We start from the raw sequence: 90,926 nt of genomic DNA, 5'->3' as shown, positions 1-90,926 counted from the left end.
CGGCCATCAGCCGGCGGCTGCTCTCCAGGCGATCATCTCGCGGAGCTGGCCCAGCACTGCACCCGTCTGCACCAGCTGCCGTGTCCTGGACAGCCCTTCCTCCAGGCTGGCGCTCACGCCCGCAAACCAGAGGTAGGCCCCCGCATTCCAGGTCAGCGCCGTTGCCAACGGGCCCTGACCTCCAAGGGCGGCGAGGGCCTGCTCCCTCCAGCTGTCGAGGTCCTGCCAGAGCTCGTCGACGCCGTAGCAGCCCAGGTCCCGCGGGTGAAGAATGACGCGTTCCCCAGTGCCCCCCCGGGCCTTCGCCGTGATGCAGGCGCGGCTGATCGGCAGGTCGGTGCTGCCCTCCAGCCCCTTCACCGTGATCACTGCTGTTTCCCCGGCCAGCTCCAGGGCTTTCCAGGCACGGCTCTCGGTGGGCGGATGAACGAAGCCGCTCACCAGCAGGTGGGGACTGCGGTGGGCGGTCCAGAGCAGTTCGAGGCTGGCGACCGGCGGCCGCTTGCCCAGGTCGTCCCGGATCGGGGTGAGGCGGTCGGCGAGGGGGAAGTGGTCCGGCAGGTGGATGAGGGCGAGGCGCTGGCTGTCGAGGCCCCGCTGCACCGCCTCCAGGGGCAGCCCCTGCAGCACGAGTCCAAGAGAGCTGAACAGTTCCATGGCCGTCACGCCGTATTTCACGGGCATGCGGGCCCCTCCCTGCAGCACCACCGGAAGGCCTGCCGCCGCCAGGGTCAGCGCCGTGAGTGGGTAGAGCGGAGCGGTGCGGGTGCGGCCGTCGAAGGGCATGCCGAAGCACACGGCCGGGGTGGCGCTGCTGAGGCAGGGACCGAGCTCCCGGTAGAGGTCGAGCATGCCCGCCAGTTCCTGGGGCTCGGGCCGCCGGATGCGGTGGGCGATCAGGAAGGCGCCGATCTGGGCCGGTGTGGCCTCGTCCCGCAGCATGAGGGCGAGGGCGTCGTGGGCCTCGGCGCGGCTGAGGCCCCGGCTGGTGTGCTCCCCGCTGCCCACCTTCTGGATGTAGTGCTTGAACCGCTCCCTGCCGCTCAGCCCGGCCGGGGCCTGGGGCTGCCGTTCACGGTCCAACCCTGGGACCGCGTCGATGGGGGTGCCGGCGGAAAGCGCCATCAAGGGCAGGGAAATGGTCCGGCAGCGGCTGCTGGCCAGTGTTCATTGTCCATGGTGCTCCCTCCCCTCATGGCCCCTGGAGGCGCCTGTGCGGCACCCGGTGCTCCAACGAACGCCACAGCTGCAGCCAAAGAAGTATCAAGCAATACCAAACACTTCCTAAAGGCCGATCCCGCGGCCGGCCGGCCTCGGCTTCGGTACCAACGGCTGCATTCGAGGGGGTGCTGGCCCAGGGAAAGTCCTGGTCCTGACGCCACGCCTGATGAGATTTGCAGCCGGCTGCGGGCTTCTGCTCGGTGTTCTGCATGGCCTGTTGGCCGTGGATCTGCAGGCGTCCAGCCTCACTGTTCCAGGCGCCCGGGCACCGCTGGAGGCCTGGAGCCCGCAATCCGGCCCCGAGATCGGCCTCTGATACTGGCGGGAGCCCTGTGATGGCATCGCCATGGCCCTTCCGCTTCAGTCCTCCCAGCGGGTCACGTCGCCCGTCGGCATTGCCCTGGCCTTCCTGGGGATGTTCGTGGTCGGATCCCTGGGCGTGCAGCTCCTGCGGGGCCTGCCTCGGCCATCCGCCTCAGTCGGTGCGACCAAGGGTCCCGAACCGGTTCTGGCCCATCCGGCCGCGCTCTGGAGCGCCCTGGGCGAGCGCTGAGCGGTTTGGCCGTTTGGCCGGTCCGTAACGGTCACGACACACCAATTGGACGCGGGCCGTCACGATGGCCTTCCAGGCGACGCACCCCTCATTGGCGTCTGCCGGCAGCTCAGGTCTTTCTGTTCCCAAGACCAGCCGGCGCCTTGAAAGCCTCAAGCCTCGCTGCCCTGGCGGCGCTGCTCAGGCCTGTGTCCGTGTGTCGCCCCCACGTCATGAGTTCAGCTCCAATCCCTGCCCCGGCAGCCGACGACTCCGCGGCCGGGCTCTCCAAGGTCGAACAGGCGAAAGCCGACCTCTGCGGCCTCGAGCTACGGCCCCGGCTGGCGGAGCTCGCCGGCGAGGGCTGGGAGTCGCTGGATGAAGCCACGCTCACCATCCGGCTCAAGTGGCTCGGGATCTTCTTCAGGCCGGTGACGCCCGGCCGTTTCATGCTGCGGCTGCGGCTCGCCAACGGCGTGATCAACGCCGATCAACTGGAGTTGCTGGCGGAGGCCGTCGACCGCTGCGGTGACTACGGCAGCGCCGACATCACCACCCGCCAGAACCTGCAGCTGCGGGGCCTGCTGTTCGAGGACATGCCACCGTTGCTGGAGGCGATGGAGCGGCTGGGCCTCACCAGCCGCCAGTCCGGCCACGACAACCCCCGCAACATCACGGGCAATCCCCTGGCCGGGATCGATCCCGAGGAGATCGTCGACACCCGTCCGCTGGTGCAGGCCATCCAGGCGCGACTGTTCCAGGCCGACGGCCCCCGCAACCTCCCCCGCAAGTTCAACGTGGCCGTGGGGGGAGCCCCCGACAGCTTCCTGCTGCACAACGACCTGGCCTTCCTGCCGGCCCATCACAACGGCAGGCTGGGCTTCACCGTGATGGTGGGCGGCTTCTTCTCGGCCCAGCGCAACGAGCTGGCCATTCCCCTGGGGCTCTGGCTGGAGGCCGACCAGCTGCCGGATTTCTCCCTGGCGGTGCTGCTCCACTTCGAGCGGTCCGGCAACCGCCAGCAGCGGAACAAGAGCCGCCTGATGTACCTCATCGACGCCCTTGGGCTCGAGGCCTATCGGGACGCCGTGCTCGGGCTCTACGGCGAGTTGGCCGGGCCTGAGGCCCTGGCGCGGGTGCAGCCCCACGATGGCGGCCACCTGGTGAACCGGGCTCCCCGGGATGGCCTCGGCTGGAATCCCCAGAAGCAGGAGGGTCTGGCCTGGATGGGCCTGCATGTGCCCATGGGGCGGCTCGACGCCCCCACCATGTTCGACCTGGCCGATCTGGCGCGGCGTTTCGGCAGCGGCGAGCTCCGCCTCACCGAGGCCCAGAACGTGCTCATCCCGGGGGTGCCGGTGGGGCAGCGGCAGGAGCTGGAAGGGGAACCCCTGCTGCAACGGTTCCGCCCCGCCCCCGGTCCGCTCCAGGCCGAGGCGGTGAGCTGCACGGGCAATGCCTACTGCAGCTTCGCCCTCATTCCCACCAAAGGAACGGCCCAGGCGCTGGTGGAGGAGCTGGAGCGGCGGGTGGAGCTGCCCCATGCCGTGCGCACCCACTGGACGGGGTGTCCAAATGCCTGCGGCCAGCCCTACATGGGCCAGATCGGCCTGATGGGGGCGAAGACGCGCAAGGACGGCCAGATGGTGGAGGCGGCCAAGATCTTCCTGGGGGGCTCCATGGGGGCCGAACCGCGGCTGGCCGAACTCCACGACAAGGGTGTGCCGCTCGACGAGTTACCCGATGTCATCGAGCAACTGCTGGTCGAGCGCTTCGGTGCACGCCGGAAGGCCGCTGCGGCCTGAGCCCGCGGCCAGGGCGCCGGCTGCCACCCAGCCACGCCGGTGCCTGCCAGCGCCGGCGTGCCGCGCTGGCCTGCTCGGCACACCAGCGGCTGTCCAGCTCCAGCAGCGCCTGCCGATCCTCCAGGTCCACGCCCGCGTAGAGCAGGTGGGTGGCGCGCTCGGGCTCCAGCTGCAACTGGGCCAGTTCCTGCCAGAGGCGCTGGCTTCGCGGCTGGTCCGCCCGGCGGAACTGGGCCTCGGCCAGTTGCTGCACCAGAGTCACCAGAATCTGTTGCTCCTTGACCGCTGCCAACCTGGCGGCATCGATGCGTCCCACCCGGGGCCGTTGGTTGCCTGAGTCACGTGTGGTGGTGTCCATCGCCATCGCCCGAGTCGAATCCGTACTCCTTGCTACAGCCGATGGCCGACCGTTGCGACCCCGCCTCACCAAACGTATCGGTCGCCACCGTTGAGGGGATCCAGCTGACGACCCCTCAGGAGCTTCATCCCTCCAGCCTGCCGCCGCCGGGCTCGCGAGACCGCTGGCCCTGGCTCCAGCGCCTGCGGCGCACCACCTCCCTGCTGCTCGAGCCCTGGCTCGCGGCGATCGAGACGGGCCAGATCCAGCCGGAGCCCGACCTGATGGCGGCCCTGGCGCCCCATGTGGACAGGACGGCCGCTGGGCGGCTGCTGGCCTGGTGGCTGGCCACGCCGCAGGCCGATCCGGCCCTGCTGCAGCAGATCGGCCAGTGGCGGGATCCCACCTTCGCCGCCCAGTTGCGCCGTGCCCTGGAGGATGGACCGCCGGAGCGGGTGCGCTGGTTGCTGCCCCTGCTGGGCCATCAGCGCGAGCCGGTTGATTTCCCGCTGCTGCGCCGCTGGGTGCTCGGCCCCCATGCGACCCCGTGTCGCCGCGCTGCCCTTGAGGGCCTCGCTCTCGGCCTGCCGAGCTGGCCCCTGGCGCGGCTCAGGCCCCTGCTGCGCAGCCTTGCCGCCGACCTCGACGGCGGGCTGGCCGGCTCGGCGGTGGATCTGCTGGCCCGGCTGCCTGGGGCCCGGCGCGATCTGGCGCTGCTGGATGGACCGCGGCTCGATCCCGCCGTTCAGGCGCGCCGTCTGCGGCGGCTGGCGGCCCTGCCCGCCCAGCCCCTGGTGCTCGTTGTGCATGGCCGCAGCGGCGGCATCATCCCTCCGGAGCTGGAGCGGCTCCGGGCCGAGCTGGAAGCCCGTCGCGGCGTCCCCGTGGCGCTCCACGGCCTCACCGCGGCAGCCCCACCGGATCCGGGCCCCCTGAGGGCCGCAGCAGGGGGGCGCCCGCTCACCCTCATCCCCCTGTTGCTGCTGCCGGGCGGCCACGTGTGCAGCGATATGCCGGATCTCGCCGGCGCCTGGCGCGCCAGCGGACCGGTGCTGAGGTTGCCGTTCCTCGGTGCGTGGCGCCTGTGGCAGCAGGCGCTTCGGGACGAGGCGGCTGCGCTGGCGGCCGCCGACGGCGGCCGTGGTGGAGGTAACGGCCGCTCCAGACCCCTGCTGCTGCACCACCCCCTCAACAGCGCCGTCGGGGCGCGCTATCTGGCCCATCTGGAGCGCCACTGTGCGGTCCGGGGTCTTGCCACTCCATACAGTGCGGCGGACTCCGAGGAGCAGCTGGCCTTGCTGCGGTCCCCTGATCAGCCCGCCGCCCTGCCGCTGGTGCTGGCCACCAACCGGCTCACCGAGGCGCTGCCGCCGCGGTGCGGCCCGGCGTTGCTGCAACGTCCACGCGTTCGGGACTGCCTGCTGGACCTGCTCGCCGCCCTGCCATGAGCGCATCCCCCCAGCCCGGTGCAGCCACGCGCGGCAGGGTCTACCTGGTGGGTGCGGGGCCTGGGGATCCGGAGCTGCTCACCCTCAAGGCCCACCGGCTGCTGCGCCAGTGCGATGCCCTGGTCTATGACTCCCTGGTGCCCAAGGCCCTGCTCGACCTCGTGCCCAGCCACTGCGAACGCCGTTTCGTCGGCAAGCGCCGGGGTCACCATTCCGTTCCCCAGCCCAGCACCAATGCGGTGCTGGTGGAGCTCGCCGCCAGCCACCGCACGATCGTGCGGCTCAAGGGCGGTGACCCCTTCCTGTTCGGTCGCGGCGGGGAAGAGGCGGCCCACCTTGCCCAGCACGGCATTCCGGTGGAGGTGGTTCCCGGTGTCACCTCCGGCATCGCGGCGCCGGCCTATGCCGGCATTCCCGTGACCCACCGCCGCGCCGGCTCCAGCGTCACCTTCGTGACCGGCCATGAGGAGATCGACAAGGCCCGCCCCGGCGTGAACTGGCAGGGCCTGGCGCGCAGCAGCGACGGTCTGGTGATCTACATGGGCCTGCACAACCTGGAGCGGATCTGTCAGGAGCTGATGGCTGGCGGCCTGGAGCCCTCCACGCCGGCGGCGGTGATCCAGCAGGGAACGGTGCGGGGCCAGCGCAGCCTGGTGGCCGAGCTGGGCAGCCTGGCCGAGCGGGTGGAGCGGGAAGCCTTCTCGTCGCCGTCGATCGTGGTGGTGGGGGCGATGGTGGCCGAGCGGGTCGAGGCCTGCGCCCCCGTGCCGGCCGACGCCGAAATGCCGATTCCGTTCTGAACCGCTGGCGTTCCTGCGCGTCATCGTTGCCGGGAGCCCTTCGGTAGTGAGCGACACCTGGCCGCGCCGAGCGATCTGGTGAGGTGGGACTCTGTTCCAGCGCGATTCCGATGCCCCTTCCCGGTTCGATTCCCCGCTCCACCCGGCAACGGGGCGGCAGCGCTGCCCCCGCCAACCGCCTGGGCAGTGGACGTCGCCCCGACCCCCGAGCCTCCCGGAGCTCGGGCCCGCCGGTGACTCCGCTGGATCGCGACTGGCGGGCCATGCGTCAGGTGCTGGACATGCTGCGAGCCGGCGCAATGCGCATGTGGGGTGAAATCGGGCGCACCACCTGAGGGCCTTTATCAGCCATTCAGACACTCCCTGGTGAGGAAGCTCTCGCCGGTTGGGTGTATCGGTAACACGGGATACAGGCTGCATCAGCGCGTGATGCGTTAATTCATTCGTGAGATTCAGCTCTCGCTGAATCCAATCTTTCCGCCCCAAAGCGGACAGCTGCTGGACACTTCTTTGCGCCTGGGGGCCTTGCCCTCGATGTCCACCAGCTGAATCCAGTCTTTCGGTCGCTCGGGCGCTGCTGATCCTGCCCACCTACAGCAGGGCAGCTCGTCTTGAGGTTCTTCGCTGGGCTCACGAGCAGGCGAGAACCTGTGCGGCTGCAATGGGAATGCAACTCTGTGCCTCACCTTGGCGCAGGTTCGCTGGTTGTCGCGCCACCACTGGCCTGCGGCTGCATCAGCTTGCGTGTCTCCATCGGCGGAGTGTTGACGTTGTGTTGAGTGTTCAAGCACAGCGCAATTGCAGCCCTCTGCCATCCAAAGCCCAGTCCCCACCACCACGATCCCCCATGGTTCGCTCAACGTTGCCGATTCCTTCCGCTTCCGACCCGGTGTCCCGTTTCGTGAACTGGTTCAGCGCTCTGGGCAAGGACATCCCAGCTGCCACCCAATCAGCAGGACAGCAGGACAGGTTCAGCGCGCTGATCAACAAATTCAGCCGCTGAGTCCAACCCACCTCCACGTTCTTTTTCTCCGGGCCTCGTCTTCACCATGGATTACGTCTTACCCAACGAGCTTGTCGACGGCATGATTGCCGCCGGCGGTAAGAAAGCTCATGTCAGCATCAAGAATCTGCTGCTGAGAGGTTTTTACTCCGGTTCGGCTTTGGGCCTGGCCCTCTGCCTGGCTCTCACGATCATGCACCAGACGGGACTTCCCTGGATCGGATCCTTGATCTTCCCGTTCGGTTTCGCCAGCATCGTGCTGTTCGGCATGGAGTTGGTGACAGGAAACTTCGCCCTCCTGCCCATGGCGGTGTGGGCCGGCAAAACCACCTGGGGGAAGACCTTCCGGAACTGGATGTGGGTGTGGATCGGCAATTTCCTTGGCACCGGCCTTGTGGGGATTCTTTTTGCCATCAGCCTCACGAGTGGTGGCACGGCAGACCTGGCAACCGGAACAGGTGACTGGGTCGCTGTGGCCAACAAGATCATTGGCCTGAACAAGGCCAACACGATCGTGAAATACCAGAACCTGGGAGCGCTCGGGTTCTTCCTGGCTTTCCTGCGGGGTCTGATCGCCAACTGGCTGGTGTGCCTTGGGGTCACCCTGGCTCTCGTGAGCAAGAGTGTGCCTGGCAAGATCCTTGCTTGCTGGCTGCCGATCACGGCTTTCCAGGCCCTCGGCATGGAGCACATCGTGGTGAACATGTTCCTGCACACCACTGGCCCCCTGCTGGGCTCCGGTGTGAGTCTGGGCACGGTGGTCTTCTGGAATTATCTTCCTGTCACCGCGGGCAACATCGTGGGTGGGATGGTGTTCATCGGCATGCTCTTCTACAGCACTCACCGCTCGACCATGAGTGATGTGCTGCCACCCGTTCACGACGAGAAACTGGAGCGGGAGCTGGCTGCCGAGCTCGGCGCCCGCTGATCCCTAACGGCCCCATCCCCGGCACAGGTCTCCATTCAGCCCCCTGCGGCGATCCCCTGTCTTCGACCGGGGATTTTTCATGGCGCGGCGCGGATCACGTGGACCATCCGTCGTGGTGCATAAAAAATGCCCACTCGCGCATGACGCGGGAGCGGGCAGTGACGACAAGTTGGGTGGGTCAGCAGGATCGCCGGATCACCACTTCTTGTAGGGCAGGAATTTGCCGCACATGATCACCTGAACGCGGGCTCCGGCCGGATCATCAATCTTTTCGACGTCGAGGGTGAAGTCGATGGCGCTCATGATGCCGTCGCCGAACTTTTCCTGGATCACATCCTTCAGGGGCATCCCGTACACCTGCATGATCTCGTAGAAGCGATAGATCAGCGGATCAGTGGGAATCACCGGGTCCAGACATCCCTTGGTGGGGTAGGTCTGCAGTGCGGCGGTCGTCTCCGCATCGAGGCCCAGCAGCTCTGCCAGTTTCGTGGCTTCCTCAGGGGAAGCTGTGGCCTGACCATAGAACAACGAGGCAATCCAGACCTCATCGCGGCCAAGCGATGTTTCCAGGTCTGAAAAGCTCAGATTCTTGGCCTTCTTGGCGGCCATGAGGGTGGCGGTCAATGCAGACGTCGCTGCGCCCGGCGTGGATGATGCTGCCATGGATCGAGAGATTCGTCATAGGACAAGAGCACAGAAACAGGCCATGGTTTCTGCTCTTTAGGTCGCGAGATGCGACTCTCTCATTCTCTCGCTGAGGCTCCTACTTTCGTGTCGTCGATGCTACGGGAGAGTGCGCTGCTCTGAGCGTTTCAGGTGCGGCCGTCCATGCCGGGGCAACCGCAACCGCACCAGCGCGCCCCCAGTCTCCTGCGCCCCACGGCATCGGTCTCGTGGCGACAGCCGTTCCAGCCACTGCAGAAACCGCACCGTGGTTTGCCGATTCGGTAGTGGTGATCACGTTGACCGGGCCTGCCGGTTCGGTTCACTGGTTAACCCCGTTCCGGTGCTCCCCAGCACCGACCGCCATGGTCGCCACCTCGCCCAAGCCGGCGCCGATGTTCGAGCTGATCCCGTACGAGAAGTTCCGGGATACACCTGCCGTGCGCTTCTTCGACATCACGGTGGCTGCCTCGAACGCCCGTGACTTGGTGATCCATTCCGGACCCGCCATCTCCCCACCGGATGACGCCGAGACGGGGGCCTGGCAGTTCTATCTGCATCCCCACCAGGAGGACAACCTGCTGGCCCTGCACGGCGGCCGCACCTTCTACCTGGTGAACTTCGGCTGGAACTACCCGTTCCACATCGTGCGGCTGGAGACCGGCGGAGACATCCTGCGCATTCCTCCCGGCACCTTCCACCGCTCGGTGTCCGACCCCAACGGCTCGGTGGTGCTGAACCAGGCGGTGCGCGACGAAGGCGCCAGCGTGGTGCGGGAGTTCCGCGTGTACAACAGCCAACGGATCCCGCGGCTGTTCGCCACCACCTCCAGGACGGCGCCCCTGCCGAAGCTGCACGGCCTCAACTGGTGACGATCTCCGCCTGGATGTCCCAGGTGAAGTCGCTGCTCACGCCCACCGGCCCGGAGAAGCTGCCGGTGATGGCGGCTGTGAGTTCGGGTTTGGAGGACGTGGCCAGGGTGATGTAGCGCTCGTCGATCGCCCCCTTGCCACTGGGGTCGAAACCACGCCAGCCGGCTCCCGGCAGGTACACCTCAGCCCAGGCGTGGAGGTCGTAGTGCCGAGGAGCAGGGTCCACCAGGTGGTAGCCGCTCACGAACCGGGCCGGCAGCCCCACGCAGCGGCAGGCCTCCACCATCAGCATGGCCAGATCCCGGCACGATCCCACCCGTTCCTTGAGGGTGCGACCGGCCGGCCAGGCCGGACCCACGTGGCGCTGGGTGTACTTGACCCGGTCCTGAATCATCTCCACCAGCTGGTCCAGGAACATCAGGGCCCGCTGATCGCTCCCCATCAGGGCTTCCTGGGCCATGTCCACCGCCGCCGGATCGTGCTGGCCATTGGGCAGCCATCCCTGCAGGGAGCCCATCAGATCGCCGTTGAGCCGGCCCACCGGATAGGGCAGCAGCGGTTCGTTCGCCTCCAGGCACACCTCCAGGCTCGGCGCCGTCCGGGTGTCCACGGTGCTGGTGGCACACACCAGGAAGCTGTCGGTGCTTCCCTCGAAGCGGGCCCGCAGGATTTCATCCCCACTGGCGGCCACCAGCGGATAGAGGCAGCTGGGCGCCGGGTCGATGGCCAGGTTGAAGTCCACCAGGGTCTGAAAGCCATGCCCCCGGGGTTTGAGGCAGAAGCGATGGGCCCCCAGCAACACCGGCGCGGTATAGCTGTAGGTGAACGAGTGCGTCAGGCGGGCACGCATGCCGGATCAGCACTCTGGGACTCGAGGGTGGGGGCGACGAAGTAGCGCTGCTCGATGAGGGTGTGCAGCCGGTTGAGGTCGGTCTGAAGCGCATCGATCGCTTCGTGCAGGCCCACGGCGATCAGATCGTTGATCCGGGTGTAGCTCCAGCGGGCCAGGGTGAGGCCGCTGAGGCATTCCAGTTCGTCAGGGGCGCCAGGCACTGCCCGCCCCTGCACGATGCGCAGGGTCTCCTGGATCCGCTCCAGGCAGTAGCGCACCGAGCGTGGAAAGATGGGATCCAGCAGCAAAAAGGCGGCCACGGCGCGGGGTTCGATCGCCTGCTGCCGCGACTGGCGGAACATCTGGTAGGCCCCGGCGCTGCGGAGCAGGGAGATCCACTGCAGCTCATCCAGAACGCCCCCCACCTCATCGGGAGAAGGCAGCAGCAGGAAGTACTTCACATCGAGGATGCGGGTGGTCTTGTCCGCCCGCTCCAGCAGTCGGCCCAGACGGCTGAACTGCCAGGAGAGGTCCCGGCTCAAGGTGGAGTCGGTGATGCCATAGAACAGCTGGCAGGCCCGCCGGATGTCGCGCAGCTGCTCCTGGGGTGGCTGGTGCCAGAAGCCCTCGTTTTCCTGCAGCGTCCAGTAGATGTCGTTGAGCTGCTCCCACATCTCGGTGGTGATCACCTCCCGGATCTGGCGGGCGTTCTCCCGGGCGATCGCGATGCAGTTGGCCACGCTGTTGGGGTTGTCCTCGGCGCGCACCAGGAACTCCACCACGTCCATGGGCTGGCCCTGGGGGTAGAGCCGGTCGAACAGCTCGCGGTCGCCGTTCGCATCGATCAGGGGTAGCCAGGGTTCGGCGCTGCCGGGGGGGCAGTCGAGCGCCATCGCCTCGCTCACCTCCACGAAACGGGAGATGTTCTCGGCCCGCTCCACATAGCGGTTGATCCAGTAGAGCGATTCGGCCACACGGCTCAGCATCAGGCCACTCCCTGGTCGGCCTCATGGGGCTCGCTCACGATCCAGGTGTCCTTGCAGCCGCCGCCCTGGGAGGAGTTCACCACCAGGGAGCCGCGCCGCAGGGCCACGCGGGTGAGACCGCCGGGGCTCACCCAGGCGCCCTTGCCACGCAGCACATAGGGCCGCAGATCCACATGGCAGGGGAAGAGCTCTCCCTCACTCAGGGAAGGAACCGTGGACAACTCCAGCGTGGGCTGGGCGATGTAGTTGCGGGGGTTGGCCTCGATCCGGCGGGCGAAGTCGGCGATCTCCTCCGCGCCGGCGTGGGGGCCGATGAGCATGCCGTAACCGCCTGCTTCCGCCACCGCCTTCACCACCAGCTCCGGCAGATGTTCGAGCACATAGGCCCGGTCCTCGTCGCGGGAGCAGAGGTAGGTGGGCACGTTCTCGATGATCGGCTCCTCGCCGAGGTAGTAGCGGATCATCTCGGGCACGTAGGCGTAGATCAGCTTGTCGTCGGCCACCCCGGTGCCGGGAGCGTTGGCGATCGCCACCCGGCCGGCGCGGTAGGCCTCCATCAGGCCCCGGACGCCGAGCATGGAGTCGCTGCGGAAGACGGCGGGATCGAGGAAGTCGTCGTCGATGCGGCGGTAGATCACATCCACCGGCTCCAGGCCGCTGGTGCTGCGCATCCACACCCGATCGTCGTGGCAGATGAGATCACGCCCCTCCACCAGCTGGATGCCCATCTGCTGGGCCAGGTAGCTGTGCTCGAAGTAGGCGCTGTTGAACACCCCGGGCGTGAGCAGCACCACCGTGGGCCGTTCGGTCCAGGGGGCGAGCTCCCGCAGGCTCTGCAGCAGGTGGGAGGGGTAGTCGTCGATCGGCTGCACCGTGCGGGCCGAGAACAGGCTGGGGAACATCCGCTTCATCACCCGCCGGTTCTCCAGGAAGTACGCCACCCCGGAGGGGCAGCGCAGGTTGTCCTCCAGCACCCGCCAGGTGCCCTGGCCGTCGCGGATCAGGTCCAGGCCGGAGATGTGGCACCACTTGCCCAGGGGGGGGCGGAACCCCTGCATCTGCGGCCTCCAACCCTGGGAGCTCTCCAGATCCCCCACGGGCACGATGCCGTCCCGCACGATCAGCCGGTCGCTGTAGATGTCGCCCAGGAACTGATCGATGGCCTCGAGGCGCTGCACCAGCCCCTGCTCGAGCCGCTGCCATTCGCTCGAGCCGATCAGCCGTGGCAGGGGGTCGAACGGCAGGATGCGCTCCACGCCGCGGTTGTCGGAACCGTTGAGCCGGAAGGTGGCCCCCAGGCGTTTGAGCAGCATGCCGGCGGCCGCATGGTTGCGGTTCAGCTCCTCCAGCCCCAGCTGCCCCAGGGACGAGAGCAGGGGGCTGAGGGCGCGGCGCGGTTCGTCGGCGGCACTGAAGTACTCGTCGTAGCCGCGGTTGGGCTTGTAGTCGGTGAACATGCCTGGCCGGCTGGCTGTTCCAATCATGGGCAGCCGTCTGGAGGGTGGCCGGTGTGGGTTGCTACGGAAGCCTCCAACCAGCCCCTCAGAGCAGGAAATAGCGCTGGGCCATCGGCAGCACCTCGGCGGGTTCGCAGGTGAGCAGTTCCCCATCGGCGAACACCTCGTAGGTCTGGGGGTCCACCTCCACCTTGGGCAGAGCACTGTTGTTGCGCATCGCGGCCTTGCCGATGCCGCGGGTGTTCACCACCGGCACGCAACGGCGCTCCAGCCCCAGCTGGCGGGGAAGGTCGGCCTCGAGGCACTCCTGGCTCACGAACGTCAGACAACTGGGGGCCAGGGCCTTGCCGAAGGCGCCGAACATCGGCCGGCCGTGCACCGGGCCGGGGGTGGGGATCGAGGCGTTGGCGTCACCCATCTGGGCCCACACGATCGAGCCTCCCTTGATCACCAGCTCCGGCTTCACGCCGAAGAAGCCCGGCTTCCAGAGCACCAGGTCGGCCAGCTTGCCCACCTCCACCGAACCCACCTGGCTGTCGAGGCCGTGGGCGATGGCCGGGTTGATCGTCACCTTGGCGATGTAGCGCTTGAGGCGGGTGTTGTCGTTGCGGGCGCTGTCCTCCGGCAGGGCGCCCCGCTGCACCTTCATCTTGTGGGCGGTCTGGAAGGTGCGGGTGATCACCTCGCCCACCCGGCCCATGGCCTGGGAGTCGCTGGCGATGATCGAGAAGGCGCCCAGGTCGTGGAGGATGTCCTCGGCGGCGATCGTCTCGCGGCGGATGCGGGATTCGGCGAAGGCCACGTCCTCCGGAATGCGGGGGTCGAGGTGGTGGCACACCATCAGCATGTCGAGGTGTTCCTCGAGCGTGTTGCGGGTGTAGGGCCGGGTGGGGTTGGTGCTGCTGGGCAGCACGTGGGCCTCGCCGCAGATGCGGATGATGTCGGGCGCATGGCCGCCGCCGGCCCCCTCGGTGTGGAAGGTGTGGATCGTGCGGCCGCCGATGGCCCGGATCGTGTCCTCCACGAAGCCCGCTTCGTTGAGGGTGTCGGTGTGGATGCAGACCTGCACGTCGAAGCGGTCGGCCACCGTGAGGCAGCAGTCGATCGCGGCCGGGGTGGTGCCCCAGTCCTCGTGGAGCTTGAGGCCGCAGGCACCGGCGCGCACCTGCTCCTCGAGGGCCTCGGGCGTGGAGGCGTTGCCCTTGCCGAAGAACCCCAGGTTCACCGGCAGGCCTTCGGCGGCCTGGAGCATGCGGCCGATGTGGAACGCCCCGGGGGTGCAGGTGGTGGCATTGGTGCCGGTGGCCGGGCCCGTGCCGCCCCCCAGCAGGGTGGTGACCCCGGAGGCCAGGGCCGTTTCGATCTGCTGGGGGCAGATGAAGTGGATGTGGGTGTCGATGGCGCCGGCGGTCAGGATGTGCCCCTCGCCGGCGATCGCCTCGGTGCCGGGGCCCACCACGATCGTCACCCCCTCCTGGGTGTCGGGGTTGCCCGCCTTGCCGATCGCCACGATGCGCCCGTCCCGCAGGCCGATGTCGGCCTTCACGATCCCCCACCAGTCGAGGATCAGGGCGTTGGTGATCACCGTGTCCACGGCACCGTCGGCGCGGGTGGTCTGGGCCTGACCCATGCCGTCGCGGATCACCTTGCCGCCGCCGAACTTCACCTCGTCGCCGTAGACGGTGAAATCCTTCTCCACCTCCAGGATCAGCTCCGTGTCCGCCAGCCGCAGGCGGTCGCCGCTGGTGGGGCCGTAGGTCTCGGCGTAGGCGCGGCGGGAGATCCTGTAGGGCATGGGGGGTGGCGCTGGTGGTGGCGGGAAGGCTGGGGGCGGGCCGGCTGGCCGCGGGGTCGAAGCGTCGTCAGTCCAGAGGGCCGTTCACCAGGCCGTTGAAGCCCACCACGCGGCGCTGACCGGCGAAGGGCACCAGGTTCACCTCCCGGCTGTCCCCCGGTTCGAAGCGGATCGCCGTGCCGGCCGGGATGTCGAGGCGCAGGCCCCGGGCGGCGTCGCGGTCGAACTGCAAAGCGTCGTTGGCCTCCTGGAAGTGGAAGTGGGAGCCCACCTGCACCGGCCGGTCCCCGCTGTTGGCCACCAGCAAGGTGGTGACGGGCCGGCCAGCGTTGAGTTCGAGCTCGCCGGGTTCCGGGATCAGTTCGCCGGGGATGAAGGGGGCCATGGGAAACGGGCGGGGGCCGTTGGGGGAACGGGGCTCAGCGGATCGGGTCGTGCAGCGTCACCAGCTTGGTGCCATCGGGAAACACGGCCTCGATCTGCACCTCCTGCACCAGTTCGGGCACCCCTTCCATCACCTGATCGCGGCGCAGCCAGGTGGTGCCCTCGCCCATCAGCTCGGCCACGGTCCTGCCGTCGCGGGCGCCCTCCAGCACCAGAAAGCTGAGCCAGGCCACGGCCTCGGGATGGTTGAGCTTGACGCCGCGCTGGAGGCGGCGCTCGGCCAGCAGCGCTGCGGTCACGATCAGGAGCTTGTCCTTCTCCTGGGGGCTGAGGTGCATGGCTGCGGGAGTGGAAAGCTGCAGGGTCCACTGCAGCGCCACTCTGACAGTCTTCAGGGCCTGCGCCCGGTTCTGGCTGGACGTTTCCAGGCCGGACGTTTCCAGGCCGGACGGTTCCGGGCCGCTCAGCCCAGCGGCCGCTCCTGGAAGGGCCACACCCGGGGCAGCTCAGGTGTCGCCAGCCCCCTCACCTGGCGGATCCGGGCCCAGATCCGCGTGAACCAGTAGCGGGCCGCCTGGCTGGAGGGGCCCCGGTAACGGGCCACCAGGCCTGGCTCCAGTGCACCGCAGGCCATCTCACCCTCGAGGCCGGCCCGGTCCTGGCGGCACTCCGCCAGCAGGGCTGCCAGGGCGCCAGGGGCCAGGGGTTCCGGCGCCGCCCACACCAGGGAGCCGTAGACCGGGGCCCCCGCCAGGCCGTGCTCCCCCGCCAGGCCGCCGTCCGCCAGTTCCGTGCGGTCCGCCAGCACCCAGTCGCTCGCCCCGTTCTGCCGCCGCCGGATCTCGAGGGCCGAACGCCAGCGGCCCGAACCGAGCCCCTCCCCGGCCGCCGTACGCCCCAGGCGCACCACGTCGCACCCCAGAAAGGAGGCTCCCGCAGCCAGCTCCACCTGGCAGTGCTGCTCGAACAGCCCATCGGCATAGAGCACGAGCTCCTGGGGAAGCCACTCCAGGTCGGACCCCTCCGCCAGGTTGAACTGCAGGTGCTGCTGGGCCCAGCGGCCCGCCGGGGCTTCCCGGCAGCGCCCGATGGAGCCGTAGATCTTCTGGGCGGCCACGCTGGTGAGCAGCGCCCGGCTGCCGGTGTCGAGGTTGGCGGTGATGCTGAGGCGATCGCCACCCACCAGGCCGCCGGCGGTGTGCAGCACCGGCAGCTCGCAGCGGCCGTCGGCCTGGGGAAAGGCCCGCTGGAGCTTGAGCGGTGCGCTGGTTTCCCCCTGGTGGATCGTGCCCCCCTCCTGGTCGTCACCCCCGCGGCGGAATGCCAGCCTGGCCTCGCCATGCCACGGGGGATTCCCTGTGATGCTGGAGATCGTCCCGTCCGCGTCCTCCGGCCATGATCCCCGCCGCCACGCCAGATGCGCCAGCCTCTGGCCCCCTGCTCCTCACCCGCAGGCTGGGGGAGCGGGCCGGTGGAGCGGCGACCCTCAGCCTGGCCCTCACCGCCGAGGAGCGCACCCGGCTGCGGGGCCTGCGCCAGAGCGTCTGCGGTTGCTCGCTGCTGCTGCAGCTGCCGCGGGGTGAGCCGCTCCGGCCGGGGGAACTGCTGGGCGGAGCCGCTGCCGAGCCGCTGGTACGGATCGAGGCCGCCCTTGAGCCGCTGCTGCGGGTCACCGCGGCTTCGGAGCTCGGCCTGTTGCAGGCGGCCTACCACCTCGGCAACCGGCATGTGGCGATGGAGATCCGGGCTGGCGAACTGCGCCTGCTGGCGGATCCTGTGCTGGCCCAACTGCTCGAACACCGGGGCCTGTCGGTGACGGCGGTGGAGGCCCCCTTCCTGCCGGAGGCGGGGGCCTACGCCCAAGCCCATGCGCCTACCCACGCCCACCCCCACGTCCACCTCCATGGGCATTGAGCGGCTCCGCCTGTTCCAGCTCGTCAGCCCGGCGCTGCCGGTGGGCGCGTTCAGCTATGCCGAGGGACTGGAGGCCCTGGTGCAGGCCGGCCGCCTCGGGGATGGCGCCGCCGTGGCCCGCTGGCTGGACGCTGAGCTCCACCGCGGAGTGCTGGCGATCGAGGCGGCCTGGCTGCCTGTGTTGATGGAGGCTCCGCCGCAGGAACTCCGGGACCGGGACCGCTGGCTGCTGGCCCTGCGGGAGGCCCCCGAGCTGCGGGCCCAGCAGCGCCAGATGGGGGGATCGCTGCTGCGACTGCTGGCCGATCTGGGATTCGACATGCCCAGGCTCGACCTGGCCTGGCCGGCGGCCTTCGCCCTGGCGGGCCGGGCCCTGGAGCTGCCGGCCAGGGATGTGGTGGAGGCCTACCTCTATGGCTGGGTGGCGAACCAGCTGAGCGCTGCGGTGCGCCTGGTGCCCCTGGGCTCCACCGAGTCCCAGCGGCTGCAGCTGGCCCTGGCGCCCCTGATCGCCGCGCGGGCCGAGGAGCTGGCGGCGGCCGATCCGCGCCAGCTCTGGAACGGGGGCGTGGGGGCCGGGATCGCCCAGCTGCGCCATGCTGAGCTCTACTCCCGGTTGTTCAGGAGCTGAGCGAAGCCATGAGCAAGCTGCGCGTGGGTGTCGCCGGCCCGGTGGGCTCCGGCAAGACGGCCCTGGTGGAGGCCCTCTGCCGCCGCCTGCGCCAGCAGCTGCAGCTGGCGGTGGTCACCAACGACATCTACACCCAGGAGGATGCCCAGTTCCTCACCCGCGCGGGGGCTCTGGAGCCCGAACGCATCCGGGGAGTGGAAACGGGGGGGTGTCCCCACACCGCCATCCGTGAAGACTGCTCGATCAACCGGGCCGCCGTGCAGGAGCTGGAGGAGGCCTTCCCCGATCTCGATCTTGTGCTGGTGGAGAGCGGTGGCGACAACCTGGCCGCCAGTTTCAGCCCTGAACTGGTGGACCTCTGCATCTACGTGATCGATGTGGCGGCCGGCGACAAGATCCCCCGCAAGGGTGGCCCGGGCATCACCCGTTCCGATCTGCTGGTGATCAACAAGATCGACCTGGCCGCGATGGTGGGCGCCAGCCTGGAGGTGATGGAGCGCGATACCGAGCGGATGCGCCCCGGACGGCCCTAGTGCTTCACCAATCTGCGCAGTGGCGAGGGGCTGGAAGCGGTGGAGGCGTTTCTGCTTCGTCAATTGCCAGTCGTCACGAATTAACACAATTCGTTGAACATCAGGGGCCATGCCTCGCCTGGGTTCGTGAGATCCGCTTCCGCGCGCTCCACTCGGGCTGCTTCCAGGGGTCCGCCCGGGGGAGGAGATGGGTCAGGTGCCACTGACCAGCCCGGCAAAGTGTGGCGTCGGCTACATGCCGAAGGTTGCCCGCTGGATACCGTCCGCTATGCCGCTGAATCGCAGCGGACCATTCGGCGGTTCTTCCGTAGGAGCTTCTATGACCCCTTCCTTCATGGGCAAAGCCATGGGCAAGACGTCGCTGCGCCTGTTCAGCGGTGCCACGGCTCTGGCCACCTCCCTCACCCTTGTGGCCTGCGGAGGAGGCGATCAGGCCTCCGGGGATTTCGACGGTGAAGTGAAGGTCGGGATCCTTCATTCCCGCTCGGGCACCATGGCCATCTCCGAGAACACGGTGGCCGAAGCCGAGTTGATGGCCATCGATGAGATCAATGCCAAGGGCGGCATCACGATCGATGGCAAGAAGCTCAAGATCGTCCCTGTCGAGGAAGATGGTGCCTCCGATTGGCCCACCTTCGCCGAGAAGGCCAAGAAACTGATCGACCAGGATCAGGTGGCCGTGGTGTTCGGCGGTTGGACCTCCGCCAGCCGCAAGGCCATGCTGCCGGTGTTCGAGGCCAAGGACCACTTCCTCTTCTACCCGATCCAGTACGAAGGGCAGGAGTGCTCCAAGAACATCTTCTACAGCGGCGCTGCCCCCAACCAGCAGGCCGAGCCCGCTGTGGACTGGCTGCTCAAGAACAAGGGCAAGGACTTCTTCCTGGTGGGCTCCGACTACGTGTATCCACGTACGGCCAACACCATCATGAAGGAGCAGCTCAAGGCGATGGGCGGCAACGTGGTGGGTGAGGACTACCTGCCGCTCGGCAACACGGAAGTGGCTCCGATCATCTCCAAGATCAAGCAGGCTCTGCCCAACGGCGGTGTGATCGTCAACACCCTGAACGGCGACAGCAATGTGGCCTTCTTCAAGCAGATGAAGGCGGCAGGGATCACCCCGGCCAACGGCTACTCGATCATGAGCTTCTCGATCGCCGAGGAGGAAGTGGCAGCCATCGGTCCTGAGTATCTCGAGGGCACCTTCGCGGCCTGGAACTTCTTCCAGTCGCTTGACACTCCCGCTTCCAAGGAGTTCACCGAGAACTTCAAGAAGAAGTAGGCGACAACCGCGTCACCAACGACCCGGCGGAATCCGCCTACATGATGGTGTACCTGTGGGCCGCTGCTGCGGAGAAGGCCAACAGCATCGACGACAACAAGGTGCGTGAAGCCCTGATCGGCGTCAGCTTCGACGCTCCCCAGGGCACCGTCACCGTGCAGCCCAACCACCACGTCGAGAAGCGCGTGCTCATCGGTGAGGTGCAGAACGACGGCATGTTCAAGATCGTCGAGGACAAGGGCGTGATCAAGCCCATCGCCTGGAACCAGTTCGTGCCCGAAACCAAGGGCTACACCTGCGACTGGACCCGCACCGACGTGCCCGATCCCGGCAAGTTCAAGATGTGAGCCGCCAGGCGTCGCTGACCCACCACCGGCCCATGGGCCGGTGGTGCTCCGGCGCCGGAAGGGGGAGTCCACTCCCCCTTCCTTTCATGTGTCACTTGTGTCGCTGAAATCCTGCTCCTGACTTCGGCGCTCCCCGCAGAATGCCGAATCCGGAAAACCCAGGCCTCCGCGCTGTTTTCTGTTCCCCTGGGCGCCCCTGCGAGGGCCTATGGATCTCTTCAACGAAACCCTTTTCAACGGCCTCGCCATCGGATCGGTGCTGGTGCTGGCCGCCCTCGGCCTGGCGGTGGTGTTCGGCCTGATGGGCGTGATCAACATGGCCCATGGCGAGCTGATGATGCTCGGGGCCTACACCACCTTCGTGGTGCAGAACCTGTTCAAGAACGGCCCGCTGGAAGCCCTCTTCCCGCTGTACATCATCCTGGCGATCCCCGCCGCCTTCGTGGTGAGCGGTCTGGTCGGATTGCTGCTGGAGAAGACGGTGATCCGACGTCTCTACGGCCGACCGCTGGAAACCCTGCTCGCCACCTGGGGCGTGAGCCTGATCCTGCAGCAGTTCGTGCGCTCGGTGAGCAGCGCCTTCGCCATCGGCCTGGTGGTGGCGGTGGCGGTGGGTCTGCTGGTGCCCAAGCTCACCCCCCGCTCCTGGTGGCAGCAGCGCTGGACACCGTTGCTGGGCGTGGGCAGCTGGATCGTGGCGACGCTGGCCGGTGTGGTGCTCGCCAGTGTGCTCGGCGGCGTGAGGGTGCTCGATCAGCCCTGGTTCAGCGCCCGCAACATCGACGTGACCGCACCGGTGTGGCTTCGCGGTTCCCTGCAGGTCGGGGCGCTCACCATGCCGGTGGCCCGGCTGTTCATCATCGCCCTCACGATCGTGTCACTGGCGGCGGTCACCTGGTTTCTCCAGAAGAGTGTCTGGGGGATCCGGATCCGTGCCGTGACCCAGAACCGGCCGATGAGCGATTGCCTCGGCATCCCCACCGAAACCGTGGACGCCCTCACCTTCCTGGTGGGCTCGGGCCTGGCCGGCGTGGCAGGGGTTGCTGTCACCCTGCTGGGCTCGGTGGGCCCGAATCTGGGCGGCAACTACATCGTGGACTGCTTCATGGTGGTGGTGCTCGGCGGGGTGGGCAAGCTGCTCGGCACCGTGGTGGCTGCGCTGGGGATCGGCGTGCTCAGCTACGTGATCGGCTCGGGTTCCCTGCTGCTGGTGTGGCCGGCCATGCCCGAGGGGCTCAACGCCCTGGTCACCTTCTTCGCCACCACCTCGATGGCGAAGGTGCTCGTGTTCGCCGTGATCGTGGTGTTCCTGCAGTTCAGGCCAGCCGGCCTGTTCCCGCAGAAGGGACGCATGGTGGAGGCCTGATCCATGTCACGCCTGCGTCAATGGTTGCCCTGGCTGCTGATCATCGCGGCCGGCCTCATCCTTCCGGCCGTGTTGCCGCCCTTCCGGCTCAACCTGCTCGGCCGGTTTCTCTCCCTCGGCATCGTGGCCCTGGGGATCGACCTGATCTGGGGCTTCACCGGCATGCTCAGTCTCGGTCAGGGGATTTTCTTCGCCCTCGGGGGCTATGCCATCGGCATGTACCTCCAGCTCAAGAGCCTGGCGCCTGGCCAGCTGCCCGAGTTCTTCGGCCTCTACGGCGTTCAGGAACTGCCGGCCTTCTGGAAGCCGTTCGGCTCACCCCTGTTCACCTTCTTCTGCATCTGGGTGCTGCCGGCCCTGGTGGCCGGGGTGCTGGGCTACCTGGTGTTCCGCAACCGCATCAAGGGGGTCTATTTCTCGATCCTCACCCAGGCCTCCCTCCTGGTGTTCTTCAACTTCTTCAACGGCCAGCAGAAGCTGATCAACGGCACCAACGGCCTCAAGACCGACACGGCCCGCATCTTCGGCCAGCTGGTGGGTAGTGACGGCATGCAGCGTTGGCTGTTCTGGGTCACCCTGCTGCTGGTGGTGGCCTCCTGGCTGCTGTGCCGCTGGCTCACCCGCGGGCGCTTCGGCGATGCGCTGATCGCCATCCGCGATGACGAACCGCGCCTGCGCTTCACCGGCTACAACCCCACGGCCTACAAGACCGTGGTGTTCGCCATCGCCGGGGCCCTGGCCGGGGTGAGCGGGGCCCTCTACACCGTGCAGTCCGGCATCATCTCGCCCCAGTTCATGGCGGTGCCCTTCTCGATCGAGATGGTGATCTGGGTGGCGGTGGGCGGCCGGGGCACGTTGATCGGCGCCGTTCTCGGTGCCGTCCTGATCAACTACGCCAAGAGCCTGGTGAGCGAGCAGCTGCCTGAAACCTGGCTGTTCATCCAGGGCGGCCTCTTCCTGCTGGTGGTCACCGCCCTGCCCGATGGGTTGGTGGGCTGGTGGCGTCAGGGAGGTCCGCGCCATCTCCAGGCCATGGTGGGCTGGCCGCCGCTGGCGCCCACCTACCCAAGCCTCGATCTCGATCCGGCAGTGCAGGCCGAAAAGCAGGACCTGCAAGGAGGTGGGTCATGACCGTGTCACCGCTGCTCGAACTGCGCGGGGTGAGTGTGAGCTTCGATGGCTTCTGGGCCCTCAGCGACCTCAACCTCGCCCTCGCTCCCGGTGAACTGCGCGCCGTGATCGGCCCGAACGGCGCCGGCAAGACCACCTTCCTCGATGTGATCACCGGCAAGGTGAAACCCACAAGGGGAGATGTCCACTTTCGTGGTCAGTCGTTGCTGGGCATCAGCGAACACAAGATCGCCAGGCTGGGCATCGGGCGCAAGTTCCAGACCCCGCGCGTCTACCAGAACCTCACGCCGCGCCGCAATCTGGAGCTGGCCGTGAGCCGGCGGTCGTCCCCCTTTGATCTGCTCTTCGGCCGGCTGGATTCCACCGCCCGGGATCGGGTGCAGCATCTCCTGGGGGTGGTGGGGCTCGAGCCCCATGCCAACCAGCGGGCCGGGGGCCTCTCCCACGGCCAGAAGCAGTGGCTGGAAATCGCCATGCTGGTGGCGCAGGATCCGCAGCTGCTGCTGGTGGATGAGCCGGTGGCCGGCCTCACCGACGAGGAAACCAAGCTCACGGCCGATCTGCTCAAGCAGCTCTCCGGGGATCACACCGTGCTCGTGATCGAGCACGACATGGAGTTCATCCGCGATCTGCAGGCGCCGGTCACGGTGCTCCATGAAGGCCACGTGCTCTGCGAGGGCACCATGGATCAGGTGCAGAGCGATCCGCGGGTGATCGAGGTGTATCTCGGCAGCGAATCCGAGGGTGAATTCAACTGACTTCCAAGCCGATGACCGTCACCAGCCCCCTGCAGGAAGCGCCCGATCCCGTCACCGACACGGTGCTCGAAGTTCAGGGCCTCAATGTGTACTACGGCGAGAGCCACATCCTCCGCAGTGTGGATCTGAGCGTGCGCTCCGGCCAGATGGTGTGTCTGATCGGGCGCAACGGCGTCGGCAAGACCACCCTGCTCAAGACCGTGGTGGGCCTGCTGCGTCAGCGCAGCGGGCGCGTGGAGCTGCAGGGGCGCGACATCTCCGCCCTGCCGCCCCACGGGCGGGCTCGCAGCGGCATCGCCTACGTGCCCCAGGGGCGGGAGATCATTCCGCGCCTCACGGTGCGTGAGAATCTACTGCTGGGGCTGGAAGCGCTGCCGGGCGGCCTGGGCCGCAACCGCCACATCGACCCGGTGGTGTTCGAGCTGTTTCCCGTGCTCGAGAAGTTTCTCAACCGCCAGGGGGGCGACCTCTCCGGGGGTCAGCAGCAGCAGCTCGCCATTGCCCGGGCCCTGCTCGGCAAGCCGAAGCTGCTGCTGCTGGATGAGCCCACCGAGGGCATTCAGCCGTCGGTGGTGCTCGACATCGAGCGGGCCGTGCGCCGGATCATCGCCACCACCGGCGTGAGCGTGTTGCTGGTGGAGCAGCACCTGCACTTCGTGCGCCAGGCCGACTGGTACTACGCGATGCAGAAGGGTGGGGTGGTGGCCAGTGGCCCCACCGCTGAGCTGAGCAAGGATGTGGTGGAGCGTTTCCTGAGCGTCTGAGTTCCCTGGGCCCGAGGCTCAACCGTCCAGCAGGGCCCTCCAGAACCGTTCGGCTCCGTCCACCGGCGGCAGGCGCTGGTCCTGCAGCTGTTCGATGGGGCGGCAGCCCAGGCTGTTCAGCAGCAGAGCTCCCTGGCTCGCGAGCAGATCCTCGACGCCCAGGGGAGCTTCCTCGGCGATGCCCAGAGCGAGGGCCTGCCCCCGCATCACACCGGGCAGACAGCCACTGGAGAGCGGTGGCGTCAGCCACCGGCCGCCACGGAGCACCAGGAGATTGGCGGCGGTGCCGCAGCTGAGGCCCCCGCTGCTGCTGGCCAGCAGGGCGTCGTGAGCGCCGGCGGCTTCGGCCTGGCGGCGCGCCTGGATGGCGCTGCCGTAGGCGAAGGTCTTGCACCGGCTCAGCAGGCTGGTGCTGCAGCGGCGTTCGGTGGGGCTTACGATCGTGCGCACCGGGGTGAAGCAGGCCTCGGCCGGGCTGAGCACCAGCCAGCAGCGGTGCCGGCAGGCGGCCGGGATCGCCAGACCGCGGCTGGCCCCAGCCCCGGCCTCGCCCCGACTCCAGTTCAGGCGCAGGGCCGCGTTGATCCCGCCGCTGCGGCGGATGGCGGTGGCGATCGTGGGTTCCAGTTGCGCCTGGGTGGGTGGAGCCTCCATCCCCAGCAGGGCGGCGCCCTGGTGCCAGCGCTCGAGGTGCTGCCGCAGCAGCTGGGCCCGGCCAGCCTCCACCCACAGCGTCTCGAACAGCCCATCGGCGAGCAGCAGCCCCCGGTCGTGCAGCGGCACGCCCAGGTCGCCTGGCGGTCCCCAGCGTTCAGGCCCCTCCGGCGTCCCGATCCAGGCGATGGCTCTGGCGCTGCTCATGCCAGGGCGTCGAGCAGTGGATCCAGTTTCCAGCCCATCTCCTCGGCTTCATCGTCCGGATCGGAGTCGGCCACGATCCCGCAGCCGGCGTGGGCCCGCAGGCGGGCTCCCCGCACCAGCAGCGAGCGGATCAGGATGTTGCTGTCCAGGCTGCCGTCCGGTCCCAGCCGGAACAGGGAGCCGCAGTAGGGCCCCCGCGGCACCGGCTCCAGGGCGTTGAGGCGGGCGCAGGCCCGCACCTTCGGGGCTCCGGTGATCGAGCCGCCGGGCCAGCAGGCCTTCAGCAGCGTCACCACGTCCTGCCCCGCCGCCAGCTCTCCCTCCACCACCGAGGTGAGGTGGTGCACCTGGGGATAGCTCTCCAGCCCCACGAGCTGGGGAACCCGGATCGAGCCGGGCCTGCAGACCCGGCCAAGGTCGTTGCGCAGCAGATCCACGATCATCACGTTCTCGGCGCGGTCCTTGGCACTGGTGATCAGTGCGGCGGCGGCCTCCGCGTCGGTTTCCGGTTCGCCGTGGCGGGGCCGGGTGCCCTTGATCGGCCGGGTCTGCACCAGGCCCGTCGGCATCAGCTGCAGAAACCGCTCCGGGGAGGTGGACAGCACGGCCTGGAGGGGGGCTCCGCCCCCGGCGCGGCCGATGGCCAGACCACCGAACGGCGCCGGGCAATGGCGGCGCAGCCGCAGGTGGAGGGCCACCAGGGCTTCGGCGCTGGGACCCTCAGGCAGCAGCTGTTCGCAGCAGGCCGTGAGGTTGGCCTGGAAGAGATCGCCGCCAGCGATCAAGGCCTGCACCTGGCGCACCTGGTCGGCGAACTGCCGGCGGTCGGTGTGCCACCGCCAGCCGTCCCGTGGCGCCGCCAGGCGGGCAGGCCAGGGGGGTGCGGGGTCGGCCGGCGTTTCCAGCAGGGCGGCGAAGCGGGCGAGGCTGGTGGGGTTCCGCCCCTGCAGTTCCAGCCGCTCCCGTCTTCGGTCGATCACTACCAGGGGGTCGGCCCGCACGGCCCAGAGCACGGCCATGTCCGGGCGCCGCCAGTGCTCGGCGGGTTCCACCCAGGCCCCCGCCTCGTAGCTGAGCCAACCCAGCCAGGTGTCCCCCTCGGTCCTCGCCTGAAGCGCCAGCTCCGCCAGCAGCGCGAAGGGATCGCGGGCGCCGGGATCGCCCGGCAGTCCATGGCAGCAGCGCTGCTCCGCCGGAGCCACCGCCAGGAAGCTCCGACCGGCCAGGGGCGAATCGGTGGCCCCCTGGCTGTCGAGCCACACCAGGCCCTCGGCGCCCAGGGCGCCCACCAGACGCTCCACCACCTGCTCCGGAGGGCGCCATGGAAGCGGCCGGTGCAGCAGTGGCGGTGAGGCTGGCGGCGGCTCCGGCATGGGCGGGCCCGGCGGTTCCGGCTCCCAGGGCCGCACCGAAGCCCTCATCGACCCACCAGATCGGCCCGCCCCGCTTCGATCAGGGCCGCATCCCGGATGCGGCAGCTGTCGCAGACGCCACAGGGCCGATCACCGCCGCTGTAGCAGCTCGAGGTGCTGGCGATCGGCACACCCAGTCGCAGGGCCTCGGTCACGATCCGGGTCTTGCTCCACTGCACCAGCGGCGCCCACAGGCGCACCCCGCGCCCCTCGCGGCCGGCCTTGCTGGCCAGGTCGGCCAGGGTCTGGAAGGCCTCCAGATAGTCGGGCCGGCAGTCGGGGTAGCCCGAGTAGTCCACGGCATTCACCCCCAGCACCAGCCGACCGGCGCCGCGGGCCTCGGCCAGGCTCAGCCCCAGGGCGATGAACACCGTGTTGCGACCCGGCACGTAGGTGCTGGGGATCACTCCCTCGGCGGTCCCGTCCTGGGGCACCGGCAGGGCGGGGTCGGTGAGGGCCGACCCACCCCAGGCCGCCAGGTTCACCGCGATGGTGTGGTGTTCCGCCAGGTTCAGCGCCCCGGCGATGGCGTTGGCCGCCAGGAGCTCCCGGCGGTGGCGCTGGCCGTAGTCGAAGGAGAGGCCGATCACCCGGTGGCCAGCCTCGATGGCCAGGGCGGCGGCCGTGGCGGAGTCCAGTCCGCCCGAGAGCAGCGCGATCGTGGTGGGGGGAGTGGTGGCCATGGCTCAGCGGATCGCCAGCCACTTGTGGCTCTGCAGGCTCAGGCGCCAGTCGGCATGGCTGCGCACGAAATCGAGGGCCAGGCGCTGCCCCTCGGTGCTCTCCCAGCCCGGCTGCAGCAGCAGCGCCGGATGGTTCCCCGAGGCGTTGGCCTGGCGTGCCATGGCCAGGGCGAAGTCCAGGTCGTCGTGGCTGTGCACGACCACCTTCAGTTCGTTGCAGAGGCGGATGAGGTCGTCCCGGGGTGGCTGATGCCGTTTGGGAGACAGCACGATCCAGTCCACCTGGCCCCGCAGGGGCTCCACGCCGCTGGTCTCCAGATGGAGGCGGAGCCCGTGCGACCGGAGCAGGGCGCAGAGGGCGGTGAGATCGTGATGAAGCGGTTCTCCGCCGGTGATCACCACGAAGCCCGCACCGGCCTGGCGGGCTGCCAGGGCTGCGTCCGCCAGCCCGGACAGGCTCCATTCCGCATGGCCGGCCATGGGCCAGGAGTGCTTGGTGTCGCACCAGCTGCAGCCGACACGGCAACCGGCCAGCCGGATGAAGAAGGCGCTCTGGCCGGTGTGCAGGCCCTCCCCCTGGAGGGAATGAAAGGCTTCCACCACCGGCAGCGCGCCAGGGTTCCGGGGTGGCATCGACTCCGTGGGAACGGTGCTGCCTTGAGCGCTGCTGCCCTGCACGCCTTCCTGCATCGCTGTTCCAGCGTAGGTAGGAGCCCAGAGGCCCGGGGACAAGACCAGGCCGCTCCACCCCCTGGCGGAACTGTTCAACCTGGACCCAATCAGGAAGCGTCCCTTTCCGGATGCCAAGCCTGGACGGACTTGCCAGGATGCAGCGCATGCGTGGGCGCCCTGAGCCCGAGCCGCCACCGGGAAGAGATGCATTGATGGACCGAACCGACCTCCAGCGCCTGGCGAGGTATGGACTGCTGCGCCCCCTGCTGCGTCAGGTGATCCTCGAGGAGGTGCTGGCGGATGTGCCCGTCGAGGCCGAGGAGGCCGAGGCCGCCAAAGCCCAATTCCTCGAGGACCATGACATCTCGAGCCAGGAAGAACTGCAGCAGGTCCAGCGGTCCTTCTGCCTTTCCGAGCAGGACATTGAGTATCAGGCTCTGTACCCGGTGAAAGTGTGGAAATACTGCCACGAACATTTTTCGTCCAAGGCCGAATCTCGCTTCCTGGCCCGCAAGTCCAGCCTGGATCAGGTTGTGTACAGCTTGCTTCGCACGCAAAATGCGGATCTGGCGCGGGAGCTGTATCTCCAGGTGAGCGAGGGAGAAGCCAGCTTCGATGTGCTTGCCGCTGCCCATGCAGAGGGGCCGGAGCGCGATACCCGTGGCATTGTCGGGCCGGTGCCCCTGTCCCAGGGTCATCCTTCCCTCGTTGAACGCCTACAGACGGCCAGCCCCGGTAACGTGATCGAGCCTTTCCCGATCGGTGACTGGTGGCTTCTGGTTCGTGTCGAGAGGCTGATTCCAGCCTGTTTCGATGAAGAAGCCGAGAATTCGATGATCCAGGAAATGCTCGACGAGTGGCTCGAGCAGGAGGTGGATGCACGCATGGACCAGTTGTTCTCCTCCCTGGCCTCCCCGCCCTCCCCGGCCAGCGTCAGCGCCCGTTCCGAAGCCGGCCCATCGTCCACAAGCAGCGCCTCCCACAGCGCCCCGCAAAGCGCCTCCGAGACGGTCGAAGTCTGATGCAGTCCACCCACGACATCGCTCCTCTGTTCAGTCACCCGGCGTTCGCCGGCCTTTCCAGGCGCAGCTGCGACCAGCTCGAGCAGAGTCTTGAGGCAAGGCGGTTCGATGTCGGGGCGCCGCTGTGTCATGACCATCTGATCCCTTCCGAGGTGCTGATGGTGGTGTCAGGCTCCGCGCGGCTGTTGGTGCGGGATGGCGGCAAGCTGCGCACAGCCGAGAAACTCGGGCCCGGTGATCTCGTGGGTCTGGCCTCCCTGCTCCGGGCCAATCCCTGTGAGGAGGTGAGTGCGGCCACCGCGGTGGAAGCGCTGGCGTTGCCCGATCACCTGGTGCTCGACCTGCTCAAGCGGGAGGAGTCCTTCGCCAGCTGGTGCGGTTCCCACCTGTTCAAGGCTGAACTGCTCAGCCTGCTGGCTCTGCTCCTGGAGAAGCAGGCTCAGGCTGGCCCTTCCCTGCTGGAGCTGAGGGACCAGGTGCTGGCCGAGGCCCAGCTGGTTGCCCCCACCGCGGCAGCGTTGCAAGCCCTCGCCAGCGACCAGATCCTGTTCGCTGCCAGCCAGAATCTGCCCGACCATCCCCTCGGAGCCCGCCTCGATCCGCGCCAGGGTGTGCCCAGTGCCAGGCCGCCCCTGGCTGCACGCCTGATCGCCCTGCCCGAGGCGCCGCTGGCCCTGCTGGGCTCATCCGGCCCCTCCATCGGAACCGAGGTTCTCGAGGCCGAACTCGCCGACGAGCAGGAGGACGGCCAGGGCGCGCGCGGGCCTCTGGCGACCCGCATCGACCTGGGCCAGCGCCAGCGGGCTGAACTGCGGCTGCTCCGGGGTCAGGGACCGCTCGAGGAAACGCTCGCCTGCTTCCAGATGCTGGCGGCCGAGCTCGAACTGCCGTTCCGCCGGGACTCGGTGGAGAAGATCCTGCGGGACGTGCTGCGGAGGGGCCAGACCCCCGATCTCCAGTTGTGCGGCAGCATCGCCGCCATGATGGGGCTGCACGTCAGCGGCGTGCGGATCCCCGCAAGGGACGGCACCCGTCTGCAGGTGCCGTCGATGGTGCCCTGGAAAGGCGGATTCGCCCTGGTGCGGGCCGCCGATTCCCGCGGCATGGTGCTGGCTTCGCCGCGCGAGGGCTGGGTGGAGCTCACGCCCTCCCAGATCGAGGAAGCCTTTCCCGAAGGGATCGAGCTCCTGCTGATGGAACGCAGCAGCACGACTCCCGATCAGCGCTTCAGCTTCAACTGGTTCTGGCCCTCGTTGAAGCGCTACCGCGGCTTGTTGCTGCAGGTGCTGGTGGCCTCCTTCGTGGTGCAGCTGTTCAGTCTGGCCAACCCCCTGCTGATCCAGGTGATCATCGACAAGGTGATTGCCCAGCGCAGCCTCGACACGTTGCAGGTGCTCGGGTTCGCCCTTGTGGTGGTGACGCTGCTGGAGGGGCTGATCGGAGCGCTGCGCACGTTCCTGTTCACCGAGACCACCAACCGCATTGATCTGCGCCTTGGGGCCGAGGTGATTGACCATCTGCTGCGGCTCCCGCTCGGTTACTTCGATCGAAGGCCGGTGGGTGAGCTCGGCACCCGGGTGGCCGAGCTGGAGAACATCCGGGAATTCCTCACGGGTCAGGCCCTCACCACGCTGCTGGATACCGCCTTCTCCGTGATCTACATCGTGGTGATGTTGCTCTACAGCTGGCTGCTCTCCCTGATCGCTCTCTGTGTGCTGCCCATCCAGGTGGGGCTGACGATTCTCGGGGCTCCCCTCTTCCGTCGCCAGTACCGTGATGCCGCCCATGAAAATGCCCGCACCCAGAGCCATCTTGTGGAGGTGCTGACGGGAATTCAGACCGTGAAGGCACAGAACGTTGAAATGATCAGCCGCTGGAAGTGGCAGGATCTCTACTCCCGCTATATCTCCCGCAGTTTCGAGAAGACCATCACCGGCACGGCACTGGTGGAGACCTCCCAGGTGCTCCAGAAGCTCTCCCAGCTGCTCGTGCTTTGGGTGGGTGCAAGCCTGGTGCTGAAGGGCGAGATGACCCTGGGCCAGCTGATCGCTTTCCGCATCATCTCGGGCTATGTGACCCAACCCCTGCTCAGGCTTTCCTCCATCTGGCAGAACATTCAGGAGCTGAAGGTTTCATTCGAGCGCCTGGCCGATGTTGTTGATACACCCGAAGAGTCCAACGAAGCTGACAAGCAGAAAATCCCTCTTCCGCCCATTGTTGGTGATGTTGAGTTCAGGGATGTGAGTTTTGCTTTTGAGCCGGATTCCCCTTTGGTGCTCAAAGAAGTCAATCTCAAAATTCCTGCCGGAACATTCGTTGGAGTGGTGGGCCAGAGTGGAAGTGGAAAGAGCACACTGATGAAATTGCTCACCCGCCTCTACTCTCCCACTAACGGCAAAATTCTGATCGACAATTACGATATCGACAAAGTAGAACTCTATTCCTTGCGGCGGCAGATCGGCATTGTGCCTCAGGAGCCGCTGCTGTTCTCCGGCTCCGTCGCTGAAAACATCGCCCTCACCGACCCCGACGCCACCAGTGACGCGATCGTGGAGGCCGCCAAAATGGCGTGTGCTCACGACTTCATCATGGAACTCCCCGGTGGGTACAGCGCCAATGTCGGAGAACGGGGGGCCAGCCTCTCCGGCGGACAGCGCCAGCGTCTGGCACTGGCGAGAACGCTGCTTTCACGACCCAAGCTCCTGGTGCTCGATGAGGCCACAAGCGCCCTCGATTACGATACAGAAAGAAAGGTCTGTAATAATCTTCTGGAGAACCTTCGCCATTGCACGGTTTTCTTCATCACCCACCGCCTGTCAACGATTCGCCGCGCTGATCGCATTGTGATGTTGCAGGAGGGTGCCGTTGTTGAGTGCGGAACTCATGATGAACTGATCCAGCGCAAGGAGCGTTACTTCGCTCTTTATCGCCAGCAAGAGGCTGTTTGATATGACGCCCAATTCCAAGCGCTCCTCCTCCATTGTCAAGGCCGCCCAGAACGCCATCGAGCGGCGTGTCCAGACCGGCCAGGAGGCCATGGCTCTCCAGCAGTCCAGGTTCCTGGCGCGCACCATCACCTGGACCCTGATCGGCACGACCGGTTTTGCCTTGGCATGGCTTGCCCTGGCCAAGACTGATGAGGTGGTGATTGCCCCCGGCAAGCTGCAGCCGATTGGCGATGTTCAAACGGTCCAGATGCCCGTCGGCGGCGTGCTGGACACCATGCTGGTCAAGGAGGGTCAGCAGGTGAAGAAAGGAGAGGTGCTTCTGCGCCTTGACAATGAAACCACCCTTGACAGGCGCAACAGCCTTCGTGAATCGATCCGGGCCAAGGAAGAGCAGCTCTCACTCAAGAGGTTGGAGCTTCGGCGGTATCTCAGCCTGAATGACACCGAGCAACAAGTTCTGACAAGAAATCTGAATCTCGAAAAGCAGATCCTCGAGCGGCTGGCTTCGCTTCAGGAGGTGGGTGCTGTGCCAGAGCTCCAGTATCTTCAGCAGAGAAACCAGGTGCGAGAAGTCGAAGGCGAACTTCAAAAGGTCCAAGTCGACCGCTTCAGGCAGAAGGCCATCCTTGAACAGTCTGTGGCTGAACTTCAAAGCGAGCTCTCTGACCTGCGCAGCAAGCTGACGGAATTGAAGGTGAATATCCGGTATCAGGATATTCGTTCGCCTGTTGATGGCATCGTGTTCGATCTCAAGCCCACAGGTACCGGCTTTGTGGCTCAGGGAAGTGAGCCAGTGATGAAGATCGTGCCGTTCAGTGCCTTGGAAGCCAAGGTTGAGATCGACAGCAGCGACATCGGCTTTGTGCGCGTCGGCAAGCCCGTGGATATCAGCATTGACTCGTTCCCGGCCACGGACTTCGGCGTGGTGGAGGGCACGTTGTCGTCCATCGGCTCTGATGCCCTGCCTCCTGAGGATCAGAAGCCCACTTATCGTTTTCCTGCCACGATCCAGCTCAATTCCCAGCAGCTCAAACTTAAGTCAGGCCAGCAGCTTCCCCTGCAGGTGGGCATGTCGCTCACGGCCAACATCAAACTGCGCAAGGTGACTTACCTTCAGCTGCTTCTCGGTGAGTTCAAGAGCAAGACCGACTCGCTCAAGCGGCTCTGACCCTGGGGACCACCTCCTGGGCGACAGCCCAGAGCCCAGGTGGCTCCGCAGCGCCGCGGTGACTCAGCAGTGGGTCACACAGTCCAGATCGGTTGTGCGGGAGGGAGCCTGGGAAAGCCTCCGCTGCTGGGCCGCCTCCACCAGACCCCGGAACAGGGGGTGAGGTTTGCCGGGCCTGGAGAGAAATTCCGGGTGGTACTGGCAGGCGGTGAAGAAGGGATGGTCCGCGAGTTCGATCAGCTCCACGAGCCGGCCATCGGGCGATGAACCGCTGATCCGGTAGCCCGAATCGAGGAAGCGGTTGCGGTAGGCGTTGTTGAATTCGTATCGGTGGCGATGCCGCTCATACACCACCTCCTCGCCGTAGAGGCGCTGGCCCAGGGTTCCCGGTGTGAGGCGACAGGGGTAGACCCCCAGGCGCATCGTGCCGCCCAGGTCCACCACGTCCTGCTGTTCCGGCAGCAGGTGAATCACCGGGTGCGGCGAATCGGCGTCCAGCTCAGCACTGGTGGCGCCGGCGAGGCCGGCGATGTTGCGGGCCCACTCGATCACGGCGCACTGCATGCCGAGGCAGAGCCCCAGGAAGGGCACCCGCTGCTCGCGGGCCCAGCGGATCGCCTCCACCTTGCCGTCCACCCCCCGGTTGCCGAAGCCACCCGGCACCACCACTGCATCCATGCCGTGCAGCAGCACGTCGGCGCCGAGGGTTTCGATCTGTTCGGCGCAGATCCAGTGCAGATCGAGGGAGGCGTCCTGCTCCAGGCAGGCGTGGCGCAAGGCCTCCACCACCGAGAGGTAGGCATCGTTCAACTGCACGTACTTGCCCACCAGGGCCACCTTCACCGCCGGACCGGGATGGCGCAGCTTGGTCACCAGCTCCTGCCAGCGCATCATGTCGCTGTCGTGATCAGGAAGGTTGAGCACGCTGAGCACCTCACGGCAGAGGCCCTCCTGCTCCATGGCCAGGGGCACCGCGTAGATGCTGTCCGCATCGAGGGCCTGGATCACGGCCCGCTGGGGCACGCCGCAGAAGCCGCCGATCTTGCCCTTGAGGTCGCCGCTGATCTCCCGGTCGCTGCGGCACACCAGCACGTCGGGCTGGATGCCGATCGAGCGCAGCTCCTTCACCGAGTGCTGGGTGGGCTTGGTCTTCAGTTCCCCCGAGGTGCCGATGTAGGGCAGCAGGGTCACGTGCACGTAGGCCAGGTCCTGGCGGCCCACATCCCCCCGGAATTCCCGGATCGCCTCCAGGAAGGGCAGCGACTCGATATCCCCCACGGTGCCGCCGATCTCGCCGATCACCACATCGGCCCCGGAGTTGGCCGCCACCCGGTGGATGCGTTCACGGATCTCGCCGGTGATGTGGGGGATCACCTGCACGGTGCCGCCGTTGTAGTCGCCGCGGCGCTCCTTGTTGATCACCGCCTGGTAGATCGAGCCGGTGGTCACGCTGTTCAGGCGTGACATGGCGGTGTCGGTGAAGCGCTCGTAGTGGCCGAGGTCGAGGTCGGTCTCGGCGCCGTCCTCGGTGACGAACACCTCACCGTGCTGGAACGGGCTCATCGTGCCCGGATCCACGTTCAGATAGGGGTCCAGCTTGAGGATCGAGACGCTGTAGCCGCGGCTCTTGAGCAACCGTCCCAGGCTGGCCGCCACGATGCCCTTGCCGATGCTCGACACCACGCCCCCGGTCACGAACACGAACTTGGTGGCGTGTCCGGCGGGAGCGCTGTTCGAGGGCATGGGGGATCTGGCTGACCCTTCAATCTACCGAGGGCGATCCGTTCACCCTGTACCGGGGATGCCGGGGAGGGTGTCGGGGAGGGTGCCGGGGGCGCTCAGTCCTCCAGGAGGCTGCGCAGCATCCAGGCGGTCTTCTCGTGGATCTGAAGGCGCTGAGTGAGCAGGTCGGCGGTGGGCTGGTCGTTGGCGTCCTCGGCCAGCGCGATCACGCCGCGGATGGTGCGGGCCACGGCCTCATGGCCCTGAACCAGCTCGCGCACCATCTCCATGGCGGCGGGGATGCCGTGGGTTTCGGGGATGGAGGAGAGACCGCTGTAGGTGCTGCCGCCGAAGGGGGCGGGGCAGCCGAGGGCACGGATGCGCTCGGCGATCTCGTCGAGGGCGGTCCAGAGCTCGGTGTACTGCTCCATGAACATCAGGTGGAGCGTGTTGAACATCGGGCCCGTGACGTTCCAGTGGAAGCCATGGGTCTTGGCGTAGAGCACCGTGCTGTCGGCGAGCACGCGGCCGAGGCCTTCGGCGATCTGCTGGCGCTGGGCCTCAGGGATGCCGATGTCGATCGGGGGGGCGGAGATGGCCATGCTTGCTAAGGCGTACTGAGTCCGTTTTAGCTCATCGGGGTGGGGTGGCGCTCAGGGGCGATCCAGGCTGTCGAGGTAATCGCGCACGCGGCAGCGGTTCTGGGGCTGACGCAGCTTCAGCAGCGCCCGTGATTCGATCTGCCGTACCCGCTCCCGCGACAACTGCAGCTGTTCACCGATCTCGGCCAGGGTGCGGGGGGTGTCGTCGTCCAGCCCGAAGCGCTGCCGGATCACGGTGGCCTCGCGGGCGCTCAGCTCATCCAGCAGCGCCTCCAGATCGGCATGGAGCTGCTGGCGGGTGAGGGTCTGCTCCGGGGTGGCGTGGTCGTCCTCCAGCAGATCCACCAGTGGGGTGTCGGCGTTGGCGCCCACCCTTCCCTCCAGCGACACGGGCCGGGGAATGTGGGCGAGGGTGCTGCGCAGGCGGGCTTCGTCCAGCCCCACGGCCCTGGCCAGTTCCGCCAGGGTGGGCTGGCGGCCGTGCTCACGGGTGAGCTCGCCCTGACAGGTGCGGATGCGGTTGAGGGTTTCGGTCACATGCACCGGCAGGCGGATGGTGCGGCTCTGGCTGGCCAGGGCGCGGGTGATGCCCTGCCGGATCCACCAGTAGGCGTAGGTGCTGAAGCGGAAGCCCCGGCGCGGGTCATAGCGCTCCACCGCCCGCTCCAGGCCCAGGGTGCCCTCCTGGATCAGATCGAGCAGGTCGAGTCCCCGGCGCTGGTATTTCTTGGCCACGGCCACCACCAGGCGCAGGTTGGCCTGCAGCATCCGTTCCTTGGCCCGGCGGCCCCGGTGCAGGGCCTGGCGCAGGTCCGCGGGCGGCACACCGCAGCGGCCGGCCCAGGCGGTGAGTTCGCCATCGCCCCGCTGCCGCAGCAGTTCCTCCCGCTCCTGCACCAGGCGCGCCAGCAGGATCTCCTCCTCCTGGCGCAGCAGATCCACCCGCCCGATCTCCCGCAGGTAGAGCCTGATCGGATCGCTGGAGGCACCAGCCTGGCCGGTGGCGGCAGCTTTGGTGGGTGGGGCGTGGGTCAAGACCTGGAGCCGGACTGTCACCACCGTTGTCATCGGGGCGACGCAGGGGCCTGATTCGGCCGCTTTGCTTCGGTTTTCGGTGTCCGCGGTTCGGGCCGCTGAGCCTTAGCGATCAGGCCTCCTCCACCCAGGTGCTGGCCACGTGGAGCTCCTCGAGCTGCTGCGGACTCACGCCGGCGGGCGCCTGGGTCATCAGGCAGCGGGCCTGCTGGGTTTTTGGGAAGGCGATCGTGTCGCGGATCGACTCCTCTCCGGCCAGCAGCATCACGATCCGATCAACGCCGAAGGCCAGGCCCCCATGGGGCGGTGCGCCCATGTCGAGGGCCTCCATCAGGAACCCGAACTGGGCCTCGGCCTCCTCCAGCGGCAGGCCGATGGTCTGCAGCACCTGGCGCTGCAGGGCCGAGTCGTGGATGCGCAGCGAGCCGCCGCCCAGCTCCAGGCCGTTGAGCACCAGGTCGTAGGCCTGGGCGCGGGCGGTGGGCAGGGTGTCGGCCCAGGCGGCCGGATCGGCGCCGAGGTCGCCTGGGTTGGGGGCGCAGAAGGGGTGGTGCAGGGCTTCGAGGCGGTTCTCCTCGGCGTTGAACTCGAACATCGGGAAATCCACCACCCAGAGGAAGTTCCAGCGATCGTTGGCGCTGTCGGGCTGCACCATCCCCAGCTCCCGGGCCAGGTACTGGCGCACCCGATCCAGCGCCTTGTTCACGGTGGCGGTGTCGCCGGCGCCGAACAGCAGCAGGGTGCCGGCCTCGGCGCCAGTGCGGGCCAGCAGTTCGGCCTTCTTGTCATCTGTGAGGTTGTCCCTGATGGCGCCGATCGTGTCGATCTCGCCGCCTTCGCGCACGCGGATGAAGGCCAGGCCGCCGGCGCCGGCCTTCTGGGCTTCGCTGAACACATCCCCGCCCGGCTTGATGCGCACGTTGCTCACCGCGTCGTTGCCGCCGGGTACGGCGATGCACTTCACCGCGCCGCCGGCGGCGACGGCCCCGCTGAACACCTTGAAGCCCATGTCCGCCACCAGATCGCTCACGGTCACCAGCTCCATGCCGTAGCGGGTGTCGGGCCGGTCAGTGCCGTAGCGCTCCATCGCCTCCTGCCAGGTGAGGCGCGGGAAGGGGCGGGGCAGCTCCACGCCCTTCACGGCCTTCCAGATGTGGGCGATCAGGGCCTCGTTGAGCTCCAGGATCTGCTCCTGATCCATGAAGCTCATCTCCATGTCCAGCTGGGTGAACTCCGGCTGGCGGTCGGCGCGCAGGTCCTCGTCGCGGAAGCAGCGGGCCACCTGGTAGTAGCGCTCGATGCCGCCCACCATCAGCAGCTGCTTGAACAGCTGGGGCGACTGGGGCAGGGCAAACCACTCGCCGCCGCACACCCGGCTGGGCACCAGGTAGTCACGGGCGCCCTCGGGGGTGGAGCGGGTGAGCACCGGCGTTTCCACCTCGATGAAGCCCTGGTCTTCGAGGAAGCGGCGGGCGGCCTGGATCGTGCGGGCCCGCAGCAGCAGGTTGCCGTTCATCCGCTCGCGGCGCAGATCCAGGTAGCGGTGGCGCAGCCGCAGCTCCTCGCGGGTGTTCTCCTCGTCGTGCACCGACACGGGGAAGGGCAGGTTGCCCTTCACGCTGTTGAGCACACCGATGGCACTGGCCAGCACCTCCACGTGGCCGGTGGCCAGCTTGTCGTTGATGGCGTCGGCCGGGCGCCCGCGCACGGTGCCCGTCACCTGGATCACCGTTTCGTTGCGCAGGTGCTCGGCCACGGCGAAGGCATCGGCGCCCAGATCGGGATCCACGGTGATCTGCACCGTGCCGCTGCGATCGCGCAGGTCGATGAAGATCACGCCGCCATGGTCCCGCCGCCGGTCCACCCAGCCGCAGAGCTGCACCTCCTGGCCGGTCACGTCCTGACGCAGGTCGCCGCACCCGTGGCTGCGCATGCCGAGATTCCCAGAGCAATCGGCGATTTTCCCACCCGGCTGGCCTTGGTCCGGGCTGCGCTGGCGAGTGGCGGTGTCGGGAGGCCAGCATGGAGGTTGGCCCGATGCCTCGCCGCCCCATGCATTTCTCCGGCACTCTCGATGCGTTGAAAGCCCACGTGGCGGCCCTGGAGTGTCCAGGCCACTGGAGCGATGAGGGGGCGTTCGTGGTCTACAGGCTGGAGGCCGGCGAGACGATCAACTTCTGGCCAGCCAACGGTGAACTGCAGGTGCAGGGGCACCCTGAGCGGATCCTGGCCCTGCGGTCGCAGCTGGCGGACCGGCTGGGGGCCGAGGGCTAGCGGCGGTAGAAGGGCCGCTTCACCACCACCGCCGGCTCGGCCTTGCCGCGGATCTCCACGGCCAGCTCGGTGCCGATCCGGGCGGCCTCCGTGGGCACGTAGGCCAGGGCGATCGCTTCGCCCAGCGTGGGCGACCAGGTGCCGCTGGTCACCTCCCCCACGGCCCTGCCGCCGTGCAGCACCGGATAGCCGTGGCGGGCGATGGCACGGCCCTGAAGCATCAGGCCCACCAGCCGGCGGCTCACCCCCTCGGCGCTCTGCCGCTCCAGCACCTCCCGCCCCACGAAGGGCTTGGGCATCTCCAGGTGCACCAGCCAGCCCAGGCCCGCTTCCAGGGGGGTGGTGTTGGCATCCATCTCCTGGCCGTAGAGGTGCATGGCGGCCTCCAGGCGCAGGGTGTCGCGGGCGCCGAGCCCGCAGGGGGTGACCCCCGCCCCAACCAGTTGCTGCCAGAGGGCGACCCCGGCCTCGCGGGGCAGCAGCAGCTCGAAGCCGTCCTCGCCGGTGTAGCCCGTGCGTCCCACGAAGGCGGTGCAGCCGGCCAGCTTCAGTTCCCGGTGACCAAAGCGCGGCAGGCCGTCGAGGCTGGTGCCGCTGAGGGCCTCCAGCCGGCTCTGGGCCTCGGGGCCCTGCAGCGCCAGCAGCACGCCGTCGCCCTTGCGGTCGCTGACGCCGATCCCCTGGGGTTCGAGCTGGCCGCAGATCCAGGCGGTGTCCGTGTCGGCGCAGGCGGCGTTGATCACCAGCACCAGCTCATCGCACACCCCACCGCCGGCATCGGCCTGGCGTCCGCGGTCATAGACGATCAGATCGTCGCGGATGCCGCCCTTCTCGTTGAGCAGCACCGTGTAGCAGGCCTCGCCCGGGCCGATCCTGAACAGGTCGGTGGGCACCAGGCCCTGGAGGGCGTCCTTGGCGCCGTCGCCGCGCAGGGTGAGCACCCCCATGTGGGAGATGTCGAACACGCCGCAGCGCTGGCGCACCGCCTGGTGTTCGGCCACCAGGCCCGCGAACTGCACGGGCATCTCCCAGCCGGCGAAGGGCACGAGGCGGGCCCCTGCCGCCTGGATGGCCCCATGGAGGGGCGTGCGCTGCAGATCCAAGGGCGTGGAAGCGGGTTCCCGAGGTTATGGCCGCCGTTGCGGCGGTTGCACAGATCCTCTGCAGACCTCCGAAGACAATCCGGAGATTCGGTTTCCACGCCAGACAGACCGACCACCGCTCCCTAGCTTGAGCGCCCCAGAGAGCGCCTGGATGGGATACTGCCCCAGCTGCCGCAGTTGCCGCCACTGTGCGATGCCCCAGGCAGGTGAGTCGGGCTGGTGCCATCTCCGCCGCCTGGCGATCCATCCGGAGCTCTCCTCCGAATTGTGGTGCCACCACTGGACGGCCCGGTCCCCGCGGCTGCCCCTGAGCCCCGGCCCGGAGCCAGGCATGCCTGCCGAGGCCCATGGCGGTGGCGGTGGTGGTGCGCCGCGCCTGCCCCTGCAGTCGCGCCCTGGCGGTGACGGCGGTCCCCGTGGGGGCAGCCGCCAGCTCACCCTCGAAGCTCTGCTGCCGCAGTTCTGATCGGCACGTCCCCGATCCACCGTGCTGCGGCTGACACTTTCCGGATTCCAGGCAAGGTGGTATCAGGGAAAGACAGTTCGGACACCCCGGAGGTGACCCGTTGATCAGCTCGGCCGCCGGCTCCACTGCCCCCACCGCTCCGATCGATCTGATGGCGGCCCATGGGGACTGCGAAGTGGTGATCCTGCCCACCGGCGCCAGGGTGTTCAGCGTCGGTGCTCCGGCCGATTCGATCTATGGATTGCGTCGCGGCATCGTGGAAGTGCTGGGACCGTCCCAGGAGAAGCTCTGCTACCGCCCCGGGGAGATGTTCAGCTATCAGGACATCGTGTGGGGCGATGGGATCCACCGCAGCGATGCCCTGGCCCGCACGCCCGTGGAGGTGCTGCGGCTGGACCGCCTGCGTTTCCTCAACCTGCTCCACAACCACCCCACCCTGGCGGTGCAGCTGATCGGCCAGCAGCATGAGCGGCTGCGGGAGCAGCGCACCAGCGGCACCTGCTGCTACTGAGTGCCCCCCAGCAACAGCAGCAGGCTGCGCACCACCTTGGCGGCCAGCACGCTGCTGACGCCACTGGGGTCGAGCTGGGGTGCCAGTTCCACCACGTCGGCCGCCACCAGTTCGTGGTGGCGCAGCTCATCCACCAGGGCCGCGAAGTGGTGCCAGTGGAAGCCTCCCGGTTCCGGCGTGCCGGTGCCGGCCATCACGGCGGGGTCGAACCAGTCGAGGTCCACGGTGAGATAGAGCGGCTGGCCCCGCAGGGGACGCAGTGCCTCGGCCATCCGGGCGATCGCCACCAGGCGCCCACTGCTGCGCAGCTCTGAGAACTCCTCGCGGGTGCCGCTGCGGATCGCGATCTGCAGCAACCGCTGGCTGGGCAGCACCTCCAGGCAGCGGCGCATGGCGCAGGCGTGGCTGTGGTGGGCGCCGAGCCACGTGTGGCGCAGGTCGGCGTGGGCATCCAGCTGCACCAGCACCAGGTCCGGGTGCCGGGCGGCCACGGCGGCCACGGCGCCGGAGCTGATCGAGTGCTCGCCCCCCAGCATGAGCGGCTTCAGCCCCAGGCCAAGCACCGCTTGCGTGGCCCGCTTCACGGCGGCCACCACCGGCTCGGGGGCACCGAAGGGGATGTCCACCGCGCCGAGATCGGCGAAGGCCAGATCCTCCAGATCCCGATCCAGCTGGGGGCAATAGGTTTCCAGGCCGCTGCTCACCTCACGGATCGCCGCCGGCCCGAAGCGGGTGCCCGGCCGGAACGAGGTGGTGCCGTCGTAGGGCACGCCGAACAGGCCCACGCGGCAGCCGGCGGGGTCGCGGCGGCTGGCCATGTAGATGGCGCCGTCGGTGTCGAAGAGGGATGGGTGCTGCATACCCGCCAGTGTCAGCCCGCGAGGGCCCGCTCGATCGCCACCGGCACCGCCTCGAAGGCGCCCCGCTGCCAGCGGGGGCTCCAGATCTCACAGCCCTCCACCACGGCCCCGGCTCGGGTGGGATCGGGCCGCAGATACCGGCGGCCGTCGGTGGCGGCGAAGGTCCAGCTCCACCAGCCGCTCGGGTACATCGGCACCCAGCCGTACAGCGGATCGGCGTGGCCGAACACCTCCCGCAGCAGGCGCACCATGGCCAGGTGCACCTCGCGGAAGGCCTCCGGCGATTCGCTCTGGGTGGCGAAGACTCCGCCTGGCCGCAGGATGCGGCGGCAGTGCTCGAAGAAGGCGCGGTTGAACAGACCTTCGGCGGGTCCGGCCGGATCCGAGCCGTCCACGATCACCACGTCGTAGCTGGCCGCCGCGGCGTCGGCGGCCCAGGCGATGCCGTTGCCCACGGTGAGATGGAAGCGGGGATCCCCCCAGCACCCGCCCCCGATGGCGGGCAGGTGCTTCTGGCTCCAGGCCACCACCTGCCCGTCGATCTCCACCATGTCCAGATGCCGCACGCCGGCGTGGCGCAGGCACTCACGGGCGGTGCCGCCGTCGCCGCCGCCGATCACCAGCACCCGCTCGATGCGGTCGGCGCCGCAGAGGGCCGGATGCACCAGGGCCTCGTGGTAGTGGCGCTCCTGGCGCTCCGCTGTCATCCAGCAGCCGTCGAGCAGCAGGCCCTTGCCATAGCGCTCGCTCTCGATGATGGTGACCTTCTGGAACGGCGAGTCGGTTTCGGCGATCACCCGGCCGGCCAGGCCATAGCGAACGCCGTCGTGGATCTCGTCGATCCAGCCTTCGGTGGGCCAGCCTGGGGAGGGAGCCATGGCGGAGCGGGGGCCCGGGAGCGCTCTGCGTACGCTTGCACAGCCGGGGTCTCGCCCCACCGGGCCCGGGCCTGCGCCCGCGCCGGCGCCCGTGGCAGGCTCAGGCCATGGCCAGCGCCCTGCCCAGCGGTGATCTGCGCGTGTCGCCGGCCGTGCTGATCCCGGCGGCGGAACTGCACTGGCGCTTCTCCCGCTCCTCCGGCCCCGGCGGTCAGAACGTGAACACCACCGACTCGCGGGTGGAGCTGGTGTTCGATCTGGCGGCCTCCGAGGCGTTTCCTCCCGGGCGGCGCGCCCGCGCCCTGCGGCGGCTGGAGCCAAGGCTGGTGGATGGATCCGTAGTGGTGGCGGCCAGTGAACACCGCTCCCAGTGGCGCAACCGGGTGGCGGCCCAGCGGCGGCTGGTGGCCCTGCTGCAGGAGGCGCTGCAACCGCCGCCGCTGCCGCGGCGTGCCACCCGACCCAGCCGGGGAGCGGTGGAGCGGCGGCTCACCGCCAAGAAGCGGCGCAGCGCCATCAAGGCCCGGCGGGCCTCCCGCGACAGGCTCGCCGACGACTAGGGCACACCCTCGGCGGCTGCTGTGCTGCCTGGCGCAGGGTTCGCTTCGGCCCGGATCGCCGCCTTGGCCGCCTGCCACAGGCCCTCCAGTTCCCGCAGGCTGCGGCCGCTGAGATCGCCTCCCAGGGCCGCCTCCACCCGGGAGAAGCGGTCGAGGAAGCGGCGGTTGGTGCCGGCCAGGCCCGCTTCGGGATCCATGCCGCACCAGCGGGCCACGTTCACCAGGGTGAACAGCACGTCGCCCAGTTCCTCCTGGGCATGGGCCCGATCGCCGCTGGCCACGGCCTCCTTGAGCTCATCGAGCTCCTCGTGCACCTTCTCCCACACGCCGCCGAGATCGTCCCATTCGAAGCCGGCTGCGGCGGCTTTCCTGGAGATGGTCATGGCACCGGACAGGGCGGGCTGGCCGCGCACCTTGCCCGCCAGCCGGTCGCTGAGGGGGCTCGCTGAGGGGGGGGCACCCGATCCTGCGGCGGCGGCCTGGCGGCGCTCCTCGGCCTTGATCGCCTCCCAGCTGGCCTTCACGGCCGCGCTGTCGGCCATCGCAGCGGCCTGGCCAGGCGGGCCAAACACGTGCGGATGGCGCCGCATCAGCTTGGCGCTGATGCCCCGGGCGATGGCCTCCAGATCGAAGCGGCCCTCCTCGCCGGCGATGCGGGCATGCAGCACGACCTGCAGCAGCAGATCGCCCAGTTCCTCGGCCAGGTGGCGGTCGTCGCCATGGCGGATGGCATCCGCCACCTCATGGGCCTCCTCCAGCACGTAGGGCACCAGGGAGGCGTGGGTCTGCTCCAGATCCCAGGGGCAGCCGCTCACGGGGTCGCGCAGCCGGTGCACCACCGCGATCAGCTCGGCCAGGGCCTCGAGGGTGGCGTCCGGGGGGGCGCCGAGGCTGGGGTCGGGGAGGGACGAGCCAGGCGGATCAGGGGGCATGGATCAGCGGGCGTGGGCCATGGGATGGGAACCGGCCTCAGAGGGGCGGGCGGCGGCGCACAGGGCGATGCTCTGGGCGGCGTGAGGCGCGGCGGCGCAGCAGCCGGGGCAGCCGCGGCATCGGATCGCCATCCTGGAGCAGGTGCAGCCAGCTGCTCGCCTCCAGGCCCACCAGCGCGGCGATCACCAGGGGCCGGTGCTCACGCCAGAGCCGGGCCCCTGCGCTCAGCAGCGTCGCCGGAGCCGGCCCGCCCAGGGGCGCCAGCAGCGCGGCCAGCGCCAGGCAGAGCAGCAGCAGGTAGCCCAGCCGGCCGGCGGTTCCCAGCAGCGGGCTGTGCGACAGCAGCGAGCGGTGCGACAGCCCCTTGCGGTAGGGCCACCACAGCAGCCGCAGGGGGCCCCAGCGGCGGGTGGCGTTGGAGCGGGTGTCGAGGTCGGGGGAGAGCAGCAGGCCACCGGCCAGAAAGCTGAGACCCGCCACCGCCATGCCGGCCGGCCCCAGGCCGGGCCCCCAGAGCAGGGCGAAGGGCAGCGACAGCCGCCAGGTGGCCCGGTCATGCCGGCGACCGCTGGCCATCAGCGCCGCCCTCGCCCCCGGTTCCGCGCCAGGGCTCGGGAGGCCGGCGGCCCGATCGGCCGCAGACGCTCACCGCTGCCGTCGCCGGGGCGCCAGCGGCGGTTGATCCAGTAGTACTGCTCGGCATAGGCCTGGATCCAGCGCTCGTGCCAGCGGGCCACGGCCGAGGCCTGGGCCGCCAGGGCTTCCGGGCCCTGTCCCGGCTGCAGGGGCGCGCCGCAGATCAGGCGGAAGCGGCCGTCGTCGCCGCGCACGTGGGCCACTGGAAACAGGGGCGCGCCCGTCTTCTGCGAGAGCGCCACCGGCCCGGAGGCGAAGCGGGTGCGGAGTCCCAGGAAATCCACCATGAGCGCATTGCGGTGGCTGTAGAGATCGGTCATCACCACCAGGCCGCAGCCGTCGCGCAGGCTCTGCAGGATGCCGCGGGCATCGAACTGGGAGATCCAGCGGCAGTGGCTGTTGGCGCTGCGGGCCGCATTCAGCAGGGCGTCGGCGTGGGGGTTGTGGGCAGGGCGGTAGATCACGGCCAGGTTGGGCAGCCGCTCGCTCAGCCAGCGCAGGCCCAGATCCCAGCAGCCCAGATGCAGCGAGCCCACGATCAGGGCCTCCCCGCGCCGGTGCATGGCCATCAGGGCGGCCAGCCCCTCCCCTTCGGCCGTGATCCGCTGCGGTTCCACCGGCTGGATGATCGATTCCAGGCAGGAGAGGAAGAAGCTCTGCAGCGACTCGCCGGCCAGCTGACGCCGCTGGGCCGGGCTGAGCTGGTCGCCGTACACCCGCTCAAGGTTGGCGCATGCCGTGGCCATGCGCTGGGCCAGGGCCGGCGCCGCCAGCCGGCTGGCCAGGCGGATGCCGCGCCGCATGGTGCCGTGGGAGCGGCCGCGCAGCAGGGCCAGCAGCAGCCGCAGCGCCAGGGACTCGCCGCGCCAGCGCAGGCGCAGAAGCCGGCTGGGGCGAGCACGTCTGCGCCGCAGCCGCGACTGCGGCTGCGGCGTCCCGGCCTGACGGATCGGTTGCGGTAGCGTCGGCCTCACGCGCGATTAGCTCAGCGGTAGAGCGCCTGCCTTACAAGCAGGATGTCGCTGGTTCGAACCCGGCATCGCGCATCGCGGACAGATCCTGGGCTGGTGCGGATGTGCCACGGCAAGGTTCGGCAGCCCAGCGACTTTGAGAATGGCATTCGCACCAGCCTGCAGGTGGGCTCGGGCGATGGCCGGCGACAGAGGGCGGGCCTCTGAACCGGAATAGAGGATCGAACCGGCCGTGCTCCGGTTTGTTGAGGCCACCGGCCTGGAGCAGCCGCCGGATGGTGGGAGTGCTGCATGTCGCCAGGGCGCCGTGGGCATCTCCAGGGCGCCGCGGTGGTGCTGGATCATCTCCTCGGGGAACCACGCCACCCGGGTGTCCGTGGTGGGGGTGGTGCCCATCATCCGCATCGCCTGAGGCTGGCAGGGCTCCTGTGCACCATGGCGTCGGGATCACCCCCAGGGGGCAGCTACGACCGGGTACACGGGGGCCTGCGGGGACCAGGCCTTGCGCCCCTGGCCCAGGGGCAGGAGCGCCACGGCGGCAGCGAGCGAGAGCAGTCGTTGCATCGGCAGAGAAGCACAGCGCCCCTAGGATCGAGTCTCCCCCTGATGGAGAGTCAAGCGATGGTGGCGGCAGTCGCTTCCCCCCCCAGCAGATCGGCGTGGTGGCCGCGCGCTCCGGCGTGTCGGTGAAGACGATCCGCTTCTCTTGCGATCAGGGGCTGCTCCTGCCCGTCTCCCGCACGGCAGGCCGTTATCGGCTGTTCGATGAGGCCGTGGACAAGGACCTCTCCCTGATCCGAACCCTGCGGGCCTTGGACATCCCCCTGGACACCATCCGCACCGTGCTGGAGGCCAGGCGTTCCGGCCTGTGCACCTGCGAGAACCTTCAGGCCACCATCCGCGCCAAGATCGGTGACATACAGCGGCGCATAGAGGACCTCCACACCCTGCGGGACGACCTCACCAGCCTGCTGGAGCACTGGCAATCCTGCGGCGGCAGGAGCGGGCTTGTGCCATCACACGACGCGGCCGCCCGGTGACCCCGGGGTTCCGGCCTGGCGGGGTTCAGCTGTGACCAGGCGAAGACGCGGGGGAGAGCCTGGTGGCGCCTGAGGGAGCCTGTTCCGGTTCGCGCGGCTTCAGGCCTCGATCTGCAGCGTGCCCATCATGCCCAGTTCCTCGTGGTCGAGGATGTGGCAGTGGTACACCGTGCGTCCGGGGTAGTCGGAGAAGCGCGTGCGGATGCGCACCGTTTCCCCCGCGCGCACTGCCACCACGTCCCGCCAGGCGCGGTAGGGCTCGGGCCGTCCGTCGCGGCTGATCACCTGCACGGGATTGATGTGCACGTGGAAGGGGTGATCCATCACGCCGTCGTTCACCAGCTCCCAGTCCTCGGTGTCCCCGAGTCGCACCGTGGTGTCGGTGCGGTGGTGGTCGTAAGGCCTGCCGTTGATCAGAAACACCATGCCCCGGCCCGGTGCCATGGCGTGGTTGAGCAGGAAGCGGCGCGTGCGCACCGGCTCCGGCAGCGGCTCCACCGGCAGCAGACGCTGCGGCAGGGGCAGGGCCTCCACCGCCCCTGCGTAGGTGAGGGTGGCGATCGTCTGGGGAGCGTTCGGCCATGGGCCAGGTCCGTCGGGTTCCCCGCCGCCGCTGCCTCGGCCCATCCCCCTGCGGCCTGCCACCCTTCCCATCCCCATCCCCCTGCCCATGCCTCCAGCTGCACGGCTGTAGGGAAGGTTCAGCAGGCGGAAGCGCCCGCCGGAGCGGCGGGCCTGCACCAGCACCTCGGCACGCTCGCCGGGCACCAGCAACAGCTCCTGGAGCTCCACCGGCGCCGCCAGAGCGCCGGCGTCGGTGGCGATCAGGTGAAAGCTGTGCTCCTCCAGGGCCAGACGCCAGAAGCGGGCATTGGAGCCGTTCACGATCCGCAGCCGCAGCAGGCCACCGGCGGGCAGCTGTAGCTCCGGAGTCACCTGGCCGTTGACGGTGAGCACCGGACCCTCCCGTCCCAGCATCCTCCCCATGCCCATGCCCATGCCCATGCCCATGCCCATGCCCCGCCCGCCCAACGCCCCGGCGGCGGGCAGATCCTTGAGGAACAGCACCTGCTCCCGGGCGGCCGCCACTTCGGGGATGCGATCGAGGGGACCTCGCACGATCAGCACCCCGCCCAGGCCGCCGAACACCTGATCGGCCACCGTGCCGTGGCGGTGGGGGTGGTAGTAGAAGGTGCCGGCCGGATGGTCGGCCGGCAGGCGGAAGTCGTAGGTGTGGCTGGCCCCGGGCGCCACGCTCAGAAACACGTTGTCGGCGTTGCCGCCTGGCGGCACGTGCAGGCCGTGGTAATGGAGGTTGGTGGGCTGCGACAGGCGGTTGTGCAGCCGGATCCGCACCGCGTCGCCCGGCTCCAGCTCGAGCAGCGGGCCGGGGAGCAGCCCGTTGTAGGTGAGCGCCTTTGCCGGGCCATCGGCGATGCAGACGGCCGTCTCCTGGGCCACCAGATCCAGCTCCAGGCGCCCCCCGACCGACCGGATGGGGGAGGCGCCCGCGGCGTGGAGGGGGTGGTGAGGCCCAAGCGTGGCGGCGCGTCCCAGCAGCACAGCGCCTGCGGCGGCGGCCGTGCCACCGGCCGCGAGGCTGAGGAACGATCGCCGGCCGAATGAGTGTGTCAAAGGGCGACCCGTCCAGCCACCAGCATCAGGGTGCCCATCACGCCCATGATCAGGTTCTCGGCAAAGCTCACCACGCCGAGGGGCGTGCGGCTGTTGCCCCCCACGCAGGCGCAGTTCAGGGCCAGACGGTCGATGAACACGGCCTTGCCCACGGACACCATGCCCATGCCCCCGAGCACCACGGCCGTGGCGCCCAACAGCCGTGCCGCCACCAGGAGTTCCGGCCGCAGCAGGATGCCGAGGCCCACCAGCAGTTCCACTCCGGGGTACAGGCGGGCCCAGCTGCTCCAGCGCTGGCTGAGCAGGTCGTACTTGCGGAAGCTGGCAGCGAAAGCCTCCACATCCATCAGCTTCAGCATCGCCAGAAGACAGATGGCGATCCCCATGAAGCCGTTGAAACCGCCTGCCAGCGCCAGAGCCATCAGCGCCGCGGTGGCGAACACGGCGATCACCGGGATGTAGGACACGTCGGCGGCTTCCGGCCGGGTCCCCAGCCGCCTCGCCAGCTCGCTGTAGCCGCCGATGCGCTCCTGGTCCGCGTACACCTGGGGCGTGGTGGCCACCCCATGGGCGGCCTTGAAGGCGTCCACCTCCTCGTCGCTGCGAAGTGGGTGGTCCTCGAAGGGGATCTGCCGCTCCTCGAGAAGTCTCACCGCCTTCAGCCCCCAGGGACAGGTGTGATCGGGCAGGTCCATGCGGTAAAGCCGCACGTGATGGAGGGGAGGCGATGCCATCGGCGGCGAGGGGCGGGGGCCATCACCCAAGCCTGCAGTCTCCAGAGGCTGGAGAGTCAAGGTGACGTGATCGGTCTTCATGGCCGTGCCTTAGGGGGCAACGGGTTCAGGCACCGAGGTAGGGCTCCAGGAACCGCAGCGGTTGGGCCATGGTCTCGGCGAACCCCAGAATGCCCCGGTCCCGGTGGACGTAGAGCAGGGTGTTGTCCGCGTCCAGCAGGAAGGTGCCGCCCCGCTGGGTGAGGAAAGCGTCGCGGGGCACATAGGTGCGCCAATGCCCCAGCACCTCGCCCATGTTGCGCAGGCGGATCGTGGCCAGCTCGAACGGCCGCTGAAAGCCCCGGCCGCCGGCCCGGGCGAACAGGGAACCCCGCAGTGGGGGCAGGGGAGGGGCGTGGATCACTGCCTGCTCGTCGATCAACGGGGGAGCCTGGCGGTCGCCCGTGTAGCCGCGCAGCACTTCCTGCAGCGTGCCCGGGGAGCCGAGCCCGGCGCACATCAGCAGCAGGTTGCCCCAGGGCCCGATCGGCAGCTGCAGGCCCGGGTAGAGATCCAGCGCCTGATGGAGCGTCGCGTCCGGCACCGCCTCCAGCCAGGCAAGCGGGAAGCCGGTGAAGGCGCAGAAGCGCTGCCGGCCCGCCTCGTTGCCGATGCCGAAGGCCAGCACCTTGATCCCGGCCTGTTCGAGCCGGCCGCGGGATCCCGCCAGGGCCTGGGCGTACTCGAGGCTGTCGAAATCCCCGAGCTGGCCCCAGAGCAGCACCAGCCGGCGGTGGCCTGCGGCCATGCCCTCGCGGGTGGCCAGGGCTTCGAGCAGGGCCGCGGGCGGCGTGGAGTCAGCCTCTGTGATCCCTTGGGCCGCAGCCGATGTAGGCAATTCCGTCAAGAACCCGTTGCAGTCTGTTACAGTCTACGTAACAAAACGCAACGACACCCCACCGCCATGACCGACTCCACCGCCCGCTTCGGCTTCAGCGCCTTCGCCGAAACCTGGAATGGCCGTCTGGCCATGCTCGGCTTCGTGATCGGCCTGGCCACCGAGCTGCTCACCGGTCAGGGCATCCTCTCCCAGGTCGGCCTGGGTTGAGCGCCATGACCAGCGACTACACCACAGCCATCGCCGGACTGATCGCCATCGCGGTGGTGCTGACGGGAATGGTGGCCTTCGTGCTGTCCCGTCCCAGCGACCTCTCTCCTGATTCCCGATGACCGCAACCCTTGCCGTCGTGCTGATCGCAGCCTGGATCGCCGGTTCCCTGCTCCGGCCTGATCCCGCCAGCTGACACGCCTTTCCGTCTCCCCCCTGCATCTTTGATTCCATGACCAACACGCCCGCCAACGAAAAGTGGTTCCAGGACCGTGCCACCGAGCAGATCCACCTGGAGCAGCTGCAGCGCGCTGAGCGCTTCAATGGCCGCGCCGCCATGCTCGGCATCGTGATCGGCATCATCACCGAAGGTCTCACCGGAGCCGGCATCGCTCACCAGATCGGCCTCGGCCCCCTGATCGACGGGTACACCGCCTGCCGCACCCAGTTCCTGCCCTTCTGCTTCTGAGTGTCGGCGCCTTGAGCGGGCCGTGCCCGGGGGCTTTGACAGGACACGTCAGGCCTGGGACAGTACATCTGTACTGAAGCTGAGCCGATGTCCGTGTCCCCGCTGCCCTCGCCCAAGCGCTCAGCGAGCCAGTCACCAAGCCACTCTCCGAGTTGCGGAGGAAGGTCCACAGCGCATGGCTCCCAGTCCCTCTCCCGATCAAGCCCTTTGCTAAGTCCAGCCGTGGTGCGTCCCGATGCGCCAGAGGCTGCGCGAACCCTGGGATCCGGGGAGGCACCCGTCCAGGATTGGCCCTACCTCGAGCAGCCCCTGCTGGCGCCCAGCCGCAGCCGCCAGGTGTGCCTCACCTGCCACTTCTTCCGCCATCAGGCCGTCGACGGCGCCATTCCACTGCTCACCTGCCAGCTGCATGGGGGCCTGATCGCCCACGGAGAGCACCTCACCCGCCGCTGCCAGGCCTGGACCGACGGCCTCGATCGCCTGCGGGGCTGGGCGCCGGAGGGGGCCTGAGCCAGGGGCCGCTCAGCCTTCGCCGGCCTCTCCGCCCTCTCCCCCTTCCCCTTCTTCGCCCCCGTCCTTGGACTCCGGCATGGCCTCCCGCGCCGGGCTCGTCATTTCGGTGCCGTCCTCACCCGCCTCGCCGGCATCCTTCGCATCGGGGGTCTGGCCGCAGCCCAGGGTGCCTGCCAGCAGGCCGGCGGTGGCGAGGAACAGGGCAAGGCTGCTGCGGGCCATGGCGGGAGATCGGGCTGGTCCGATCATGCTCAAGGTCCCTTGCGGCGCCCGGCCGTGAGGGCACCACTGCGCGTGCCATCGATCACAACCCATGCGTTTCGCCGTTGAGCCCCTGCTCTCCTCCGAGCGTGTGGACGCCATGCGGTCGGCGCTGCTGGCGCCCGGAGTGCCCTGGCGCTCCGGCGCCGAAACGGCCGGATGGCACGCCCGCACCGTGAAGCACAACCGCCAGCTGGCCCAGGACTCCCCGCTGCACGGCGAGCTGGCGCAGCAGGTGCGGGAGGCGCTGCTGGCCCATCCACTGGTGGCCTCCGCGGCCCTGCCCGTGCGGGTGCACGGGCTGCTGTTCAGCCGCTGCGGCGCGGGCGAGGGGTACGGGCGTCATGTGGACAACGCCTACATGAAGGACGGGCGCAGCGATCTGTCCTTCACCCTGTTTCTCTCCGATCCCGCCAGCTACACCGGTGGAGCGCTGATGCTGGAAACCCCTGCCGGGGAAGAGCCGGTGCGGCTGGGCGCCGGTGCGTTGATCGTGTACCCGAGCACCCTGCTGCATCGCGTCGAACCGGTGCGCAGCGGCGAGCGGCTGGTGGCGGTGGGCTGGATCCAGAGCCGCGTGCGGCAGGCGGACCAACGGGAGCTGCTGTTCGAGCTCGACACCGCCCGACGCGCCCTCTTCGCCGCCAAGGATGAGGAGGTGTTCGCGCTGATCAGCCGCAGTTACACCAACCTGCTGCGCCGCTGGGGTGACTGAACGGGCTTGGCTGCGTTAAAGCGTGGGGAGCGGAATCCGTCATGCCGGTTGTGCTGATCCTTCTGGTCGTCGCATCGTGCTGGGTGGCGATGCGTGTGCTCCTGTTGTCCTCCCAGATCACGGCCCAACGCCCCGAGGCTCTGCTCGCACGCCAGTTCCGGGCGGAACTGCGGCAGCGGGGGCTGCTGGGTCAGCGGTTCCATGGTCCGTCGGGGGAGTGATCAGCGGCGCTGATCGGAGTGATCACGTCTCCTGTCGATCCGGAGCGCTGATTTCGGCATAACGCGCCATTTTCCGCCTAAAACTGCCGCTCCTCCTCCGTCGTTGATGGATTCCTTGCCCACCGTGCTGATGGAAATCGGCAGTCACCAGCTCGAAGTGGCGGAAACCCTGATCGGGGTGGGGCGCTTCCTGGTGATCTTTGTGGCGGCCCGCACCATCGCCGAGCTGATGGTGCGGCTGCAGCTGCCCACGATCCTGGGCGAACTCGTTGCCGGGGTGCTGATCGGTGCCTCCGGACTGCATCTGGTGCTTCCCCCCGACACCCAGGCCCATCTCAGTGAGGCCGTGCTGGGCCTGGTGGGTTCCCTGGCCGATGTGCCCGCCGCCACGGTGGAGGAGGTGTACCGCGAAACCTTCCCCAGCCTCCAGGCCGTGTCGCAGATCGGTCTGTTCGCCCTGCTCTTCCTCACCGGTCTCGAGAGTGAACTCGACGAGCTGGTGGCCGTGGGGGTGCAGGCCACCACGGTGGCGGTGACCGGTGTGGTGCTGCCCTTTGCCCTCGGCACCGCCGGCCTCTATTTCCTCTTCCATGTGCCCTTGATTCCGGCGGTGTTCGCCGGCGCGGCGATGACCGCCACCTCGATCGGCATCACCGCCAGCGTGTTCGGCGAGCTGCAGTGGCTCAAGCGCAAGGAGGGTCAGATCGTGATCGGCGCAGCCGTGCTCGACGACATCCTCGGCATCGTCATCCTGGCGGTGGTGGTGTCGCTGGCCGGAGGCGGCGCCTTCACCATCGGTCCGATCCTCAAGCTCTGCGCCGCGGCTCTGGTGTTCGTGGCGGCGGCCCTGTTCCTCAGCCGAACGGCCGCCCCGGTGTTCGACTGGGTCGTGGACCGTCTGAAGGCCCCCGGCGATGTGGCCGTGGCCAGCTTCGTCGTTCTCACCCTCTGCTGCTTCGCCGCCCAGGCGATCGGCCTGGAGGCGGCCCTCGGCGCCTTCGCCGCCGGCCTGATCCTGAGTGCCTCGAAGCACACCCATGACATCGACACGGCCGTGAAACCCCTGGTGGCCCTGTTCGCCACCGTGTTCTTCGTGCTGATCGGCACAGGAATGGATCTCTCGGTGCTCAATCCCTTCGATCCCGCCAACCGGGAAGGCCTGATCGTGGCCGTGTTCCTGCTGGCGGTGGCGATCGTCGGCAAGGTGGCCGCGGGCTGGACCTACACCAGCAAGGACCCCACCAACAGGCTGGTGGTGGGTCTCGGCATGATGCCCCGGGGCGAAGTGGGCCTGATCTTCCTCGGGCTCGGCACCCAGGCCGGCATCCTCACCCCGGCGCTGGAAGCCGCGATCCTGCTGATGGTGATCGGCACCACCTTCCTGGCCCCGATCCTGCTGCGGCTCGTGATCGGCACCAAGGCGGTGCCTGCGGCGCAACCCTCCTGACCCCGCCATGGCGCCGGCAGGCCCCTACGCCGGACGCAGGGTCTGCCTGACCACGCTCCACGGCAAGGAGAAGGTGCTCGCCCGGCCTTTCCGGCATGGCCTCGCCGCCGAGCTTCAGGTGTGTGGCTGCGATACCGACCAGCTCGGCACCTTCAGTGGGGAGATCGAGCGTGCGGACGACCCGATCACCACCTGCCGCCGCAAGGCGGAGCTCGGCCTCGCGGCCACCGGGCTGCCGCTCGGGCTCGCCAGCGAGGGCAGCTTCGGCCCCCACCCGGCCGTGCCCCTGCTGCCCGTGGGCCAGGAGGTGCTGGTGTTCCTCGACCGGGAGCGCCAGCTCACGCTGGTGGAGCAGCGGCTGGAGCTCCGCACCGCCTTCGCCAGCCGCGTCGTGGCGCCATCCGACCTGCAGGACCAGGATCTCCTGCGCTGGCTGCATCAGGTGCAGTTCCCCAGCCATGCGCTGATCGCCCGGCCCCATGGGTCCAGCCATCCGGGCAGCCGCAGCGACCTGTGCATCAAGGCCATCCGCTCCGAGACGGCCCTGGCGGCCGCCATCGCCCGCTGCGCCGCCCTGTCCGCCGATGGCACGGTGCGACTCGACACCGACATGCGGGCCCACTGCAACCCCACCCGCATGGCCAGCATCCGGCGGCTCGGCTTCCAGCTGGTGCGCCGGTTGCGGCAGTTGTGCCCGGCCTGCGGCGCTCCCGGCTGGGGGCGGGTGGAGCTGATCCCCGGTCTGCCCTGCCGTTGCTGCGGCACCAGCACGGCCCTGGTGGCCCAGGAGCGCTGGGGCTGTGCCGCCTGCCCCCACACCGAGCTGCGGCCCCGCCGGGATGGCAGGACCGTGGCCGATCCAGGGCATTGCCCCTGGTGCAATCCCTGAGGCTTGCTCCTGCCGTTCTGGCGCCGGCTGCGTCATGCCGGTGCCGGAGCCAGAAAAAAGCCGCCTGAAGCGAGGCTCCAGACGGCGGTGGTCTCCAGGAGCCCGGATTCTGGCGGGATTGGCACCGTTGTTGAACGCAAGAGCGGCACAGATCGCTGTATGTGCCACCACAGGATCGGGGCGATGATTAAGTGACCTTATGGTTCCAATCTGGAATCCTGGAGGTAAGTAACGACACAATCGCTCAAGCAAGCCTTAAGGTTTGCGGACTCAAATTCAGGCGCGGTTCCTTTCATGACTTCGGCGGGCTTCAGAGCTCGCGACAGGTTTTCAAGGGTCGATGTCACCAGCCTCCTGAACGACTTTCCTTGAAGGTTGTTTGTTGCGTTGTGTGTTCATCGTTCCCGGCGTCTGGCTCAATGTCCCACTCCCTTTCCTTGCTATGGCCGTCTCCATGTCACGTCGTTGTCTTCGCCTCAGCCTGAGGGCTGGCGAGACGCTGCCCAGCAATCTCTGCTGGCGGGTTGAACAGGGCTATGTGTGGTTGGCGCGCTGGTGCCCCGGCGCCGACCCTCTCACTTTGGGGGTGTGGGGCCCCGGCGAACTGGTGATGCCCGCGTTGATCGGCCTCACCGGCCTGGAGCTCCGTTCCCTTTCCGCCGTGGTGGTGGAGGAGGAGGAAGCCTCCAGCGCGATGGAGCGGGAATTCCTGGAAGAACAGCTGCGGCAGGCCGCCATCCTGTTGCTGCTCAGCCGGGTGCGTCCGGCCGAATCCCGCCTGCTGCAGCTGCTCGATTGGTTCGGCACACGCTTCGGCACCATGACCACTGAGGGCGTGGTGCTGCGCTTCGGGCAGAAGCACCTGACCCATCAGCAACTGGCGGAGATCGCCGGCATGACCAGGGTCACGGTGACCAAGGCCCTCACCCAGTTCCGCCAGTCCGGCGTGCTTGCCGGCCGGCCCGATGGCGGCCTGCTGCTCAGGGTGCCCTCCACGGAGCTGTGGGAATGCGATTGATCAGAACGTCTCCTTCCTTTTCGTAAGCCCGCCGTGACCCCGATTCCGTTGCTGGGCCGTTCACCTCCCGATGGAGGGGTTGGGTTCCAGTGTTCTGTCTCTGTTCTGGATCAATGGCAATCATTCATGAGCCATTGGGTTTTCTCCCTTAAGCACACCTAGAGGATCAACGGTGTCCGATTTCTTCCCTCTCTTTCTCAAGCAGGTTCAGTCTCCAACGCTTGGTTTCTTGATCGGCGGCATCATCGTCGCTTCCCTGGGAAGCCAGCTGAAAATTCCAGACTCAATCTACAAGTTCATCACCTTCTTCCTGTTGTTGAAGGTTGGATTGAGCGGCGGCATCGCCATTCGCAAGTCCAATCTGGCTGAGCTGTTGCTTCCGGCCCTGGCGGCCGTGCTGCTGGGCATTCTCATTGTTCTGATCGCCCAGTACACGCTGGCTCGATGCTCTGGCATCCGCTTCGTGGATGCCGTGGCCACAGGAGGCCTCTTCGGCGCCGTGAGTGGTTCCACCCTCGCGGCCGTGCTGCCCCAACTGGACACCGCCGGCATCAAGTACGAGGCCTGGAGTGCGGCCCTGTATCCCTTCATGGACATCCCGGCGCTGGTGACGGCGATCGTGGTGGCCAGCATCTATGTGGGTCGCAAGGCCGACGGCACGTCCGAAGACGTGGATATCTGGGCGATCGTGAAGGACAGCCTTCAGAGTTCCGCCGTGACGGCCCTGCTGCTGGGTGTGGCCCTCGGTATCCTCACCAAGCCCGAACCCGTGTACGAGAGCTTCTTCAGCCCGCTGTTCCGTGGCTTCCTCTCGATCCTGATGATCATCATGGGGATGGAGGCCGCCCAGCGGATGAATGAGCTGCGCAAGGTGGCCCAATGGTTTGCCATCTATGCCCTGATTGCGCCGATCCTGCATGGCTTCCTTGCCTTTGGCTTTGGCCTTGTGATCCATCAGCTCACCGGTTTCAGCATCGGCGGTTGTGTGGTGCTGGCCGTGATCGCGGCCTCCAGCTCCGATATCTCGGGCCCGCCTACCCTGCGGGCAGGCATCCCCTCGGCGAATCCATCCGCCTACATCGGCGCTTCCACCGCCATCGGCACTCCCGTGGCCATTGCCATCTGTATCCCGCTGTTCATCGGGATTGCCCAATCCATGCTTGCTACGTAAGCTTGATTACCAAGTTGTTCTTTCATCTTTGACTCAGAGGTTACTGCCATGAGCCAGCAAGTCTGGAAACTTGTCATTATCACGGAGGAGATCTTGTTGAAAAAGGTCTCTAAAATCATCAAAGAGGCCGGAGCCAGCGGCTACACCGTTCTGGCTGCGGCCGGTGAAGGCAGCCGCAACGTTCGCTCCACAGGCGAGCCCAGTGTGTCTCATGCCTACTCCAATATCAAATTTGAGGTGTTGACAGCGTCCCGTGAGCTGGCCGACCAGATTCAGGACAAAGTGGTCGCCAAGTACTTCGACGATTATTCGTGTATCACCTACATCTCCACAGTCGAAGCGCTGCGGGCGCATAAGTTCTGATCTTGCGATTCTGAACTCTCCTTTCTTCACTCTTCATAGCGTTTAATTGAGCCCCGCTCGCGTCTTCTCCGCTGGCGGGGCTTCCCCATGCGATTCCACACCCAGCCAGGAGGGCGTTCAACAGCTTCACCGTTGCTGCGGGTTGTGCGGCACCCTCTCCATCTCCTCGTCTTTGTCAGCCCCGTTGCGTCCACCGCGTGGGGCCTGAGGCGAGGACGACCCGCTGGCCATGGGATCCAGCCGGTCGCCGAGCCAGGCCACCGGCAGCATGGCCAGCATGGCCAGAGCGCACAGCAGCCACTGGGAACCGCTGAGCGCCGCGGTGGCGAAGAAGCGGTTCATCCAGGAGGCCTGGCTGAACAGCACCTGCAGCAGCAGGGCCAGGCTGATTCCCCCCAGCAGCATGGGCATCCGCACCCACTGGCGCCAGCCCGTCTTGCTCGCCTGGCTCAGGCTCAGCAGGTACACCACCTGGGCCAGCACCAGGGTCTGAATGGCGATGGTGCGGGCCAGCTCCAGCGAGCCGCCCCTGGCCGACACGCCCAGAAACACTCCAAAGATCAGCATCCAGTAGAAGGCCGACACCATCAGCACCCGCCGCACCAGGGGGCCGTTGAGCAGCGGCTGGCCCGGCGGCCGGGGTGGCTGCTCCATCAGCCGCGGTGGCTGCGGCTCGAAGGCGAGCGGCACCGACAGGCTGAGGGAGCAGACCATGTTCAGCCACAGCACCTGCAGGGCTGTCACCGGCAGCTCCAGACCCAGCAGGGCGCCGAGCAGGATCGTCATCGAGGCGCCGCCGTTCACCGGCAGCACGAAGGCCAGGGTCTTGCGCAGGTTGAGGTACACGGCCCGTCCCTCCTCCACCGCCGCCTCGATCGTGGCGAAGTTGTCGTCGGTGAGCAGCATGTCGGCCGCCTCGCGGGCCACCTCGGTGCCGCTCCGGCCCATGGCGATGCCGATGTCCGCCTGCTTCAGGGCGGGGGCGTCGTTGACGCCATCGCCGGTCATGGCGACCACGGCGCCCCGGGCCTGCAGGGCCTGCACCAGGGCCAGCTTCTGGGCCGGGGCCACGCGGGCGAAGACATCGGTGCGCTCGGCCAGCGCCTGCAGCTCCTCGGCAGGGCAGCCCTCCAGCTCGCGCCCCTCCACGGCCTGCACGGCACCGCCGCGCCCCAGGCCCAGCTCGGCGGCCACCCAGCGGGCGGTGTCGCGGTGGTCACCGGTGATCATCTTCACGGTGATGCCGGCCTTCTGGCAGGCCCGCACGGCCGAGAGGGCCTCGGGCCGCGGCGGATCCAGCATGCCCTGCAGGCCGAGGAACACCAGGCTGCCGCTGAGGTGCTCATGGGCCAGCTGCTGCAGCCGGGGCTCGGCCTGACCCACCGCGAAGGCCAGCACCCGCTGACCCTGGCGGGCCATGGCGCTCACCGCCGTGGCAATGGCGGCGGGATCGAGGGGTTCCTCGCGGCCGTCGGCGGCCAGCTGGGCCCGGCAGCGGCTCAGCACCGCCTCCACCGACCCCTTGAGCAGGATGCGCTGATCGCCGTGCAGCGTGGCCATGAACTGCTGCTCCGAAGCGAAGGGAATGGCGTCGCGGCGGGGATGGCGATCCAGCGCCTGCTGCCGGTCGAGCCCTGCGGTGGCGGCGGACTGGAGCAGGGCCGTCTCGGTGGGATCCCCCACCAGCCCCTGCTGACGGCTGGGGCGGGCGTCGTTGCAGAGCAGACCGGCCAGCAGGGTTTCGCGCAGGGCCAGGTTGCGGCTGAGGGGGTCCTGGTGGCCAGCGGGCTCAGGGCCGGAGGACGGGGAGGCGGCTGCCGGCTCCAGCGCCACCGGCCAGAGCTGGCCCAGGCTCCAGCACTCGCCCCCGGCGTAGATCTCCATCACCGTCATCCGGTTCTGGGTGAGGGTGCCGGTCTTGTCGGAGCAGATCACGGTGGTGCTGCCGAGGGCTTCCACCGCCGGCAGCTTGCGGATGATGGCGTTGCGGCGGGCCATGCGGTTCACCCCGATCGCCAGGGTGATCGTGACGATGGCGGGGAGCTCCTCCGGGATGGCCCCCACGGCGAGGGCCACGGCGCCATCGAACATCTCCGCGGCGGCCCGGCCGCGGGCCACCCCCACCAGGAAGGTGAGCCCCGCCAGGGCCAGCACCAGCTGCAGCAGCGTGTGGGTGAAGCCCTCGAACTTGCGGGTGAGCGGCGTGCTGAGGTTGACCTGTTCGGCGAGGGAGTGGGAGATCTGCCCCACTTCGGTGGCGTTGCCGGTGGCCACCACCAGGCCGAGGGCCTGCCCGGCGGTGACCAGGCTGCCGGCGTAGGCCATGCCGTGGCGATCGGCCAGTGGGGTGTCGCCGGCCACGGGCTCGGTGGTCTTGAACACCGGCAGCGATTCGCCCGTGAGCCCGGATTCATCCACCCTCAGCTCCCGTGCCGTCAGCAGCCGCAGGTCGGCCGGCACCTTGTTGCCCGCCTCCAGCTGCACCACATCGCCGGGCACCAGCTGTTCCGAGGCGAGCCGCTGGCGCGCACCATCCCGCAGCACCTCCACCTGGGTGCGCACCGAGCGGGCCAGGGCGGCGATGGCGGTTTCAGCCTTGTTCTCCTGCACGTAGCCGATCACGGCGTTGATCACCGTGACGCTCCAGATCACCCACGCCTCGGTGGGTTCGCCCAGCAGCAGCTTCACGCCGCCCACGGTGAGCAGCGTGTAGAGCAGCGGATCGTTGAACTGGCCGAGGAAGCGCAGCCACGCCGGCCTCGCCCGGCGTTCGCTCAGCTGGTTGAGGCCCCACGCCTGCAACCGCCGCTCGGCCTCCTCAGCGCTCAGTCCGCGGCCGGGATCGCTGGCCAGGGCCTCCAGCAGGTTGGCCGTGCCCGTGGCATGGGCCTGGGCCAGGTCGGCGGCCATGGCAGGGTCAAGGCACCCGGATGGCGCTGCCGGCAGGGGAACCTTCGGCACGGGACATCCAGGTGCGACCGGCTCCAGTGTGGCGGCTCCTGGTCGAGCCCGCCGAGCCCGCTCCCGCCCCTGGGCCAGCATGGGGCTTGCACTGAGCACCGGAGCGGCCCCAGGGAGATCCGGTGGCGTGGAGAGCGCTGATGACCACTTCCCTGACACTGCTGGGCGACAGCCTCGTGGATTCCGGCAATGTCGCCGCCCTGGCCTCCCTGGTGGGCCGGAACCCCTTTGCGGGGCGCCGCTACGCCGGGGGCGGCAACGTGAAGGCCTCGAATGGGCCGGTGCTGGCCGAGCACATCGCCCGCCGGCTCGGCGCCCGCCTCGCCTCCCAGGCACGGCTCAACCTGCTCAGCCTCCCCCTCAGCACCCTCACGGGCGGGGTGGATCCGGATGTCCAGCTCTGGAACTACGCCTATGCAGGAGCGACCTCCGGGCTCCGGGGCTCGCGCCGTGCCGGCCTGGCCGGGTTCCGCCTCGGCCTGCGGTCCCAGGCACGGGCCTTCGCCGACAGCGCCCCGTTCCGATCCGATCGCGATGCCCTGATCGTGGCCGGCAGCAACGACATCCTCGATCAGGTGCAGCGTCCAGCGGTGCTTCGGGCGATGCGCAGCCGCCGCCGCGGCGACGACAGGCGGCTGCGCAACCGCCTGGCCGGTCGGATCGCGGCCAACATCCAGGGGTCCGTGGACCTCCTCACGGGCCAGGGCATCGATGAGACCGTGATCCTGGGCATCGCCCCGCTGAGCCGTACCCCCTTCGTGCGCTCCCAGGCCCGAGGCCTCGGCGGCAGGACGGGCCGGCGGCTGCGCCGCTTCGTCGACCAGACGGCCCGCGGGGTGAACCGCCGCCTGAGTGGCCGCTACAACACCGCCGTTGACGATGACGTGCTGGTGGTGGATGGCTTCCCGGTGTGGAACAGCGTGGCTGCTCCCCGCTTCCTCGACGACGTGCACCCCCGAACCGGTACCGCCGACCAGCTGGCCGCCGACGTGGTGCGCCGGCTGGCGGCCTCCGCAGAGCTCAGCAGCTACGGGTTCTCCGCCTGACGCTCCTGCCCGGCCTGCTCCGTTCCAGGGGGCTCCCCAGGCGCCTGATGCAGCACCATCTGCGGGAACGGGATGGCGATGCCCTCGCGCCGGAAGGCCTGCCACACGGCCGTGTTCACGGCGCTGCTCACCGAGATGTTCTGGAGCGGATCGCTGATCCAGAACCGCACGGCGTACTGGATCGCGGAGTCGCCGTAGCCCATCACCAGTCCCTTCGGGGCAGGGCTGGCCAGCACCCCCGTCACCGCCGCGGCGGTGCGCTCCAGCAGGGCGATCACCACGGCGGGATCGTGCTGGTAGGCCGCCCCCACCAGCACCTGGCCGCGGCGCAGCCGGTCGGTGCCCGTGTAGGTGATCGTGGGTGTGGTGAAGAACGTCTGATTGGGGATCACCAGCTCGGCGTTGTCGCGGTCGCGCCAGAGCACGGCGGCCCGAAGACCCAGGCGCCGCACCTCACAGGGATCGCCATCGATGAACAGCACGTCACCCGGCCGCACCGAGCCCTCGAACAGCAGCCACAGGCCGCTGATGAAGTTCGAGAACACCTCCTTCACGCCGAAGCCCAGCCCCACGGAGAGCCCGCCGGCCACCGCCACGATGGCGGTGCGGTTGAAGCCCACCTGATCCAGCGTCCAGATCACGCCCAGGCCCACGAGGGCGTACTGGAGCACCAGAGCCAGGGCCCGCCGGCCGCTGTCGCTCACGCCGATCAGCCGCTGCACCAGGCGGGCCAGGGCCTTGGTGGGCGGGCCCGATCCCATCAGCAGCAGATAGAGCACCAGCAGGGCCTGGAACAGCTGGCCGGCGGTGAGTTCGTTGCCGAACCACGAGCCCATCGGGATCAGGGCCAGGTTGCGGCGGGAATCCACCTCCTGCACCAGCAGCAGGAAGGCCACAAGCAGATAGAGCGGCCGCAGCAGGCCGGTGTCCAGCTGCTGCAACTGTTCGGCCGGCATCGAGCGGGCCAGTCGCCGGCGCAGCGCCGAGAGGCCGAACCAGCCGGCCGTGAGCAGCACCAGCAGCAACACCAGCCGGTGGGGCCTGGCCAGGGCAGCCAGCAGCGCTGCGTACAGCGCCAGGCTTCCCAGCAGCACCCAGCGGCGCCGGATCCGGCTCTGCGGCGACGTTCCGCCGCGGCGCCCCCACGCCATGTAGAGGCCCACGGCCAGCCCGGTGCCCAACAGCTGGAACAGCACCGCCGGGCGCTCCAGGTATCCCAGCCAGCCGGCGGTCTCCAGCAGCAGGTCACCCATCGAAGCCACCTCCGGCGGCGGGTGCCCCCTGCTCCAGGGCCCGGATCAGGGCCTGGGTAGCGGCGGCGCTGTCGAGTTCCCCGTACATGAACAGGGTGAGGATGCGGTTCAGCCCCTGTTTTCTGCCGCGCAGGGCGATGAGGGGCTCCGTCTGGGGCTGGGCTGCTTCAGCCTGCTGCTGGGCCGCCAGCAGGGCGGCCAGGTTGGCCGAACTCGCCACGGGCAGGCTGGCGGAGCGGATCACCGGCAGCAGGCCCTCCGTCTGGATGGTGAAGCCCCGCTGCACCGGTGGATTGAGGGTGAAGCGCGTCAGCTCCTGGGCAGCGGCCCGCTGCCGGCTGCTGGAATTGCGTCCGAAGCCCCACACCCGCACGGTGGAGAGCGGGCTGGGGGCGCCGCCCGGCCCTGCCGGCAGGGGAGCCAGACCCAGATGGGGCCCCAGCGCATCCCGCAGCAGGGCCCCATCCTGGCTGCGGCAGCTGATCCAGTCGAACTGTCCGGTTCGCAGCCCCTGCACGAGCTGGGCGTGGGTGGGCAGGAAGCGGATGCGCAGCTGCAGCCCGGCGTTGCGGAGCCAGTCGAGCCAGCTGCGGATCGACCGCTGCCGCTCCGGCGTGGCCCCTCCGCCGCGACTCAGGGCCGCCACGCTCTCCAGCGCTCCCAGGCTTCCCATCGTCCAGCCGAGGCTGCCCAGATCGAGGCCGAGGCCGATGCGTTGTCCCCGGCTGCTGGCCTCCAGCAGTTCGGCCAGCGTCGTCGGTGCGGCCTTGAGGCGGCGCCGGTCGAAGCAGGCCAGCTGGGGTTCCAGGCCCACCGGCATGGCAAACCACTGGTTCGGTGTGGCCTGCACGTAGGGGATCAGCTCAGGCCTCAAGAGGCCGCTGGCGGGGTTGGGCAGGTCAATCGGAGCGAGCAGCTGCTCGGCATGCAGGCGTTCAGCCGTGAGGCCATCCACCAGCACGAGGTCGGGGCCCAGGCCGCTGTGGGTGCGGCGCTGCACCTCCTGGATCACCTGCTCGTTGTCGAACACCAGCACCTGCAGCTGCACCCCGGGGCGCACGTCCTGGAAGGCCTGCTGCAGCTGATCGAACTGTTCGCGCAGCCGCTTCTGGCTCACCAGATCGGTCTGGCGATCGAGCGCCTTCTCCAGGCCGACGGCGATGTAAAGGGTGGTGTGGAGTCCGCCGCCGCCGAGCGGATCGGCTCCGGCGGCCGGCCCGGTGCCGGGCTGCCGCTGCTGGCAGCCCGCCAGCAGCGCAGGCAGGGTCAGCCCGGCCAACGCCAGAACCGGCGTCACCTGCCGGCAGCGTCGCGGGGCAGACCGGGTGGCCACCGGCGGCCCCTAGTCCTCCGGGTAGAGCAGGCCGTCCAGCTCTTCGGGGTCCACGTCGTAGACGCGGGCCAGGGTGGTCTCGATGGCGCTGGTCACCACATCCGGCAGGAAGCGCATGGCGTTGATCGCGTCATCGGCGATCTCGTCGGTGAGCATGGGTTCACCGCCCAGCTTCTCGTCGTTGATCACGGCCATCACCCAGCTCTGGTAAGCGGTGACCAGATCGGCGAACTCGAGCTCCGGGTCATTGAGATCCAGGGCCATCGGGCGTCTCCAGGGACGTTGCCTCTGCAGTTTGCCCACTGGCGAGGATGGGTGTGCAGATGCCGGCGCCTGCCATGACCGACCCGACCGCCGTTGCCGGCCCCGAGGCTGCCGCCGTGCCCGAGGCCTCCAGGCTTCAGGCCACCCTGTTCGAGTTCGCCATCACCGAGCTGGTGCGGCAGCACCGGGAGAGCTTCCAGCCGGTGTGGAGCGCCGAGGGCTGGGCCAAGCTGCTGATCTGGCTGGCCCTCAACTGCGGCTGCTCCGGCGATCAGGCCAGCCTCGTGGCCTTTGCCGCGGCCCTGGGGCCCGCCCTGCGCGCCCGCATGCGACGGGTGTACTTCGAGCGGGAACTGGGCGATCTGGATCTCCAGGTGATGGCCGATCCGGCCGAGGCCCAGGTGCTGGTGCTGCCGCTGGCCCCGGGTGGGGAGCCCCTCAGCCTGGAGCGGGCGGCCGCGGCGGTGGAGCGGGTGGGCCTGGGGGCGAGGCTGGGCTCCGACCGCAGCCGCTGGCGCTGTCTGGAGGCGGCGGTGGCCATTCCCTGGGCGGAGCCCGCCATGCCCCCCGACGCCGGACGGCAGCCATGAACCTGATCGCCAGCTACCGCAATGCCGGCTACGAAGCCGTGGCCGATGCGGTGGTCGCCTTCTTCGATCGCCGCACCGATCTGCAGCGGCCAGGGGTGGCCTTCGGTCCCGAGGTCGGGGGGGAGGACCCGTCCGCCCAGGCCCCCGCCAAGGTGTCCACCGACATCAGCCTGGTGGCGATCGACCGCAGCGATCCGGAGGCCTTCGCCCTGGCGGAGGTGATCCTGCGCGGTGTCAACGCCGGCCTGGCCCAGTACCTCAGGGAACGACCGCTGCTGGCCCAGTGCTGCCCGGATCAGAGCGTGTTCGTGAACCCGATCTTCAACCTGCAGCGCTACGCGCCCGGCGAGGGCTTCCATGCCTGGCACTGCGACTGGACCCTCAGCGACGAGGCCACCGAACCCCAGGCCCGGGTGCTGGCCTGGATCCTCTACGCCAACACCCTGCCGGAGGGTGGCACCGAGTTCCACTGGCAGGGCCACCACGAAGAGGCCGAGCGGGGCAAGCTGCTGATCTTCCCGGCGGGGGTGTCCCACATCCACCGCGGCCGGGTGAGCCACAGCCACACCAAGACCATCGCCACCGGCTGGATCAATGGCGGCCGGCTGGACGACTACCTGCGGCGGCTGGCCGCCGAGCCCTGAGTGGCGCGCCAGGCGCGGCTGTCCTGTGGGCCGGAGTTGTGATGGTTTGTTCAGGGCCTGATCCCCTCTTGCGGTGGGGCTGCATACGTTGCGGGGACACCCTGAACCGTGTCTCGGATGGCCTCCAAGGAATACCGGCCCGGCACGGCCTTCCCCGGCGTGATCGGCCGCACGGCCGATGTCTCCACCCCGGCCTGGCCTGAGCCGATCCGCGCTCCGGAGGGCAGCCCCAACGTGCTGTTCATCGTGATGGACGACACGGGCTTCGGGCAGCTCGGCTGCTACGGCAGCCCGATCGCCACCCCCCACATCGATGCCCTGGCGGCCGAAGGGCTGCGCTTCAGCAACATGCACACAACGGCGCTGTGCTCGCCGTCGCGCTCCTGCATGCTCACGGGCCGCAACCACCACTCCAACGGGCTGGCCTGCATCACCGAGGGGTCGATGGGGTACCCCGGCTCCAACGGCTACATCCCGTTCGAGAACGGCTTCCTCTCCGAGATCCTGCTGCAGAAGGGCTACAACACCTACGCGGTGGGCAAGTGGCACCTCACGCCGGCCGAAGCCACCTCGGCAGCCGGTCCCTACGACCGCTGGCCCCTCGGACGGGGCTTCGAGCGCTACTACGGTTTCCTGGGGGGCGACACCCACCAGTACTACCCCGAGCTGGTGCGGGACAACACCCAGGTGGAACCCCCCGCCACCCCCGAGCAGGGCTACCACCTCACCCCGGATCTGGTGACGCAGGCCAAGGCGATGATCGCCGACGCCAAGCAGGTGGCCCCCAACAAGCCCTTCTTCCTCTACTTCGCCACCGGCGCCATGCACGCGCCGCACCATGTGCCGAAGGACTGGGCCGACAAGTACAAGGGGCAGTTCGACGACGGCTGGGACGCCTACCGCCAGAAGGTGTTCGCCCGGCAGAAGGAACTCGGCATCATCCCGCCCAACACCGTGCTGTCACGCCACGATCCCGACGTGCCCGACTGGGATGCCCTGTCGGAGGAGGAGCGGCGCCTCTACGCCCGGATGATGGAGGTGTTCGCGGGCTTCCTCGAGCACACCGATCACCACATCGGCGAACTGATCGCGTTCCTCAAGCAACTGGGGGAGTACGACAACACCCTGATCATGCTGATCTCCGACAACGGGGCCAGCTCCGAGGGGGGACCCACCGGTTCGGTGAATGAGGGCAAATTCTTCAACAACGTTCCTGAGAACCTCCAGCAGAACCTTGCCGCCATCGATGACATCGGCGGCCCGAAGTATTTCAACCACTACCCCTGGGGCTGGACCCACGCCGGCAACACGCCATTCCGGCGCTGGAAGCGTGAAACCTACCGGGGCGGCACCAGCGATCCCTTCATCGTGAGCTGGCCGAAGGGCATCGCCGCCCGGGGCGAGATCCGCAGCCAGTACTGCCATGCCATCGACATGCTGCCCACGGTGCTGGAGGCCCTCGGCATCGAGGCGCCGGCGGCGATCAAGGGGGTGACCCAGAGCCCGATCGAGGGATTCAGCCTGTTCGGTTGCTTCAACGACGCGGACGTGCCGAGCCTGCATCGCACCCAGTATTTCGAGATGTTCGGCCACCGCTCCCTGTATCACGAGGGCTGGCGGGCGGTGTGCCCCTGGCCGGGGACGTCCTTCACCGAGTCGGGCCGGCGTTTCGGTGATCCGATCAGCTACGACCAGCTGATCGAGCTCGATGCCCACGGCTGGGAGCTCTACAACCTCGAGGAGGATTTCGCCGAGACCAACAACCTCGCCGCCGCCGAGCGTGAGCGGCTGATCGCCATGATCGGCATGTGGTACGTGGAGGCCGGCCGCTTCAACGTGCTGCCGATCGACAGCCGCGGCACCCAGCGGTTTGGGATCGAACGGCCCCAGATCGCCGTGGATCGCGAGCGCTACATCTACTACCCCGGCACCCAGGTGGTGCCCGGGAATGCGGCTCCCCGCCTGTTGAACCGGCCCCACGCGATCTCGGTGGAAGCCGTGGTGCCCGAGGGAGGTGCCGACGGCGTGCTGTTCAGCATGGGCGGTAATGACGGTGGCTTCGCGTTCTACGTGCAGAACGGCACGCTCACCTACGGCTACAACTATGTGGCCGACACCCACTTCCGAATCACGGCGACGGCACCGATCCCGAGCGGCCATCACATCCTCAGTGTGGAGTTCACCCCCACGGGCCCTGCGGACATCGCCAATGGCAAGGGAACTCCGGCCCACATCACCCTGTTGGTGGACGGCCAGCCCGTGGGTCAGGGCGATCTGCCGGTCACCATCCCCCTCAGCCTGGGCCTGGCATCCGGCGTGGCGGTGGGGGCCGATCCGGGTTCACCCACCATGCCGGACTATCGGCCGCCCTTTGCCTACGCCGGTGTGGTGAAGCGTGCTCTGGTGGACGTCTCCGGGGAACTGGTGGAGAACCAGGAGGAACGGATGAGGATGATCCTGGCGCGGCAGTAGCTGTGGCGCCGGGCGCAGGGGCGCTTTGAGACCATGGGGCCATTGCTCATCCCCCTCCGCAAGCCATGGCTGAGGCCATTCCAGCTCCTGCCATGACTGAGGCCGCCCCCGCCGAGGCCCTCCCCAAGACCTACGACCCGGCTGGCACCGAGGCCCGCTGGCAAGCGGCCTGGGAGGCTGCCGGGGCCTTTCATCCGGATCCTGAGGCGCCGGGTGAACCGTTCTCGGTGGTGATCCCGCCGCCGAACGTGACCGGCAGCCTCCACATGGGCCACGGCTTCGAGACGGCCCTGATCGACACGATCGTGCGCTTCCAGCGGCTGCGGGGCCGCAACGTGCTCTGCCTGCCGGGCACCGACCACGCCTCGATCGCCGTGCAGACGATCCTGGAGAAGCAGATCCAGGCGGAAGGCGGCAGCAAGGACGACCTGGGCCGCGACGCCTTCCTCGAGCGCGCCTGGAGCTGGAAGGCCGAGAGCGGCGGCACCATCGTGGGCCAGCTGCGGCGCCTGGGCTACTCGGTGGACTGGGGCCGCGAGCGCTTCACCCTCGACCCCGGCCTGAGCGCCGCGGTGGCCGAAGCCTTCGTGCGCCTGCACGAGCAGGGGCTGATCTACCGGGGCGAATACCTGGTGAACTGGTGCCCCGCGTCGGGATCGGCGGTGAGCGACCTGGAGGTGGAAACCAAGGAGGTGGACGGCCACCTCTGGCACTTCCGCTATCCGCTCAGCGGCGAGCCCGGCGCTGGCGGCACCGACCACCTGGTGGTGGCCACCACCAGGCCGGAGACGATGCTGGGCGACACCGGCGTGGCTGTCCACCCCGACGACCCCCGCTACAGTGCCCTGGTGGGCCGCAGCCTCACCCTGCCGCTGGTGGGCCGCACGATCCCGATCGTGGCCGATGCCCATGTGGATCCGGCCTTCGGCACGGGATGCGTGAAGGTGACCCCCGCCCACGACCCCAACGACTTCGCCATCGGTGCCCGCCACGGCCTGCCGCTGATCACCGTGATGGCGAAGGACGGCACGATGAACGCCGCCGCCGGCCGCTTCGAGGGCCTGGATCGCTTCGAGGCCCGCAAGGCGGTGGTGGCGGCCATGGAAGCCGAGGGCTTCCTGGTGAAGGTGGAACCGCACCGCCACAGCGTGCCCTGCTCGGATCGTGGCAAGGTGCCTGTGGAGCCGCTGCTCTCCACCCAGTGGTTTGTGAAGGCCGAGCCGCTGGCGGCCCGCTGCCGGGAGGCGCTCGATCAAGGCCAACCCCGCTTCGTGCCGGAGCGCTGGGCCAAGGTGTACCGCGACTGGCTCACCGACATCCGCGACTGGTGCATCAGCCGTCAGCTCTGGTGGGGCCACCGCATCCCCGCCTGGTTCGTGGTGAGCGAGACGGGCGGTGTGATCACCGATGCCACCCCCTACGTGGTGGCCCGCGATGCCGCTGAAGCCGAGGCCAAGGCGGAGGCGCAGTACGGCGCCGCCAGCCGGGCGGCGGGTCGGCAGCTGCAGCTGGAGCAGGACCCCGACGTGCTCGATACCTGGTTCTCCAGCGGCCTCTGGCCCTTCTCCACCCTGGGCTGGCCCGACGACACGAGCGTCGACCTGGCCGCCTGGTACCCCACCAGCGTGCTGGTGACCGGCTTCGACATCATCTTCTTCTGGGTGGCCCGGATGACGATGATGGCCGGCGCCTTCACCGGCCGCATGCCTTTCCGGGACGTCTACATCCACGGCCTGGTGCGGGATGAGAACAACCGCAAGATGAGCAAGTCGGCGGGCAACGGCATCGATCCGCTGCCCCTGATCGAGCGCTACGGCGCCGATGCCCTGCGCTTCGCCCTGGTGCGGGAGGTGGCGGGCGCCGGCCAGGACATCCGCCTCGACTACGACCGCAACGACGGCAGCTCCGGCACGGTGGAGACGGCCCGCAACTTCGCCAACAAGCTCTGGAACGCCACCCGTTTCGCCCTGATGAACCTGGGTGGCGAGACGCCGTCCAGCCTGGGCCGGCCCCTGACCGCCGAGCTGGAGAGCGAGGACCGCTGGATCCTCTCGCGCCTGGCCCGCACCGCCGAACAGGCGGCGGAGCTCTACGGCAGCTACCGGCTCGGCGAGGCGGCCAAGCTGCTTTACGAGTTCGCCTGGAACGACCTCTGCGACCAGTACATCGAATGGGCCAAGCCTCGCCTGGCCGGGGAGGATCCCGCTGCCCGCACGGCGGCGCGCCGGGTGCTGGCCCACAGCCTCGAGGCCCTGCTGGTGATGCTGCACCCGCTGATGCCCCACCTCACCGAGGAGCTCTGGCATGCCGTGACTCGCGCCGAGGCCACGGAGTTCCTGGCCCTGCAGGCCTGGCCCGAGCTGGACGCCGGCTGGATCGATGAGGGCCACGAGCAGGCCTTCCAGTTCGGGATCGAGGCGGTGCGGGCCCTGCGTAACCTCCGCGCGCTTTCGGGGGTGAAGCCCTCGGAGCGGCTGCCGGTGGGGATTCACAGCGGCAGCCCGGAGCGCCAGGGCTTCCTGGAGGCCAACCAGGACAAGATCCTGCGCCTGGTGGGCGGCAGCGACCTCGGCCTGGAGTCCCAGCCCGCGGCGGGTCAGCTGCTCGGCATCGTGGACAGCGACGCCCAGGTGAGCCTGACCGTGCCGGAGCAGAGCCTGGGGGCCCTGCGCAGCCGGCTGGAGAAAGACCTGGCCAAGGCCGAGAAGGAGATCCAGGGGCTGGCCGGCCGCCTCGCCAACCCCAACTTCGCCGGCAAGGCGCCGCCGGAGGTCGTTGCCGCGTGCCGCGCCAACCTGGCGGAAGTCGAAGCCCAGGCCGCGCTGGCCCGGGGGCGGCTGCAGGGGCTGGGCTGAGGGCGGGCCTCCAGGTTGGCTAAGTCGAGGTGCAATCCAGCGCCCTGGAGACGGAATCAAGGAACCTGTCTCCCCGGAGCCAGCCCATCAGCGCCGAAGCCCCGATGACAAGTCCGATCAGGCCGAACTGGAGGGGGCTGGGTGCCGAGCCATCCCCGCTCCAACAAGGCCATGCAGAGCCCTGCTGGCGTAGGACTTCGGGGTGGTGTTCGTGTTCTGCATCCTTTGCTTTGTTTGCATCTTCGGCATCGCTGTCAGCCGCTTCGCTCCAGCCTGACAGCGAACTTCATCGCCATTCCGCCAGTTCCACGGTGATGCCCTCAGGCCCGGAGAGGAAGACCAGCTTGCGGGTGTTGAACGTCATCATCTGATTGCGCAGCTGCACCCCCTTGGCGGTGAGCCTGGCCACCTCGGCCTCAAGGTCGTCGACGGCGAAGCAGATGTGGTTGAAGCCCAGCCTGCAGAGGTTGGCGATCTCCGGGTCTGGGTGCACCTGTGGGTGGTGATACTTGAGCAGCTGCACTTCCAGGCGCGGCGTGGCGTGGGGGAGCACGAGCGTGACGTGTTCGGCCTCGATGCCATCCACTCCCATGTAGCTGGAGAACGTGGGGCCGCTGATCACCAGCGCCTTGTCTTCCTCGAAGCCCAGCAGGGCAAAGAACCGCCTGGCCGCCTCCACGTCCTGCACCACAACGGTGACGTGATCGAAATGGCTCACCATGGTGACGTCTGGCCCCAGCTGGGGTGCATCAGCCTGCTCAGTCTGCGGCCATCGGGCCATCACGGGCCGGATCGACGGGCCCGCCCTGCTGCGGCTCCACGACGCGCTCCTCCGTCTCGGCCCCAGCCTGAGGGCGGAGGTGAGCCGGCTGGCCCGTGGTGGCCGAACTGGAGGGGGCCGAGGCGGCCGTCGCGGGGCTCGAACAGCTTGGGATCCGCCAGGTCACCGTCGGCTACCAGCTGTGGTGTGCCCTGCACGCCCACCTGCTCCTGCGGCGCGGTCGCCGTGAAGAGGCCGCTGCGAGCGGCGTGCTGATCCCTACAGCCCCCGGCGATCCAGAGCATCGGCCAGCCGGGTCACCGCTGAGGCCAGCTGGGCCTGGGTGTCGGGGGCCGCCTCCGCCTCGGCCTTGGCGGCCTCCTTGCGCTTGGCCGCCTCGATGGCCCGCACGATCAGGAACACCACGAAGGCGATCACCAGGAAGTTGATCAGGGCCACCAGCACGGCCCCGGCCGGCCAGGCGCTGATCGATTCCACCTGGGCGGCCTTGAGCACCGGCTCCAGCAGGGTGGTCATCACCAGGCTCACCACCGCGTTCACCACCTGGCTGAAGGCGCCGCCGATCACCACGGCAACGGCGAGATCCACCACGTTGCCCTTGTTGATGAAGGCCTTGAAGTCGGCCAGCAGGCCGGGGCGGCGGGACGGCATGGAGACGCAGTGGATGACTCCCGAAAAGCTAGTGAGCCTGCTGCGCCGTGCAACACCAGACCCGGGTTTCGTGAGGCTCAGCGCTCCGGGTTCTGCTGCCGCTCCAGCAGGGCCTGGAGTCCCGCCTCGAGCGCCGGCGGCAGGTTGATCCTGAGGCTGCCGTCGCCCAGGTGCAGATCCCGCTGCGGGAAGGGCACGGTGATGCCGCGCTCCCTGAGCAGGGCTTCGATCCTGTAGTTCAGGTCGCTCACGATCTCGTACTGGCGCCGGGGCTCCCGCGTCCACACCAGCAGGGTGAAGTTGAGGGAGCTGTCGCCGAAATTGCTGAAGTACACCCGCGGCTGTGGCGATTTCAGAACGGCCGTATTGCCCTTGCAGGCGGCGATCAGGGCCTCGCGCACGGCGGTGGTGTCGGATCCGTAGGCCACCCCCACCGGCACCTGCAGCCGTGACACCGAACTGCCATGGCTCCAGTTGATCACTCGTGACTCGAGAAATTCGGAGTTCGGCACGATGATCGTGACCCGATCGAGGGTGGTGACCTTGGTGCTGCGCAGACCCAGGCTCTCCACCGTGCCCTGCAGATCGCCGATCTCCACGAAGTCGCCCACCTGGATGGGGCGCTCGAAAATGATGATCAGGCCGCTGAGGAAGTTCTTGCTGATCCCCTGCAGCCCCAGGCCCACCCCCACCCCGAGCACGCTGGCGAACAGGGTGAGCGAGGTGAGGTCGAGCCCCCACAGCTGCAGCAGCACCAGCGTGCCCACCAGCAGCAGGCCGTAGCGGGCCACGAAGGCCACCGCCTCCTGGCCGCCCTCGCTCATGCCCGTGTAGCGCAGCACCCGCCGGCGCAGCAGGCTCTGCAGCATCCCCACCGCCTGGGCCAGGGCGATGAACAGCAGCACGAGCACCACCACGTCCTGCAGCGAGTAGCTGCGGGAGCCCAGCGGCAGGAACGGAGCGCTGAGCCAGCGCCGCAGGGCCTCCACCACGCCGGCACTGAGGCTGCGGCTGAGGGGAAACAGATCCATCACCAGGGCCGCGGCCCCCAGCCACACCAGGCTCTGGAGCAGCACGAGGGCGCTGCGCAGCAGGAAGCGGTTGGAGCGGTCGCTGCGCTCCCCTTCGGTGGGCAGGGGCAGGGGGGTCAGCGCCTCGGGGCACCAGCGGCGCCACAGCCTGCGCAGCAGCAGGTGCAGCCCCAGGGCCGCCAGCAGGATCGCCAGCATCCGCGGCAGCATGCGCACCATGTGCTCGGGGGTGCGTTCCTGCCGGGCACGGGCGATGGCCGCCTCCAGCTGGCTCTGCCACTGCTCGGCCTGCTCCCGTGCCTCCAGGCCCTCGGGCACATCCCGTTCCGTCACCGTCACCAGGGTGCGGCCGTTGAGGCTGAGCACCGGCAGGTTGTTGGCCTCCTCCACCGTCACCTGCACCGGGCGCCCTGAGGCCACGGCCTCCTCCAGCCGGCCGTTCACGGTGCTGCTGCGCTGCTCGGCCGTGAGGTTGCGTGAGGGCCAGAGGTTGAACAGGGTGCGCCCATCCAGCAGGATCGGGGCCGGGTTCGCCGTTGCGGTGCCCTGGGCCAGCGCCGGTGTCAGCCCGATCAGCAGCCCCAGCAGCGTCGCCGTGAGTGTCCTCCACAGCCCGACCCGCACGCCCATGGCCCCGCTTCACCGATTCACGTTAGGAACGGGTCAGGGGTCGGCGGCTGCCCCGTGTTGGAAGGGCTGGGTTCCGGTCTGACTGGGGTCGCACAGCCATTGAGCCCCTCCTGGTGTGCAGCCGGATCCAGCACTTGTCCGGATCCTGCACCTGTTCTGTCGCACTGTCATGCAGCGCCGAAGACAACCCCGGTGCGGGATGGATGTCCTTCAGCGAAGCTTTCCAGGCCCTTAACCCTGGGTTATCGGGTGCAGGCTGCTTCCCTGAGAGCTTGAAGCTCCCGTTGGACGTTGATCCATGGTTGCTTCCGATCAGAGCAGGGTGTTTGGGGCCGCTGCCACCTGGCCAGCCCGGACGAAGTCCCGCCTTCAGGCAAGGATCGCCCGGCTGGAATCCGTTCTGCACCAGCTGTCCTCAGATGATGACATGTCAGAGCGGCTGAAGCGGCGAGAGAGACGCCTGATGCAGAAGCTGGAAGCGTTGGAGCGCAGACACGCAGGCCGCTCGAAGCACGGTGGCCAGAAACGTGACGACGACGTCTCGGAGCGTCCGGCCGACGCCCTGGTGGGTCGTTTGGATTTCACGCCGGAAGGAACCAGCGGCGAACAGTTCCAATCAGAAATCTCCGCCTATGTGCGGGTGGGCAAGAGGTTCTTCCTCCTGTCTTCCGGTGGTGGTGAGACACTCCAGATCACCGAGGCCACCGATCCGTCCTCCCCGCAGCTCATCCAGCGGCTCAGCTACGGAGGTGGTTATGTGAGCACCTCGGTGGCGGCCTACGGGGATCTGGTGGCTGTGGCCCTCACCCCTGGCGACTACGACGCCAATCCTGCTCCCGGGATGGTGCGTTTCTTCCGCATGCAGCGGGATGGAACGCTGCAGCTGCTGCAGGATGTGAGCGTGGGCTACCTGCCCGATGGCATCGCCTTCAGCCAGGATGGCCGCAGGCTGGTGATCGCCAATGAAGGCCAGCCCAGCGCTGACTACAGCGTTGATCCGGTGGGCTCCATCGGTATCATCGCGATCAAGGGTGAGAAGAATCCGCGCTTCGATTATCTCGATCTTGGCTTTGACCAGCCTGGGCTTGACATTCCTGCTGACCTGCGGATTTCCGGGCCTGCCGGTACAACCGTTCCACAGGATATCGAGCCTGAATATGTGAGCATTCTGGGTGATAAGGCCTATGTCACCCTGCAGGAGAACAATGGCGTTGCCGTTGTGAATCTCAAGACCGGGCGCATCGAGGCCATCCAGGCCCTGGGAACGGTGGATTACTCCCAGTTCGCCGTTGACCTTTCCGACAGGGACAATGCCGCGGGAACTGATGGGGTGTTCAATCCACTGCTGGGTCAGGAGTTCCTTGGCCTGCGGATGCCCGATGGCATCAGTGCCTTCAAGGTGAAGGGGCGCACGTACTACATCACGGCCAACGAAGGTGATGCTCGTGAATACGGTGCCTATGAAGATGTCGCCCGCAATCCGGCAGCGCCGGATGGTCGCCTCGAGACCATCGTGACCCCGGATGGCGGCCAGACCAGCCTCTCCCAGACCAACCTCTCCCTGGGCGGCCGTTCGGTGAGCATCTTCGATGCCAAGACCGGTGCCCTGGTCTGGGACAGCGGCAACAGCCTGCAGACCATCGCCTTCGCGGCTGGCACCTATGACGACGGCCGCAGCGACGCCAAGGGGGTGGAATCGGAAACAGTCACCACGGTGAAACTGGATGGACGCACCTACGCCATCGTGGGCATGGAGCGCGGACTCAAGACCACTCTGGCCGTCTTCGACATCAGCAATCCTGCCGATGGTCGCTACGTGAGCCATCGGGTGATCGAGGGCAGCCTGTCACCCGAGGGTCTGCTGCTGATCCCCGCCAAGGACAGTCCCACGGGCCGTAGCCAGTTGGTGGTGTCGAACGAGGTGAGCAATACCCTCGACATCCTCGATCTCGGAGTCCTGATCGAATCTCCCGGCCTCGGCAGCGCCGGTTTCTTCGAGCCCACCATGCTGAAGGATGTGGCGGGAGGCCCGGAGCTGGCGGTGAGCAACCTGCTCACCAACGGCGAGTTCACCAACGGCCTGGAGCCGGGCAGCAGTGTGTATGCACCCACCGGCATCCTCGATGGACTGGGTGCCTTTGACAACGGCGATGGCACCTACACCGTGCTGGCCAACAGCGAGCTCAACCGCGGCACCGGCACGCCCTACCTGGTGGGCACCGCAGCCCTGACCGGTGCCCGCATCCACAAGCTGATCGTCGACAAGGACACCGATGACGACGCCAGCAACGGCTACCAGTCGGCGCTGATCGCCGGTGGGATCGCCTACACCTCCATCATCGATGCCGACGGCAATCTGGTGACCGATGCGGCCCAGATCGGCGGCGGCTTCAACCGCTTCTGCTCGGGCAGTTTCGAGATGGCGAACCGCTTCGGTGAGGGTCACGGCTTCGTGGACGCCCTCTATCTCACCGGTGAGGAAGCGGATGAGGGTCTGTTCTACGCGCTCGACACCGCCACCGACACCCTGTATGCCCTGCCGGGCCTGGGTCGGGGCGGCTGGGAAACGGCCGTCCAAGTGGACACCGGCAGCAGCGACAGCGTGGGTGTGCTGCTGATGGACGACAACACCGCTCCGCTCTACCTCTGGGTGGGCACCAAGTCCACGGATCCCGCCGCCGGGTTCCTCGAGCGCAACGGCCTGGCGGCCAGCCAGGGCGAGGTGTACACCTGGGTGCCGACACCGGGGGGCCTCATCGGCACCGATGCCGGGCTGGCGGGCGTTCCCGATTCCGCCGACCTCAACCTCCTCTCCCTGGCCACTCCGGCTTCCGGTAGCTGGCAGCTGGTGGGCTCCGGTACCGACGTGGCGGGCTGGGACGAGAGCACCCTGCGCGGTACCGCCAATGCCCTCGGTGCCCTGCAGCTCAGCCGCCTCGAGGACGCCAGCATCAATCCGGAGGATGGCCAGGAAGTGGTGCTGGCCACCACGGGGAACGCGGCCTTTGGCGGCGCGGATACCTTCGGCAATCTGATCAGCCTCGATCTCAGCGGGGCCTTCAACGCCGACGGTCTGATCGACGCTTCGAACAGCACCGATCTGGCCGTGATCTACGACGGCGATCGGGAGATCGCCGCCTGGGATGCGGCCAATGGCAACAATGACGGCGTCATCGACGCCGGCCAGGAGGGTGCCTTCGGCGCCACGATCATCCGCAACCCCGACAACCTCACCTGGGCGGGGGATGGCTCTGTCTATGTGCAGGAAGACCGCTCGGTCTCCCCGGCCTACTTCAGCCAGGAGGAAACCTCGATCTGGAAGGTGAGCCCCACCGCCACCGATCCGATCACCGGTCAGGCCACCAGCGAGCGCTGGGCCCAGATCGACCGCACCGCCGTGCCCACGGCCGCAGGTCAGACCGATCCCAGTGCCAGCGACCCCGGCAACTGGGAATCGTCCGGGATCATCGATGTCTCCCCCATCTATGACCAGGCTGCCGGCAGCACCTTCCTGGCAGATGTGCAGGCCCACAGCCTGCGGGACGGCACCATCGGCGGCAACAACAACCTGGTTCAGGGCGGCCAGCTCAATCTGATCCAGGACATGGCGTCCACCCCGATGCTCTGAGCTGGAGGCCGTCCTCCCCAGGCAGGCTGCGGGCCCCGTCAGGGGCCCTTGGTCAGTCGGCGTCCAGCAGGGCCAGCAGCCCCGCCTCATCCAGCACCGCCACCCCCAGGCTCTCAGCCTTGGTGAGCTTGCTGCCGGCCTCCTCACCGGCCACCACGTAGCTGGTCTTCTTGCTCACCGAGCCCGTGACCTTGCCGCCTGCGGCCTCGATCAGCTCCTGGGCCTGGCGGCGGCTGAGGCTGGGCAGGGTGCCGGTGAGCACGAAGGTGCGGCCCGCCAAGGGAGCGTCGCCGCCCGCCTCCGCCGCTCCAGCGGCGCCCTCCTCTGGACTGGCCGCCAGGCTGAAGCCCTGCGCCGCCAGCGCCGCCAGCAGCTCCTGGTTGGCGGGGGTGTGGAACCACTGCTGCAGGCTCTGGGCGATCTCGTCGCCGATGCCGAACACCGCCGTGATCGGCTCGGACTCGCCGGCGGCGGCCTCCGCCAGAGCGGCGGCGCTCGGAAAAGCCCTGGCGAGGGCCTTGGCATTCACCTCGCCCACGTGGTGGATGCCGAGGCCGTAGAGCTGGCGGTGCCAGGGCTGCCGTTTCGAGGCGGCCAGGGCCGCCACCAGATTGGCCGCCGACTTCTCCCCCCATCCGCTCCAGGCTGGCCAGCAGGGCGGCATCGAGCCGGTAGAGCCCGGCGATCGAGCGCACCAGGCCCCGGTCCACCAGCTGCTCGATCAGCTTGCTGCCGAGGCCATCCACATCCAGGGCCGCCTTGCTCACCCAGTGGCGCAGGGCCCCGCGCAGGATCGCCGGGCAGCTGCTGTTGACGCAGCGGGTGGCGGCCTCCCCAGCCTCCCGCACCAGCTCCGAGCCGCATTCGGGGCAGTGCCTGGGCAGCTCCAGCCGCCTGGCAGCCGCTGGCCGCAGTTCGGGTAGCACCCGCACCACCTCGGGGATGATCTCGCCGGCCTTGCGTACCACGATGGTGTCGCCGGCGTGCAGATCCAGCTCGGCCAGCCGGTCGGCGTTGTGCAGCGTGGCGCGGCTCACGCTGGTGCCGGCCAGGGCCACCGGTTCGAACTCCGCCACCGGCGTCACCACCCCGGTGCGCCCCACCTGGCAGCTCAGCCGCAGCAGCCGGCTGGGGGCCTCCTCGGCGGCGTACTTGAGGGCGATCGCCCAGCGGGGGGCCTTCTGGGTGAAGCCGGCATCGGCCTGCAGACGCAGGTCGTCGAGCTTCACCACCACGCCGTCGGTGGCATAGGGGAGCTGGCGGCGCTCCGGCTCCCAGCGGGTGAAGAAGGCCTCCACCGCCGCCAGATCGGCCAGCAGCTCCGCATTGGGGTTCACCTTGAAGCCCGCCGCCCGCAGCCACGCCAGGCTCTCCCATTGGCTGGACGGCCGGGGCGGATCGCCGGGGCCCGGCTGCCAGTCGTCCGGCAGGTGCAGGGTGTAGGCGAAGAAATCCAGCCGGCGGTCCGCCACCACCTGGGGATCGAGCTGCCGCAGGGTGCCGGCGCAGGCGTTGCGGGGATTGGCGAAGGCCGGCTCGCCGCGGGCCAGGCGCTCGGCATTGATGGCGGCGAAGGTGCCATCGGGAATCAGGGCCTCACCGCGCACCTCCACCCAGGCGGGGGGGGCCTGCAACCGCAGCCGCAGCGGCACGCTCTGGATCGTGCGCACGTTGGCGGTGATCTCCTCGCCCCGTTCACCGTCGCCGCGGGTGGCGGCCCGCTCCAGCAGGCCCTCCCGGTAGCTGAGGGCCAGGGCGTTGCCGTCGATCTTCAGCTCCCCCACCATCGCCAGGTCCGGCAGCGGCTCCCCGGCGGCGGGCGTGCGGTCGAGCACCTTCAGCAGCCGGGCGTACCAGGCTTCCAGCTCTTCGGTGGAGAAGGCGTTGTCGAGGCTGAGCAGAGCGATGCGGTGCTCCACGCTGCGGAAGCCCTCGGCCGGGCTGCCCCCCACCCGCTGAGTGGGGCTGTCGGGCCGGATCAGTTCGGGGTGGGCCTGCTCGAGCTCCAGCAGTTCCCGGTAGAGCCGGTCGTAGACCGGATCCTCCATGACCGGAGCATCCAGCACGTAGTAGGCGTGGGCGGCCTGGGTGAGCAGCCGCTGCAGCTCGGCGATGCGGTCCCGGAGGGGCTCGGGGGCTCCAGCCACGCCGGCCTCAGGCGCCGACGGTGCGGATCCGGTCGATGCGCCACTGGTCCTCCACCTTCACGAAGGTGAAATCGAGGGGCAGCTCCTCCTTGGCCTCGGTGAGCAGCTTCACCGTGAGGATCAGCTGGCCCTCCTGCAGCCGGGGCCGGCCGGATTTCAGGTTGCGGTACTTGTTGAGCTTGAGCCCGGCCAGGTACTGGATGAACTGCTTGCGGTTCACATGGGTGCGGTAGTTCTTCGTGGTGAGCAGGTAGGCCCCGTCCACCTGGCCGCTGGCCACCTGGGTGAAGAACTGTTTGATCAGCGGGTTGATGCCCCGGGCACTGAGCACCAGCTTCACCGCCGTGATCGTCCAGTAGAGGAGCAGGGCTCCGGCACCGGCCAGGAGGGCCTTGCTGCCGATCTCGCGGGTCAGAGCCCAGTCCATAGGCCGGTGAATCTGTGTTGAATGGCCCCAGAGTCTGACTGACCAGGCCCCCGGCGTGCCGCTTGAGCCCCTGCTGCCGCTGTTCCACCGGTTGAACCGGGAGCATTTCGACGCCAGCCTGGCTCCGCTCGGCACGCCGCTGGTGGATCTGCGCTGGAGCGATGGCCGCATGCGCCGCACCGCGGGCCTCTATCGGCGGGGCCGCCGCCCCGACGGCAGTGCCCTCTGCGAGATCGTGCTCTCCCGCCCCCTGCTGGATCCCCTGCCCCGCGAGGCCCTGCTCAGCACCCTCTGCCACGAGATGATCCACGCCTGGGTGGACCGGGTGCTGCAGGTGCAGGAGGTGCACGGCCCCAATTTCCGCCAGCGGATGGCAGCGATCAATGCGGCCCAGGATGGCTTCGAGGTGAGCCTGCGGCACCGCTACCCGCTGCCGGGCGGTGCCGTGGCCACCAGCCGCTGGATCGCCCGCTGTCCGCTCTGCGGCATCACCGCCCCCTACCGCCGCCGGGTCCGCGGCCTGGCCTGCCGGGCCTGCTGCGAGCGCCACCACGGCGGCCACTGGCATCCCAGCTGCCTGCTGGACTTCCACCAGGCCGCCTAAGGTCGGCGCCGCTGCGGCCTGGGTGCGGGCCTATCCCTTGGGCATCTTCCTCTGGACTCTGCAGATCGGCGGCCTGAGCATCGCGCTGGTGGGTCTGAGCCGCGAACGCTGGCTCGCCCGGCGACGCCGCGATCTGCTGCCGCGCCGCGCCCCGGCTCGATAGCGTTGTCCCAGTGGCATGGCCCCATGCGAGAGCCCTGGTCCGAGTCCGATCCCCCGTCTGCGCCGGAGCCCAGGTACGGCGCGGAGTCCCGATTCTCTGCAGCGGGGCGTGGCGACGGTGTGCGCCGGGATCTCGACCGCTGGGTGTCGGCGGGACGCCAGCTGGTGGATGGGGTGTCCGGGGCTCGCCCTGGCTCGCGTCCGTCGGGGCGTGGGGCCGGCCGTGGAGCCGGCGGGCTGCCGCGCCTCAACGACCTGGGCCGCTGGGTGGAGGGCAAGCTCGACTGGATCCTCGACGACGAGGACGACTGGCGGGAGCCCTGGGAGGAGGCCCCGCCGCGGGTCGGGCGGCAGCCGGACCGGCGCGGTGAGCCGGCTCGGGAATTCCAGTCAGCCCCTCAGCCCGCGCGGACGCCCGCGCCGGCGCCGGCCAGCGCGCCCCGCCGGCGGCTCGAAGCCCGCTCCCGCCGCGGGGGCGACGTGCCGGTCAACCCGGGGCGGGAGCGCCCCGCCGCCGCGCCCGGGGCCAGCACGCCTGCCGCAGCCGAGACCGCAGCCGAGGACTGGCCCGATGAGGACAGCTTCAGCCTGCCCCGCTGGCAGCGCCCCCGCGGGGCGGTGACACCGCCGCCGGAGGACCGCCGCGCCCCGGGGCGCTCGGCCCCTGCCGAGGGTGGTGCCGGTCCCAGGCCGATGCCGCGCTCGAGCCGCCGCCGGCCCCGCTGATTAGGTTGAGGCCGTCTGCATCCCTGACATGAGCAGCCTGGTGGTGGTGGGCTTCCCCAAAGCGGAGGAAGCGGAGGCCGTGCGCCGCGAACTGGTGGACATCCAGCGTGAGCAACTGATCGCCCTGGAGGACGCCGTGGTGGTGGAGCACGACGCGGAGGGGCAGGTGCACCTGCGCCAGGCGCTCAACCTCACCGCCGCCGGTGCCCTGGGCGGGGGCTTCTGGGGCACGCTGGTGGGCCTGCTCTTTCTCAACCCCCTGCTGGGGGCGGCCGTGGGGGCCGGCGTGGGGGCGGCTTCAGGCTCCCTGTCCGACATCGGCATCAACGACGGCTTCATGCGGGAGCTCGGCGAGACCCTGCCCCAGGGCACTGCCGCGCTCTGTCTGCTGGTGCGGGAGGCCACCCCGGATCGGGTGATCGAGCGGCTGCGCTCCCATGCGCCCCACGCCCGCCTCCTGCGCACCAACCTCAGCCACACGGACGAGGATCAGCTGCGGGAGATGCTGGAGCGGGCCCGCAAACAGGCCGAAGGCTTGCGGCTCGGCTGAGCACGGTTCGGCTGGCTGCGCCGCCGGGGGCTCGCCACGGTGAAGCCGCTGCCGCGCTGCCGCAGCTCCAGGTTCACCGAACCCACCAGTTCGCTCGGCATCTCGGCGGCCATCTCCTCCGGGGAGGTGCTGATGGCGCCGGAATCGCTGAGCAGGGCTTCGAGCAGATCGGCCCAGAGTTGCACGAGCCGGTTCTGAGCCACCGGCTGCAGCCCCTGGCGCTCCAGGATCGTGCCGCAGGCCTGGCGATGCCAGAGGGCGCTGCGGTGGTGGGCGCGCGGATGGGCGAGCAGGGCCAGGCCGTGGCCCAGGGCGTGGGCGGTGGGGGCCCCGTTGTCCTGGCGCAGGCCCGCGGCGCTGAGCTGGCGGCCGCAGAGCACGGCGGAGATGCCGTAGAGCCGGCCGAGTTCGGTGAGGCTCAGCCACTCGGGCTGGGGAGGAGAACCGTGATGGAGGGGGGAGGGCTGGGCCATGGGGCTGCCGGGGCGGATGCCTGCGAGAACATGGCACCCATGATCAGAAGGAACTCAGGGCTGTCAATCCGTCAAGCCTGAGCAGTAGCAAGCTGTTACCAAGTTTGCAAATTGACATATCGCTAGATGCCGGCCTGTGCCGCGGCCGACCAGGCCGGCAGGGCAGGCCCGAGCCACTGCTCCAGTTCTGGTGAGAACACCTCGCGGATCACCGTGAGGGGCTGGCCCCCTCGGAAGAAGCGGTAGTGACGGCTCCAGAACGGCCCCGGCTGGCCGAAGCGCTGCGCCAGCCAGAGGGCGTCCACCTGGCCGAGCCCGTCCACTTCCCGGAACAGCTCGGCGCGGTTGCTGGTGAGGCTGCGCCAGATCGGCTGGTCACGCTGCTGCAGGTGCTCCTCGGCCCGCTGCTGATTCCACCAGCTCTCGGCCCAGGCCAGGGTGTGGGGCCCGCAGCGCAGCCACACCTGGCGCCGGATCAGGGGTTCCGCCAGTTCCTCCACCTCCGCGGGGGGCCTGGCGCCGTCGTCCGGCCGCTGCAGGCCCATGGCCACCAGCTCGATCTCCACCGGCAACCCGGTGAGGGATTCCAGATGGCGGGTGGGACTGCCGTCGCCCAGCAGCAGCAGCCGCCAAGGGCCGGTGAGCTCTCCACAGCAGCCCTGGCGCAGTGCTCCCTGCACGAGGGCGGTCTGCCACAGCAGCGTCGGCGATGGAGCTGGGGCAGCCACCGGCATCAGACTCCTCCACCAGGGCTCATTACCCTAGAAATCGCCAGAGGGCGGCCGCGGCCATGACCCAGGTGCTGCCTCCGGTGGTCGTGGCCAACCTGCACCGCCGCTACACGGGCGTGTCGGCCACCGTGCGCGCCCTCCTGCCGTTGCAGCGCCGCACTCTGGCGATCGGCCTGCTCGACACCGGCCAGCTGGGCCTGCCCGCGGCAATGGGCTGGCTGGATCTGCTGGGGCAGGGCTGGGGTCGGCCGGCCGGGCACCGCTGGCGGGTGTGGCATGCCCGCCGGGATGGGGAGATTCTGGTGGGGCTGCTGCTGCGGTCGGTGCTGCGGCAGCCCTGGCGGCTGCTCTTCACCTCGGCCGCCCCGAAGCGGCCCGGCCCTGTGCTGCGCTGGCTGATCCGCCGCTGCGACGGGGTGATTGCCACGTCGGGGCGCTCGGCGGCCTTTCTGCCGCCTGGCTGCGTCAGCGCCACGATCCACCATGGGGTCGACACCGCCTTCTACAGCCCGGGTGGTGTCGGGCCGCACCGGCGCGCCTCCCCTCCCCGGGTGCTTCTGCCGCTGCTGAGTGGCGGTGATGGGGCCGACCTGCGGCTGATCGGCTGCTTCGGGCGCCTGCGGCCCAGCAAGGGCACCGATCTGGTGGTGGAGGCCCTGATCGCCGCCCTGCCGGCGCGGCCCGGCTACGGGGCCTTCTTCACCGGCCTGGTGCAGCCGGCGGATCGGCCCTTTCTGGAGCGGCTGCAGCAGCGGATCGCGGCGGCGGGGCTGGAGAAGCGGATCCAGTTTCTGGGCGATCTCGATCGCGACACCGTTCGGGACTGCTACCGCTGCACCAGCCTCTGCGTGGCGGCCTCGCGGCGGGAGGGTTTCGGGCTGACGCCTCTGGAGGCCATGGCCTGCGGCTGTGCCGTGCTCACCTCCCAGGCAGGGGTGTGGCCCGAGCTGATCGACGCCGAGGTCGGTCGCCGCTTCGACACCGGCAGCGCCGCCTCGCTGACGCGGGAACTGCTCTGGCTGCTGGATCACCCCGATGAGCTGGAGGCCATGGGGCTGAGGGCCCGCCAGCGGGCGGTGGCCCGTCACTCGCTCCAGGCCGAGGCCGAGGCGATCAACGCGGTGTATGGGGCCCTGATGGCCGGTGAACTCAGCTGCCGCCGCTGATGCTCACCTTGCGCTGCTCCCCGCCACGCTCGATCACGACGTGGTCGCCCTGGGCCGAGCGGAGCCGCCAGCCCGAACTGCCGATCGTCTCCCCCACCGCCGCGCTGGTGGAGGCGTTGCCGATCTGGAAGATGGCGGAGCCGCCCTGGCCCTGGGCCTGCACCACCCCCACCAGGTGGGGGGCGTCGCCGCCGCCGCCCGAGGCTCCGGCACCGCCCGAGGGGGTGCTGCTGCGTCCGGAACCGGTGGCTGCAGGCGCCGGGCTCCCCACCCGGCTGCTCATGGGAACCTTGAGCACGTTGGCAGAAGGGGCGCTGCTGGCCGGCAGGGTGGCCAGCTCCTCCATCCAGGGCTCAGCCGGTGGCGGTGGCGGCAGGCCATTGTCTGCGGCTGCGGGATCCACACCGCCGGCGAGGGTGGCGGGCGGGGTGGAAGCCGGCTCGGCGGCCACGGGGCCCATGGTGCGGAGCCGCTCGATCATCAGCATGTTGCGCTCCTGACGGATCGCCTGCTGACTCTGGTTCCACACATTCAGGGCGATCAGCCCGAGGCCGGAGAGCAGGGTCACCGTGATGCTGACGCTGGCCAGGATCAGGGAGGGCGAGAAGCTGGCTGAGCCCTGGTGGTGTGGGTGGGTCCGGCTGCCCTGGCGGCTGCTGGACCGGGCGGAGGGGGGAATCGGCGATTCAGAGATCTGGCTGGCCGGCTCCAGCGGAGGGCCGCCCGACAGCGGCGGCGGTGTCTCGCAGATCTCGACGTCAATGGCGGCGTCGGGTGAGAACACGTTGTTCATCACCTGCTCGGCGCGCAGCTCCCAGTACGCACGGGAGGTGGGTATGCCTCGAACCGCCGTCACGGCCGCCCCGGTGACAAGTGGCGCCAACCTTACCGCCAACTTTCCGGATTGACGAGGCGGAAGGTTGGCGGTTCAGGAGCAGCCTCAGGCGGCCTGCAGGGTGGCTGTGCCGTTGCCGCCGCCCTCGTCCCCCAGGTAGCGGTGCAGGAAGCTGCCCTGCATCACCGCCTCCTGAAGGAAGCGCAGGCCCACGAAGCACTGGTCGCCGTGGATCTGGCACCAGATGGTCTCCGCCACGACGCATACCTCGCCGAGGCCGATCGAGGGATAGAGCAGCAGCTGGATCCCCTGCCGCGCAGGCAGCGGCTGCTTGGCCTTGACCAGCAGGCAGGCCCCGGCCCAGCTGAGGTCCCACACGATGCCGTGATGGAGGGTCTGCCCTTCGTGCACCAGTTCGGCGTTGATTCCCGCGCTGTTCAAGGGAACCTGGTTGCGGCGCAGTCTCCTGGGCCGATAGCGGCTGGAGAGCGGCATGGGGGCTCCTACGGGGTATCCATTTCAGTCTTACCGCTCATCCCCAGTCCTGTCGACTTGCTTGCTACAGCAGCCGTTCCCGGCTGGCTCATTCGGGGCTGACATCAGGGTTGCAGCGGCCCCAGAAGGGCCCTGGCGTGCCAGGCCAGATGGTCGGCGATGAAGCTGGCGATGCCGTAGTAGCTGTGGTCGTAGCCCTCCTGCAGCCGCAGCTCCAGCGGCTGGCCTGCTGCAGCGGCGGCCTCGCGGAGAGCTTCGGGGTGGAGCTGGCTCTGGAGGAAGGGATCGGCCGTTCCCTGGTCCACCAGGATCGGCAGGGGGGTGTCGCCATCCGGGCCGAGTGCCCGGTGCCCCGCGCGCAGCAGGGCCGCGGCATCCCAGCCTTGCCAGGTGGCCGGATCCGGCCCCAGCAGATGGGTGAAGGCCTTCTGCCCCCAGGGGCAGGCGCTGGGGTTGGCGATCGGGGCGAAGGCGGACACGGCGCCGTAGCGGCCGGGATGGCGCAGGGCCGCCACCAGGGCGCCATGGCCGCCCATGGAGTGGCCGCAGATGCTGCGCCGCGGCGTGAGGGGCAGCTCCGCTTCCACCAGCCGGGGCAGCTCCTCCACCACGTAGCTGTGCATGCGGTAGTGCCGGCTCCAGGGGGCCTCGGTGGCATCCACGTAGAAGCCGGCGCCGTGGCCGAAGTCCCAGCCGCCGTCGGGATCGTCCGGCACCGCCGCCCCGCGGGGACTGGTGTCGGGCAGCACCAGGGCCAGCCCCAGCTCGGCCGCCAGCCGCTGGGCCCCGGCTTTCTGGGCCATGTTCTCGTCGGTGCAGGTGAGCCCCGAGAGCCAGTACACCGCCGGCACCTGTGCGCCCTGCAGGGCGGCCGGTGGCAGAAACACCCCGAACACCATGGAGCAGGCCAGCTCCCGGGACTGGTGGCGGTAACGGCGTTGGGAACCGCCGAAGCAGCGGCTGTCACTGAGCAGCTCGAGCGGGGACAAGGGCGATGCGGCGATGGAGGGCTGGGTTCGGATGGGTGGCTGGGCAGCTGGGCAGCGGTTGGGCGGTGGTGGGGGTGGAAACGCCTCGCCCGGCTCAGAAGTGGATCACGCTGCGGATGCTCTTGCCCTCGTGCATGAGCGCGAAGGCCCGGTTGATCTCCTCGAGCCCCATGGTGTGGGTGATGAAGGTGTCGAGGGGAATCTCACCCCGCTGGGCCCGCTCCACGTAACCGGGCAGCTCGGTGCGACCCCGCACCCCGCCGAAGGCGGAGCCCCGCCACACCCGGCCGGTCACCAGCTGGAACGGCCGGGTGCTGATCTCCTGGCCGGCGCCCGCCACCCCGATGATCGTGGATTCGCCCCATCCCTTGTGGCAGGCCTCCAGGGCGGCGCGCATCACGTCCACGTTGCCGATGCATTCGAAGGAGTAGTCCACGCCGCCGTCGGTGCGATCGATCAGCACCTGCTGGATCGGCGCGTCGTGCTCCCGGGGGTTGAGGCACTCGGTGGCACCCAGCTGCGTGGCGATGGCGAACTTGGCCGGATTGAGGTCGATGCCGATGATCCGCGAGGCTCCCGCCATCACCGCGCCGATCACCACGGCCAGGCCGATGCCCCCCAGGCCGAACACGGCCACGGTGCTGCCCGGTTCCACCTTGGCGGTGTTGAGCACGGCGCCGATGCCGGTGGTGACCCCGCAGCCCAGCAGACACATCTTCTCCAGCGGCGCCTCCTTGTTGATCCGCGCCACGGCGATCTCGGGCAGCACCGTGTACTCCGAGAACGTGGAGGTGCCCATGTAGTGGTGGATCATCCGCCCGTCCCTGGAGAAGCGGCTGGTGCCATCCGGCATCAGGCCCTGGCCCTGGGTGGTGCGGATCGCCTGGCAGAGGTTCGTCTTGCCCGAGAGGCAGAACTTGCACTGCCGGCATTCCGGTGTGTAGAGGGGAATCACGTGGTCACCCACGGACACCGAGGTCACCCCCTCGCCCACCGCCTCCACCACGGCACCGCCCTCGTGGCCGAGGATCGCCGGGAACAGGCCTTCGGGGTCGGCCCCCGAGAGGGTGTAGGCATCGGTGTGGCACACGCCCGTGGCCACCAGCCGCAGCAGCACCTCACCGGCGCGCGGCGGTGCCACATCCACCTCGGTGATCTCCAGGGGCTGGCCCGGGGCCCAGGCCACGGCGGCACGGCTGCGGATCATCGGCTCAAGGCGACTGGCCTCATCCTGCGCCCTGGCCCGAGGCTGTGCCCACGGATGGATCCGGGGCCGTCGCGGCGGCCAGCGGCTGGGCCTCACGCCGCCGGCGCAGCTCCAGCCACAGCATCAGCGCCGTGATGTCCGCCGGGCTCACCCCAGGCACCCGTGAGGCCTGGCCGAGGGTGTGGGGCTGCACGGCGGCCAGTTTCTCCCGGGCCTCATGGGAGAGGGTGCCGATGCCGGCGTAGTCGAGGCCGGCCGGCAGGGGCCGGTCCGCCTGCCTGCGCACCTGGTCGATCTGCTGCTGCTGGCGGGCCAGATAGCCGCTGTACTTGATGTCGATCTCGGCTCCCTCGCGCACCTCCGCCGGCAGATCGGATCCGGCCAGGCCATGGCGCACCAGATCGGCGCTGTGGAATCCGGGACGGCGCAGCAGATCGGCCAGGGTGATGGAGCCCTTGATGGCCGCCCCTGTCTCGGCCTCCACCGCGGCGGCCGCAGGATCGCTCGCCTTGAGCCGCACCATGGCCAGCCGCCGCTTCTCCGCTTCGATCGCCTCCTGCTTGGCGGTGTAGATCTGCCAGCGGCGTGCATCGATCAGCCCCAGCTCCAACCCCAGGGGGGTGAGGCGGCGGTCGGCGTTGTCGCCCCGCAGCACCAGCCGGTACTCGCTGCGGCTGGTGAGCACCCGGTAGGGCTCGCGCAGATCCTTCGTGATCAGGTCGTCGATCATCGTGCCGATGTAGCTGGTCTCGCGGGGGAAGTGCACCGGCGCCTGGCCGCGCAGCTGGCGGGCGGCGTTGAGGCCGGCCACCAGCCCCTGGGCGGCGGCCTCCTCGTAGCCCGTGGTGCCGTTGAGCTGGCCGGCGCTGAACAGTCCGGTGATGCGCTTGGTTTCCAGCGAGGGCTTGAGCTGGGTGGCGGGCAGGTAGTCGTAGTCCACGGCGTAGGCGGGGCGCAGCATCACGCACTGCTCGAGACCGGGCAGGGTGCGCAGCAGCTCCAGCTGCAGCCGCTCCGGCAGCCCCGTGGAGAAGCCCTGCACGTAGATCTCCGGGGTGTCGCGGCCCTCGGGCTCCAGGAAGATCTGGTGGCTCTCCTTGTCGGCGAAGCGCACGATCTTGTCTTCGATCGAGGGGCAGTAGCGGGGCCCCTTGCTGTCGATCACGCCGCCGTAGATCGGCGTGAGGTGCAGGTTGTCCTGGATCAGCCGGTGGGTGGCCGCCGTGGTGCGGGTGATGTGGCAGCTCATCGGCTCGCCGCTCACCCAGGCCGCCGGATCGAAGGAGAAGTAGCGGCCTTCGGCATCGCTGGGCTGCTCCTCCAGCCGGTCCAGGGCGATGCTGCGCCGGTCCACCCGGGCCGGGGTGCCGGTCTTGAGCCGGCCCATGGCGAAACCCAGGGCCTGCAGGGCCTCGGTGAGCCCCTCGGCCGCCGGCTCGCCGGCCCGCCCTGCGCGCATGGATTGATGGCCCACCCAGATCTGGCCCCCCAGGAAGGTGCCGGTGGTGAGGATCACGGCCGGCGCGGCATAGACGCTGCCGAAGTAGGTGCGCACGCCGGTGATCCGGCCGATTGGCCCCGGCCCCTGGGCTTCCGTGGGCTGCTCCAGCTCCACCTCCAGACCGGTCACCATCGCCTCGCGCAGGGCGAGGTTGGGGGTGTGCTGCAGCAGCTGCAGCATCTGGCGGGCGTACTGGCGCTTGTCGGTCTGGGCGCGCAGGGCCCACACCGCCGGACCACGGCTGGCGTTGAGCACCCGCTTCTGCAGGGCGGTGGCATCGGCCAGACGGCCGATCATCCCGCCGAGGGCATCCACCTCATGCACCAGCTGGCTCTTGGCCGGCCCGCCCACGGCCGGGTTGCAGGGCTGCCAGGCGATGCGGTCGAGGTTGAGGGTGAACAGGGCCGTGGAGAGCCCCAGCCGTGCCGCGGTGACGGCCGACTCGCAGCCCGCATGGCCGCCTCCCACGACGATCACGTCGAAGGATTCGGTGGGGGACACGTGCATCGCCGGCGCGGGTGGAGGACAAGGGGCAGCCTGATCCCGAGTATGGCGGGCACCGGCAGCGAGGGCTTGGCGGAGCCGGCTCAGCTCAGCAGCCAGTGCTCGGTGATGTCACCGGCGAGGTAACCCCACAGGTCGGGCCGATCCGGGTTCTTCAGCACCGTCTGGGTGGGATGGCGCCAGGGACGCAGCACCTCGTGGGGCCGCGGCCTGCCGTGGAACTTGAGCACGCAGGCGGCCCGGCGGGCCTGCTTGGCGGCGCCAGGATCGCGGCGGGCCAGCTTGCGCAGCCCCCGGTAGGAGGCCACCAGCCCGTCCGGCCAGAAGCCGAGCGCCTCGGGGCAGTGGCGCCGCAGCACCCGGTGGATGAAGTTCTGGTTGGGGCCCGGGGTGCCATGGTCTTCCCCGTCCAGGTACGCCTGCCACACCCGGGACGTGGCGGCCCCGGGCTTGAGCCGCATGAGGCAGGAGTTGAGGGTGGGGTAGTTCCAGTCGCGCACGCCCACCAGCTCGGCGCCGCTGCCGGCCCCGAACGCCAGCAGCGGCGCCAGGCTGGAGCGCACCACCAGGGTGATGTCGAAATACAGGAAGGGTTCGGTGCCGGTGAGATCTGGATCGAACAGCTGGATCTTGCTGCAGAAGCCCTGCAGGCCCCGCTCCTGCAGGCCGCGATGGGGCAGCCCCAGGCTGGCCATGGCCGGCTGGTTGGCCGCGTCGCACAGCACGGTGAGCTGGTGGGGCTCGGGCAGGTGGCGCGCCAGCATCCGCTGCAGCCGCTCCACGTACGCCGGCGCGTAGGTGCGGCCGCTGAACACGGTGAACACCGGGATCGGCACCGGCATCAGGCCGCCAGGTTGCGGAACCGGGTGAACTGGGGCTCGAACAGCAGCTTCACCGTGCCCACCGGCCCGTTGCGGTGCTTGGTCACGATCACCTCGGTGATGCCGCGGTCCGGCGTCTCCGGGTTGTAGTACTCGTCCCGGTAGATCATCAGCACCAGGTCGGCGTCCTGCTCGATGGAGCCCGACTCGCGCAGGTCGCTCAGCATCGGACGCTTGTTCGTGCGCGATTCCACCCCCCGGCTGAGCTGGGAGAGGGCCATCACCGGCACGTTGAGTTCCCGCGCCATGCCCTTGAGGCCCCGGGTGATGCGCGAGAGTTCCTGCACCCGGTTGTCGGGGGTGGAGCCCTCCATCAGCTGCAGGTAGTCGATCACGATCAGCCCGAGCTCCTTGCCGCTTTCGGCCATCAGCCGGCGGCAGAGCGAGCGCATCTCCAGCACGCCGGCATTGGGCTTGTCGTCGATGAAGATCGGAAGCTGCCCCAGGGTGTTGATGCCCTGTCCCAGCAGCGGCCACTCCTCCTGCTGCAGCCGGCCCGTGCGCAGCCGGCCGCTCTCGATGCCCACCTCCATCGCCAGCAGTCGGTAGGTGAGCTGTTCCTTGCTCATCTCCAGGGAGAACACGCACACCGGCAGGCTGTGCAGCTGGGCCACGTTCTTGGCGATGTTCAGCACGATCGAGGTCTTCCCCATCGCCGGCCGGCCGGCGACGATGATCAGGTCGCTGCGCTGCAGCCCCTGGGTGATGGCGTCCAGGTCGTAG

General features: G+C 68.9%; 88 protein-coding genes, 1 tRNA gene and 3 pseudogenes (1 of these 92 only partly in view). 46 read left to right on the top strand and 46 right to left on the bottom strand.

All coding sequences use genetic code 11. The features are described from left to right. Nucleotides 1–6: 6 nt before the first annotated feature. Entirely contained in the window at nucleotides 7–1,125 is a 1,119-nt protein-coding gene (locus CPCC7001_RS09550) for an anthranilate phosphoribosyltransferase family protein (RefSeq protein ID WP_083782620.1), read from the bottom strand. 262 nt (nucleotides 1,126–1,387) lie between these two features. Here CPCC7001_RS09550 and CPCC7001_RS15195 point away from each other — a divergent pair, with 262 nt between their 5' ends. The 3 genes from CPCC7001_RS15195 to CPCC7001_RS09540 all read left to right on the top strand — a co-directional run bounded on the left by CPCC7001_RS15195 (nucleotide 1,388) and on the right by CPCC7001_RS09540 (nucleotide 3,558). Beyond that, a complete protein-coding gene (locus tag CPCC7001_RS15195) occupies nucleotides 1,388–1,537 on the top strand; it encodes a hypothetical protein (RefSeq protein WP_156796741.1) in 150 nt (49 codons plus the stop codon). A gap of 30 nt (nucleotides 1,538–1,567) precedes the next feature. Next, nucleotides 1,568–1,774, top strand: coding sequence for a hypothetical protein (locus tag CPCC7001_RS09545; protein WP_006910862.1), 207 nt, complete (start codon nucleotides 1,568–1,570; stop codon nucleotides 1,772–1,774). 212 nt (nucleotides 1,775–1,986) lie between these two features. Beyond that, nucleotides 1,987–3,558, top strand: a complete 1,572-nt coding sequence (locus tag CPCC7001_RS09540) for a ferredoxin--nitrite reductase (RefSeq protein ID WP_006911675.1) — start codon at nucleotides 1,987–1,989, stop codon at nucleotides 3,556–3,558. Here CPCC7001_RS09540 and CPCC7001_RS09535 read toward each other — a convergent pair. Beyond that, complete coding sequence (locus CPCC7001_RS09535; RefSeq protein WP_156796740.1) at nucleotides 3,500–3,916, bottom strand: hypothetical protein; 417 nt, start codon at nucleotides 3,914–3,916, stop codon at nucleotides 3,500–3,502. The two genes, CPCC7001_RS09540 and CPCC7001_RS09535, sit on opposite strands and share 59 nt — an antisense overlap. Before the next feature lie 41 nt (nucleotides 3,917–3,957). Between CPCC7001_RS09535 and CPCC7001_RS14835 the strand changes: the two genes are divergently transcribed. The 4 genes from CPCC7001_RS14835 (at nucleotide 3,958) to CPCC7001_RS09515 (ending at nucleotide 8,074) form a co-directional block, all read left to right on the top strand. Continuing rightward, a complete protein-coding gene (locus CPCC7001_RS14835; RefSeq protein WP_050757103.1) occupies nucleotides 3,958–5,343 on the top strand; it encodes a CbiX/SirB N-terminal domain-containing protein in 1,386 nt (461 codons plus the stop codon). After that, entirely contained in the window at nucleotides 5,340–6,143 is an 804-nt protein-coding gene (gene cobA / locus CPCC7001_RS09525; protein ID WP_006909570.1) for a uroporphyrinogen-III C-methyltransferase, read from the top strand. Before CPCC7001_RS14835 ends, cobA begins: the two co-directional genes overlap by 4 nt. Nucleotides 6,144–6,253: 110 nt before the next feature. Continuing rightward, nucleotides 6,254–6,478, top strand: coding sequence for a hypothetical protein (locus CPCC7001_RS09520; RefSeq protein WP_006910317.1), 225 nt, complete (start codon nucleotides 6,254–6,256; stop codon nucleotides 6,476–6,478). A gap of 714 nt (nucleotides 6,479–7,192) precedes the next feature. After that, nucleotides 7,193–8,074, top strand: coding sequence for a formate/nitrite transporter family protein (locus tag CPCC7001_RS09515; RefSeq protein ID WP_043368898.1), 882 nt, complete (start codon nucleotides 7,193–7,195; stop codon nucleotides 8,072–8,074). 195 nt (nucleotides 8,075–8,269) lie between these two features. On the opposite strand, the gene cynS is transcribed toward CPCC7001_RS09515, so the two are convergent. Next, complete coding sequence (gene cynS, locus CPCC7001_RS09510) at nucleotides 8,270–8,737, bottom strand: cyanase (protein WP_071778295.1); 468 nt, start codon at nucleotides 8,735–8,737, stop codon at nucleotides 8,270–8,272. 395 nt (nucleotides 8,738–9,132) lie between these two features. Between cynS and CPCC7001_RS09505 the strand changes: the two genes are divergently transcribed. Next, complete coding sequence (locus CPCC7001_RS09505) at nucleotides 9,133–9,609, top strand: hypothetical protein (RefSeq protein WP_043369868.1); 477 nt, start codon at nucleotides 9,133–9,135, stop codon at nucleotides 9,607–9,609. On the opposite strand, the gene CPCC7001_RS09500 is transcribed toward CPCC7001_RS09505, so the two are convergent. The 7 genes from CPCC7001_RS09500 to CPCC7001_RS09470 form a co-directional block, all read right to left on the bottom strand. Then, nucleotides 9,599–10,459 carry a transglutaminase family protein gene (locus CPCC7001_RS09500; RefSeq protein WP_006911456.1) on the bottom strand — a complete coding sequence of 287 codons (861 nt, stop codon included), beginning with the start codon at nucleotides 10,457–10,459 and terminating at the stop codon, nucleotides 9,599–9,601. The two genes, CPCC7001_RS09505 and CPCC7001_RS09500, sit on opposite strands and share 11 nt — an antisense overlap. Then, the gene (locus CPCC7001_RS09495; protein WP_006911476.1) at nucleotides 10,444–11,427 is read right to left on the bottom strand and encodes an alpha-E domain-containing protein; all 984 of its coding nucleotides are present in this window, start codon (nucleotides 11,425–11,427) and stop codon (nucleotides 10,444–10,446) included. Before CPCC7001_RS09495 ends, CPCC7001_RS09500 begins: the two co-directional genes overlap by 16 nt. Next, nucleotides 11,427–12,884, bottom strand: a complete 1,458-nt coding sequence (locus CPCC7001_RS09490; protein WP_006910147.1) for a circularly permuted type 2 ATP-grasp protein — start codon at nucleotides 12,882–12,884, stop codon at nucleotides 11,427–11,429. The genes CPCC7001_RS09495 and CPCC7001_RS09490 overlap by 1 nt, the downstream gene beginning before the upstream one ends. Nucleotides 12,885–12,969: 85 nt before the next feature. Beyond that, nucleotides 12,970–14,679: an urease subunit alpha gene (ureC, locus tag CPCC7001_RS09485; RefSeq protein WP_006910083.1), complete on the bottom strand. Its 1,710-nt coding sequence runs from the start codon at nucleotides 14,677–14,679 to the stop codon at nucleotides 12,970–12,972. A gap of 67 nt (nucleotides 14,680–14,746) precedes the next feature. Then, nucleotides 14,747–15,064, bottom strand: a complete 318-nt coding sequence (locus CPCC7001_RS09480; RefSeq protein ID WP_006909782.1) for an urease subunit beta — start codon at nucleotides 15,062–15,064, stop codon at nucleotides 14,747–14,749. A 34-nt stretch (nucleotides 15,065–15,098) separates the two neighbouring features. Further along, entirely contained in the window at nucleotides 15,099–15,401 is a 303-nt protein-coding gene (locus CPCC7001_RS09475; protein WP_043369866.1) for an urease subunit gamma, read from the bottom strand. A 125-nt stretch (nucleotides 15,402–15,526) separates the two neighbouring features. Further along, complete coding sequence (locus CPCC7001_RS09470) at nucleotides 15,527–16,270, bottom strand: urease accessory protein UreD (protein ID WP_006910951.1); 744 nt, start codon at nucleotides 16,268–16,270, stop codon at nucleotides 15,527–15,529. Nucleotides 16,271–16,458: 188 nt separating this feature from the next. Here CPCC7001_RS09470 and ureE point away from each other — a divergent pair, with 188 nt between their 5' ends. The 8 genes and pseudogenes from ureE (at nucleotide 16,459) to urtE (ending at nucleotide 23,786) form a co-directional block, all read left to right on the top strand. Beyond that, entirely contained in the window at nucleotides 16,459–16,977 is a 519-nt protein-coding gene (gene ureE, locus CPCC7001_RS09465) for an urease accessory protein UreE (protein WP_006911745.1), read from the top strand. Beyond that, entirely contained in the window at nucleotides 16,967–17,608 is a 642-nt protein-coding gene (locus tag CPCC7001_RS09460; protein ID WP_006911425.1) for an urease accessory protein UreF, read from the top strand. The genes ureE and CPCC7001_RS09460 overlap by 11 nt, the downstream gene beginning before the upstream one ends. A gap of 8 nt (nucleotides 17,609–17,616) precedes the next feature. Then, nucleotides 17,617–18,225: pseudogene (gene ureG / locus CPCC7001_RS09455) on the top strand (urease accessory protein UreG). A 250-nt stretch (nucleotides 18,226–18,475) separates the two neighbouring features. Next, nucleotides 18,476–19,767: pseudogene (gene urtA, locus CPCC7001_RS09450) on the top strand (urea ABC transporter substrate-binding protein). Nucleotides 19,768–19,975: 208 nt separating this feature from the next. Then, nucleotides 19,976–21,133: an urea ABC transporter permease subunit UrtB gene (locus CPCC7001_RS09445; RefSeq protein WP_006911142.1), complete on the top strand. Its 1,158-nt coding sequence runs from the start codon at nucleotides 19,976–19,978 to the stop codon at nucleotides 21,131–21,133. 3 nt (nucleotides 21,134–21,136) lie between these two features. Further along, nucleotides 21,137–22,264, top strand: coding sequence for an urea ABC transporter permease subunit UrtC (gene urtC / locus CPCC7001_RS09440; protein ID WP_006909921.1), 1,128 nt, complete (start codon nucleotides 21,137–21,139; stop codon nucleotides 22,262–22,264). Beyond that, nucleotides 22,261–23,022, top strand: a complete 762-nt coding sequence (gene urtD, locus CPCC7001_RS09435; protein ID WP_006909124.1) for an urea ABC transporter ATP-binding protein UrtD — start codon at nucleotides 22,261–22,263, stop codon at nucleotides 23,020–23,022. Before urtC ends, urtD begins: the two co-directional genes overlap by 4 nt. Nucleotides 23,023–23,033: 11 nt before the next feature. Further along, the gene (gene urtE / locus CPCC7001_RS09430; protein WP_006911737.1) at nucleotides 23,034–23,786 is read left to right on the top strand and encodes an urea ABC transporter ATP-binding subunit UrtE; all 753 of its coding nucleotides are present in this window, start codon (nucleotides 23,034–23,036) and stop codon (nucleotides 23,784–23,786) included. 18 nt (nucleotides 23,787–23,804) lie between these two features. Here urtE and CPCC7001_RS09425 read toward each other — a convergent pair whose 3' ends face one another. From CPCC7001_RS09425 to CPCC7001_RS09410, 4 genes are read right to left on the bottom strand one after another with little or no spacing between them, the layout of a single operon-like run. Beyond that, a complete protein-coding gene (locus tag CPCC7001_RS09425; RefSeq protein ID WP_006911589.1) occupies nucleotides 23,805–24,647 on the bottom strand; it encodes an aminotransferase class IV in 843 nt (280 codons plus the stop codon). Continuing rightward, nucleotides 24,644–26,068: an anthranilate synthase component I family protein gene (locus CPCC7001_RS09420; RefSeq protein ID WP_006909969.1), complete on the bottom strand. Its 1,425-nt coding sequence runs from the start codon at nucleotides 26,066–26,068 to the stop codon at nucleotides 24,644–24,646. Before CPCC7001_RS09420 ends, CPCC7001_RS09425 begins: the two co-directional genes overlap by 4 nt. Further along, nucleotides 26,065–26,742, bottom strand: coding sequence for a 7-cyano-7-deazaguanine synthase QueC (queC, locus tag CPCC7001_RS09415; protein ID WP_006911108.1), 678 nt, complete (start codon nucleotides 26,740–26,742; stop codon nucleotides 26,065–26,067). Before queC ends, CPCC7001_RS09420 begins: the two co-directional genes overlap by 4 nt. Nucleotides 26,743–26,745: 3 nt before the next feature. Further along, the gene (locus CPCC7001_RS09410) at nucleotides 26,746–27,375 is read right to left on the bottom strand and encodes a 7-carboxy-7-deazaguanine synthase QueE (RefSeq protein ID WP_006910605.1); all 630 of its coding nucleotides are present in this window, start codon (nucleotides 27,373–27,375) and stop codon (nucleotides 26,746–26,748) included. A gap of 251 nt (nucleotides 27,376–27,626) precedes the next feature. Here CPCC7001_RS09410 and CPCC7001_RS09405 point away from each other — a divergent pair, with 251 nt between their 5' ends. Genes CPCC7001_RS09405 through CPCC7001_RS09395 form a run of 3 tightly spaced genes read left to right on the top strand, consistent with a single transcriptional unit; the run spans nucleotide 27,627 to nucleotide 32,552 of the window. Then, nucleotides 27,627–28,436 carry a peptidylprolyl isomerase gene (locus CPCC7001_RS09405; protein WP_050757101.1) on the top strand — a complete coding sequence of 270 codons (810 nt, stop codon included), beginning with the start codon at nucleotides 27,627–27,629 and terminating at the stop codon, nucleotides 28,434–28,436. Continuing rightward, nucleotides 28,436–31,384, top strand: coding sequence for a peptidase domain-containing ABC transporter (locus tag CPCC7001_RS09400; protein ID WP_006909182.1), 2,949 nt, complete (start codon nucleotides 28,436–28,438; stop codon nucleotides 31,382–31,384). Before CPCC7001_RS09405 ends, CPCC7001_RS09400 begins: the two co-directional genes overlap by 1 nt. Nucleotide 31,385: 1 nt before the next feature. Beyond that, nucleotides 31,386–32,552, top strand: coding sequence for an HlyD family secretion protein (locus CPCC7001_RS09395; protein ID WP_006909675.1), 1,167 nt, complete (start codon nucleotides 31,386–31,388; stop codon nucleotides 32,550–32,552). A gap of 63 nt (nucleotides 32,553–32,615) precedes the next feature. Here CPCC7001_RS09395 and CPCC7001_RS09390 read toward each other — a convergent pair whose 3' ends face one another. From CPCC7001_RS09390 to aspS, 4 genes are all read right to left on the bottom strand, one after another. Further along, nucleotides 32,616–34,295 (bottom strand): CTP synthase, encoded by a 1,680-nt coding sequence (locus CPCC7001_RS09390; RefSeq protein WP_006911229.1) that lies wholly within the window; start codon nucleotides 34,293–34,295, stop codon nucleotides 32,616–32,618. A 95-nt stretch (nucleotides 34,296–34,390) separates the two neighbouring features. Then, nucleotides 34,391–34,876 (bottom strand): Dps family protein, encoded by a 486-nt coding sequence (locus CPCC7001_RS09385; RefSeq protein WP_006910803.1) that lies wholly within the window; start codon nucleotides 34,874–34,876, stop codon nucleotides 34,391–34,393. Nucleotides 34,877–34,927: 51 nt separating this feature from the next. Further along, nucleotides 34,928–35,911, bottom strand: coding sequence for an RNA polymerase sigma factor, RpoD/SigA family (locus tag CPCC7001_RS09380; protein WP_006909802.1), 984 nt, complete (start codon nucleotides 35,909–35,911; stop codon nucleotides 34,928–34,930). 112 nt (nucleotides 35,912–36,023) lie between these two features. Then, a complete protein-coding gene (gene aspS / locus CPCC7001_RS09375) occupies nucleotides 36,024–37,844 on the bottom strand; it encodes an aspartate--tRNA ligase (protein WP_006911721.1) in 1,821 nt (606 codons plus the stop codon). Between the two features lie 119 nt (nucleotides 37,845–37,963). On the opposite strand from aspS, the gene CPCC7001_RS09370 reads away from it, so the two are divergent. Next, the gene (locus CPCC7001_RS09370; protein WP_043368892.1) at nucleotides 37,964–38,185 is read left to right on the top strand and encodes a hypothetical protein; all 222 of its coding nucleotides are present in this window, start codon (nucleotides 37,964–37,966) and stop codon (nucleotides 38,183–38,185) included. Here CPCC7001_RS09370 and gcvT read toward each other — a convergent pair. Next, nucleotides 38,182–39,288, bottom strand: coding sequence for a glycine cleavage system aminomethyltransferase GcvT (gene gcvT, locus CPCC7001_RS09365; RefSeq protein ID WP_006909617.1), 1,107 nt, complete (start codon nucleotides 39,286–39,288; stop codon nucleotides 38,182–38,184). The two genes, CPCC7001_RS09370 and gcvT, sit on opposite strands and share 4 nt — an antisense overlap. Before the next feature lie 193 nt (nucleotides 39,289–39,481). On the opposite strand from gcvT, the gene CPCC7001_RS09360 reads away from it, so the two are divergent. Together CPCC7001_RS09360 and CPCC7001_RS09355 are read left to right on the top strand one after the other, a co-directional pair. After that, entirely contained in the window at nucleotides 39,482–39,754 is a 273-nt protein-coding gene (locus tag CPCC7001_RS09360) for a hypothetical protein (RefSeq protein ID WP_006910685.1), read from the top strand. Between the two features lie 100 nt (nucleotides 39,755–39,854). Continuing rightward, nucleotides 39,855–40,265: a cyclic nucleotide-binding domain-containing protein gene (locus tag CPCC7001_RS09355; protein WP_006910299.1), complete on the top strand. Its 411-nt coding sequence runs from the start codon at nucleotides 39,855–39,857 to the stop codon at nucleotides 40,263–40,265. Here the strand turns inward: CPCC7001_RS09355 and speB are convergent. Beyond that, the gene (speB, locus tag CPCC7001_RS09350) at nucleotides 40,259–41,125 is read right to left on the bottom strand and encodes an agmatinase (protein WP_006911048.1); all 867 of its coding nucleotides are present in this window, start codon (nucleotides 41,123–41,125) and stop codon (nucleotides 40,259–40,261) included. The genes CPCC7001_RS09355 and speB overlap by 7 nt on opposite strands. Before the next feature lie 11 nt (nucleotides 41,126–41,136). Beyond that, the gene (gene speE, locus CPCC7001_RS09345; RefSeq protein WP_006910866.1) at nucleotides 41,137–42,003 is read right to left on the bottom strand and encodes a polyamine aminopropyltransferase; all 867 of its coding nucleotides are present in this window, start codon (nucleotides 42,001–42,003) and stop codon (nucleotides 41,137–41,139) included. A gap of 107 nt (nucleotides 42,004–42,110) precedes the next feature. On the opposite strand from speE, the gene arfB reads away from it, so the two are divergent. Continuing rightward, the gene (gene arfB / locus CPCC7001_RS09340) at nucleotides 42,111–42,563 is read left to right on the top strand and encodes an alternative ribosome rescue aminoacyl-tRNA hydrolase ArfB (RefSeq protein ID WP_006910162.1); all 453 of its coding nucleotides are present in this window, start codon (nucleotides 42,111–42,113) and stop codon (nucleotides 42,561–42,563) included. Here the strand turns inward: arfB and mazG are convergent. Genes mazG through CPCC7001_RS09325 form a run of 3 tightly spaced genes read right to left on the bottom strand, consistent with a single transcriptional unit; the run spans nucleotide 42,560 to nucleotide 45,106 of the window. Further along, a complete protein-coding gene (mazG, locus tag CPCC7001_RS09335; protein WP_006911385.1) occupies nucleotides 42,560–43,495 on the bottom strand; it encodes a nucleoside triphosphate pyrophosphohydrolase in 936 nt (311 codons plus the stop codon). The two genes, arfB and mazG, sit on opposite strands and share 4 nt — an antisense overlap. A gap of 37 nt (nucleotides 43,496–43,532) precedes the next feature. Then, nucleotides 43,533–44,072, bottom strand: coding sequence for a metal-binding protein (locus CPCC7001_RS09330; RefSeq protein ID WP_006911521.1), 540 nt, complete (start codon nucleotides 44,070–44,072; stop codon nucleotides 43,533–43,535). Next, nucleotides 44,072–45,106 carry a lysophospholipid acyltransferase family protein gene (locus tag CPCC7001_RS09325; RefSeq protein ID WP_006911082.1) on the bottom strand — a complete coding sequence of 345 codons (1,035 nt, stop codon included), beginning with the start codon at nucleotides 45,104–45,106 and terminating at the stop codon, nucleotides 44,072–44,074. Before CPCC7001_RS09325 ends, CPCC7001_RS09330 begins: the two co-directional genes overlap by 1 nt. On the opposite strand from CPCC7001_RS09325, the gene CPCC7001_RS09320 reads away from it, so the two are divergent. The 3 genes from CPCC7001_RS09320 to CPCC7001_RS09310 all read left to right on the top strand — a co-directional run bounded on the left by CPCC7001_RS09320 (nucleotide 45,107) and on the right by CPCC7001_RS09310 (nucleotide 46,143). Continuing rightward, nucleotides 45,107–45,178, top strand: a tRNA-Val gene (locus tag CPCC7001_RS09320). A gap of 157 nt (nucleotides 45,179–45,335) precedes the next feature. Continuing rightward, nucleotides 45,336–45,515, top strand: coding sequence for a hypothetical protein (locus tag CPCC7001_RS09315; RefSeq protein WP_006909057.1), 180 nt, complete (start codon nucleotides 45,336–45,338; stop codon nucleotides 45,513–45,515). Between the two features lie 250 nt (nucleotides 45,516–45,765). Beyond that, nucleotides 45,766–46,143 carry a MerR family DNA-binding protein gene (locus tag CPCC7001_RS09310; RefSeq protein WP_225867219.1) on the top strand — a complete coding sequence of 126 codons (378 nt, stop codon included), beginning with the start codon at nucleotides 45,766–45,768 and terminating at the stop codon, nucleotides 46,141–46,143. A 99-nt stretch (nucleotides 46,144–46,242) separates the two neighbouring features. Here the strand turns inward: CPCC7001_RS09310 and CPCC7001_RS09305 are convergent, their stop codons facing one another. From CPCC7001_RS09305 to CPCC7001_RS09295, 3 genes are all read right to left on the bottom strand, one after another. Next, nucleotides 46,243–47,778 (bottom strand): multicopper oxidase family protein, encoded by a 1,536-nt coding sequence (locus CPCC7001_RS09305; RefSeq protein WP_043368887.1) that lies wholly within the window; start codon nucleotides 47,776–47,778, stop codon nucleotides 46,243–46,245. Next, on the bottom strand, nucleotides 47,775–48,512 hold the full coding sequence (locus CPCC7001_RS09300) for a glutaredoxin family protein (protein WP_043368885.1): 738 nt from the start codon (nucleotides 48,510–48,512) through the stop codon (nucleotides 47,775–47,777). Before CPCC7001_RS09300 ends, CPCC7001_RS09305 begins: the two co-directional genes overlap by 4 nt. 106 nt (nucleotides 48,513–48,618) lie before the next feature. Continuing rightward, nucleotides 48,619–49,389 (bottom strand): AhpC/TSA family protein, encoded by a 771-nt coding sequence (locus CPCC7001_RS09295; protein WP_006909553.1) that lies wholly within the window; start codon nucleotides 49,387–49,389, stop codon nucleotides 48,619–48,621. Nucleotides 49,390–49,455: 66 nt separating this feature from the next. Here CPCC7001_RS09295 and CPCC7001_RS09290 point away from each other — a divergent pair, with 66 nt between their 5' ends. From CPCC7001_RS09290 to CPCC7001_RS09280, 3 genes are all read left to right on the top strand, one after another. Then, nucleotides 49,456–49,599 carry a chlorophyll a/b-binding protein gene (locus CPCC7001_RS09290; RefSeq protein WP_006909521.1) on the top strand — a complete coding sequence of 48 codons (144 nt, stop codon included), beginning with the start codon at nucleotides 49,456–49,458 and terminating at the stop codon, nucleotides 49,597–49,599. A 232-nt stretch (nucleotides 49,600–49,831) separates the two neighbouring features. Then, nucleotides 49,832–50,068 (top strand): chlorophyll a/b-binding protein, encoded by a 237-nt coding sequence (locus tag CPCC7001_RS09285; protein ID WP_006909267.1) that lies wholly within the window; start codon nucleotides 49,832–49,834, stop codon nucleotides 50,066–50,068. A 222-nt stretch (nucleotides 50,069–50,290) separates the two neighbouring features. Further along, nucleotides 50,291–50,578 (top strand): hypothetical protein, encoded by a 288-nt coding sequence (locus CPCC7001_RS09280; RefSeq protein WP_006910573.1) that lies wholly within the window; start codon nucleotides 50,291–50,293, stop codon nucleotides 50,576–50,578. A gap of 12 nt (nucleotides 50,579–50,590) precedes the next feature. On the opposite strand, the gene CPCC7001_RS09275 is transcribed toward CPCC7001_RS09280, so the two are convergent. Further along, nucleotides 50,591–50,803 (bottom strand): hypothetical protein, encoded by a 213-nt coding sequence (locus CPCC7001_RS09275; protein WP_043368884.1) that lies wholly within the window; start codon nucleotides 50,801–50,803, stop codon nucleotides 50,591–50,593. Nucleotides 50,804–50,894: 91 nt separating this feature from the next. Between CPCC7001_RS09275 and CPCC7001_RS09270 the strand changes: the two genes are divergently transcribed. The 6 genes from CPCC7001_RS09270 (at nucleotide 50,895) to CPCC7001_RS09240 (ending at nucleotide 56,666) form a co-directional block, all read left to right on the top strand. After that, nucleotides 50,895–51,557, top strand: a complete 663-nt coding sequence (locus CPCC7001_RS09270) for a Fe2+-dependent dioxygenase (protein ID WP_006909722.1) — start codon at nucleotides 50,895–50,897, stop codon at nucleotides 51,555–51,557. Nucleotides 51,558–51,884: 327 nt separating this feature from the next. Further along, nucleotides 51,885–53,225, top strand: coding sequence for a cation:proton antiporter (locus tag CPCC7001_RS09260; RefSeq protein ID WP_006910361.1), 1,341 nt, complete (start codon nucleotides 51,885–51,887; stop codon nucleotides 53,223–53,225). 7 nt (nucleotides 53,226–53,232) lie between these two features. After that, nucleotides 53,233–54,114 carry a DUF6671 family protein gene (locus CPCC7001_RS09255; RefSeq protein WP_006910269.1) on the top strand — a complete coding sequence of 294 codons (882 nt, stop codon included), beginning with the start codon at nucleotides 53,233–53,235 and terminating at the stop codon, nucleotides 54,112–54,114. 454 nt (nucleotides 54,115–54,568) lie between these two features. Then, nucleotides 54,569–55,132 carry a Crp/Fnr family transcriptional regulator gene (locus CPCC7001_RS09250; RefSeq protein ID WP_225867218.1) on the top strand — a complete coding sequence of 188 codons (564 nt, stop codon included), beginning with the start codon at nucleotides 54,569–54,571 and terminating at the stop codon, nucleotides 55,130–55,132. A 172-nt stretch (nucleotides 55,133–55,304) separates the two neighbouring features. After that, on the top strand, nucleotides 55,305–56,303 hold the full coding sequence (locus CPCC7001_RS09245) for a sodium-dependent bicarbonate transport family permease (RefSeq protein ID WP_006910814.1): 999 nt from the start codon (nucleotides 55,305–55,307) through the stop codon (nucleotides 56,301–56,303). A 48-nt stretch (nucleotides 56,304–56,351) separates the two neighbouring features. Beyond that, nucleotides 56,352–56,666: a hypothetical protein gene (locus CPCC7001_RS09240; RefSeq protein ID WP_006910696.1), complete on the top strand. Its 315-nt coding sequence runs from the start codon at nucleotides 56,352–56,354 to the stop codon at nucleotides 56,664–56,666. A gap of 126 nt (nucleotides 56,667–56,792) precedes the next feature. Here CPCC7001_RS09240 and CPCC7001_RS09235 read toward each other — a convergent pair whose 3' ends face one another. Beyond that, nucleotides 56,793–59,576 (bottom strand): HAD-IC family P-type ATPase, encoded by a 2,784-nt coding sequence (locus CPCC7001_RS09235; protein WP_006911073.1) that lies wholly within the window; start codon nucleotides 59,574–59,576, stop codon nucleotides 56,793–56,795. 191 nt (nucleotides 59,577–59,767) lie between these two features. Between CPCC7001_RS09235 and CPCC7001_RS09230 the strand changes: the two genes are divergently transcribed. Then, nucleotides 59,768–60,673: an SGNH/GDSL hydrolase family protein gene (locus CPCC7001_RS09230; protein WP_006911376.1), complete on the top strand. Its 906-nt coding sequence runs from the start codon at nucleotides 59,768–59,770 to the stop codon at nucleotides 60,671–60,673. Here the strand turns inward: CPCC7001_RS09230 and CPCC7001_RS09225 are convergent. Genes CPCC7001_RS09225 through CPCC7001_RS09215 form a run of 3 tightly spaced genes read right to left on the bottom strand, consistent with a single transcriptional unit; the run spans nucleotide 60,655 to nucleotide 63,523 of the window. Next, entirely contained in the window at nucleotides 60,655–61,926 is a 1,272-nt protein-coding gene (locus CPCC7001_RS09225) for a mechanosensitive ion channel family protein (RefSeq protein WP_006909659.1), read from the bottom strand. The two genes, CPCC7001_RS09230 and CPCC7001_RS09225, sit on opposite strands and share 19 nt — an antisense overlap. Continuing rightward, nucleotides 61,919–63,223 (bottom strand): ABC transporter substrate-binding protein, encoded by a 1,305-nt coding sequence (locus CPCC7001_RS09220; protein ID WP_006911039.1) that lies wholly within the window; start codon nucleotides 63,221–63,223, stop codon nucleotides 61,919–61,921. Before CPCC7001_RS09220 ends, CPCC7001_RS09225 begins: the two co-directional genes overlap by 8 nt. Before the next feature lie 45 nt (nucleotides 63,224–63,268). Further along, nucleotides 63,269–63,523 (bottom strand): hypothetical protein, encoded by a 255-nt coding sequence (locus CPCC7001_RS09215; RefSeq protein WP_006909866.1) that lies wholly within the window; start codon nucleotides 63,521–63,523, stop codon nucleotides 63,269–63,271. Nucleotides 63,524–63,597: 74 nt separating this feature from the next. On the opposite strand from CPCC7001_RS09215, the gene CPCC7001_RS09210 reads away from it, so the two are divergent. The 4 genes from CPCC7001_RS09210 (at nucleotide 63,598) to CPCC7001_RS09195 (ending at nucleotide 70,084) form a co-directional block, all read left to right on the top strand. Then, nucleotides 63,598–64,113, top strand: coding sequence for a hypothetical protein (locus tag CPCC7001_RS09210; protein WP_050757224.1), 516 nt, complete (start codon nucleotides 63,598–63,600; stop codon nucleotides 64,111–64,113). Next, complete coding sequence (locus CPCC7001_RS09205; protein WP_006911612.1) at nucleotides 64,110–64,757, top strand: 2OG-Fe(II) oxygenase; 648 nt, start codon at nucleotides 64,110–64,112, stop codon at nucleotides 64,755–64,757. The genes CPCC7001_RS09210 and CPCC7001_RS09205 overlap by 4 nt, the downstream gene beginning before the upstream one ends. Before the next feature lie 117 nt (nucleotides 64,758–64,874). Then, nucleotides 64,875–67,229: an arylsulfatase gene (locus tag CPCC7001_RS09200; RefSeq protein WP_006910731.1), complete on the top strand. Its 2,355-nt coding sequence runs from the start codon at nucleotides 64,875–64,877 to the stop codon at nucleotides 67,227–67,229. Between the two features lie 92 nt (nucleotides 67,230–67,321). Then, a complete protein-coding gene (locus CPCC7001_RS09195; protein ID WP_198006478.1) occupies nucleotides 67,322–70,084 on the top strand; it encodes a valine--tRNA ligase in 2,763 nt (920 codons plus the stop codon). Between the two features lie 286 nt (nucleotides 70,085–70,370). Here the strand turns inward: CPCC7001_RS09195 and CPCC7001_RS09190 are convergent, their stop codons facing one another. The 3 genes from CPCC7001_RS09190 to CPCC7001_RS09180 all read right to left on the bottom strand — a co-directional run bounded on the left by CPCC7001_RS09190 (nucleotide 70,371) and on the right by CPCC7001_RS09180 (nucleotide 73,177). Further along, nucleotides 70,371–70,865 carry a VOC family protein gene (locus CPCC7001_RS09190; protein WP_225867217.1) on the bottom strand — a complete coding sequence of 165 codons (495 nt, stop codon included), beginning with the start codon at nucleotides 70,863–70,865 and terminating at the stop codon, nucleotides 70,371–70,373. Nucleotides 70,866–71,123: 258 nt separating this feature from the next. Then, the gene (gene mscL, locus CPCC7001_RS09185) at nucleotides 71,124–71,516 is read right to left on the bottom strand and encodes a large conductance mechanosensitive channel protein MscL (protein WP_006910733.1); all 393 of its coding nucleotides are present in this window, start codon (nucleotides 71,514–71,516) and stop codon (nucleotides 71,124–71,126) included. A 77-nt stretch (nucleotides 71,517–71,593) separates the two neighbouring features. Next, entirely contained in the window at nucleotides 71,594–73,177 is a 1,584-nt protein-coding gene (locus tag CPCC7001_RS09180; protein ID WP_006910054.1) for a mechanosensitive ion channel family protein, read from the bottom strand. Between the two features lie 463 nt (nucleotides 73,178–73,640). Between CPCC7001_RS09180 and CPCC7001_RS14090 the strand changes: the two genes are divergently transcribed. After that, nucleotides 73,641–76,805, top strand: a complete 3,165-nt coding sequence (locus CPCC7001_RS14090) for a choice-of-anchor I family protein (RefSeq protein WP_198006477.1) — start codon at nucleotides 73,641–73,643, stop codon at nucleotides 76,803–76,805. Between the two features lie 52 nt (nucleotides 76,806–76,857). Here the strand turns inward: CPCC7001_RS14090 and ligA are convergent. Both ligA and CPCC7001_RS09160 read right to left on the bottom strand, forming a co-directional pair. Then, nucleotides 76,858–78,952: pseudogene (gene ligA / locus CPCC7001_RS09165) on the bottom strand (NAD-dependent DNA ligase LigA). A gap of 7 nt (nucleotides 78,953–78,959) precedes the next feature. Next, nucleotides 78,960–79,379, bottom strand: coding sequence for a hypothetical protein (locus CPCC7001_RS09160; protein WP_006910813.1), 420 nt, complete (start codon nucleotides 79,377–79,379; stop codon nucleotides 78,960–78,962). A 55-nt stretch (nucleotides 79,380–79,434) separates the two neighbouring features. On the opposite strand from CPCC7001_RS09160, the gene CPCC7001_RS09155 reads away from it, so the two are divergent. Genes CPCC7001_RS09155 through CPCC7001_RS09145 form a run of 4 tightly spaced genes read left to right on the top strand, consistent with a single transcriptional unit; the run spans nucleotide 79,435 to nucleotide 81,421 of the window. After that, the gene (locus tag CPCC7001_RS09155; RefSeq protein WP_006909906.1) at nucleotides 79,435–79,983 is read left to right on the top strand and encodes a SprT family zinc-dependent metalloprotease; all 549 of its coding nucleotides are present in this window, start codon (nucleotides 79,435–79,437) and stop codon (nucleotides 79,981–79,983) included. A gap of 37 nt (nucleotides 79,984–80,020) precedes the next feature. After that, the gene (locus tag CPCC7001_RS15910) at nucleotides 80,021–80,146 is read left to right on the top strand and encodes a hypothetical protein (RefSeq protein WP_255347431.1); all 126 of its coding nucleotides are present in this window, start codon (nucleotides 80,021–80,023) and stop codon (nucleotides 80,144–80,146) included. A gap of 23 nt (nucleotides 80,147–80,169) precedes the next feature. After that, the gene (locus CPCC7001_RS09150; protein WP_225867216.1) at nucleotides 80,170–80,871 is read left to right on the top strand and encodes a hypothetical protein; all 702 of its coding nucleotides are present in this window, start codon (nucleotides 80,170–80,172) and stop codon (nucleotides 80,869–80,871) included. A 28-nt stretch (nucleotides 80,872–80,899) separates the two neighbouring features. After that, the gene (locus CPCC7001_RS09145) at nucleotides 80,900–81,421 is read left to right on the top strand and encodes a DUF1269 domain-containing protein (protein ID WP_006909210.1); all 522 of its coding nucleotides are present in this window, start codon (nucleotides 80,900–80,902) and stop codon (nucleotides 81,419–81,421) included. Here the strand turns inward: CPCC7001_RS09145 and CPCC7001_RS09140 are convergent. Together CPCC7001_RS09140 and CPCC7001_RS09135 are read right to left on the bottom strand one after the other, a co-directional pair. After that, nucleotides 81,361–81,894, bottom strand: coding sequence for a hypothetical protein (locus CPCC7001_RS09140; protein ID WP_050757099.1), 534 nt, complete (start codon nucleotides 81,892–81,894; stop codon nucleotides 81,361–81,363). The genes CPCC7001_RS09145 and CPCC7001_RS09140 overlap by 61 nt on opposite strands. A gap of 122 nt (nucleotides 81,895–82,016) precedes the next feature. After that, nucleotides 82,017–82,628 carry a chorismate lyase gene (locus CPCC7001_RS09135; RefSeq protein ID WP_006909207.1) on the bottom strand — a complete coding sequence of 204 codons (612 nt, stop codon included), beginning with the start codon at nucleotides 82,626–82,628 and terminating at the stop codon, nucleotides 82,017–82,019. Between the two features lie 56 nt (nucleotides 82,629–82,684). Here CPCC7001_RS09135 and CPCC7001_RS09130 point away from each other — a divergent pair, with 56 nt between their 5' ends. Beyond that, nucleotides 82,685–83,791 carry a glycosyltransferase family 4 protein gene (locus CPCC7001_RS09130; protein WP_006911510.1) on the top strand — a complete coding sequence of 369 codons (1,107 nt, stop codon included), beginning with the start codon at nucleotides 82,685–82,687 and terminating at the stop codon, nucleotides 83,789–83,791. Here the strand turns inward: CPCC7001_RS09130 and CPCC7001_RS09125 are convergent. The 7 genes from CPCC7001_RS09125 to dnaB all read right to left on the bottom strand — a co-directional run. Continuing rightward, on the bottom strand, nucleotides 83,775–84,647 hold the full coding sequence (locus CPCC7001_RS09125) for a hypothetical protein (RefSeq protein WP_006909346.1): 873 nt from the start codon (nucleotides 84,645–84,647) through the stop codon (nucleotides 83,775–83,777). The genes CPCC7001_RS09130 and CPCC7001_RS09125 overlap by 17 nt on opposite strands. An 84-nt stretch (nucleotides 84,648–84,731) precedes the next feature. Then, a complete protein-coding gene (locus tag CPCC7001_RS09120; RefSeq protein ID WP_225867215.1) occupies nucleotides 84,732–85,067 on the bottom strand; it encodes a PilZ domain-containing protein in 336 nt (111 codons plus the stop codon). A 158-nt stretch (nucleotides 85,068–85,225) separates the two neighbouring features. After that, nucleotides 85,226–86,110: an S-formylglutathione hydrolase gene (gene fghA / locus CPCC7001_RS09115; RefSeq protein ID WP_006910640.1), complete on the bottom strand. Its 885-nt coding sequence runs from the start codon at nucleotides 86,108–86,110 to the stop codon at nucleotides 85,226–85,228. 94 nt (nucleotides 86,111–86,204) lie between these two features. Then, nucleotides 86,205–87,317: an S-(hydroxymethyl)glutathione dehydrogenase/class III alcohol dehydrogenase gene (locus tag CPCC7001_RS09110; protein WP_006910410.1), complete on the bottom strand. Its 1,113-nt coding sequence runs from the start codon at nucleotides 87,315–87,317 to the stop codon at nucleotides 86,205–86,207. A 19-nt stretch (nucleotides 87,318–87,336) separates the two neighbouring features. Further along, on the bottom strand, nucleotides 87,337–89,325 hold the full coding sequence (gene mnmG / locus CPCC7001_RS09105) for a tRNA uridine-5-carboxymethylaminomethyl(34) synthesis enzyme MnmG (protein ID WP_006909166.1): 1,989 nt from the start codon (nucleotides 89,323–89,325) through the stop codon (nucleotides 87,337–87,339). Nucleotides 89,326–89,405: 80 nt separating this feature from the next. Next, nucleotides 89,406–90,164 carry a hypothetical protein gene (locus tag CPCC7001_RS09100; RefSeq protein ID WP_043368878.1) on the bottom strand — a complete coding sequence of 253 codons (759 nt, stop codon included), beginning with the start codon at nucleotides 90,162–90,164 and terminating at the stop codon, nucleotides 89,406–89,408. After that, nucleotides 90,164–90,926, bottom strand: partial view of a replicative DNA helicase gene (gene dnaB, locus CPCC7001_RS09095; protein ID WP_006909032.1) — the 3' portion only. Its footprint extends 653 nt past the window's final position; only the last 763 of its 1,416 coding nucleotides appear in the window; the start codon falls outside the window, past its right edge; it ends in the stop codon at nucleotides 90,164–90,166. The genes CPCC7001_RS09100 and dnaB overlap by 1 nt, the downstream gene beginning before the upstream one ends.

It is taken from the genome of Cyanobium sp. PCC 7001, assembly GCF_000155635.1.
In the GTDB taxonomy this organism is placed as follows: domain Bacteria; phylum Cyanobacteriota; class Cyanobacteriia; order PCC-6307; family Cyanobiaceae; genus NIES-981.
This window is presented reverse-complemented; position numbering and strand designations above follow the sequence as displayed.

What these genes read in the sequence shown, in the direction of transcription:
- CPCC7001_RS09300 (WP_043368885.1), bottom strand. Translation starts at nt 48,512, where the DNA reads ATGGCATCGCCTCCCCTCCATCACGTGCGGCTTTACCGCATGGACCTG.
- CPCC7001_RS09180 (WP_006910054.1), bottom strand. Translation starts at nt 73,177, where the DNA reads ATGGGCGTGCGGGTCGGGCTGTGGAGGACACTCACGGCGACGCTGCTG.
- CPCC7001_RS09200 (WP_006910731.1), top strand. Translation starts at nt 64,875, where the DNA reads ATGGCCTCCAAGGAATACCGGCCCGGCACGGCCTTCCCCGGCGTGATC.
- CPCC7001_RS09545 (WP_006910862.1), top strand. Translation starts at nt 1,568, where the DNA reads ATGGCCCTTCCGCTTCAGTCCTCCCAGCGGGTCACGTCGCCCGTCGGC.
- CPCC7001_RS09205 (WP_006911612.1), top strand. Translation starts at nt 64,110, where the DNA reads ATGAACCTGATCGCCAGCTACCGCAATGCCGGCTACGAAGCCGTGGCC.
- CPCC7001_RS09460 (WP_006911425.1), top strand. Translation starts at nt 16,967, where the DNA reads ATGGGCATTGAGCGGCTCCGCCTGTTCCAGCTCGTCAGCCCGGCGCTG.
- CPCC7001_RS09210 (WP_050757224.1), top strand. Translation starts at nt 63,598, where the DNA reads ATGACCGACCCGACCGCCGTTGCCGGCCCCGAGGCTGCCGCCGTGCCC.
- CPCC7001_RS09110 (WP_006910410.1), bottom strand. Translation starts at nt 87,317, where the DNA reads ATGATCCGCAGCCGTGCCGCCGTGGCCTGGGCCCCGGGCCAGCCCCTG.
- CPCC7001_RS09160 (WP_006910813.1), bottom strand. Translation starts at nt 79,379, where the DNA reads ATGGACTGGGCTCTGACCCGCGAGATCGGCAGCAAGGCCCTCCTGGCC.
- CPCC7001_RS09495 (WP_006911476.1), bottom strand. Translation starts at nt 11,427, where the DNA reads ATGCTGAGCCGTGTGGCCGAATCGCTCTACTGGATCAACCGCTATGTG.
- CPCC7001_RS09145 (WP_006909210.1), top strand. Translation starts at nt 80,900, where the DNA reads ATGAGCAGCCTGGTGGTGGTGGGCTTCCCCAAAGCGGAGGAAGCGGAG.
- CPCC7001_RS09360 (WP_006910685.1), top strand. Translation starts at nt 39,482, where the DNA reads ATGCCCCAGGCAGGTGAGTCGGGCTGGTGCCATCTCCGCCGCCTGGCG.
- CPCC7001_RS09215 (WP_006909866.1), bottom strand. Translation starts at nt 63,523, where the DNA reads ATGGCCCTGGATCTCAATGACCCGGAGCTCGAGTTCGCCGATCTGGTC.
- CPCC7001_RS09420 (WP_006909969.1), bottom strand. Translation starts at nt 26,068, where the DNA reads ATGAGGGCTTCGGTGCGGCCCTGGGAGCCGGAACCGCCGGGCCCGCCC.
- CPCC7001_RS09100 (WP_043368878.1), bottom strand. Translation starts at nt 90,164, where the DNA reads ATGCCGGTGCCGATCCCGGTGTTCACCGTGTTCAGCGGCCGCACCTAC.
- CPCC7001_RS09370 (WP_043368892.1), top strand. Translation starts at nt 37,964, where the DNA reads ATGCATTTCTCCGGCACTCTCGATGCGTTGAAAGCCCACGTGGCGGCC.
- CPCC7001_RS09135 (WP_006909207.1), bottom strand. Translation starts at nt 82,628, where the DNA reads ATGCCGGTGGCTGCCCCAGCTCCATCGCCGACGCTGCTGTGGCAGACC.
- CPCC7001_RS09425 (WP_006911589.1), bottom strand. Translation starts at nt 24,647, where the DNA reads ATGAGCAGCGCCAGAGCCATCGCCTGGATCGGGACGCCGGAGGGGCCT.
- CPCC7001_RS09390 (WP_006911229.1), bottom strand. Translation starts at nt 34,295, where the DNA reads ATGCCCTCGAACAGCGCTCCCGCCGGACACGCCACCAAGTTCGTGTTC.
- CPCC7001_RS09130 (WP_006911510.1), top strand. Translation starts at nt 82,685, where the DNA reads ATGACCCAGGTGCTGCCTCCGGTGGTCGTGGCCAACCTGCACCGCCGC.
- urtD (WP_006909124.1), top strand. Translation starts at nt 22,261, where the DNA reads ATGACCGTGTCACCGCTGCTCGAACTGCGCGGGGTGAGTGTGAGCTTC.
- CPCC7001_RS09520 (WP_006910317.1), top strand. Translation starts at nt 6,254, where the DNA reads ATGCCCCTTCCCGGTTCGATTCCCCGCTCCACCCGGCAACGGGGCGGC.
- urtC (WP_006909921.1), top strand. Translation starts at nt 21,137, where the DNA reads ATGTCACGCCTGCGTCAATGGTTGCCCTGGCTGCTGATCATCGCGGCC.
- CPCC7001_RS09260 (WP_006910361.1), top strand. Translation starts at nt 51,885, where the DNA reads ATGGATTCCTTGCCCACCGTGCTGATGGAAATCGGCAGTCACCAGCTC.
- CPCC7001_RS09330 (WP_006911521.1), bottom strand. Translation starts at nt 44,072, where the DNA reads ATGGCCAGCGGTCGCCGGCATGACCGGGCCACCTGGCGGCTGTCGCTG.
- arfB (WP_006910162.1), top strand. Translation starts at nt 42,111, where the DNA reads ATGGCCAGCGCCCTGCCCAGCGGTGATCTGCGCGTGTCGCCGGCCGTG.
- CPCC7001_RS09395 (WP_006909675.1), top strand. Translation starts at nt 31,386, where the DNA reads ATGACGCCCAATTCCAAGCGCTCCTCCTCCATTGTCAAGGCCGCCCAG.
- CPCC7001_RS09250 (WP_225867218.1), top strand. Translation starts at nt 54,569, where the DNA reads ATGTCACGTCGTTGTCTTCGCCTCAGCCTGAGGGCTGGCGAGACGCTG.
- CPCC7001_RS09480 (WP_006909782.1), bottom strand. Translation starts at nt 15,064, where the DNA reads ATGGCCCCCTTCATCCCCGGCGAACTGATCCCGGAACCCGGCGAGCTC.
- CPCC7001_RS09475 (WP_043369866.1), bottom strand. Translation starts at nt 15,401, where the DNA reads ATGCACCTCAGCCCCCAGGAGAAGGACAAGCTCCTGATCGTGACCGCA.
- speE (WP_006910866.1), bottom strand. Translation starts at nt 42,003, where the DNA reads ATGGCTCCCTCCCCAGGCTGGCCCACCGAAGGCTGGATCGACGAGATC.
- CPCC7001_RS09270 (WP_006909722.1), top strand. Translation starts at nt 50,895, where the DNA reads ATGCGTTTCGCCGTTGAGCCCCTGCTCTCCTCCGAGCGTGTGGACGCC.
- urtE (WP_006911737.1), top strand. Translation starts at nt 23,034, where the DNA reads ATGACCGTCACCAGCCCCCTGCAGGAAGCGCCCGATCCCGTCACCGAC.
- cynS (WP_071778295.1), bottom strand. Translation starts at nt 8,737, where the DNA reads ATGGCAGCATCATCCACGCCGGGCGCAGCGACGTCTGCATTGACCGCC.
- queC (WP_006911108.1), bottom strand. Translation starts at nt 26,742, where the DNA reads ATGGCCACCACTCCCCCCACCACGATCGCGCTGCTCTCGGGCGGACTG.
- CPCC7001_RS09290 (WP_006909521.1), top strand. Translation starts at nt 49,456, where the DNA reads ATGACCGACTCCACCGCCCGCTTCGGCTTCAGCGCCTTCGCCGAAACC.
- CPCC7001_RS09225 (WP_006909659.1), bottom strand. Translation starts at nt 61,926, where the DNA reads ATGGGTGACCTGCTGCTGGAGACCGCCGGCTGGCTGGGATACCTGGAG.
- CPCC7001_RS09400 (WP_006909182.1), top strand. Translation starts at nt 28,436, where the DNA reads ATGCAGTCCACCCACGACATCGCTCCTCTGTTCAGTCACCCGGCGTTC.
- CPCC7001_RS09255 (WP_006910269.1), top strand. Translation starts at nt 53,233, where the DNA reads ATGGCGCCGGCAGGCCCCTACGCCGGACGCAGGGTCTGCCTGACCACG.
- CPCC7001_RS09195 (WP_198006478.1), top strand. Translation starts at nt 67,322, where the DNA reads ATGACTGAGGCCGCCCCCGCCGAGGCCCTCCCCAAGACCTACGACCCG.
- CPCC7001_RS09550 (WP_083782620.1), bottom strand. Translation starts at nt 1,125, where the DNA reads ATGGCGCTTTCCGCCGGCACCCCCATCGACGCGGTCCCAGGGTTGGAC.
- aspS (WP_006911721.1), bottom strand. Translation starts at nt 37,844, where the DNA reads ATGCGCAGCCACGGGTGCGGCGACCTGCGTCAGGACGTGACCGGCCAG.
- mscL (WP_006910733.1), bottom strand. Translation starts at nt 71,516, where the DNA reads ATGCCGTCCCGCCGCCCCGGCCTGCTGGCCGACTTCAAGGCCTTCATC.
- CPCC7001_RS09275 (WP_043368884.1), bottom strand. Translation starts at nt 50,803, where the DNA reads ATGGCCCGCAGCAGCCTTGCCCTGTTCCTCGCCACCGCCGGCCTGCTG.
- CPCC7001_RS09285 (WP_006909267.1), top strand. Translation starts at nt 49,832, where the DNA reads ATGACCAACACGCCCGCCAACGAAAAGTGGTTCCAGGACCGTGCCACC.
- CPCC7001_RS09140 (WP_050757099.1), bottom strand. Translation starts at nt 81,894, where the DNA reads ATGGCCCAGCCCTCCCCCCTCCATCACGGTTCTCCTCCCCAGCCCGAG.
- CPCC7001_RS09490 (WP_006910147.1), bottom strand. Translation starts at nt 12,884, where the DNA reads ATGTTCACCGACTACAAGCCCAACCGCGGCTACGACGAGTACTTCAGT.
- CPCC7001_RS14090 (WP_198006477.1), top strand. Translation starts at nt 73,641, where the DNA reads ATGCAGAAGCTGGAAGCGTTGGAGCGCAGACACGCAGGCCGCTCGAAG.
- CPCC7001_RS09190 (WP_225867217.1), bottom strand. Translation starts at nt 70,865, where the DNA reads ATGGCCCGATGGCCGCAGACTGAGCAGGCTGATGCACCCCAGCTGGGG.
- CPCC7001_RS09500 (WP_006911456.1), bottom strand. Translation starts at nt 10,459, where the DNA reads ATGCGTGCCCGCCTGACGCACTCGTTCACCTACAGCTATACCGCGCCG.
- CPCC7001_RS15195 (WP_156796741.1), top strand. Translation starts at nt 1,388, where the DNA reads ATGAGATTTGCAGCCGGCTGCGGGCTTCTGCTCGGTGTTCTGCATGGC.
- CPCC7001_RS09515 (WP_043368898.1), top strand. Translation starts at nt 7,193, where the DNA reads ATGGATTACGTCTTACCCAACGAGCTTGTCGACGGCATGATTGCCGCC.
- CPCC7001_RS09410 (WP_006910605.1), bottom strand. Translation starts at nt 27,375, where the DNA reads ATGCCACCCCGGAACCCTGGCGCGCTGCCGGTGGTGGAAGCCTTTCAT.
- CPCC7001_RS09240 (WP_006910696.1), top strand. Translation starts at nt 56,352, where the DNA reads ATGAGCCAGCAAGTCTGGAAACTTGTCATTATCACGGAGGAGATCTTG.
- CPCC7001_RS14835 (WP_050757103.1), top strand. Translation starts at nt 3,958, where the DNA reads ATGGCCGACCGTTGCGACCCCGCCTCACCAAACGTATCGGTCGCCACC.
- mnmG (WP_006909166.1), bottom strand. Translation starts at nt 89,325, where the DNA reads ATGCACGTGTCCCCCACCGAATCCTTCGACGTGATCGTCGTGGGAGGC.
- CPCC7001_RS09540 (WP_006911675.1), top strand. Translation starts at nt 1,987, where the DNA reads ATGAGTTCAGCTCCAATCCCTGCCCCGGCAGCCGACGACTCCGCGGCC.
- CPCC7001_RS09505 (WP_043369868.1), top strand. Translation starts at nt 9,133, where the DNA reads ATGTTCGAGCTGATCCCGTACGAGAAGTTCCGGGATACACCTGCCGTG.
- CPCC7001_RS09230 (WP_006911376.1), top strand. Translation starts at nt 59,768, where the DNA reads ATGACCACTTCCCTGACACTGCTGGGCGACAGCCTCGTGGATTCCGGC.
- CPCC7001_RS09150 (WP_225867216.1), top strand. Translation starts at nt 80,170, where the DNA reads ATGCGAGAGCCCTGGTCCGAGTCCGATCCCCCGTCTGCGCCGGAGCCC.
- CPCC7001_RS09235 (WP_006911073.1), bottom strand. Translation starts at nt 59,576, where the DNA reads ATGGCCGCCGACCTGGCCCAGGCCCATGCCACGGGCACGGCCAACCTG.
- mazG (WP_006911385.1), bottom strand. Translation starts at nt 43,495, where the DNA reads ATGCCCCCTGATCCGCCTGGCTCGTCCCTCCCCGACCCCAGCCTCGGC.
- ureE (WP_006911745.1), top strand. Translation starts at nt 16,459, where the DNA reads ATGATCCCCGCCGCCACGCCAGATGCGCCAGCCTCTGGCCCCCTGCTC.
- speB (WP_006911048.1), bottom strand. Translation starts at nt 41,125, where the DNA reads ATGCAGCACCCATCCCTCTTCGACACCGACGGCGCCATCTACATGGCC.
- ureC (WP_006910083.1), bottom strand. Translation starts at nt 14,679, where the DNA reads ATGCCCTACAGGATCTCCCGCCGCGCCTACGCCGAGACCTACGGCCCC.
- CPCC7001_RS09405 (WP_050757101.1), top strand. Translation starts at nt 27,627, where the DNA reads ATGGACCGAACCGACCTCCAGCGCCTGGCGAGGTATGGACTGCTGCGC.
- cobA (WP_006909570.1), top strand. Translation starts at nt 5,340, where the DNA reads ATGAGCGCATCCCCCCAGCCCGGTGCAGCCACGCGCGGCAGGGTCTAC.
- CPCC7001_RS09535 (WP_156796740.1), bottom strand. Translation starts at nt 3,916, where the DNA reads ATGGACACCACCACACGTGACTCAGGCAACCAACGGCCCCGGGTGGGA.
- CPCC7001_RS09385 (WP_006910803.1), bottom strand. Translation starts at nt 34,876, where the DNA reads ATGGCCATCTCCGCCCCCCCGATCGACATCGGCATCCCTGAGGCCCAG.
- CPCC7001_RS09445 (WP_006911142.1), top strand. Translation starts at nt 19,976, where the DNA reads ATGGATCTCTTCAACGAAACCCTTTTCAACGGCCTCGCCATCGGATCG.